Genomic DNA, 115,083 nt, shown 5'->3' on the forward strand with positions numbered 1-115,083 from the left:
GTTCGTGAACTGAGTTCGCTCTCTTGGCACACAGTTCGCTGACTCGGCACCGGTTCGCTGAACACGGCACATCGACAACCGCGGAGGAAAACGCGCGGTCCGTTAGAAAGAATCCGCAGGATTCAGGGTTAGTAAAGTTACGAGCGCGAAAAGAATTTGAGCGCCAGAACGTTACGTTCGGTTCCGGTCCCCGATAGGACGAGGATCGGGTCCCTGATGGCACGCGAGTTCTCGTCCCCGATAGCACGAAATGATTCACAGCTTGTGCACCGATGCAGTTGCGAGTCCGCGACGGCGCCGAGCGGCCGTGAGCGGATCGACAGGAATGGGTGTGAAGTTGAGGCGTTCAGCGCCGCGAAGGCTGCGGTCGATAACGAGTTGATAGCCAGGCAAGGTCTGGCGGCGGACGATCTCCCGGAGATCGTAGGCAAAATGCTTCAGCGGCGAGAGGCTGCCAGACTTGGCGTGCAGATGAACGAAATCAAAACTCCAGCCGCCGGTCTGGCGTCCGCCGTGCTTGCGCACGAGGCGATAGAGCCAGCGCTCCAGGCCGCCGGTCAGGTCGAAATACGCGCGATCAATTGTGAGGACGAGCGCTTCATCCAGCACACCGGCGTAAAACCAGTCGGCCAGGATCAGCTCCAATCCGCGTGGCCGGCCGTGCACATCGGCCGTCTCTTTCCATTCATTGATCCAGGAAAAGCGGTGTCGCCGACGCTCCGTCGGTTGGCGGATCGTCGTCATGACGGTCGTCGATTGCAGCCGGTCGAGTGCGGCTTTGAGCCGGTCGTAGTCGCGGGCGCTGGTGCCGCGACCTACGAAGGTCAGGATTTCGTATGGCGTCGCGGCCATCAACCGCGATGTCTTCAAACCGGCGTCGCGGGCCTCGACAATCTGCGAGGCCGCCCAAATAAGAACGTCGGCATCCCAGATGGTGGCCATGCCGTGTTCCGGAACGGCCTCGACACGAATGGCGATCTTGCCTGCGCGAAAATCGATCGGAACGATGCGCCTGGATTTGGCCAGCGAGAAGAACGGATAGGCCATGAGATCCTGGGCATCGCGGGCTGCGAGATCGCCGGGAAGCGCACGGAACAGGTCGAGCTGCTCGCGTTCTGAACGGGGTCTGCGTCGCATCGTTACTGCGCTCCCGTAACGATCAGCGGCGCGTCTGGCCGGCGTAGGGGCGCAAAGCCGCCGGATGCCGTTTAGCGGGCAACACGGTCCCAGCACCGGAATCTGAGGTTGATTCGCGGATCCCGCGTTTGGCCCAGGCTTCCAAATCGGCGATCGCATAGACAACGCGACCGCCAAGCTTTCGATAAGTGGGACCGGTACCGTAGGTCCGGTGCTTTTCCAGTGTCCGGCCGGAGAGACTGAGGAATCGCGCGGCTTCGGGCGTGCGCAGGTATCGGGGCGGCAAGCCGGCGTTCGGATCGGACATATCAGAAGCTCCATCGTCTCATGGAGCGCCACAGCGGTTCGCGGCGCGTCTGTTGTGACGATGGCGAAGAAGGCAAGCGCAGGGGGATGCCGATGATGGGGTGTCGAATTTCGGCACCCCTCCTCACCGACATCATCAGCTATTTCTTGCGGCGGCTCGGACGGAGCAGTTCGCGATAGCCGCCGCGCATCAGCGCAAGCCCGGTTTGCACCAAGCGGATGGTGCGGTTGCGCAGGTCGTGGGTTTTCCAGGCCCGTTCGGGGATATGCCTTGCGCCGAACAGTTCTTCCGCGATAGCGCGATAGGTATGGCCATCGGAACTGGCATCGAGCGCACGCAGCGCGAGGGCCAGCCGCTGTCGCCGCTGTAGGGACAGTTCTTGAAATGCGGGGCCAGCGGGGTACCCACCAAGAGCGCGCCAGAGACGGCCCGCCGCATGGGCGCGCGACTCAAAATCCCCATCAAGCGGCAATTCGGCGGCGTAGGGCATGCCAGCCACCAGAGGCTCCCTAAGCCACAGCCGATGTTCGACGCCGTTCAGACGCAGCAGGAGATGCCAGCCATCCGCGGCCTGCCGGCACTCGGCGGTCGACAGCTCGGCCAGGCCGAGGCCATGGGCACTGAAGGCAGCTGTGCTTCGAACAACCGGAACGATGTCCGGCAAAACTTCCGGAGCCCAGAAAATAGCTTGATCCTGCGACGACCCCGCCGGGTCAGTCACAAAAGCAAAGGCCCCATCTCCTTCTGAACGCTGTGGTCACGGGAGAATCAGGTTTCGAATGCGCGAGTTCACGACAATCGCGGTGATAGTCCGGATTGCGGCGAACGTATTCCCAGGCAAAGCCGGGGCGATCATAGGCTGCAGTTGATCGCCAATCAGAATGAGACATCGCATCTTTTCTCCTGTCACGTGCGCCGGTCAGGATGAGCGCGATATCATTTTAGCAATCGAAGGTTGTTGATAGTCCCCGTATCCGCATCACGCGATGCGCAAACGCGGTCACGAGAATTCGAAAGAACATTCGCTCTACGAAGGCGGCGGATCGAAGTGATTTATTTCATCAAGGGTTGCCTGCACGCAGCAGATGCCGGTAGCCTTGCTCTGTCATCCATTTGGCGCGGGCCAGATGACTATCCAACGCATGCCGCGCACGATCCGGCTCACGCTCGGCATCGAGATGCAACACGATCCGCGCGACCTCGCGCCAGTCGGCACCTTCGGCGTCGGCATCGAGCAACCGCAAATAGGTCACCAGATGTTCCATGTCGTAGTCCGTAAGCGTGGGGGCGGATGGCGCCACGTCTGCCACGTCGGGGTCAAGCGGTGGCATCTGTATCGGCATGCTGGTGCTCGACAGGTGACATCAAAAAAACGAACTCATGCGCCTGCGAAAGGCTAAGCCATCGTTTGGCCGTAATCCAGACCGTGCAGGCTCCATTCCCCACATAAGATGAGCACGACCAATGGTTCTGACCAACGTTCGAAGCTCTGACCGGACGGCAGCGAGAATGGGCCTTGAGGCCAATCGAAGTCTCCCGTCCAACAACGTTTGTCGAGAATACTCCGTGGTGGAATACTCTTCAAGGCCGTGCTCTCTCGTCCATGGAGATACGAGAGGTACTAGCAGTCAATTTGCGGAAACTCCGGCGGGCTAACGGCTTGTCGCAGGAGGAGCTGGCGCACCGCGCTAAGATCGACCGTACTTACATCAGCTCGCTGGAGCGAAGCGTCTATGCTGCCGGCATTGACGTTGTGGACAGGTTGGCGCGGGTTCTCGGTGTTGAGGCGGCAGATCTTCTCAGGCGACCGTCTCCTACTGGGGATAAAAAGAGAGGCCGGAGTCAATCCGGCGCTTGAACCATGCGAGCTTGTGCGAAGTCGGAAAGAGCCTCCCGCGAGCCGGGCCGCAGGCCCGGCGAGCCCCGGGGCGCGGCAACGCGCCCGTCGCCGATCCGGAAGGATGACGAAGCACGCGATGAACGGACGAAAGCGCCGAAGCGGAAAGGCTGAAGCCTGCGTTTCGGTCGCTGCGGATCAGCGAAAATGTGAAGCCGTCATGGCGAAGCGCGAGGATCGCAGGCGGCTCGCTGGCGTAGCCATCGTCAGACAGCGAAACGCCCCGCTCGGATGAGCGGGGCGCTGGTGCGCTGGTCTTGCTCAGTCGCCGTTCTTGCGCGACCGCGACCAGATCAGGGTGTAGGTCTCGGCGTCCTCGTCGTCGAAGAGGTTGGCGTAGATCGGAGCGTTGAAGCTCGGATCGTCCAGCTTGACTGAGAGATAATCGCGACCCTCGCTGGAGCGCTTCGGCCACGCGGCCCCTATCTCAGCTCGGCCCACGTAGACCCGGTGGCTCGGCGCGTTGTCATTGCTCCGGTCTGTCTCGGGGACGATGCGGACGCCCTTGGTCTGGAGGCTCAGGGTGACGATCTCGCCCTGGAATTCCTGGCCGGATTTCTTGAAAGAGCCGATGTTAGCCATGTCACTTCTCCTTGCTGTTTTCGAGCTCCGCGACCACCGCGGCCTCGATGGCGATCTGAAAGCCGAAGGCGATCGACGCCGCACCCGTTTGGGCCGCAGCGGAGCGGAGGATGGCGGCGGTGAGACTTTCTTGCCTCGCGAGGAATGGGCAAAGCCCAGGGGAAGAAAGTCTCGCCGCCGCCGTTGCGGTTCAGGCGATCGAGGCGCAGCCGGCCTTCGGCCAGATCAAGCCAATGAGAGGCGAGGTGCTCGCGTGCGCTGAACAGCATTTGGGAGACGTGCCAGCTATCGATCGGCCCATGCAAGAAGCGCCGCATTCCCGGCGAAGGAAAAGAAAACCTGGCGTGCAGAACGGTGGTCACTTGTCGCCGCGCAGACAGAAGACAACGCAGACGCAGCGACACACCGGATCGTAGTCGGCCAAGGAGATCGACCGGCTCAATCGAAGTGCGAGAGGGACCGCGATATCGCTGTCATGTCTGGCGACCGGATATCCGCGCTGACCCCAACCGAACGACGATAGACCCGTAGAGTCACCCGCCCGCGGTCATCGCTCTATTCGGCGGCTGAATGGGGCCGAGTGTAACACCCGGTCTAAGAGCGGGGTCGGCCAGCGTCGATACGCGCGCCCAGGCGGTGCTCCCGATGGCGATGGCGCCAAGCACAGCGAACGACTCCCGCCACCATTCCGAGGGAATGCCGATGTGCGAAAGGGCAAGGGTCATATCATATCCAGCGCGTGCAGCCGGAACCGCGAATAGTAACCCAATGAGAAGGCGGACAACGGGACCGCGCGCGACGGAGAAGGCGTACCGCCCGAGAACGAGTGTAAAACCAGCCACGATGAAACCAACGACGATGGCTCCGAACGGACCCATCCCAATCTGAAATGAATAGATCCCTGCGGTCATGCCGACGAAAAACGGCAGCGCATGGATAGCGAGTGCAAAAAGTGCCCAACAGAGGACACCGAGTCCGACGATGTTGAGAAGAATGCCGACAATAAGCATGGTGATGGCTCCCGTGACAGGGGTTGCAGGGGTCGCGCCTTCCACCACCACCACGGCGCTATCCCCTAAGGTTAGCCGATCCCGCGAGGGTTTGGAATCCCCCGCGGTCCTGACGGCGAGCAAGATTCCAGCCTGGAAGCGATGTGATGAGCGCCCCGCTCGGATCGCCGTTACGGCGTAAAGCGGATAGATCGATGCCGCTCTACCGGTGATAATTTGCAGTCCGGCTGAAGAAATGGTGGCGGCGCTCACGCGCCGCCGTTACCGAATTTCCAGACGGGGATACCGAGCTTCCGTGCCTTGTCGGCCAGGTTCTCCTGGATACCGGTTCCGGGAAAGACCATGACGCCGATCGGCAGCACGTCGAGCATCCGATCGTTGCGCTTGAACGGTGCTGCCTTGGCGTGTTTGGTCCAGTCGGGTTTGAAGGCGATTTGCGGAACTTTTCGATGATCGGCCCAGCGGGCGGCGATACGCTCAGCACCCTTCGGCGAACCGCCATGGAGCAGCACCATGTCCGGATGTTTTGCGTGGACCTGATCGAGCTTGTCCCAGATCAGGCTGACATCGTTGAAGTCGAGGCCGCCGGTGAAGGCGATCTTCGGACCGGAAGGCAGCATGACCTCGGTGTCGGCCCGGCGCCTGGCGGCGAGGAAGTCGCGGCTGTCGATGACGGCGGAAGTCAGGGCGCGATGGTTGACTTTCGAACCGCTGCGCGGGTGCCAGTGCGATCCGGTCTGGCGGGCGAAGTGTTCGGCGGCCTGGTCGCGGAAAAGTTCCATGACATCGCGGCGTTCGATCAAACTCATGCCCTCGGCGGTGAGACGCTCCAGTTCGACCGAGCGGATCTCGGAGCCATCCTGGTCGCGTTGGCTGCGCTTCTGCGCCTGCTCGTTGTCGTCGAGTTCACGTTCGATCCGATCGTTGGCGCGGTGGAAGAGATTGACGGTCGACCACAGGAGGTCCTCGAGGTCGGGTTCGAGGCGGGTTTCGCTCAAGGTCGCGGTGAGTGCGTCGAAGATGTCGGCGACGGTAGCAGCGACGGTACGGGCTTCGGGAAGCGGTCTCGGGTCGGGCTCGTCCTGGAAGGGTCGATAGCCGTGGAGCTGGAGCTCGGTAAGGATGTGATCGGTCGGGGATGTCGCATGCGGCGGCTCGTAGTCCAGTTGGTCGCGGTCGATCGTCATGGTGGCGTCCTTTTGCCGGATCGGCCGCGCTCATCGCGGCCTTCATGGCGACGAAAGGCGGCGGGCGGACCGGACCTGCACCGCCGAGCGCAGCGACAGCGGCCGTAGCGAAGCGGAGGATGGCGGGAGCCGGCTATTTTGCCTCGCGATGTAAAGCGTCCACCCCGGGGTCCCCGTCGCGCTCGCGCGATGGGGTGGGCCTGGGACGCGACGGAAAATAGCCGGCTCCCGCCATTGCGTGGCCGGACCGCTTGCCGCAGGGTCGCCCTCTCAAGAAGGCCGTGGGCGCGGTCCTCTCCGTCAACAAGGAAGCTCCGAGGTCGATGGTACCTCGTCAGAGCGGAGTACCGGCCTCATCCGCTATTCCCGTCTAAACCCGTGCTCAAGAACCGGCCAACGTCCTCCGGGCTGAGCTGGATGCGCAACGCTGCACGTAGCGCGTTGATGTCAAAATTTCGCAGATCCTCATTGAAATCTCCACACTGCGGCGACAGCACGATCGCCTCGATCCCGGCCGATTGCGCCCTGTCGAACAGTCCGGCCACCGCACCATCGCCCGCCGGATCGTTGTCACGGACGACATAGAGCCGACGCAGCGTTGCCGGGAACAGGATGGCTCCGAGATGCGCGGCCGAGAGTGCTGCGACCATCGCCATGGTGGGGATGATGCAGCGGGGCGATAGCATGGTCTCAATGCCCTCGCCGGCCGCCATCACGTCGCTTGCCGGACCGAAACGAACCGCGTGTCCGAGAAGGTGACCCATTGCCCGGCGTGGGGTATCGACCGGCGCCTTGTCGCGGCCGGACGGATCGAGCCAGGTGCGGTGCGCGCCGGTGACGTGGCCCTGGAGGTCGGTCACAGCGGCTATCATTGCAGGCCAAATTTCGGTGGGGGCGTCTGCCTCGGGACGATAGTAGCAGCGTGGATGGAATCGCAGGCTGGCGATGCCATGCAGGTCAGTGATGCCGCGTCTCCGCAGGTAAGTCTCCACAACCGTGCCGGCAATCGGCTGCGACATGCCGAACAGACGCCGTGCCGATTCGGGTGAGCCGGTCAGTACTGGTGACAGGCGCGATGGACTGTCCGGCTCCCGTTTAGATCTTGGCAGGCTTAGGAAGCGTCGCGCCTCCTCAGTGACATCGTGGAAATCGACCAGGCCGCAACTCTCTCGGATCACGTCGAGCAGATCCCCATGCTCGCCGGTCGCCGCGTCGGTCCATTTGCCGGCCGGGCGCCCGCCGGGGCCTTTCGGTTTCAGGCGGACGAACATCGATCGGCCGGATGCGTTCCTGACGTCGCCGACCTGCCAGTAATTGCCGACGCGACGTCCGTTGGAGAGGTAGTGACGGCACACCGCCTCGGCCTCGCGCGCGAGGCGATGTGCCAGCTCTGCCGCATTGCGCGGCATGTCACGCCGCCGCCCGATCAGCGATGCGCGCGATCGGATAGCACTCCAGAACCTTGGCGAGGATCGCAGGACCGGTCGCATCGACTGGGACAAAGAAACGCAGCTTCCACGAAATGATCTCGCCGAACAGGCCATAGGCGCGTAAGCGATCCCGCATCGGCTCGGAGAAGCCAGTCAACTCGATCCGGTTCGCACCCATCACGCGAACGCGCCTGACCTGGAGACCCTCGGCGAGATCGAGGATGGTCTTGCCATCGATCAGCGCGGCGAAGGCATCGTCCGGCGAAAGCTTCGACGTCCCGGCTTCCAGCGCACCCGCGACCCACGCGGGCGACACCTTACGGCCGATAATCCGCTCGCCGGTGTCGGTCTGCAGACGATACACCCGTGTGGATTCATTTGGGAGCCGCTTCCAGATCGGCAACAATAAGCCCGCAACGATGTGGATCTCGCTGTCGGTGAACTCCGGAATCTCGGCGACTTCGGCCGCCCAGGCGCGGGCGAAGGTGTCGCGGTCGACTTCCCGCCAATGGGTCTGCGGCATCATTGCCAGCGGTATGGTTGGGTGCTCCATCGGGCGGATGAGGCGAACCCGGCGTTCGACTTCGCCGTCGTCGAGCATCAGACTTCGGGCCGGGACCTGCACGGCGGCGCGGCCGGACTGGCTGTTGACCAACGGAACCGCGCGGGCATCGGAGAGACGCCCCAGCGCCTCATCTGATGTGACCGGCCGGTTACGTTCGCGCTGGGTAATGGTCAGCAGCCGCGTCTCGGCGGACGTACCGGGATGGGTATAGATCGTCTGCCGGCCAGCGACGACGAAACTCTCGGCCGTCAGCGTCTCCAACCCGACATCATAGGTGCCGGACGCGATGGCGCCCTCGATCCGCGCCGTCAGCAGTTGCTCGAACGCGGTGAACAGGATGTTCTGGAGATCGATAGTGAGCGCCAGCAGGCGATTGAGGAACGTCGTGATCGGCGGCAGCTCATCCCTGATGCCGTTCGAGTCAGTGAGCTTCAACCCAGTCGCGTCCTCGAACGTTTGAAGCGAACAGTCACTGACCTTGCCGGTGACCAGCAGGACGTAGAGCTGGCGCAACGCATCGCGCGCGTAATGACTTTCGAGATTGTCTTCAGGCCGGAACAGGCCCTGCCCTCCGGTCTGGCGCTGGCCCTTGGTGATAGCGCCCAACGTGTCGAGACGACGCGCGATGGTCGAGAGGAAGCGCTTCTCGGCTTTCACATTAGTGGCGATGGGTCTGAACAGCGGCGGCTGTGCCTGATTGGTGCGGTTGGTCCGACCCAATCCCTGGATCGCCGCATCGGCTTTCCATCCGGCTTCCAGAAGATAGTGGACCCGCAGCCTTCGGTTCCTTGCCGCAAGGTCAGCGTGATAGGAACGCCCGGTGCCGCCGGCGTCGGAGAAGACGAGAATGCGTTTCGCGTCATCCATGAATGCCTGGGTTTCGCCGAGGTTGGCCGAGCCGGCGCGGTTCTCGACAACCAATCGATCGATTCCGTCCGATCCGGTCTTGCGGACGATCCTGCGCGAACGTCCCGTGACTTCCGCCACCATGTCGGTGCCAAACCGCTGCACGATCTGGTCGAGCGCGCCATGAACCGGCGTCAACGACGCCAGCTTCTCGATCAACCGGTCGCGCCGCGTGACGGCCTCCCGGCTCTGCACGGGTTGGCCGTCACGATAGACCGGACGCGACAACAGGTTCCCTTCGCCATCGGTAAACGGCTCGTAAAGCTGGGTCGGGAAGCCATGTGCCAAATAATCCAGCACATATTCGCGCGGCGTGATGTCGACCTGGACGTCGCCCCATTCCTCCGTTGGGATTTCGGCAAGGCGGCGTTCCGTCAACGCTTCGCCGGTCGAGACGATCTGGATCACGGCGGCATGGCCGTCTGTTAGGTCCCGCTCGACGGACGCGATCAGCGACGGCGTCTTGATCGCCGTGATCAGATGGTTGAAGAAACGCTGTTTTGCCGATTCGAACGCGGACCTGGCCGCGGATTTCGCCTGCGCGTTGAGCGTGCCCGTTGCGCCCGTGATGTTTGCCGCCCGCATCGCGGCTTCTAGATTGTTATGAATGATCGAGAAGCCCCCCGCATAGGCATCGTAGATGCGGATCTGTTCGTCGGTCAGACGGTGCTCGACCAATTCGTACGCAACGCCCTCATAGGAAAGGGAGCGGGCCGAATAGAGGCCAAGCGCTTTCATATCGCGGGCGAGCACTTCCATTGCCGCGACGCCGCCAGCCTCGATCGCCTCGACGAACTCGCTGCGCGTCGCGAACGGGAATTCCTCACCGCCCCAGAGCCCAAGGCGCTGGGCATAGGCGAGGTTATGAACCGTGGTGGCGGCGGTCGCCGAGACATAGACGATGCGGGCATTCGGCAGGGCATGTTGCAGCCGCAAGCCAGCGCGGCCCTGTTGTGACGCAGCCTGGTCGCCGCGTTCCCCTTTCCCGCCCGCGGCGTTCTGCATCGCGTGAGACTCGTCGAAGATGATGACCCCGTCGAAGTCGGCGCCCAACCATTCCACGATCTGTTTGACCCGAGAAACCTTCTCGTCGCGCGCGTCGGATCGCAGCGTGGCGTATGTGGTAAAAAGGACCCCCTGCTCCAGACGGATCGGCGTGCCCTGCCGGAACCGCGACAACGGCGTCACCAGCAGCCGCTCCATGCCGAGCGCCGACCAGTCGCGCTGAGCGTCCTCGATCAGCTTGTCGGACTTGCTGACCCACACCGCGCGGCAGCGGCCCTTCAACCAATTGTCGAGCAGGATACCGGCGACCTGACGGCCTTTCCCCGCACCGGTTCCGTCTCCCAAAAACCAGCCGCGCCGGAATTGCGCGGCATTGTCCGCATCGTCGCGCGCCGCGCAGACCAGGTCATAGGTCTCGTCGATGGTCCATGATCCCGCAAGGAACTGGGAGTGGGCCTCGCCCGCATATATGACGGACTCAAGCTGCGCATCAGACAGCAGGCCATCCGTGATGATGTTCGTCGGAAGGTACGGCCGATAGGACGGGATCGGAGGCGCCACCGACGCCATGGCGGCTGATTGTACCAGCTTGGTGGGATGTGGCTGAGAGCCGGGAATGCGGACCGATTGAAGCGCGTATTCTTCGTAAAGCGCTTCGGTGATCTGGCTGCCCTCAATCGGTGTCCATGCGACGGTCTCATAGGCGAGCTCAACTGCTGCGGGATCCGATGTCGGAGCGGCAATCGCGGACGGACGCGTGGCAGAGGCGCGGACTGTTCGCGGAATGGCCGGATGCGGGATCGACGGAGCGGCAACGGCCCTCGCGATCGGCAACCGCGCTGGAACGTACTCCGTGACCCAACCAAGCAGCGTGGCAACGTCCGGCGCCATGCCAGAAGGCGACGGAAATGCCCTCGCATCCTCCGCTGGCAACCGATCGATCACGGTCAGGCGTGTCTCGATGGTGGTACCGTGCCTGGCAAACACGGCGCCAGCAATAGCGGCGGTGAAGACGACGCGCCCACGTTCCTGCAACCGGAAGAAGGCATCGCGCCAGACCGGATTGTCCGGGGAACAACTCGCCCCAGTGATTGCGACCAAGCGACCGCCCTCGGGGAGCCGCGCCAGGACCGACTCGATGTGCCGCAAGGCGGCATCGGCCATCCGGCGATCGACGTTGGCGACGGCCGAGAATGGCGGATTCATCAGCACGACGCTTGGCGTGACGCCAGCGTCGAGATGATCGTCGATATGCGCGGCATCGAAGCGGGTGACGGTGATGCCCGGAAACAGATGCGAGAGAAGCTCCGCGCGGGTTTCGGCCAGCTCATTGAGAACCAGAGACGCACCCGACAGCTCGGCCAGGATGGCGAGAAGGCCAGTGCCGGCCGAAGGCTCCAGCACGATGTCAGCAGGCGTGATCGCCGCCGCGGCGCTCGCCGCAAGCCCGAGCACAATTGGCGTACTGAACTGCTGAAGCGCTTCGCTCTCTTCGGAACGGCGGGTGTGGGTGGGAAGAAGGCCGGCAATCTTGGCCAGCATCGGCAGCATCGCGGCCGGGGAAGCAGCACGCGTGCGCATGGCCTGACCGAACTTGCGAACGAACAGAACGGTGGCCGCCTCGCAAGCGTCGTACGCCGTCTTCCAATCCCATCCGCCATCGGCGTCGGAGGCGCCAAAGGCGCTCTCCATCGCCGTGCGCAGGACAGGCGCATCGATGCGCTGACCGCGCTCGAGATGCACAAGAAGAAGTTGCGCGGCGCTAGCAATCGCGTCGGCCTTGTTCAGAGAACCGGACGCAACGGAAAGCGGCGCGGCCGCGACAGCGGCCACGGAGGTGAAAGGCGATGTCATGGGGAGAACCTCGAAAGAGCTGGGGACGGATCGAGCGGCGGGGCGCTCTCTCGACCGCGCCGGCTCAAACCCGTCCCGGCCAAGCTCTTCCTCTCAAAGCCCGGGGTTACGGACGGTGTCACACCGGCACTGAGTTCGGCGCGCGGCCTAGCCGCACCGCCATGGCCGATGGTCGATACGACCTCGCCACCACGCGATCCTGTCTTCGCGGGATGCGTTGGCAAGCCACAGCAAGAGCTCGCCATGGCATGCGAGCGGCGCGCAGAAGCAGACGAGGTCATGGCCGCGCAATTCGTCGAGCGCACGCAACAGATGATGCTGATCGCGCAGCCAGCGCGCGTATTTCGCGATGACGCTCGCGCGGTCGCCGTCAGAGCCGATTCTGAACGGATTACCCCATTTGCTGCCGCGGCCGATGTAGACGGCGCCGGCCGGAACGCCCGTCTTGCGCTTGTTGAGAACCCTGCACATCGCTATCGCCTCCTGATCTTCCCGTTGCGGTGAACAGGTCGAAGGACGCGGTTCAGGTTTCGCATGTCACGCAGCGCCGAAGGCGAAGCGGAAACGGCTTGCCCGTTGACATGCGAACCGCTGCGTCCAGACGCGGTTCACCGCAGCGGGATCAGGTCGGCGATTGTCCCGGCAGGGTTTCGGCTGGCGGGAGATAGGTATCGTAGGGATTGCCGTCGGTGAGGTGGCCAAACGGCATGAAGACGTAGTCCGTGCCCTCATGACCGACGGCGCAGATGACATATCGGGGTTCACCAGTGACGGCGTCAGTGCATTCCATCAGCGCAAGACTGCCATCGGATGCAGCGCGGAGCAGCGTGTCGAAATTCGTGCTGATATGATCAGGGATGCTCATGGCGGAACTCCAAATAAAAAGCGCCCGGCGGGGGAGCCGGACCATGGGGCCAATGGTGAGGAAGAAACGATCAGGCCGGGGTCGCCGACCGCCGTTCTGCTTCGCGGATCGCAGCAAGGGCGGCGCTGTAGATCGCCGAACCGAGCTCTTCTCTGAGATCGGTCTGCTCCACCACGAAGAGGCATCCGGCGCGAATGTCGGCGTCCGTGACGGCACCGGCGGCGATCGTCGTCAGTGTCTCATCGGTTTCGACTAGGCGGCCGATCTCCGCGCGGACGTGCTCTTCACTGAGGCACAATAGGACATGGCTGCTGAAGCACGGAGCGGCCGCTGCCGCTCCGTGCTCCGCCTGCTCCAGAAATTCGCCGAGAATATCCTCGGTGCTTTTGCCCCTGATGGCGTCGGCGGTAATAAGAATAGCCATGCCACCAAACCCGTCAGGCCGCATCCTGGTGCAGGTGAAAGCCGAGACCACCGTGACATGGTCGAGCGTTGCCGATCTCTTGACGATGTCCTGGAAGATGAACTCCCATGACGTCATGCTGAGGTCGAACTCCACATCGGAGTCATCTTCCCCGATGTTCTTTATGTGATCGAGGACGAAGGTGGCGGTCTCGCTTGTAACGCCATCCGATGCCGCGAGCGCGTTGCGGAGGGCCTCGATCGGCAACTCGATCAGTTCGGCCGGCATTATCTCCGCGAAGAAATAGAGCCCGCCGTCGCCGTCAGGTTCACTCTCGAAGATCTGCATCAACAGCAACCTCTCGAGTGATGTCATGTCTGCGTTCGGAATGGTGGGTTGAACGACTGTGGGCGAGAAATAGTCGGCCATATCGGATCTCCAGAAATGCGAAAGCCCGACACGAAGCCGGGCTGATCGGATGAAGGGTGGGAAGGTGGTCAGGTGGGGAACGCAAACGGATCGACCTGCCGGTGGATCGGCTGAGCCCGGCCCATCCAGGGTTCGGGCCGGATGCAGCGCACCCAGTCGGCGAAACTCGGTATGAAGCCGAGATCCTCGATGACGTGCTGCTCGCCGATCAACCGGACTGGCACGACGCGGCCGGTCGATATCGTGATCGTCGCGCCGAAGAAGCGCTCCAGCATGAAGATTCCTTCGGCATGATGACGTAACGCGCGATGACGGAAGTCGGCCGTGATCGCCTTCGACTCGTCGAACCATTGATGCAGCGGCAAATAGTTGTCGGCCGCCCCGCCCCACTTCCGGACCGAGGACAGCGCATGGTGAAAGGGATGTCCCATTGTCGCCTCCTCAGAATTCGTGCGAGAAAGTTTCGGATGACGTATATCGCTCGTTGTAGTCGAGCTTGATCGTCCGTTCGGCGACGTCGAAGGTGAATGCGCCATAGGCGCCGTCGTTGATCTCCCAACCGGAATGGACCTGACTGAGGAAATCATAGACCAGCGTTTCGACGGCCTCGTGAACGGTCAGGGTCTGGCGTTCGATCTCGGGGCTTTCCCAGATCGTACGCGCAATCTCGATCCGGTCGGAGGGCAGCATAATGGTTCCCTCCCTGGGCTCGACGTCAATGCGTTCGATCTGGCCGCTGTCGCCGTAGCCGTCGAACAAGACGGTGACGGTCTCAATTCCGGCGGCGGCGAGCGCATCGAACAAAACGGTCTTGTTGGCCGCCCGAATCTCCTCGGCTCGGCGCGCGTATTCGCGTTGCTTCCGGTCAAAAGCAGCGCCGCCAGCGGCGGGCTCGGGTGTCGTTTGCGAGTCGGTCATGATGATCCTCCTAAAATGGAAAGAACCCGGCGCGGTGGCCGGGCTTTTCGGTGAAACGGAAGTTGCGGGGCGGCCGAAGCCACCCCGCAAGCGTGGATTATTCTGCAGCGACGACGTGCGGCTGTTCATCGTCGACGTCGGCAGTAGCCTCGTCGTCATCCGCGAGGAATTCAGGCAAGGCCCCGACTTCACCGTCGGCGTCTTGCTCCGCGGCAGCGACCTCGACGAGACGGAGCGGCTCGGGCAGCCAACCCGTGCCCTCCAACAGCCGTTCGGCCTCCCGGGCCATGTCACCCTTCTTTAGGTGGTCGATGAGTTGCACCGATTGCTCGCCTTTGGCCTCGCGCACAGATTCGAGAATGCGAGGCTTGGTGACCCGACCGAGGTAGTTGTCGACGGTCGGCTTCCAGCCCACCGTCACCATGTCGAGTCCGACGGCACGAGCCAGGACATCGGCCTGGTCGAGTCGGCCACGAACGCTATGCGCGGAGACATGACCTCCGTTATAGCGGTTGGCCGGTTCGTAGAGCGCGTTCACCGCGGACGATGCGCAATGCGCGAACAGCGCCGCCTGCTCCTTGCCGTCAAACGCCGTGAGGACGTTCCAGAGATCGTCTTCGCCTTTGGGAAGACGGGCCTTCCATCCATCGTGCCTGATGTCGATGGCTTCCGCCGATGCGCTCTCCTTCAGACCCGGCGCCTGTGCCGGGAATGTGGGTGTGCGGATCGAGATCTCGAGGCAGCCGCTCGACGACGCGAAGCGATAGAACGTCGCCAGCACGAAATTGTGCAGTACCGCCTGGAAGGCGATGGCCGGATCGTTTGCCAGTGCATTGCGCAATGCCAAAGTCCGATGGGCGGTCAGCTCGGTGACGAGCCGATCCGGCAGGGGTTTGACGGTGTCGTCGTCGTCCTCCTCGACGGGTTCGGCCGGCGTAGCGCCGACGGTGATGACCGCAGGCTGGACCACGCCGTTTGTCTTTGGTTCCTCGCTGGTCTCTCCGTCATCCGGTGCGTCGCCCTTGGGATCGACGACGACGCGTGCCTCATCCCCCGGCCGGACGTAGCCGCGGTCGACCGACAGCAGGCCTTCGGCATCGATGCTGATGAATACACCGGCGCGGGCGATCTCGGCCGGATCGTAAATGAGCGACCGGGCTTCGAAGGCGGACCGCGACCTTTCGATCTCGGCGAGGCGCTGATCGATTGCATCAGGGAATTCGTCGGCATCCTGATAGTCCGCCTCGATCTTGGTATACTCGGCGTTGAGGGCGTCAAGCGTCACCTGCTCTTCCTCGGTCAGGTCGGCCGGCTCGCCGTCAAGCTCGCGCAGGCCGTTGGTGTGGCCGTAGGGGAAATTGATCGCCACCGCGATCCACTTCCAGCCTTCGATCGCGATCGTCTCGGCCTCGGCAGTCAGCTTCTCGGTCACGAGACGATCGAGCAGTGGGATATCTTGAAGCCAGCCACCATCGTCATGCTCGAACAGATCCCGCATCACGGCGCCGCCGGCATGCTCATAGGCATCGAGCCCGATGAATTGGGCGCGGCGGTCCGAGGCGCGGACGGTGTTCTCCGTCAGCATCCGCCGGATCTGGTACGGCTCATCAAGTTGAGAGCGGCCCACGTTGTCCCAGACCTGCTCCTGTCGTGCCTGGTCGGCAGTCACGGAGAAGGCCATAAGCTGTTCGAGCGTCATGCCGTCATCGGCATAAACCTCATGCAGCTTCGGAGACACCGACGCGAGGCGCAGGCGCTGCTTGACGATCGCCGGCGTCACAAAGTGTCGGGCAGCAATCTCTTCCTCACTCATGCCACCGTCACGCAGCAGCTTAAACGCGCGGAACTGATCCAGCGGATGGAGCGCTTAGGTTATGCGTCAACTGTCCTGTTAGCTGTATGGCGTTGATTCTTTTACCTTTCTGGTTGCGCCTTGCATTTTGGGTGTATCTTTGGCGCTGAAGCGTTGCCGTTTGGTGTCAATCACGATGGCTTTCTCGACGGAAGCGATAGTCGCCCTTTGATAAGCGTAGTGCTTTGGCGATAGCCTTGTTGATGTCGTCGAGATTGCAGGACTCCGGGTGGAACTTGCCGCCAGCCCATCGATGCATGGCTTTGTGTTCTTCATGGTCGGGGTCGAGCCAGGCCTCGAGGAAGTTGGCATAGCCTGAAGGCCCACCAGCGTCTTCGGGAGGTCCTGAGCGTGCGGCGGCGATACAGCGAGGATATTTGGCGCTCTCCTCGCGTGCGACGCGCTCCAAGCGCAGCAGATGACGCCAATTATCGCCAAAGTCGTATTCGTAGAGGATCGTGAGAGGGTTTTCCTCGGGGTCGTAGGGAAAGTGAAGGTCGATCATCCTGACCTCGGTCGCCTCGAAGGTCCGGCTGTCGGACAGACCGTCCTCATCGAACTCCGGGGCTCCATAGATAAGACCGCCAATATTGAAGTGATGCAAATGGCTGTCGGTCCAGCCAAAGGCGGCCTGCAGCACCTCGTGGAGTTGGGCGAGGTTGAGAGTGATTGGCAGTTCGAGAGTGCGGCTGATCTTGGGCTCGATGCCAAGGATATGAACCTCGGCGCGCACAATGAAGCTATCTGGATCGAAGGGGTCAAGCATGCCGCAGATCATGCCGCGCATGATTGTCGCAGGCAATGGATGGGGCGACAATTGTCCTTCGACGAGCGCAGCGACACGAACCGGCAATCGTAAACGACGTCAGGATTTTGGCCCACGCGGGAGGGCCACCGGCTTCATGGCGCGATCGCGCTCAGTGATCAGGCGGGCATTATGACGCTTCTGCCGCTCAACCTCCGTTTCGGCTTCGAGGATGCGCTTCAGCAGGACGGCATTTTCCGTCACCATACGCCGCTCCTCGATCTGCAAGACCTGGATCAGAGCGCGCTGCTGGGCGAGTTTGTCTTCCCAGGCCGCCAGCTTCTCGGGGACGATCCTGCGATCGCTGGCGCGACGCAACTCGTCGATCATCGAACGATGATTGGTGTAGATCGCGTTGCGGCCGACACGCGCCTCACGTGCGAGCGTGGCAACGGTCAGACGGTAGGATCGCTTTTGTAGGTCCGGGTGTGTGGGCAGTCCCTTAACCAGGCGCTCCAGAGCCTCCCGCAGCTTGCGGTCCGTGTTGCGCAGCCGTTTTTCGTGCGGCGTCAGCGCTGGCATTTTGCCGGTTTTACGCGTCATCGCGTGCATCCTTTCCATGATCGAGATCGCCGAGGATGCGGTCGCATTCGGCAATCCGTGTCTCGGCAAGCTCGCGACTGACCGGGTCGAGGCCAGGATGAGCGAGAAGATCGGCATTGCGATCGCGGCGCGCCTGCCAGACCGGTCGATGCTTGGCCGTAACGGCAAAGTTGGCGCAGGTGAGACACGTGCTTTCAGTCCTCAGCACGGGGTTCGGCCCTTTTTCATCGCCGAAGCAGGCCGCCGTTTCGACGCGATAGACGCAATAGCCCCAGTCGCAGACCCCGAGGCGGAGATCAGTCTCTTCCATCAGGAAGCGGACGTAGGCCTGGGCATCGCCGTCACGCGTGCGTCCCCGGAACTGCGAGCGAGCGGCAATCATCCGCCCGCCCTTGCCGCCAAGCGCTGTCGCCGTCAGCACCTCTTCGAGGGCGGCGCGCGTTTCCTCCTGAGCATGGCGATCGATAAGGTCGTCGAGAGCGAAGTCGGTCCCAACATAACCGCGATCGGTCATCGCACGGGTGACATGACCGAAGTGCGCCTGAAGCGCATGCAGGCCGGTCCGGTCGCGCTTGCCGACGAAGCGGGCGAAGGTCTTTCGGCCCTGATGCGTGTTCAGATGCCAGGGCTCACCCTGATGATGCGGCAGAGCGATGAACGGCGCGAACTGGTTGTTCAACCGCGATATGATCGTGGAGACGACGGGCAAATTAATCCGGGCCGCGGGACCAATAAGGCCGTTGCTGGCCATCGCCAGAAAGAGATCGGGCCGCCCGCTTTGGGCGCGCAAGCGGGCCGACAGTCGTTCCATGACCAGGATGGCGCGTTCGACCGGCGGCGGCGCGACCCAGCGATGGGCCTCGCCATCAGCGCCGCGTGCTGTCTTGTAGATCCGGCCAACGAGATAGGCGAAGCTTTCGCTGCCATCACCTGAGGGATGCTGCTCGATGCAGCCGACTTGAAGCCCGATAATCTCCGAGACCCGGGCGCCGATCAGATAGGCAATGACGACGAAGCAGGCGTCGTAGATACGATCGACAAGATACCGCACCTGCTTGGTGCTGCTGACAGGTACGGCATGCCATGGCGCGTCCTCGCCGGGTAACGTCGAGAATGTGAACGCGGCGATCGCGTCGGTCACGATGAAGCCAGCCTTCGTCTGGCTGATCCCCTGCGCAAGCGCATCGTCATAAACGGTCTGCGCCAGCGTCTGCAACGCGATGACATCATCAGCCGGGGCTCCGATCAGTCGCAACGCCGCCGAGACCAGCGGGACGGCGATCTCATCGGGCGTATAGGGCAGCCAACCGCGATCATGACGGAGCATAGGCTTCCCAATGCCCGGGAACGGATCAGCGATCGCCACTTCCGGGAACTTCGCCCCCTGCAGGTAAAGACGTGTCAGCAGGTTGGCGTATTTTTGCAACGTCCCCGACTTCAAGGGCTTATCCGTCTCTTTGCCCGGGCGCGTCGCCATCGATGCTAAGAACCGCTCGCAAGCGTCGCGATCGAGATCGACGAAGCGCCGATATCCTTGCGCTGCCATCCAGCGGATCAGTATCCGCAAATCCTTGAAGACGGAGACGATGGTTGCTTCATGGACATTGCGACGGCCGGGCGGCGGGTCCAGCTTCAGGCTCCACAGGAACAGCTTTGCCGCCTCTCGCCAATCTGTCCAGTGCGGATCGCTGAACCGGCTGTCGTCAGCAAGGATAAAGCCCCAGTCGAGCGAGAAGTCACTCCGGTTGCCGCCCGGGCGGTATCCGTCGAGATGCCAGACCTGATCCGACCACACCGAGCGTGCCGAGATCCGAATTGGCGAGCGTGTCGCGGCGGGAAGAGCGAATGCCGTGGAAGTCGCCATCGTTCACTCCAGCGCCGGAGGTGTTGGCAGCGTCATCATTCGAGTTTCGGCCTTCGCGCGCAGGGATTGCGGGAAGTCCGGCAGTATGTCGTCGACCAGAATGCGCAAGCTCGATGCGTACAGAAGCTCGAAGCGGCGCGGATCGAGGCGTTCACGCGCCCGCTCCAGTTCGCTCTTCGCCTGAAGAATGCGCGCCATGTGTTCCGCGTCGATCGGGATGACCAGTCCAGGGCAGCGCAGACATCCGCCGAAGTGCCGGCAGACCCTGCCAGCCGTCGAACCGGATGCCGTCCCCGCAATCGGATTGAGACAATCATGGCTGAACGGGGCTATCGCGTTGGCGCCCAGGGCAATCCGCTCTCGCGCCGTATGATCCCCAGCGTCGATCTCCGTACCGATAATCCAGCCGAGCATCAGGTCCTGCAATCTGGCGATGGCCTCGCGCTGGACACGGCGCGTCTGCGGCCCCTTGATGTAAAGTTCGGTCGTGTCGACGCGAGCGTGATTGAGCACGTCCTGTGTCACGACGATATCGCCGCCGGACGCCTTGTAATATTCGGTGGCGACGCTACCGCGCAGCAGCACGGCAGCAAAATCCGGCAGCAAAGGCCGTGCCCGTTCGGGTGCTGCCTTATTCCAGATGGCGATCCGAGCGTTCGAACGGCTGACGAACGGTTTCAAAGCATGCGACAATGTCGCCTCGGGAATGAGCGTGACTGTATCCTTCTTCTCGCTCTTCACCAGGAACAAACGGCTCCGATCCTGTCGGCTGGCCCGAGATGCAAGTGGCGCCGTCATCGCCAATAGCCTGTCGAGCAGGTTCGGCGCGGCATACCGGCGACGGCGATCGAAGGATCGTCTTTGCGCGCGCTTGATCGTCCGTCCGGCCCGAGGCTTTGCCCACTCGATGATGACGCGATGCTCATCGAGCGGATGCGCCACCTGGCAATCGCGTGTGATCAACCGCAGCGCGTCCGGATTGCCTGCGGTCTGGATCGCAATGGCAATGAAGAAGGCAACGACCGTTTCTCCGGTCAGGTGAAGATAGCCTCCGAGATGACGCAGCCCCCCATGACGTGCGACTGCCGATATGTTGACCTGGCTCCGGATCGCGAGAGTGCGCGAAGGCAGGACCCCGTCATTCACCCCGGCGAGCGCCCGGATCAGGTCGCAAAGTTCGGGATCGACACCATCAACCGGTCCGCTCGTGGCGAGAATCCTTCGCCCCGTTTCGAAGCGCTCCCAAGCCTCGTCGATCTCCTCGTAACAGGCACGAAGGATGGCTTTGAGGTCGTCTCCGCCAAGGCGTGTGCGGGGATCGGCATGGCGGTTCGGCCAGGACCGCCAGGGGAAGTCGATACGCGCGGGCAACCGGGATGGATGCCGACGCTTGGTCCAGTCGATCATCTGACGCAGCTGCATCAGCACATTCGCCCGCGACCCCTTCGACCAGGGCTTGTTCGTCTGTCCCGCGATCTGTTGATCCAGCCAGGCGACATAGCGCCCGACCATTGCGGTGGTCAGATCCCCTGCAGAAAGAACATGCCCGTCCTCCACCGCAAAGCGCGCGAAGACGCGCAGCGCCATCCAGCAATGACGCAGCGTGTCGGAGCTCGATGCGGCATGATGATTGCGGAAGGCGTCTGCCAGAAGCATCGCAATGTCTGTCGGCAAACCAAGCTTGCCGAGATCGTAGCGCTTTGCGACCTCGCCCCAACCGTCACGAAAGACGGCGACGGTATCGACCGGCTGGTCCAGCACAATCGGTGACGCAGCCGATAGACGCCGGTCGATACGCTCACGCTTACCGGCCATCGGGGATCAACTCACCGTAGAGATAGTCGATGCTGTCGGCGAGTTCCCGGGCATTGAGCTCGACGCAGCGCAGGTAGATCGCCGTGCTCTGGATCGAACTGTGCCCGAGCAGGACCTGGACGATCTTCAGCGGATTGAGGTCAGGCGTGGTTGATGCCTGTCGCTGTAATCGCACCAGCATGGTCATCGCAAAGGTATGGCGCAACCAATGCAGCGAACCCGCCACGCCGGCGGCTCGGAAAGCTTCCGCAAACACCGCCGTCAATCGTGTCTTGCTGACCGCATTCCCCTGCAGATTGAGGAAGAGCGCCGATGGTGGCCGATAATCCGACCGTTGGCGACGCAATGCCCGGACCTGCGGCGTGCGCACTTCGTCGATATAGCGTTGCGTGCGATCAACCAGGCGGATCGGCGGGTAGATCGTGCGAGGCTTGTCGCCCTTGGTGATCGTCAAGGGCACGCCGACCAGCGGATGATCCTCGTCATCAAGATGTGCTGTCTCCGGGACCTGGAAGACAGCTAAGCCGCAAAGCTCCTTGCGCCGTAATCCCGTCGCGAGCGCCCATTCCGCCATCAGGCGGTAGGGCATCTCCAACTGGGCGAAGACCCGGCGCAACTGATCGACCCGCAACGGTCGCGGCAAGCGCTCATGCTCGGCAACAGTCAAGATGTTCGCCGCCACGACACCGGGGCGCGCGTTGACATGCGCAAGGAACGATTGTCGGCGGCCAGGGCCCACCCGCACGTCGACAAAGTGGAACGGCAAGGCCTCGATCCAGCCGCGCCCCTGCGCCCAGACATAAAACCGGCAGACCGTGCGAACCCGATCATTCACCGTCGACCGCGCGTATGGCCGCTTCGTATGTGGGCTCGGTTGCGACAGCATGCGATTGCGCCAGGCCGCAATCTCCGCCTCGCTCACCGCGCGCCAGTCGAGACCAGATTGCTCCAGACTGTCGAACCAATCATGCAGGTGCTCGCAGTAGGTCCGTATCGTTTCCGCCGCATGCGAGCGGCCCGGAATCGTCGCCAATTCCATCAGCCAGGCGAACGCCGGCTCGATAATCGCCATCCGTTCAGACAGCAGTATAGGAAACCCAGCCTGGATTGCGGCATAGCCCATCGCCGCCTTGATGATCCGCACCACACTGTCCTCTTTGGTCCTAGCCGTCCGAAACGGCAAAAGACACCGCGCTGGACGCAACTCCCTGTACAGCAACAAAGAAGACAGCTTCCCGAACCAGTTGTTATTAAGCGGAGCGCCTACGGCGCACTCTTTTGTTTAGGATGCGAGGGGTTCCCCTCGCGCTCTCCCGCTCGCCGCGTGGCAGGGTTGCAGGACTTCGCCTGCAACCATTTGACTAGCTTGTGGTGTCGCCGCCGCGTCAAGCGTTGTCCTCGCTACGCTGCGGGAACGCTTGACTCGGACGTCTGTGTGCCTTCCTCGAAATGCCCCACGCATATGAACCATCACGATGACAGCCAAACGACTCTAACAGGACAGTTCGAACACAGAACCTAACAGGCCGATCCGTTCATCATTCTCGGCGAGGGAATCATCCTCGGCGATGCCACTGTCCCGGACCACGCACGGCACGGGCTGGGTCTTTGCCATACGCTTCTGCTTCACCAGCAGTTCGAGCGCGCGGTAGCGGCGTCCACCAGCGGGCACCTCGAACATGCCGGTCTCCTGGCCGTCGGCATCGACGACCGCACGAACGCTCAGGCTTTGCAGCAGCGTGCGCTGGGCGATGCTCTCTGCCAGTTGATCGATCGAGACGCCGGCCTTCACACGCCGAATGTTGGACTGGCTGAGCACCAGCTTGTTGAAGGGAATGTCTCGCGATGGACTGAGCTTGATTTTCTGAACGGCGCTTGCCATGTCGGTTTCTCCACGACGGGCGGCCGAAAGACTCTCTTTCGACCTCCAACCCGTCACCGACTAACCGGCACGCCTCTCACTCTCTGACTCGCGGTAACGACTGAAAGCGGAAGCAGGAGGCTTACTCTTCACGCTGCCTCCTCGTTGCCCTCAGCAATGGCGTCGGTCGCGGGCGCCAGAAAGGCGAGCAGGAAATCGGCCGCCTTCGAGGCCGCGCTTGCCGCGCGCACCACAGCGCGGTTATCCTCGCGAAGCACCTCCAGCCAGGAACCGATATAGTCGGCGTGGCGCACGGTAGGCACGATGCCGAGCGAGGCGCAGACGAAGGCACCCGCCATTTCGGCGACAAGCTCTTCGCGCGCGTAAGATTTCGAGCCAAACGATCCCGAGTGATCGCGGTTAAGGCGAGACGTATGACCAACCCAATGACCAAGCTCATGGAAAGCGGTCCGGTGCCAATTGATCGGCTCGAAATAAGCCGCCGGCGGCGGCACCTGCACGAAATCGCTGGTCGTGTTGTAGTAGGCACGGGCACCGCCGATTCGGAAATCCGCGCCGGTCGCCGCGATCAACGCCTCGGCTTGGGGCTCAATCTGGCCTGGTGGCGGCGGGACCACTAAAGCAGCTACCTCCTCGCGCAAGCCATCGCACTGATCCGTGTTGAAGACGGTAAATCGCTTGAGAAACGGGATGGCACCCGGCTCCTCGCCGGTTTCCGCGGCGCGGCGGCGTTCGTCGTCCGGAGTAAAGCGATCTGCATAAACGACGGTCGTTCCCCGCTCGCCCTTCCTGACATGGCCGCCGAGCCCAAGCGCCTGGCGAAAGGTGAGCCAGCTCTGTCCGGAAAAGCCGTGCTCGATAACGGCACCCCACAGGATCAACACGTTGATCCCGGAATATCCGCGCTGCGTCGACGCGTTGCGCGGCATCGCGAGTGGCGCCTTGATCGCCGCCGTCCCCCATGGCTGCACCCACGGGATACGGCCAGCCTCCAGCTCGGCGATGATCTTGTCGGTGATTTCGGTGTAAAGGCTCGCGCGGTCGTTGCCGGCGCGAACTCGGGCGGTATGTCCAGACATGGCGGTTCTCCGCGACGGGCCGCCGGAAGCCTCTCCTCCGACCTCAACCCGTCCCGACAAACCGATCCGCACTCTCACTCTCAGCAGCGGTGACGCCGCACGCACTTCAGGGGAAACGGACCGCGCATCCGCACGGCCGTCTTTGCGTCAGGGATGGAAGCCCGAAGGGCGCGGAGCGAAGCGAAGGTAAAGGCACCCGGCGCGGGGCAGTGATAGCGACGCCGGCATGAAATGACGGCGGGACCCGCGACCGAGTGCGGTCGCGAGACCGGTTAACAAGGCACCCGCGTTCGGGGCAGTGATAGCGGCGCCGGCATGAAATGACGGCGGCCCCTAACGCGAGAGCCTCCGGCGAGCGACACATGATCTGCGCAAGGGATCGAAGCCGAAAGGCCGAGACGCGTCAGCGGCTCGGTTCACGAGAGCCCGGTCCCGCAGGGAGGCGCCGACAGGCCACCCAGGTTTGCGCGGGAGATTTCATACCTATTCCGGCTAAGAGCGATCATGGCAGGACGTAACCTACTTGGTGGCGCGGCCCTTCCTCTCTGGCGGCTGTGGTATTGCGGTAAGCGACGAGGGCCCGGTCACAAAGCCAACGTCTCCAGTATCATATTGTAAAACAGACGATTTTTGTCGATTCTTGCTTATGGCGCTTTACGCCCCTAAAGTCTCATATTGAAAAATAGACGATTTCAGCCTATTTTATAATATGATGCTAGAGACAGGTTCCACCCTTCAAGACTATATTTTGGAGCTCCAGTCGGGCGGGCGGATTTCGTTCACCGCGGAGGAAGCCTCCACCGCGCTTGGCATCAAACATTCCGCCTTCCAGGCATCCGCCGCGCGTCTTCAAAGAAAGCGGCTGCTCTTCAATCCACGCCACGGGTTCTATGTCATCGTCCCTCCACAGTATTTGACGTGGGAAGCGCCGCCGCCAAGTTGGTACATAGATGATCTCATGCGCCACGAAGGCCGGACGTACTACGTTGGCCTTTTGAAGGCAGCGGAGTTGCACGGCGCGACCCATCACGCGGTCATGGAATTTCAAGTCGTCACCGACAAGCAACTGTCCAAAATCAAGGCGGGACGATCTTTCATCGTATTTTACTTCCGCAAAACCATGTCGGCCGTTGTGGATAGTCTTGAAAGCCACAAGACCGACACGGGAAGCATGAAGATTTCGTCGGCAGAGCTGACGGCGCTTGATCTGTTGCGCTACCTCCACGTGGTCGGAGGCGTCGATTCCGTCGCAACCATTCTGAAGGACTTGGGGTCGCGCCTGGACGCAAACAAGCTGGCGAAACTCGCTGTTCACTTTGAACGAACAACCATTCAGAGACTCGGCTATCTGCTGGACCGTTTGGGGCATTCCACCGTGAGCGAGCCGCTTCGCAACGCGTTGCTCTCAAAATCGCCGGTGCCCTGGGTTCAGCTTGAGCCCATGGATCGAAAACGACCGGCCCTGGCCGAACCGCCGCTGGAGAAAAACGAACGCTGGCGCGTCGCCGTTCATCGCCATCCGGAGATCGATGAATGATTCCCGCCATGAACATCGTCGCCTGGTCGAAGAACGCGCCATGGGCCGAACAGCGGCAAATCGAACAGGATTTGATTATCTCCCGGGCGCTCGTCGAGCTGTTCAACGATCCGTTCCTGGTGAAGCAGCTGCGCTTTCGCGGCGGCACCGCGCTCAACAAACTCCACTTTCCAAAACCGCTTCGTTATTCCGAGGATATCGATCTGGTGAAGACGGCGGAGGGGCCGCTCAAGCCTCTGCTGGACCGGGTGCACGACATTCTCGATCCGTGGCTTGGGGACCCAGTTTTCGGCCGCAGTCAGGTGGCGCCCAAATTCAAATATTCCATCGAAGCCGAAGACAGAACGTCCAAGGCTCCGATCCGTCTGAAACTTGAAATCAATACCCACGAGTGCGATGCGTTTGATGGCGCGCGCTTGCTCCCGTTCAAGGTCAGTAATCCGTGGTTCTCTGGCGAGACCAAGATCGCGACGTTTTCAAATGAGGAATTGCTTTCGACAAAAATCCGCGCACTTCTTCAGCGCAACAAGGGCCGCGACCTCATCGATCTGTCGCATGCCCTGGACGTTTTTCCGGATCTCGATACGCAAAAGACCATCGATCTGATGGGGCGCTATTTGGAGCTTTCCGAAACGCCCATTACCCGTCCGCAAGCGGAGCAGCGCATGTTCGCCAAGCTCGGTCGCGGCAGCTTCCTCGCGGATGTCATTCCGCTTCTCACCGCCGACGAGGCGGCCAAATTTGATGACGACGCCGGCAGGCGCGCGTTCGCGAACGTCTTCAACAAGCTTATTCAGCTCATGCCAGGCAAGGTTTGGGCCAGCACGCCAAGGATGATCGAAGAGTTTGGGCTACAAGACTTGATCACCGCATAGCAGCGCGCTGGGCCACGACGAGGCCTACAGGCCCTTATTCTTCCTTGTCTTCGATAAGCGGTGTCTCCAAAGCTGGAATTTCCTGCATGGCGCGCCCCGCTATCCCTTGAAGATCGCCATACATTCCAACCGTCGAGTCAATAACTCCTTGAATCTGCGCCTCTCGTTTTGCCCAAAGACGCATCGTGGCTTTCCGTTCGCGGTTAAGATCGTCTTGCATCTCCGAAAAGCGTTCAACGATTGCCTCGACACGATGGCGAAAGCGGGGGCCGGTCAAATACTGATAAACCAGCTCAGTCTTTGTCAGTTGCCCATCCTGTGACAAGCGCGCTGCTGCGAGTTCGATGAGGGATTGACGGAGCACTGAGGCGACCGGAATTGTGTAGCGGGGATGAGTGATCCAGACTCCATCAACCAATTCAAAACTTTCAACGTTTTTCGGCAGCACTTCCGACACCAGAAGCGCCAGTTCCGCCTTTGCCGCCCGCTGATCTCCACGTAGTTTTGGGAGCCATCCATCACTCCAGTTTTTGGTGCGCTTCGTCTCCCATAGTATGGCTCCGCAGGCCTGTCCCGTAGGGCCTATGACACGCTGCAACACATCACCGCCAAATTCGCCTTTGGCGACCGGCTCCAGTATGTCAAGCGGGAAGCGGTTGGCCAGCACGGTTTCGAGTTGCAGCTCCAGAACTTCTCCCTGCAATTGCTGGGAGCCTTGTTCCGCCCGGCGTCTTAGTTCTTCGATCTGGCGCTGCATTGAAAGGATCTGCTCTTCCTTTTCCGAAACTTTCAATCGCAGACCGTCTTCCGCTTCTTTCTTGGCTTGTTCGCGGATAGAGCTGAGCGCTTCCTGGACCCGTTTTTCAACGGACAGCTCCAACTCGCGCTTGGCATCATCAAGTTCTCGCTGTTTACGCAAGAGTTCAGCCTGCGCCGCTTGCGCCTCCGCCAATTTCGTGTCTCGTTGCAGCAACACATCTTTTAGTTCAGAAATCTCCTTCGCTTTGACCTCCAGATCGGCTCCAAGCTGGAGTTTAGCCTTGCGCGCCTCGTCGGCAGCAATGACGCCCCGTTCGGATTTCAGTTTTTCTGCGACCAGCGTTTCCACGTTCGCCTGCGCGTCCTTGACGGCATCCTGCTGACGCCGGAGTTCGGCCTCGCGCTTGTCGAGCGCTGCATCCTTGTCGGCGATCTTCTTCTCATACTCCCGCTTCGTCGCTGCGATCAGAGGAGCCGCAAGCGATTCCGTGAGCTTGATTTCCGTTTGGCAGTTCGGACAGGTTATTGTGGCATCGATAGTCATGCGCGCTCGAATGGATATTTGTCTTTGATGTTGGCGTTGAAGTAGATGCCGTGTGAATTTGCTGACATCAGTTGCTCGTGCACGAAGCTGGGTACATTGAAGTACCGATATATCGTGCCTCCTTTAAACTCGATCTCAAGAGTTTCGCTGTTGGGATCGTATCCAACAGAAGCAAGATTTGACGAACTTACCGACTGCCGTTCCATCGTCTATTTCTCCTTTCTTGTCGGTTTCCATTTTGGATTCTGCGCTCGCCAAGGGCCGCTCAAATTCACGTAGTCTTCTGCTCCGGCTCTCTTCTTGCTCCATGCCAACGAGATTTCAGGGTCTTCACTGCTTGGTCTGGCATTCTCGGGAGGAAGCGTAATCCTACACCGGATTGGAAGTTTGGCGGCTTCCCCCGTTATTATCGCCTCGCCAGTTCGCAGCACCGGAAGGCTGTCCATCAATCCGCTAAGGCTGTCAGGTAATGCGGCTTGGACCTTGCTGCGGTCCCCCGAATTTGACAGCCGCAGCGCAACGAAGGTACCACATTGTGAGAGAATCGTATCGTCAATCTCTGAGGGGCGCTGGCTGACGATCATCGCCCCGACGCCGAATTTTCGTCCCTCCTTCACGATCCGCTGGACCATGGCCTTGGCGGGACCGTTGGCATCCTTTCCGAGATAGCGGTGGGCCTCCTCCATCACGACTAGCAATGGCCGCTGACGCCCACCTTCCTGGGTTTCTCTCCCCCAAAAGAGCGCCTCGTAAAGGACATTGAGAATCCCGCCAACCAGATGATGAAGAACGGTGCTCGGAACGCCAGAAAGATCGAGGATTGTGATGGGCTTGTCCGATCCAAGCCATCCTTTTAGTAGCTCTGGTAGGTCTTTCTTTGCGTCTCCCTTAAGCGATGATTCCCAATCGCCGGGATGAAGCATGAAGTCATACTGACGATCGAGAAGTCGGGATCTCATTTGATCAAGCTGCCGACGTATCGACAGAACGCCAGAGTTGTTTGCGAAAGGCGGTGTGCTTGATGTTCCTGGATGCGGATACCTCGGCGCGACAAGGGTGTCCGCGTTTCCGGGGGTTGTGATGGCGGATTGGGTTCGTGCTTGATCTTTCCACGTTTTCAATTCGGGATCGATCAGATCGAGCCACAATTGTTTCAGGCTGAAGGGAATCGGCGTTTCCGGTGTCAATGAGTTGACATCGATGCCCTCGTATTTTCCGCCCTTGGCCAGCGCAAGCTTCGCGGCGACAATCCGGTCTGTGATGCTGGTGAAGGCACGATCTTCGATGCGACCCATTAAGAAAGACAGCAGTTCAGTCGTGTCGATGGCCCAATAGGGAATCAGCAGAGGTTCTTCATCCGCCGCTGGTGAGACACGGAAGACCTTGGCAATGCTCTTGAGAGCGGTTGCGTACTCGCCATGAATGTCCAAGAGGAGAATACGGGTGTTTGGGAAGGCAGGTTTGCCGTCTGGTGAGTGAGCTATCGCGCGGAGAAGGCTGGCGATGGTCGTAGATTTTCCTGCACCGGTCGAGCCGAGGACGGCGCTGTGCCTCGTGACAAGGCGATCAAGGTCGATGCGAACAGGGATGCTTTCAGCGCCCGCCAGCCGCCCGATGACGACCTGGCCTCGTTCTGCCGTTCCGTAGATTTTGGCCAGATCCTCATCGGTGACGAGATGAACCTCGTCGTTAATCGCGGGGTACTGACTGATGCCTCGCTCGAAAGCGGTTTCGACAATTTCGCCAACGAGCTGAACAGTCATCCAGCGTTCGCCGCGCGAACTGAGATTCTGCAAAGCCTCTGGAGTCGCTGTTGCCCCGACGTCTGCAATAATGCCGTAGAGGTCGTGATACCCTTGCGGTATTCGGACAAAGCTGCCCACTTGGCCGACCCTGTAGCTGCGGCCCCCAATGATCGAGATACCGGAGGCAACGCCTTCAAACTGGCGAATGCTGATGGCTGCGCCCGAGACGGCGCCCACGTGTCCAAGGAGCGTCGGAGCGATCATGGGGCCGTCCCTGCTGCGGCCACAGTAGCCGTAGGAGGAGCGGCGGCAGTGGGCACGGCTGGAGCAGGCGTGAGCGCCTGCATCGACCGCGATGCCGCAAAAAAGTGTCCAAAGGCCTCGATGGCTCCCAGCGAAAACTGCGAAGGCACGCTTGCCTTTGGCGGTGACCAATAAGTTGCTCTGATCGGACCCCAGTCCTTGCTGGGCAACTCGGAGGAAACCTGCCACGGCCCTTCGATGCCGTTCACTACGGCCTTGTCGGGCGAATAAACGCTTAGGTTGGGGCGTCGCCTCGCCAGATCGCAAGCTGCGCCTTCCTCAGCGAGAGGCTTGAATTGAAATGCAAACACGCTGGCTGACGGATTGGCCGCCAGCCCCTCGTCGATGCGCGCTGAAATGTGCGCGTCTGCATAGGAGAAGCCGACGGAAATCAGAAGAGTATCCGGCGTCGTCAAGAAGGTACGAAGACGGTCAAAGAGCGCCGCATAAGGCGCTTTTTGTGTCTGGTCGTACTTAAGATGTTCGGGAAAGACCAGATGCGTTGCGGTATCGTGCCCTGTGCGAATTACTTCATCCTTGTCGCTGGCCTTCCATCCGAGTGATCCATGCAGCTTCCACAGTCGCGTCCAGCGTGGCGGCAGATCGTTTCCGGCGACCGATACCGGATCGAAGAACGGCTCTCGTCCACCCGTAAATCCGTCGAAGTAGGGAGCCCGGACAGCCTCGAAGGCCTCCTCAAACAGAAGGTCGTAGTTGGTCGTGAATATCTCGACCGGATGATCGCGCGCGATACCCGTTATCCAGTTGACAATGTCATTGTACGCACAACCATTCTTCGGCAGCCGTACATTCACAATCTTGCCGATCTCCGTGCAGATTTCCTCGCCGAAGATCTTAAACCCGTCGCCGTTAAGACCATGAATGGTTGATTTGCCGATGACTTTGCTAAGCGAGCGGATACGCGAGAGGACCGTTTCGATGTCGTGCTTGTCCAGCTCACCCTTCAGGGCGGCAATCTGGGCGCAGTATTTCGGTTCGAGCGCGGTCAAGACCTGGATCGTTAGGCCCTCGACTGCGGGGATAAGCGGATATGTACCGTCGTCTTTGGCAGTTCCCGCGCCCGCGCCTGCTCCAACCAGGAGGCCGATGCGTTTTCTCCCTTGAGCGATGATGGTACGCAATGAAGCCATGTATTGATCTGGATTATGTACGCTAATGCTCAAATCAGGCACCTCCGGCAATTTCAAAGAACATTAGTCGAGGACTCGGACCGCCGTCTATCGAATACGCAGGCGAAGATTGCGAATTATCCTACGCGCCGACTCAAAGTAGAATAGCTTCAAGAGCGCCTAAACGGCAGTGTGCGATCGCAGCCGCCGCTGGTCACGCGCCCGCAGAACGGTGGCAAGAAGAAAAGATCCGCCTGGAAATCCACCATGCATCACCGCTGCCACATCGACACCGTGATCAGGGGGCCGACTGTTGCTTCGCCTGCACACGAGCATCGACAATGCGGAGCAGATGATTGGCCAGCATGATGATTTCAGCGGCCTCGCCGGGATCGTCCAACGCAACGTAGCGATGCGAGTGAGGGTTCTTGTAGGAGCCGATCGCACCGCTGAACAGATGGGCGCGAGCTTCGCGCTCAGCCATATCGGTATTCATGTCGGCGAGCGGGCCGTTTGCAGGGTCAAAGGCTTTGCGCATGAGCGACGTGCCGACATCTTTTGTCGGTAGCCCGGCGGCATCCCGCACGGCGACTTCTACGGCCTTCATCGCTTCAAACACGGCAGTGTCAAGCTTTCCCCGGTGATACTGCTGCCAGACATCCTCCCGGATATTCGGATGCAGGGATTCCTTTGGAAGTCGAAGCGCACCGAATGAGCGCGCGGATTCTGGCTCTTCGGCAAGTTTGACAGCACGGCGGCTCAGCACCCGGAGCGTATGCGGTTCATGGTAACCCGGGTGCGGGATCAACAGAGCAGCCCCTTCCAACCAATACCAGGCTTCCCGAATGGCCCGCTCCAGCTCACCCCTTCTGTTGGTTGGATAGGAAGTGCCGGCACCATTTCTCGGACCGAGAGCGGAGTTGATAAATGTGCCGAGTTCCAGTTGCTGCATATGCTCCGGCCAACGCGAAACAACCTGGAGAATACGCAGGGCCAGTTCATCCGGCTCAAGCGCCAGCACGACGTCGGCCTCAGGTACGAGTTCAGCGAGGTTCATGAAGCGATTCGGGACCGAGTCGATGGCTCGATGATACCGGATGCCGTGCCCGGAGTCCGACCCGCTTAGCCCGCTCGTCTTTGGGCCGCCGATGGTGGCGCCCGCAGTGGCACTTCTGATCACAATTGAGTCATTGCGTCGCGCCCGACCCCGCCGATTTTACGCTGCGACTTTCCTCCTGCCGCTTCCACGACGCTTCCACGAACGAAAATTTGCATCAAAATCCGAGCAGCAAAAAGCCCTCGAAAACGAAGTGTTCTCAAGGGCTTGATACTTGGTTGCGGGGATAGGATTTGAACCTATGACCTTCAGGTTATGAGCCTGACGAGCTACCGGGCTGCTCCACCCCGCGTTAAACCGTTGCGCGCCCTCGTGAAAATGCCGGGGACGGTCGATTGAGGGCCGACGCTGTTCGCGTGGCTTGCTTCTCCCGTCCCGAAGGCTTCCTTGGAAGGCAACCCCGGGCAAAGCCCGTTGGGTGCGGGGGGTATGTACCAACCCGCACCGCCTTTGGAAAGGGCCGAAGGGACGTTTTTTTCGACTTTGTGACAGGCCTGTGGACCCGGATTCCGGCCGATTTGCCACACACTTGCCAGAAGTTCCACAAACCGCCAGCGTACGGCAACAAAACAGCGGCAAAACGCCTGGTCGGGAGAATTGCCTTGGACAACGCTTTACACCGCCCCGAGGCGGCCGCCCCGCTGGCCGCGCTCACGGACAACTTCCAGGCCATGGTTGCGCGCTCGCGGGCCGAGCCCGCGCCCGATTGCGCCGGTCGGCTCGACCGGTTGACGCGGCTGCGCGCCGTGGTCGCGAACAACGAAGAGCGTTTCCGGCAGGCGATCTCGGCCGATTTCGGCCACCGCTCGGCGGTGGAGACCACCATCGCCGAGATGATGCTGGTGTTCTCCGAGATCCGGCATGCGTCCAAGCATTTGAAGACCTGGATGGCGCCGCAGCGCGTGGCGACGGCGCTGCAATTCCTGCCCGCGCGCAACCGGCTGATCCCGCAGCCGCTCGGCGTGGTCGGCATCATCGCGCCCTGGAATTATCCGCTGCAGCTGACGCTCGCGCCGGCGGTCGGCGCCATTGCGGCCGGCAACCGAATCATCATCAAGCCGAGCGAGCTGGTGCCGCACTTTGCCGCGCTCCTGAAAGAGACCGTCGCGCAAAAATTCGACGCCAGTGAGCTGCTCGTCACCGGGGTCGAGGACGAGATCGCAAAGGGCTTCGCACACCTGCCGTTCGATCATCTCGTCTTCACCGGCTCGACCCGGGTCGGGCGGCTGGTCGCCGAAGCGGCGGGGCGGAATCTCACGCCTGTCACGCTCGAGCTCGGCGGCAAGTCGCCGGCGATCGTCGACGTGACGGCGGATCTCGACGAGGCGGCCGAGCGCATCGCCTACGGCAAACTGCTCAATGCCGGGCAGACCTGCATCGCGCCCGACTATGTGCTGGTGCCCGAGCCTTCGATGCAGTCCTTCGCCGAGAAGGTCCGCGCGCAGATGCGACGCATGTTCGGCAACGACCCCGCCAACAAGGACTACACCTCGGTCATTTCCGACCGCCATTATGCGCGGCTGGAAGCGCTGGTCGCGGATGCCGTGCAGCACGGCGCAAAGATCCTGCAGCCGGCGATGGCCGACGATCCCAACTGGAAGGCGCACCGCAAATTCCCGCCGACGCTGATCGTCGGCGCGACCGAGGCGATGACGGTGATGCAGGAGGAGATTTTTGGCCCCGTGCTGCCGGTGCTGGGCTATCGCGAACCGGCTGAGGCCATCGCTTTCATCAACCGCCGCGACCGGCCGCTCGCGCTCTACTGGTTCGGCAAGAACGACGTCGCACGCGACGAGGTGCTGGCGCGAACCGTCTCCGGCGGCGTCACCATCAATGACTGCCTGTTTCACTTCGCTCAAGTGAACCAGCCCATGGGCGGCGTCGGCGCCTCCGGCACCGGCGCCTATCACGGCGAATGGGGCTTCAGGACGTTCAGCAAGCTGAAGCCGGTGTTCTATCGCTCAAAATTCAATCGCCTCGCCGATCTCTATCCGCCCTATGGCGGCAACATCGCGCGACTGGAGAAGATGATGCGGTTCATGTCGTAGCTCGCGGTCATTCCGGGGCGATGCGCAGCATCGAGCCCGGAATCCATCTTGCCACCAACTCTGCGGATCAATGGATTCCGGGTTCGCGCTACGCGCGCCCCGGAATGACGAGAAGAAAAAGGGGGAAACATCAGTGACTGATACATTCGATTTCATCGTCGTAGGCGCGGGCTCTGGCGGCTGCGCGGTGGCCGGACGGCTGTCGGAAGACGCGGCGACCTCGGTGGCGCTGCTCGACGCCGGCGGCAAGAACGACAGCTGGCGCATCACCACGCCGTTCGGGCTCGCTCTGCCATATCAGGCCGCCAACTGGGCCTTCGACACGGTGCCGCAGAAGGGATTGAACGGCCGGATCGGCTATCAACCGCGCGGCAAGGGCCTCGGCGGCTCCTCGGCGATCAACGCCATGGTCTATATCCGCGGCCACAAATCGGATTACGACCACTGGGCCTCGCTCGGCAATGCCGGCTGGTCGTATGCGGACGTGCTGCCCTATTTCAAGCGGTCCGAGAACAACAGCGATTTCGACGGCGAATATCACGGCAAGGGCGGCCCGCTGCACGTCAACAAGCTGCGCTCGGACAATCCGATCCATGACATCTTCCACCAGGCCGCGCGCGAGGCGCAATTCCGCATCCGCGACGACTTCAATGAAGCGGACCACGAAGGCCTCGGCAGCTACCAGGTGACGCAGCACAAGGGCGAGCGCTGGAGTGCGGCGCGCGCCTATGTGAATCCCTACCTGGACAAGCGCACCAATCTGCGCGTCGAGACCGGGGCGCACGCCACGAAAATCCTGTTCAAAGGCGGGCGCGCGGTCGGTATCGAATATGTGCAGGGCAAGCAGACAAAGCAGCTGCGCGTGCGCCGCGAGGTGATCCTTGCCGGCGGCGCGTTCCAGTCGCCGCAGCTCTTGATGCTGTCGGGCGTCGGCGATGGCGATGCGCTTGGCAAGCACGGTATCGGCGTCACTCATCATCTGCCTGGCGTCGGGCGCAATCTGCAGGACCATCCCGATTTCGTGTTCGTCTACGCCTCCGATTATCCGCACTTCGTGCACGCTTCGCTTGGCCGACTGCCATCCCTGCTCCGCGCCATTCAGCGCTACCGCAAGGAGCGGCGCGGCCTGATGACCACGAATTTCGCCGAGTGCGGCGGCTTCCTGAAGACCCGCCCGGATCTCGACGTGCCCGACATTCAGCTCCACTTCGTCATCGCGATGCTCGACGACCACGGCCGCAAGAAGCACAAGGAGGCCGGCTTTTCATGCCATGTCTGCCTGCTGAGGCCGAAGAGCCGCGGCAGCGTCTGGCTGAAGAGCGCGGACCCGCTCGCCGCTCCCATGATCGACCCGAACTTCCTTGGGGAGGACGAGGATCTGGAGTCGATGGTCGCGGGCTTCAAGACCACGCGACGGCTGATGGAGACGCCAGCGCTGCGCGCCTTGCAGAAGAAGGACATGTTCACGTCCGATGTGAGAACGGACGACGACATCCGCAACATCCTGCGCAACCGCGTCGACACCGTCTATCACCCCATCGGCACCTGCAAGATGGGCACCGATGCGATGGCCGTGGTCGATCCCAAGCTGAAGGTGCATGGCGTGGAAGGCTTGCGCGTCGTCGACGCCTCGATCATGCCGACGCTGATCGGCGGCAACACCAACGCGCCCACGATCATGATCGGGGAGAAGGCGGCGGATATGATCAGGGCAGAGATGCGGTAGTGTAAAGCTGTCGCCTCATTCTCCGCCGTCATCCCGGACAAGCGCAGCTTTGGCAACGCGTAGCGTTGTCCAGGGCGGAGCGCGATTCGGGATCCATAGCCACGGGAAGAAGTGTGGCCCGAGACGGTCACTCCGAGTCTTCGCCAAACCACACGATGTGATTATGGATCCCGGATCTGCGCGCGCTTCGGGCGCGCTTGTCCGGGATGACGGAGGCGTTCCACTGGACGCCATAACTAACCCCCGCGAAGACGTTTCTTTACTGACGTCGAATAGTCATGGATGAGTGAAATTCTGGGCTGTGGACCCAGATACAGACGATTTTAGCGATCTGAAACCGAACGACCGGTTCGCCGTTCATTCGTTGGATTGGCAGGGCCTCACACATGAACAGTTTCGATCTCGCCGTCTATGCCGCGCTCGCCATCGCGATCGGCTTCGGTTTCAGGACCGGCCTGCTCGGCAGCGCCATGACCATTCTGGCCTATCTCCTCGCCGCTCCCATCGCTGTGGCGCTGATGCCGCTGATCGTGCCGCAGGTGGCCGGCAATCCGAACGCACCGCAGTTTCAAAACTGGATATGGTTCTTCGGCATCTTCATCGTCGTCGGCATGCTGTTCGGATATCTCGGCCGCATGGCGCTGAGCGACACGATCCGCGAGGCCGGGATCGGCGACCGCCTCGGCGGTGCCGCGCTCGGCGCCATCAGGGTCGGGCTCGTCGCGACCACGCTGGTGCTGGTGTTCGACCAGATCGTGCCGGCCAACCGCCAGCCGCCCTTCCTCGCCGGCTCGCATCTGCGGCCGCTGTTCTCGATGGTCGGGCAGATGGGCTTCAAATCGCTGCCGCCTGAGGCCGCCGAGGCGATCGACCGCCTCAAGCAGGAGCGGCACATCTGAAGCGCGATGGGATCGCGCTGTTTTCTATTGTTTGGGCATGATCTTTTCGGAGAACCGCAGCACACTTTTCCGGATCATGCCCCCACATTTGCATCGCCGCGCGGGCGCGCCATGCATTTTGACGCGGGTCCCTCCCTTATCAGGACCGCCGGGTTTGGCTAGAGTGCGCCCCGTTCAAAAACCTGCCTGCCATTTTCGGGAGTGAAACTGTGGATCTTGGGATCAAAGGTCGCCGCGCCATCGTCTGCGCATCCAGCAAGGGCCTGGGGCGCGCTTGCGCCTTCTCGCTGGCCGAAGCCGGCGTCGACGTCACGCTGACCGCGCGCGGCGCCGAGGCGCTGAAGAAGACGGCCGACGACATCCGCAAGGCCTATCCTTCCGTGAAGGTCACCGAGATCGTCGGCGACATCACCACGCCCGCCGGGCGCGAGGCCGTGCTGAAGGCCTGCCCCGAGCCTGATATCCTGATCAACAATGCCGGCGGTCCGCCCCCCGGTGATTTCCGCAACTGGACGCGCGACGACTGGATCAAGGCGATCGACGCCAACATGCTCACCCCGATCGAGCTGATCAAGTCGACCGTCGACGGCATGATGGCGCGCAAGTTCGGCCGCATCGTCAACATCACCTCGGCCGCGGTGAAGGCGCCGATCGACATTCTCGGCCTCTCAAACGGCGCGCGTGCCGGCCTCACCGGCTTCATCGCCGGCCTGTCGCGCAAGACCGTGATCAACAACGTCACCATCAACGGCCTGCTGCCCGGCCCGTTCGAGACCGACCGCCTGACCGGCACCGCGAAGGCGGAAGCCGACAAGCGCGGCACGACGCCGGAAGCGATCCTGGCCGAGCGCGCCAAGCTCAATCCCGCCGGCCGCTTCGGCCAGCCCGACGAGTTCGGCTATGCCTGCGCCTTCCTGTGCGGTGCCAAGGCCGGCTTCATCACCGGCCAGAACATCCTGCTCGACGGCGGTGCGTTCCCGGGAACGCTGTGAAAGCTGATCATTCTTCGACCTCTCCCCAGCGGGGAGAGGTCGATTTGCGCCAGCAAATCGGGTGAGGGGGTGCTGCCCCAATTGATACCGTAACCCCTCACCCGGCGCCACGCGCCGACCTCTCCCAAGGGAGAGGTGATCACCGATGCCGCACCTACCTGCCAACAACCTCAACTCGGAGAGTAGGCCAGATGAAAGCGGTCTGGTACGAACAAACGGGACCGGCTGTCGAGGTTCTCACCTTTGGCGAGATGGCGACGCCGGTCGCGGGCCCGGGCGAAGTTCGCATCCGGCTGGAGGCCTCCGGCGTCAACCCGGCCGATGTCGGCCGGCGCGGCGGCAGCTATCGCGCGATGGACTATCCGCGCGTCATTCCGAACAGCGACGGCGCAGGAATTGTCGACCAAGTCGGCGACGGCGTGGCGCGGTTCAAGGCCGGCGACCGCGTCTGGCTGTTCAACGGCCAGCGCAACGGCCGCGCCTTCGGCACGGCTGCCGAATATATCGCGCTCGCCGAACGGCTGGTGACGCCGCTGCCGGCCAACCTCTCTTTCGCGGAAGGCGCAACGCTCGGCATCCCCGCAATGACGGCGTGGTGCTCGCTGTTTGCGGACGGGCCTGTCGTGGGCAAGACCGTGCTCGTCACCGGCGGCGCCGGTGCAGTCGGTCATTACGCCGTGCAGCTCGCCAAATGGGGCGGCGCGCAGGTGATCGCCACGGTCAGTTCGGCGATGAAGGGCGAACAGGCACGGCGCGCGGGCGCCGATCTCGTGGTCAATTACAGGGATGAAGACGTCGTCGCCAAGGCGATGGCTTTCACCGGCGGGCGCGGTGTCGACCGCGTGGTCGATGTCGATTTCGGCGGCAATATCGCGACCACGCTGAAGCTGATGGCGATGAATTCGACCATCGCGGTTTACGCCACCAACGGCAACCGCACGCCGACGCTACCAATGCGTGAGCTGATGGAGAAGTGCATCGCGGTTCGTGCGCTGGTGCTGTTCGCGCTGCCGCCTGCGCTGCTTGCGGCGGCGCAGGCCGATATTTCGAAATGGCTCGCGGCGGGAGAACGCCTTCACAACGTCGCGGCACAGTTCGCGTTGTCCGAGACAGCGCAGGCGCATCTCGCCGTCGAGAAAGGCGACAAGCTCGGCACCGTGATCGTCGACTGCGCGCGGTAAAAATTAGGGGACGGGCGTCGTCCGCTCGTCGTTCCAGTCGATGCCGAGCTCGTCCATGCCGTCGGCCAGGAGATCGCCCAGCATCGGCTCGCCCAGCAGATATTGCACGGTCTCGCGCCTGGGCGCCTTGTATTCGGCACGCGCCTCGACGGCGCGCTCGCGCAGATCGTCCCACTCGTCCGCATCGCCATCCCCGCGTCCGAGCCACATCAGCGTGACCAGATCGAGCTGCTCGTCCTCGTTCAGCGCGCCAATGAAGCCCGCGAGCTCGGCTGCGACCGGATCGGACGTCGTGTCCTCGAGCACGTCGATCTCGTCGTCATCGGACGGATTGGAGCCGGAATCCGGATCGGAGGCAGCCTCCTTGACGTCGAATTCGCGCGCCTTTTCGATGATGAAGGCGACCTTGTCGGCGGAAATCGCAAGCTCTGGCATGGCTCCCCCTGCTCGTCGTGGCTGGTTCCAAATCTTTCCAATAACGCAACATCACGACAGATGATCCATTGCGCTTCGCGGCGGAAAATGCGCATCTTTCGCCGCCAAGCAAAGAAAATGGGGGCACGCCCGATGCATTGGAAGGTCGGCAAGGTCAAGATCACCAAGGTCGTGGAAATGGAGACGGTCGGCTCGACCCGCTTCATCCTACCGTTGGCAAGCAACGACGAAATCCAGAAGCTGCCCTGGCTGATCCCGCATTTCGCCACCGAGGAAGGCCGGCTGAAAATGTCGATCCATTCGCTGGTGCTGGAGACGCCGTCGCGCCGGATCGTGGTCGACACCGGGCTCGGCAACGACAAGCAGGGCCGCAACGTCCCGACCTGGAATAACCGCAACACGCCATTCCTGGAGATGATGGCCGCCGCCGGCTTTCCCCCTGAGAGCATCGACACCGTGCTGTGCACGCATCTTCACGTCGACCATGTCGGCTGGAATACGAAGCTTGTCGGCGGCAAATGGGTGCCGGCCTTCCCTAGGGCACGTTACGTGTTCGGCCGCGCCGAATACGAGCATTGGCGCGACCATTCGTCGGAGCCGGACATGCAGGCCGTGTTTAACGATTCCGTGAAACCGATCGTCGATGCCGACCGCGCCGATCTGATCCCGAGCGACCACCGGCTCTCGGACGAGATCAGCATGATCCCGACGCCAGGCCACAGCCCCGGGCATGTGAGCATTTTGATCCAGTCCGATGGCGAGCAGGGGCTTTTGACCGGCGACGTCGCCCACCATCCCTGCCAGATGGCGCATCTTGCCTGGTCCTCCACCGCGGATTCCGACCAGGCGCAGTCCGCCGTCACGCGGGCAGCGCTGTTCGGCCGGTTTGCCGATACGCCGACACTGGTGATCGGCGGGCATTTCTCGGCCGGGCATATCCGCCGCGAGGGCGATGCGTTCCGGTTTGTGGCGCTGCCATCGTAGCTCCGTAGGGGGTTAGCTCTGCGGATTGCGCGAAGCGCAAACCGCGGGGCGTAACCCACCTCTTCCGGCTCCGCGGAGACAAACAGGGGTGGGTTACGCCTTCGGCTAACCCACCCTACAAAAGAAGGGCTGCAATGCGCTTCATTCTGAGCGGTTGAATTTCCCACCGCCCTGTTCCATGAAGCTGTTTAACCGATCAGTCCATCCCAAGGGAGAAGCGAGAATGAAGCTAGTTCGTTACGGCGAAAAGGGTGCGGAAAAGCCCGGCCTGATCGACAAATCCGGCCAGTTGCGCGACCTGTCAGCGCATGTGAAGGACCTCACCGGCGAGGCCTATTCGCCTGAAAGCCTGAACAAGCTGGCGGCGCTTGATCCCGCCTCGCTGCCCGCCGTGTCCGGCAAGCCGCGCTTCGGCGCGCCCGTCACCGGCATCTCGAAATTCGTCGCAATCGGCCTCAACTACAGCGACCACGCCAAGGAGACCGGCGCCGCCATTCCGACCGAGCCGATCATCTTCATGAAGGCCAACACCTCGCTGTGCGGCCCGAACGACAATGTCGAGAAGCCACGCGGCTCGACCAAGCTCGACTGGGAGGTCGAGATCGCCGCGATCATCGGCACCCGCGCAAAATACATCTCGGAGGCCGATGCGCTGAACCATGTCGCCGGCTACTGCGTCTGCAACGACGTCTCCGAGCGCAACTTCCAGACCGAGCGCCTGGGTCAGTGGACCAAGGGCAAGTCGCACGACACGTTCGGCCCGGTCGGCCCCTGGCTCGCCACCAAGGACGAGATCAAGGACGTGCAGAACCTGTCGATGTGGCTCGACGTCAACGGTCAACGCCGCCAGACCGGCTCGACCAAGACCATGATCTTCTCGATGGCCAAGTGCATCTCCTATGTCTCGCAGTTCATGACGCTGCTGCCGGGCGACATCATCACGACAGGCACCCCGCCCGGCGTCGGCCTCGGCATGAAGCCGCCGACCTTCCTCAATGTCGGCGACGTCGTGACGCTCGGCATCGAAGGGCTCGGCGAGCAGCGGCAGGAGATCGTCGCGGCGTAAGCTGCGACGCTCTCACCCACCCGTCATGCCCGGGCTTGTCCCGGGCATCCACGTCTCACAGTCTAACCACGCGGAAGCGCGTGGATGGCCGGGACAAGCCCGGCCATGACGGAGGAGACACTGTCCGCATTAGACTGACCGCAGGAAATCGTTGCCATGAAACTTTCCTTCTCCCAGGCCTCGCCCTTCGCCCGCAAGGTGCGCATCGCCGCGATCGAACTCGGGCTGATCGACAAGATCGAATTCACACCGGCGACCGTCGCGCCGGGCACGGTCAACGAGGATTACTCGAAGATCACGCCGCTGAAGAAGCTGCCGGTGCTGATCACCGATGACGGCGACGTCATCCTGGATTCCTACGTCATCGTCGAATATCTCAACGAGATGGCGGCCGGCAGCCTGATCCCGGACTATGGTCCGCGGCGCTGGAAGGCCAAGACCAATCACTCGCTCATCAACGGCATGCTCGATTCCATGCTGCTGTGCCGCTACGAGAAGATGGTGCGGCCGCAGGGCCTGCAGTGGCAGGCGTGGTCGGACGATCACTGGAACCGGGCCTGGACCGGCATGGCGCGCTTCGAGAACATGCCTGAGGTGCTGAACGGCCCTTTCGACATCTCTCAGATCGGCCTTGTTTGCGTGCTCGGCTATGCCGACTTCCGCTTCGCCGATTGCGGCTGGCGCAAGGCCTATCCGAAACTCGACGCGTTCTACCAGAAGATGCTGGAGCGGCCGTCCGTGAAGATCTCGGTGCCGCCGGCGGCGTAAGGCGGGACGGCGGGGAGAGGGACGATGAACGACCGTTTCTCCCGGCTCACGGTTCTCGGCGCGGGCCTCGTGCTCGCGCTTTCCCTTTCAGCCACTCATGTACGGGCCGAGGGCGTGCCGCCTGGACAGACCAATCAGGCCTGCGGATCGCCATCATCCATCGACGATGGCTGGGAGATCGCCTCGCCCGACAGCGTCGGCATGGATGGTGCGAAGCTTTGCGCCATCGCCGCGCGGCTCGCGCAGCGGGCAACGTCGATTCATTCGGTCGTCGTCATCAGGCATGGCAAGCTCGTCTTCGAGCGATATTTTCCCGGCTACGACGACCCCTGGGGACAACCCGACGGCCAATACGACTTCACCGCGACGACCAGGCACGACATGCGCTCGGTGTCCAAGAGCGTGACCTCGCTGCTGACAGGAATTGCCGTCGACCGCAAGCTCATCGCGGGCGTCGATGAGCCCGTTCTGAAGTTTTTCTCGGGCTACGCCGCCGAGAAGCAACCGGGATGGGAAGCCATCACGCTGCGCCATCTGCTGACGATGTCGTCAGGCATGAAATGGGACGAGGCGCGGGCCTGGACCGATCCTGAGAACGACGAGCCGCATCTCGTCACCGAGCCCGACCCGCTCGGCTATGTGTTGTCGCGACCGATCGCGGCACCGCCGGATACGCTGTGGACCTACAATGGCGGCGGCACGGAGTTGCTCGGCAACATCATCGAGCAAGTCTCGAAGAAATCGCTGGAGACGTTCGCGCGCGAGGCGCTGTTCCAGCCGCTCGGCATCACCGATGTCGAATGGAAGAACTACAAAAACGGCAAGATCGCAGCCGCCTCGGGCCTGCGTTTGCGGCCACGCGACGCGGCCAAGATCGGCCAGCTCGTGCTCAATCGCGGCCAGTGGAACGGCCGGCAAATCGTCTCGGCCGATTGGATCGCACAATCGATCACGCCGCGCTTCCAGGCCATCGGCTTGTTCGGCAGCTCGCAGTTCTATGGCTATCAATGGTGGATGGGCCGCTCGCTGGCCGGTGACGAGGAGATCAAATGGGTTGCCGCCTTCGGCTGGGGCGGCCAGCGCATCTTCATCGTGCCCGAGCGCGATCTCGTCATGATGACCACCGCCGCGCAGTACGGCCAGCCCAAGGAAGGCGTCGCCGCAATCGACATCCTCTCCAATATCGTCATTCCATCCGTGCGCGACGCGCACTGATCGCAAAGGAAGCGAGCATGAGCCTGAAATACTCGGTCGGCGATCTCACCATCCATCGCGTCATCGAGCAGGAAACCTCGTTCGTCCCGGCGCTCGACATGCTGCCGGGGTTGACAGCCGAAGTGCTGGCGGAAAACCGCGACTGGATGCGGCAGGCCAGGGCGCTGGACGATCAGGACGTGTTGATGCTGGCCTTCCAGTCCTATGTGGTGAAGACGCCGCACCATACCATCCTGATCGACAGCTGCATCGGCAACGACAAGCCGCGTCCCAATCGGCCGAAATGGAACATGAAGACCGACGACACCTATCTGCGCGCGCTCAATCAGGCCGGCGTCTCGGTTGACGACATCGACTTCGTGATGTGCACGCATCTGCATGTCGATCACGTCGGCTGGAACACGCGGCTGGAGAATGGCCGCTGGGTCCCGACCTTCCCCAGGGCACGCTATGTCTTCGCCAAACAGGAGTACGACCACTGGGTCGCGGAAAATGCCAAGACGGAAATTCCGCCTTTCGTCGACAGCGTGCTGCCGGTGGTCGAGGCGAAACGCCATGAACTCGTCAGCAACGATCACCAGATCGGCGATCACGTCCGCATCGTCCCGACGCCGGGCCATACCCCGGGCCATATCGCCATCGCAATGGGGCGCGGCAAGGATGACGCCGTGTTCTCCGGCGACCTCATGCACTCGCCGCTGCAGACGCTCTATCCGGAGCTCTCGATCAAGTTCGATGTCGATCCGGCGAAGGCGGCCACCACGCGCAGGAATTTCCTGGAGCGCTATTGCGACACCGACACGCTGTGCTGCACCGCGCATTTCCCCTCGCCGTCGGTGGGGAAGATCAAGCGCAAGGGCAACGCGTTCGTGTGCGTCGCGGAGTAGGACATCCGTCATGCCCGGGCTTGTCCCGGGCATCCACGTTCTTACAATCAATGGCAACAAAAAGACGTGGATGGCCGGGACAAGCCCGGCCATGACGAGGAAGCATCCATGACTGCACTCCCCGACATCCCGCTCCCCGCCGGTATCCGCTCGCGCTATGTCGACGGCATCAATGGCCTCCGCATGCACGTGCTCGAAGCCGGCTTCGAGACCAGGGGGCGTCCGTGCATCCTGCTGCTGCACGGCTTTCCCGAGCTCGCCTTCTCCTGGCGCAAGGTGATGCCGGCGCTCGCGGCTGCCGGCTATCACGTGCTCGCGCCCGACCAGCGCGGCTATGGCCGCACCACCGGGTGGACTGCGGATTATGACGGCGATCTCACGCCGTTTTCACTGCTCAACCTGGTGCGCGATGCGCTCGGCCTGGTGTCGGCGTTCGGCTACAAGCAGGTCGATCTCGCCGGACATGATTTCGGCAGCCCGGTCGCGGCCTGGTGCGCGCTGATCCGTCCCGATGTGTTTCGCTCGGTGGCATTGATGAGCGCGCCGTTCGGCGGGGCGCCGCCGCTGCCCTTTGGCACAGCCGATGCGCCTGTAAAGCCTGTGGCCGACGACCCTGTCCATCGTGAGCTCGCCGCGCTGCCGCGTCCGCGGATCCACTATCAATGGTACTATGCGACACGCCCAGCCAATGCGGACATGCTGCACGCACCGCAAGGCGTGCACGATTTCCTGCGCGCTTATTATCACCACAAGAGTGCAGACTGGATCGACAACAAGCCGTATCCGCTCAAATCGTGGTCGGCGAACGAGCTCGCAAAGCTGCCGACCTATTACGTGATGGACCTCGGCGAGACGATGGCCGAGACGGTTGCGAAGGAGATGCCCTCGGCCGCTGCGATCGCGGCGAACCACTGGCTGCCGGACAGCGAGCTCGCCTTTTACAGCGCCGAATACAGCCGCACCGGTTTCCAGGGCGGCTTGCAATGGTACCGCTACGGAACGACGGGCATGCTGAACCGCGAGATGCAGCTGTTTGCAGGGCGCAGCATCGACGTGCCCTCCTGCTTCATCTCGGGCAAGCAGGATTGGGGCACTTATCAGCGCCCTGGCACGTTCGAGGCGATGCAAGGGCAAGGCTGCACGAAGATGCTCGGCTGCTATCTCGTCGACGGCGCCGGACACTGGGTCCAGCAGGAGCAACCCGCCGAGGTCAGCCGGCTGCTGCTCGACTTCCTCCGTCGCAGCAGCACGTCGGGAAGCTGAAACAGTCACCTTCCCGTCAAAGAGCATTAATCCGCGGTTCAGGGAACTTTCGGCAAAGTCCGATGTTGCGGAATACCGGAGTCGCGTCCGGCGACCAAGGAGAACGACGATGGAAAAGAAGATCGCTGGATTGCTGGGAGCGGTTGCCGCGCTCGGTACATTCGGTTCCGCCCAAGCAACGCCGGCGCCTGACGACGTGCTCAAAGCGAGTTCATATGCCGAGCTGCTCGAGCCGATCCCGAACGCCGGCGCCCTGCTGCAGGCTATCGATGAATCGGCGCCGCCGAAGGCCGATTCCGACGTTCAGCTCGCCCAGTTCTACCACCATCATCACCACCATCATCATCATCATCACCACGCCTTCTATCCCCGCTATCGCTATTACGATGCACCGGTCGTGGTCGTTCCGCGGTACCGGCGGTATCACCACCATCACCACCACCACCATCATCACCACAGCTTCTATCGTCGCGACTACTAAGTCGCGCAGTCACGACGAGACGGAACAGGACCTTCGGGTCCTGTTTGCGTTTGGTCGGCGGCACAGGCCAGGAAAAACAGGACATCATTCAGCCGTCCCGCCAGCCGCACGGCTGGCGCGAAAAGCTTTGGGCCGCGGGCCAGAAAGAGCGATCCGCCTATTCGTTTCGCGCCTTGTCTTTCGCTGCGCGGTGCAGATGCCGGTAGGTGCCGTCGAACACGGTGTCGGTCGAGGATGTCCACTCGGTGCCGGCAGCGAGCTTCTGCCGGCTATTGTAAATTCGCCGGGCCTGCAGCTCCCGCTCGGCCGCTTCCTCTTCGCCCATCGGCTCGAGTTCGAAAACGGCTTCCTCGGGAATCACGATGATTTGCGCGAACGGCTCGTTCGGCCGGAAGATGTGAGTACGCCCCTCGGCCGGCGCCTTGAAGACGCAAAAGAACATCATCGGCCACCAATTGCGGATCAGCGCAGGCACGGCAACCGGCACCGTATCCGTTCGATCCGTGTAGAAGCGCGGATGCGGCTCGGTGCGGACAGCCATGCCTTTCGCGACCTTGAGGTCGAGCAGGATCTGATAGGTGTAGAAGTTGTCGCCGAACCGCCGAAATGGCGGCCATTCCGCACCGCCTGGCGGCGGCTCACCCCAATCGGCCTCGAGGACCAGACGGCCGTCCCTGGTCGTGACATGAAGCTCGAAATCATAGGGGTAAAACAGCTCGATGCCGTACTGGGCGCCTTCCGAAAACGGCACGCAATGCCAGACCTGCTCTTGCGAACCGTCCGCTCGCGGCTCGCGCTTGCCGGCCCAGCCGGGAATTTCAAGCTTGGTGCGCCGAGGCGCCAGCCGCGGATCGTTCAGCCGGTATTTGACCTTGTCCATTGCTCACCCATCACTCACTGATGCGAACCCGAAGCAACACGGCACACGCGGGCTCGGATCCGTCTTCGCACAACGATCCGGAAAAGGGATCGACCTTTCCCGTGAATTGACCCTGAACGATTTACTGCCTATATCGTTTTAGAACCATTCTAAATTGATAAGCAGGGCCATCCGTGAAGAACTTTGCCGATTTGACCGAGCGCGAGGTGCTTGCGGTCGCGATTTCCTCGGAAGAGGAGGACAGCCGCATCTACATGACCTTCGCCGAGGACCTCAAGGAGCGCTATCCGGATTCGGCCAAGATCTTCGAGCAGATGGCCGAGGAGGAGCGCAGCCATCGCCACATGCTGCTGGAGATGTACGAGCAGCGCTTCGGCCAGCACTTGCCGCCGATCCGCCGCGAGGACGTCAAGGGGTTCCTGAAGCGCCGCCCGGTCTGGCTCACCAAGAACCTGCCGCTCGACACCATCCGCAGGGAGGTCGAGACCATGGAAATGCAGGCCGAGCGCTTTTACGTGAAGGCCGCCGAACACGCCCAGGACGTCGGTGTGCGCCGCCTGCTCGGCGACCTCGCCGAGGCCGAGAAGAACCATGAAGAGACCGCAGCAAAGCTGACCGACCGCATCCTGAGCTCCGACGTGCGCGCGGAAGAAGACCGAACCAACCGCCGCATGTTCGTACTGCAATATGTCCAGCCGGGGCTTGCCGGGTTGATGGACGGCTCGGTCTCGACGCTGGCGCCGCTGTTCGCAGCGGCCTTCGCCACGCACCAGAACTGGCAGACATTCCTGGTCGGCCTTGCCGCCTCGATCGGCGCCGGCATCAGCATGGGCTTTGCGGAAGCGCTGTCGGACGACGGCTCGCTCACAGGGCGCGGCTCGCCATGGCTCCGCGGCCTCACCTGCGGCGCGATGACGACGCTCGGCGGGCTCGGCCACACCATGCCCTATCTCGTGCCCGACAGCTGGGCCAACGCATTCTGGATCGCGACCGCCATCGCCGGCATCGTCGTGTTCTTCGAGCTCTGGGCGATCGCCTTCATCCGTGCGCGCTACATGGATACGCCGTTCCTGCAGGCCGTGTTCCAGATCGTGCTCGGCGGCGCGATCGTGCTGGCGGTCGGCATTCTGATCGGGGCGGCATAGGCGGCCATGATGAAGGGGAATCGTTCATTCACCGTGGTCACGAGCCTCGCCGGCGCACTGGTGCTGCTTGCGTCGAACGCCTACGCCACCGACGAAATCCAGGTCTACAACGCCGGCATCGCCGAGATCGGCCAGTTTACCATCCAGCAACACCTCAACTATGTCGCGCTCGGGCAGAAGGATCCGCCGTTCCCCGGCGGATTTCCGTCCAACCACAGCCTCAACGGCACGCCCGAATTCGCCTACGGCATGACCGACTGGTGGGAGCTGGGGCTCTATCTTCCGTTCGCCGTGCAGGACCGGCAATTTCTGTCCGACGCCTTCAAGTTGCGCACTCTGTTCGTGTCGCCGCATGCCGAGCAGCGCAATTTCTTCTATGGCGTGAATTTCGAGCTGAGCTACGAGATGCCGAAATTCGCGCAGACACGATGGGGATTGGAGATCCGCCCGATCATCGGCGTGCGCAACGCGCAATATGAATTCATCGTCAACCCCATCGTCGATATCGGCTTCGGCAGCAAGGGCGAAGCCGATTTCGCGCCCGCCGCACGCCTGGCCCGCAACTTCGGCAACGACGTGTTCGCCGGCTTCGAATATTACGCCGATTTCGGCGAGATCGGGAACTTCAGCAAGCTCGCCGACCAGCAGCACACGCTGTTTGCCGTCACCGATTTCAAGGCCGGCGTGTTCGACGTGAACTTCGGCGTCGGCTACGGATTGACGCCGGCCTCCGACCGCTTCGTGGTCAAGACCATCATCGGCTACGCCTTTCCCGTTCCGGGTCAGAAAGCGGACGGCAACACGCGCACGAGCAGCGGCCCTGTCAACCCGTTCATCCATGCAGCAGCGCGCGGCTTTCAACCCTGATCGACGCGGGCGCTCAACGCCGGGATTCTCATGACCATTCGCCTTCAATACGGCACACCCGCCAAGGTCTTCCACTGGCTCATCGTCGCACTGCTTGCCGTGCAATACCCGATCGGCTGGCTGATGCCGGACCTTCACCGCAACATGGCGCCGGGCGCCGCGATGACGTTTCACATCTCGTTCGGGATCACCATCCTCGTGCTCACCGCGCTGCGTCTGGTCTGGCGGCTGACCCATCCCACCGCTCCGGAGAGCTCACTCCCGGCCTGGCAGCGCCTGAGCTCCGAAGCGGTCCACTGGCTGCTGTATGTGCTGGTGCTCGGGACCACCATCTCGGGCTGGCTGTTCGCATCCTACCGCGGATGGTCGGTTTCGTACTTCTACCTCTTGCACCTGCCGATGCTCGGGTCCGACAACGAGGCCGCCGGCCGGGCCATCGACGGCCTTCACCAGGCGATGGAATGGGCGCTGCTCGTCACCATCCTCATTCACATCGCGGCTGCGCTTGCGCATATCTTCGTCTATCGCGACCGCGTGATGCAACGAATGTTACCGGGGTAACCTTCCCCCGGATCAACCGCGATCAAACGGCGGTTGCGGCATCGACTAAAACTGCGCATCATCGCTCGAGAGAAGCGCAGGAGCATGTCGTGGCTAAATCGGAATGGAGTTACAAGAGCGCCGTCGAGCTGTCGGCCGCATTGACGGCGAAAAAGGTTTCCGCCGTCGAGCTGACGCAGGATGCGATCGACCGCATCGAACGTCACGACGGCAAGGTCAACGCGATCTGCGTCCGGGATTTCGATCGCGCGCTGAGCGCGGCGCGCGAAGCCGATGCGGCACTGGCCCGCGGCGAACGCAAGCCGCTGCTCGGCCTGCCGATGACAGTGAAGGAGTCCTACAACATCGCCGGTCTGCCCACGACCTGGGGCAATCCTGCGCATAAGGACTTCATCGCCAAGGAAGATGCGCTGCCGGTCACGCGGGTGAAGGACGCCGGCACCGTCATTGTCGGCAAGACCAATGTGCCGCTCGCGCTCGCCGACTGGCAGAGCTACAACGACATCTACGGCACCACCAACAATCCCTACGACCTCGGCCGCACGCCTGGTGGCTCCTCCGGCGGATCGTCGGCGGCGCTCGCCGCGGGATATGGCCCGCTCTCGATCGGCTCGGACATCGGCGGCTCACTGCGCGTGCCGGCATTCCATTGCGGCGTCTATGCGCACAAGCCGACCTTCAACCTCGTCGCCACGCGCGGGCATGTCGCGCCGCCGGCGCCTCCCTTGCCGTTCGAGCGCGATCTCTCGGTGATCGGTCCGATGGCGCGCAGCGCGGCCGACCTTTCGCTTTTGCTCGACGTCATGGCCGGACCCGATCCGATCGAGGCGGGTATCGCCTACAAGCTCGAGCTCCCTGCCGCACGCCACACCGCGTTCAGAGATTTTCGCGTGCTGGTAATCGACACCGATCCGGTGCTGCCGACCGACACGGCCGTGCGCGGCAGCATCAACACGCTCGCCGACAACCTCGCCAAATCAGGCGTCAAGATCGAACGAAGCAGCCCGCTGCTGCCTGACTTCGCGGCCTCGTCGCGGCTCTATATGCGCATGCTGATCTCGTTCCTGGCCGCGAGCTTTGCGCCTGACGTTTACAACGGCGCCAAGGCGGCCGCGGCGGCGCTTCCCGAGAGCGACAACAGCCTTGCCGCCGAGCGGCTGCGTGGCGTCGCGCTCAGTCATCGTGACTGGGTGGTCGCCAACGCAGGACGCACGCGGCTGCGAGCGCAATGGCGCGAACTGTTCAAGACGTTCGACGCGGTGATCTGCCCGATCATGCCGACCCCGGCCTTTCCGCACGACCATCTTGAAGACCAGGAGCAGCGCCGCATCACAATCGACGGCAAGGAGCACGTCTATACCGACCAGCTCGCCTGGCCCGGCATTGCCACGCTCCCCGGCCTGCCAGCGACCGCGATTCCAACCGGCTTCGCGCCGGACGGCCTGCCCGTCGGCGTCCAGATCGTCGGCCCTTGGCTCGAGGACCGCACGCCGCTCAAGCTTGCCGAGCTGATCGAGCGCGAGTTCGGCGGCTTCGTGCCGCCGAAGATGTTTGACGATTAGTCTAGTGTCGGCGAAGGCGAAAACGGTGCGCCCCATATTCCGCTGTCATGCCCCGGCTTGACCGGGGCATCCAGTACTCCGCAGCGATTGTTGGCTATACCATTTCCGCCTCGGCGTACTGGATCGCCCGGTCAAGCCGGGCGATGACGGCTGTGTTGCTCAGCTATCGAACACGATCACGCTGCGCAGCGTCTTGCCGGCCTTCATATTGGCAAAGCCCTCGTTGATCTCGCTGAGCTTCAGCTTGGCCGAGATCCAGTCTTCCAGGTGCAGCCGGCCGCGCAGATAGAAATCGACCAGCCGCGGCATGTCGACGCGGAAATGGTTGGAGCCCATCGAGGAGCCCTGGATGCGGCGCTCGCGCAAAAAGTCAAACCCGTGCAGCTCGATCTTCTGGCCGAACGGGATCATGCCGACGATGGTGGCGGTGCCGCCCGAGGCAAGCATGGCGAACGCCTGCTCCGCGGTCTCCTTGCGGCCGAGCACCTCGAAGGAATGATGCACGCCCCCATTGGTGAGGTCGCGCACCTGCTTCACGACGTCGCCATCGGCAGGATTGATGATGTCGGTGGCGCCGAGCTTGGTCGCGAGCTGGAGCTTTGCGGGATTGGTGTCGATGGCGATGATGCGGCCGGCGCCGGCGATCTGCGCGCCGTTGATCGCGGCCATGCCGACGCCGCCGCAGCCGATCACGGCCACGGTCTCGCCCGCCGTCACCTTTGCGGTGTTCACGACCGCACCGTAGCCAGTGATGACGCCGCAACCGATCAGCGCGGCGAGATCGAGCGGCATCTCCTCGCGGATTTTGACGATCGCGTTCTCGTGCACCAGCATCTGCTCGGCAAAGGACGAGAGATTGAGGAACTGGTGCAGTTTCTCGGGCTTCGACCACTGCATGCGGTTGGAGACGCCCGGCAGCAGCTTCACCGTGGTGTCGGTGCAGAGCACGGTGCGGCCGGTGGTGCAATTGTCGCAGGTGCCGCAGAATACGGAGAGGCACGTCACGACGTGGTCGCCCGGCTTCACATAGGTGACGTCGGAGCCGACCTGCTCGACAATGCCGGCGGACTCGTGGCCGAGCACCGCGGGCAGCGGATGCGGGTAAAGACCTTCCATGAAGTGCAGGTCTGAGTGACAGAGACCGGCGACGGCGGTGCGGATCAGCACCTCGCGCGGACCGGGCTTCGGCAGGCTGACATCCTCGATGACCAGCGGCTTGTTGACTTCATAAAGGACGGCGGCCTTCATGGGATGTTTCCTCGTTTGTTGTTTGTTTCGTCGGCTGTCGGCTCTGCACCTCTCCCCATGGGAGAGGTCGGAAGCGCATCGAAGATGCGATGCCGGGTGAGGGGTTCAAGTCTCGCGACGGAGCGTAACCCCTCACCCGGATCGCTGTCGCGATCCGACCTCTCCCTATGGGAGAGGTGAAAAGAGCCTACGCCGCCAGGACCAGTTCGCCAACCTCGCTCATGGGGGCCACGCGATCACCTAGCAGCAGCGCCGCGATCTTCGCTTGCGTGGCATTTTCCGTCAGCCGGAACGGGTCGCTTGGTACCACCCGATGGTCGATCACGAGGCGCGACATCAGGAGCCGACGCGCATCGCCGCGCATCGCGTGGATGCGATGGGCTTCCCAGGCGAGCGCGACGGCGCTCGCGACATGATAGAGCAGGCTGGTGGCGCGGCGCGCATCGGCCTCGTTCTCGGACCTGCCCGCGACCTCGCGCGCAAAACCGACCGCACGGTCGACGAAGCCGCGCAGATTGTCGCGCCAGGCTTGCGGCACCGAGGCGCTGTCGTCCAGCCGGGCGTGCAGATCGGCTGCGAGCGCGGATTCAGCGCCGTGGCGCCCGACCGCGCGCCTGAGCGCATCGATGGCGACGATGTTGCCGGTGCCTTCCCAGACCGAGCCGAGATGGGCATCGCGCAGCAGCCGCGGGGTGGCGAATTCCTCGATATAGCCGATGCCGCCGCGCATCTCGAGCGCGTCGCCGCAGACTTTTCGTGCATCGCGGGTGGCGCGGAATTTCAGCGTCGGCGCCAGGATGCGCAGCAGCGCGGCCGCATCCTGGCTGCCGGCCTCGGCGCGGTCGAGCGCATCGGCGGTGAGCAAGCTCACCGACAGCGCCTGCTCGACCGGCAGCATGATCTTCAGCATCTGGCGACGACCCAGCGGCAGGTCGATGATGCGGTTGCCGAATACGACGCGGTTCTTCGCCACCGTCATCGCGTCATGATAGGCGCGGCGCATCAGCGCGGTGGATTTCACGCCGTTGGAGAGCCGCGACGAGTTCACCATCTCGGCCATCTGCACAAAGCCGCGATCGAGCTTGCCGACGGCGTAGGCGATCGCGCCTTCGAGCTTGATCTCGCCCGAGGCCATCGAGCGGGTGCCGAGCTTGTCCTTCAGGCGCACGATCCGGTAGTGGTTCTGCGAGCCGTCGTCGAGGAAGCGTGGCATCAGGAACAGGCCGACGCCGCGCGTGCCGGGACCGGCGCCTTCGGGTCGCGCCAGCAGCATCACGACCTTGGCGTCCGCATTCGAACAGAACCACTTTTCGCCGGTGAGGCGCCAATGGTCGCCCTCCTGCACCGCGCGCGTGGTCAGCGCGCCGACGTCGGAGCCGCCTTCCTTCTCGGTCATGAACTGGCCGCCCTGAGTGAGCTTGCTCATGTCGGTCGAGGTCAGGCCGTCGAGATACCTAGCCTTCAGCGCATCGCTGCCGAAATTCGCCAGCAGCTTTGCGCAGCCGTCGGTCACGTTGATCGGGCAGCCCATGCCGAATTCGGCCTGGTTGAACAGAAACGTGAACGCGTGCTTGGCCACCACGGGGTATTTGTCCGGCCAGCCCATGATGCCCTTGCGGATCGAGAGCGCGTGGATACCGAATTCGCCGAAGGCGGCGTTCTCGAGCTCGCGATAGGCCGGGTGATATTCGATCCACTGAATGTCGCGGCCGAACTTGTCGCGCTGGTGCAGCACCGGCGTGTGCCGGTCGGCGAGACGCGCGCATTCGTCGAGACGGCCGCCGGCGAGTTCACCGAGGCGGTCGAGATGCGGCTCGATGTGGCGGAACAGCGTATCGGGCAGATGGATGCGCAGGAGGTCCGTCAGCGCCTGATCGGCGCGGTAGAAGTTCATGCCCGTGGTATCGGGCGCCAGCAGGCCGGAGGCTGCGGCCGCGACATCTTTTGGCTGCGCTGTGACCGGCTTGTGCATGATCGTCCTCTTCCTTCCCGCCCGGCGGCAATTCTTATCGCTTGCTGCTCGAGATGATGTCGATCATGCTCCCATCGCGAGAAGCGATAAAGCCGCAAATTGTCAGGGAGGCATGATCGCCGTGAAGGATCAATTCGCTCTGCGGAATTGTGATCGGCTCGGCTGGCCGTCCGCATTGCGGATACATAGATCAGTGGCGTCCTGCCCCCGCAAGATCACGCCAGAGACCACATCATGGAAAATCCGAACTACAAGATCGCCCTCATCGTCGGCGCCGGCGAAGGCCTGAGCGCCTCACTGGCACGGCTGCTGTCCGCGCAGGGCATCCGCGTCGCGCTGGCCGCGCGCAAGATCGAGAAATTGGGCGCGCTTTGCTCCGAGACCGGCGCCAAGGCCTATGCTTGCAACGCCACCGAGCCCGAGGAGGTCGAACGCCTGTTTGGCCTCGTCGAGCGCGAGATCGGCACGCCCGACCTCGTGGTCTACAACGCCAGCGGCCGCGCGCGCGGACCGTTTGTGGACCTGGTGCCCGCCGATGTCGCGAACGCGATCGCGGTCAGCGCCTATGGCGGCTTCCTGGTGGCGCAGCAGGCCGCAAAACGCATGGTACCGAACCAGCATGGTGCGATCCTGTTCACCGGCGCTTCGGCCAGCGTCAAAGGCTATGCGCAATCCGCCCCGTTCGCGATGGGCAAGTTCGCACTGCGCGGCCTCGCACAGAGCATGGCGCGCGAATTGTCGCCGCAGGGTATTCATGTGGCGCATTTCGTCATCGACGGCGGCATCCGCAGCGCCGCGCGGAGCGAGCCCGCCGACAAGCCGGATTCGATGCTCGATCCCGATGCGATCGCACAGAGCTATTGGAATGTGCTGCAGCAGCCGCGCAACGCCTGGAGCTGGGAGCTGGAGCTGCGGCCCTGGGTCGAGAAGTTTTGAGGCGACAAGTTCACAACATTCGTCGTTGCGAGGAGCGAAGCGACGAAGCAATCCAGACTGTCTCCGCGACAAGATTCTGGATTGCTTCGCTCGCAATGACGGAAGAGAGGGAGCCAAATGACCACCGAAGCCAGCATCGACACCGGCACCAATGAACTCCTCTGCGTCGTCCGCGACCGCGTCGCGGTGATCACGCTGAACCGGCCTGAGGCGCGCAATTCGCTGTCGGACAATCTGACGCCGGCGCTGCGGACGATGATCCGGACATGCGGCGAGAGCCCAGATGTCGGCGCACTCCTGATCACCGGTGCGGGCGAAGCGTTCTGCGCCGGCGGCAACGTCAAGGGCATGGGCGCACATCGCGATCCCAAGAAGCTGGACATGTCGCTGGACGACCGCATCGCCGATCTCCAGGAGCGCCAGCGGCTGCTCACCGGCGCGCTGGTGTCGGTGCGCAAGCCGACCATCGCAGCCCTGCCCGGCCCCGCCGTCGGCGCTGGACTAGCGATCGCCATGGCCTGCGACATCCGCATCGCCGCGCAATCGGCTTTCGTCGCCACCGGCTACGCCCGCATTGCACTCTCCGGCGACTACGGCATCGCCTGGCTGCTGACGCGCCTTGTCGGCACCGCGCGAGCCCGTGAGCTGCTGTTCACCGGCGACCGCGTCGATGCCACGCGTGCCGAGACAATCGGCCTCGTCAACCGCGTCGTCCCCGACGACAAGTTACAGACCGAGGCCTTCGCACTGGCAAAGTCGCTCGCCGAAGGCCCGCGCCTGGCGCTGCGCTACATGAAGGACAATCTCGATGAGGCCCTGCTGTTCGATTTCGAGACCGCGCGCGACCACGAAGCCGAACGGCTGATCCGCCTGACCACGACCGCCGATCACAAGGAAGCGGTGCAGGCCTTTATCGAGAAGCGGAAGGCGGTATTCACCGGGAAGTAGCGGATTGGAAAATCGTCGACCGTCACCCTGAGGCGGCCGCTTCTTCAGCGGCCCTCGAAGGGCGACGGCCCGGCTATGGCTGCGGAAAGCAAGACACGGCCAGCGCGGCCGTTCATCCTTCGAGGCTCCGCCCACGATGCTTCGCATCGCTGGCCTCGCACCTCAGGATGACGGGATATGAAAGAAAAAATGCCCGGCTCTGAATCATCAGGGCCGGGCTTGGAGTGGTGTCAGGCCGAGGCTGAGGGGCTATCGGCCTGACGGGAAAGCGCGGCGAGGCGCCAGCTGGCACAGGGAATGTCCTTGGGCGCGACGTGGATTTCCTTGTCGAAGCGGACCAGCTTCCAGTCGTCGGGATGATTGACGAAGGCGAAGCCCGATTTTCGCGCGAGGGAGATCATGGCCTGGTTGGAACGCAGCGTGTCGCCGAAGATATGTTCGGCACCGAGCGAAGCTGCGCGGCACTCGAGATTCTCGATCAGCGCGGTCGCAATACCGTGACCTTGCCAGCGATCGTCGACCGACAGGCCGAACTCGAACGTCGAAGTCTCGGCATGGAAGGCATAGCGTGCCTCGGCCACGATGGTCTCGAAACCATCGACGATCATGGTGGCGACCACGCTGAAACGCTCGCGTTCGCCGACCTGAAGGAATTCGTTCAGGAGCCCCTTCGGCAGTTCGCTGAGCGCGCCGAAGAAACGGTTGTAGCGGGAGCGGGTCGAGAGCGAGCGGAAATAGTGCTGAAGCTCCTCGGTGTCGCGCGGCTCGACGAAGCGCACGCTGAGCGCCTCGCCCTGGCGGGTACGCAGCGTATCCGAATATTGCTTCAGGTCTTCCAGGCGATAGGTGCCCATGACACGTGACCTCGAAAGAGGGACCGCCGGCGCCCCTGTGATCAGGCGGCGCCGGCCTGGCGGCCTATCAGGCCCGCCAGAAGGGTTTCTCGGCTTCAGCTGCGATATCGCTCCAGGACAGGCCGACGTCATGGAGATCACGGGCGGTCCAGTGGGTGAGCTCATTCCGGGTCCGGTAGCGCTCGTGCCAGATGTGGAGGGTCTCGCCGATCTGGGCGATCAGGCCGGTTGCATGATGATTTGTCATCGAATGATCGGTGCAAGTGGACATTTTCAGCTCCTTGAGCTAACTTGAGCGCTAATATCTGCCTGCGCGCGCGATCCGACAAACGAGAATTTGTACCTCTTCGCATGAAATAAGATCATGCATCCTGCTGCCAAATGACTGCCAGATTGCCTTCCCTGAACGGATTGCGGGCTTTTGAGGCCGCCGCGCGCCATCTCAGCTTCACGCTGGCGGCTTCCGAGCTGAACGTGACGCAGACCGCGATCAGCCATCAGATCCGCCGGCTCGAGGAGGAGCTCGGCATCCGCCTGTTCATCCGGCAGAACCGCGCGCTGGCGCTGACGCCGGAGGCGCGCGATTACCTCCCCGGTGTTCGCGCCGCCTTCAACGACCTCCGTCTTGCGACCGACCGGCTGCTCCGCACGGATGACGACAAGGTGCTGACGGTCTCGACGATCGCTTCGCTTGCGGCGAAATGGCTGCTGCCGCGTCTGACCGACTTCCAGGAAACCCATCCCGGTATCGACGTCCGCATCACCACGTCGACCAGCCTCGTCGACTTCCAGCGCGACAAGGTCGATGCCGCGATTCGCTACGGCAGGGGCCAGTGGCCGGGCGTGCGCGCCGACTGGCTGATGGCCGACGAGTTGTTTCCCGTGTGCAGTCCATCTCTTCTTCGCGGCGACAAGCCCCTCCGCACGCCGGAGGACCTGAAGGATCATGTTCTACTGCATACCAACAATAGCGACGACTGGCGCCTCTGGCTGACGGCGGCGGCCCTGCCCGCCGGCCTCTCACGGCAGCCCGGCATGACCTTCGACATGAGCTTCATGACGGTGCAGGCCGCGATCGACGGCATGGGTGTGGCGATGGGACGGACCTCCTACGTGCAGGACGACATCGCCAAGGGCCGGCTCGTGGTTCCCTTCAAGATCGCGCTGCCGGCCGATGCCGGCTTCTACCTGGTTTCGCCGGAGGGCCGTCGCGAGGCGCCGAAGCTCACAGCCTTCCGCCAGTGGATGATCGCGGCAGCGCAGAATAAAGCCTGAAAAACCATCGGCTTCCGCAGTGAAATGGGTTGACTCAAAAGGCTTCGCGCGGGAGGGGTTGGTCAGATTGTCGCAGCAACAATCTGTCGCCTCACCGTGAAAATGAGTTCCGGTCCGGCCACGTCTTGAAGGGGAGTAACGTCAATGGCTGGGTCAGCAACATCAACAAATCCGCCCGAGATCGAGTCGCGCATCGGCGCGATCCTGCGTGCAACCAGCGGCAATTTCCTCGAGCAGTTCGACTTCTTCCTGTTCGGGTTTTATGCCGCCGCGATCGGCAAGGCGTTCTTCCCCTCGACCAACGAAACCGCATCGCTGCTCAACACCTTCGGTGTGTTCTGGCTTGGCGCCTTGATGCGTCCCGTCGGCGCCATCGTGCTCGGCTCCTACATCGATCGCATCGGCCGCCGCCAGGGCCTGATCGTGACGCTCGGCATCATGGCGATCGGCACCGTCGTGATCGCGTTCTGTCCGAGCTACGCCACGATCGGCATCGCAGCCCCCATCATCGTCCTGATCGGACGCCTCCTGCAGGGCTTCTCCGCCGGCGTCGAGCTTGGCGGCGTGTCGGTCTATCTCGCGGAGATCTCGACGCCCGGCAATCGCGGCTTCTACACCTCGTTCCAGTCGTCGAGCCAACAGGTCGCGATTTTCGTCGCCTCGATCCTTGGCTACATCCTGTCCGAACTGATGCCAGCCGACACGGTCGCCTCCTGGGGCTGGCGCATTCCCTTCTTCGTCGGCTGCCTGATCATCCCGCTGATCTTCTTCTTGCGGCGCACGCTCGAAGAGACACCGGCCTTCCTTGCGATGAAGAAGCATCCGACCGCCAGCGAAGTGTTCGCCTCCGCGCTCGCCAACTGGCGCATCGTCATCCTCGGCATGATGATCGCGATCCTGACCACGACCACGTTCTACTTCGTCACCGTCTACACGCCGACCTTCGGCAAGACCGTGCTGAAACTGTCGACGCAGGAAGCGCTGCTGGTGACGCTGCTCGTCGCCGTCACCAACTTCATCTGGAACCCGGTCGGCGGCGCGCTGTCCGACCGCGTCGGCCGCAAGCCGGTGCTGATCGCGATCGCCACGCTGGCGCTGCTCACAGCCTATCCGGCGCTGTCCTGGCTGGTGGCGGCGCCGACCTTCGGCAAGCTGCTGGCAGTCGAGATGATGTTCTCGTTCTATTTCGGCATGTACAGCGGAACCATGCTCGGCGCCCTCGTCGAGATCGTCCCGGCGCATGTGCGCACCACCTGCTTCTCGCTGGCGTTTGCGCTCGCAGCCGCGCTGTTCGGCACCTTCACGCCGTTCGCCTCGACCCTGCTGATCGACTACACCGGCAACAAGGCCGCGCCTGGTCTTTGGCTGATGTTCGCGGCCGTTCTGGGCATCATCGCTGCGCTCGTCGTCTATCGCGGCGGCGGCAGGACTGTGACGACGTATGATACGGCGGCGGAGCCGGCGACGGGGCATGAGGACGGTGTCATTCCGGGGCGCGCGTAGCGCGAGCCCGGAATCCATTTCTCCCAGCATTCCCGTGGCACGATGGATTCCGGGCCCGATGCTTCGCATCGCCCCGGAATGACAGCGGGAGCCTACAGCTCCACCACCACGTAGTCGCTCTCGACCTTCACCGGGAAGGTCTCCGCGACATACGGTCCCTTCACCACGGCTGCGCCTGGCTCGACATGGGCCGGATACGCCTTCACGCGAAAGCGGCGGGGGTCGCAATAGGACTGGCCGGTGCGGATGTCGAACTCCCAGCCGTGCCAGGGACAGCGGATGATTTCGCCGAGTTTCGTGTACTCGATCTCGCCGGGATCGCTCGACTGCGCGAGCCCGATCAGCGGTCCCTCGCACAGCGCCGCGCCCTGATGCGGGCAGCGGTTCATCAGGCCGAAATACTCGCCCTTGATGTTGAAGACCGCGATCGGCCGGCCGTCGATCTCCAGAAACTTTCGTGTGCCGGGCGGAAGCTCATCGACCGGCGCAATGACGTGTCTTGCCATCAGGACACGCCGTACAGCTTCTTGGCATTGCCGAGATAGAACGCCTCGCGATTGGCTTCGCTGACACCTGCGGGCAGCACACGCGACGGCTCGTCGTAGTCCCAATGCGGATAGTCGGTCGCGAACAAAAGCCGATCCCAACCGATCCATTTGATGACGTCGAACAGGTCTTCGCGACGCTCCGGATCTTCCATCGGCTGCGTCGTCCACCACACCTGCTCGCGGATATATTCCGACGGCGGCCGCTTCACATGCGGCACCTCGCTGCGCAGCCGCTGCCAGACCTTGTCGAGCCGCCACGCCAGCGACGGCGCCCAGCCGAAGCCGGCCTCGATCATCACCATCTTCAACTTCGGGAAGCGCTCGAACACGCCTTCCAGCACGAGACTGGCGAGCGCCGATTGCTGGCACTGCGAGTGGCCCACCATCTCCTCGATGTAATAGGACGGCCAGCCCGAGGGCGTGATCGGATTACCGCCGAAGCCGAATGCGTGGACGCCAACCGGCAGCCCTGCCTCTTCCGCGGCCTGGTAAATCGGCCAATAGCGCCGCTGGCCAAGCGGCTCGACATTGCGGCTGAGCAACAGCACCTGGACAAAATTCTTGTCGCCGGCGCGCTCGCGAATTTCGGCCGCGGCTGACAGACCATCCTCATTGCCGACGACGATCGAGGCCTTCAGCCGGTGGTCCTTGCTGGTCCATTTGTCGATCTGCCAGTCGTTGATCGCCGAGCAGAGTGCTGCCGAGAGTTCATGGTTACGAATGCCCTGCCCGGTATTGAGCGGATTGAGGATGCCAAGCTGCACGTTATTGGGATCGAGCAGTTGCTTCTGCATGAAGGAGAGCGAGGATCCCTGCGGCCCGCCTTCCGGCGGATAGGCATCGCGGCGCGAGGCGTTGGGCTGGGCCTTCGGATAGGGCGGCCCTTCCATCATGCCCTGATAGGCATGAACACCATAGATCTCGAGATGATGCTGCCAGCGTTTGGCCAGATACGGATAAAGCTCCGTGCGCGTGGCGCGTGCCGGATGGATATCGCAGTCCGCGATCGCGGTCTTGGTCGTCAGGGGAGAAGCGGCCTCTAGGCCTTCACGGAACTGGACATTCATCGCCTTGCCTCCTTTGGCAGCGGGCTAGATCAGGCGGGAATAGGTTGCATGCGGATTGTCGATCATGATCTTGCGCACGAGATCGGGGGTGAGACCCTCGGGCAGCGCGTCCTGGCCGTCGAACTGCCAGTGCGGATAGTCCGTGGAGAATAGGACCAATTCGTCGGATTGCATATGATCAAACAGGCGAATTAATGTCGCCTCGTCCGGCGGCGCATCAAACGGCTGTAACGAGAAGCGAATGTTGCTGCGCACAATTTCAAGCGGCGCGCGATCGACCCAGGGCGTCTCCATCCGCACCCCGCGCCAGAATTTGTGCAGGCGCCAGAGAAACGGCGATATCCAGGAGACGCCGGATTCGAGCATCACCATCTTCAGCCGCGGATATTTGGCGAATACGCCCTCAACAATGAGGCTGGTGAGCTGGGTCTGGAACGCCTGGGCCTGACCGACATAGTCCTCGATGTGGTAGGAACCCCATCCCACCGCGGTCGGCGGATTGTGATAGGCGGAACCGGCGTGGATGCCGATCGGAAGGCCGTGCCGTTCCGCGGCCTCGTAGATCGGCCAGAGCGCGCGCTTGCCGAGCGGCGTGTCGCCCATGACCAGCATCAGCACCTGCACGAAGCGCTTGTCGGCGGCACAGCGCTCGATCTCGGCGACTGATTTCTCGACGCTCTGTGTCGGGATCACGATCGAGCCGCGCAGCCGCTCGTCGCGATCGAGCCATTCCTTCGCAAGCCACTGGTTCAGCGCGCGGCAGAAAGCGGCCTGCATGTCCTCGGAAAATACCATCTGCACGCCATAGAGCGGATTGCAGATGGCGAGCTCGATCTGGAGGGGATCGAGCACATGGCGTTGCATGTCCGCGAGGCTCTCACCCGGCTTGCCGGTCTCGGGGCGCCAATCGGGCCGCGCAACGATCGGCGAGTTCTTCGGGTAGGATTGCGAGACGAGATCGACCATGCCGCGCGTCGTCACCTGGTCCCGCCAATAGTCGTTCAGGTACGGCAGCAGGCTGGTCAGATCAGGCACGGCCGGATGCACGTCGCAATCGACACCGCCGGCGATCAGGGATGCCATGACGTCTCCCTCTTCACGTTTCCTCCCAAGGTCTTTTCTTCCACCATTCAAGCAGGCCTGCCCTCCGGCCGCAACTCGGACAAGGCTTCTGTCAGAAGCCTTCCGTCATATGCTAGGAAGAATGAGCTCGGTTGCGAAGGAATGAGGGGTGACAGAGATGAGACAACTTGTCGGCATCGCGGAACAGGTCGCAGCAAAGTTGATCGCGCGCAAACAGACCATTGCGGTCGCGGAATCCTCGACCGGCGGGCTGATCGCGGCGAGCCTGCTCGCGGTCCCCGGCGCCTCCGCTTATTTCCTCGGCGGCGCGGTGGTCTATACCCGCGATGCCAGGCGCGTGCTGATGGATATTTCGGACGAAGGAATGAAGGGCTTTCGCTCCTCATCGGAGCCCTACGCCAAACTCCTCGCCGAACGGATGCGCGGCCGCTTCAATTCCGACTGGGGTCTGTCCGAAACCGGCGCGGCCGGTCCCACCGGAAACCGCTACGGCGATGCGGCCGGCCATAGCTGCATGGCGGTCGCGGGGCCAACAGCGGAGGTAATCACGCTGGAGACTGGCAGCAGCGACCGTTTCGCCAACATGCAGGCGTTCGCGGAGACGGCGCTGAAATTGTTGCTGCGGAATTTGGAGAGGTGACGTGTCAAAAAACGCAACAGCCACGCGATCCAATCCGTCATCCTGAGGTGCGAGACACGCGGCGCAACGCGCCACGTGGAGAGCCTCGAAGGATGGACGGCCGGGATGCAGCTGGGCCGTCGCCCTTCGAGGGCAGCTAAAGAAGCGGCCACCTCCAGCGACAATGGCTTCGCCATTGCGCGGGGGTGACGGTGAGAGATTTGTGTTCGCGGTGATGATCGACGCTACCGCCCCAAATGGCGAACAAAAATCCGCACCACATAGCCCTTGAACCGCGGCGCCTCGTCGTAGAGATCCGACGCGATCCGCTCGATGGTCTCGCGCAGCGACGTGAATTGCGCCTGCCGCGCGCTGCTCTCGGTGCCTTGCATGCCCGCAAGCTCGTCCATCGCGGCATCGCTGATCTGGCACTGCACGACATCTCCATCGCTCAGCATGGTAAAGCGGAAGGCCAGACGCTCGCGGTCGTGGCCGACGATCCTGTCGCGAGTCAGCGGCATCCAATTGTCCCGTTCGCACCCCCGAACGGGACAATGCTGAAATTCGCGCGACTTGTCACCCGGCAGGCGGCGAGCGTTTCACAGGCTGCCTTCCCGGCGGACGTCAGTACGCGAGAGCTGTTCCGGTGGGCTTGTCCAAGGCCGCGGCCAGTGATTTGTACTCATCGCAATCCGTCCCGCAAATGGCCGCGATCCGGCTGAGATGAAACATAGCTTGCTCGCGATTGCCCTGCTCGAGCTGCCACAAACCATAATACTGCCAGGTCAGCACATGGTTCGGGTCGATCTTCAGCGCGTGCTCGTACCAGAGCTGTGACTGCTTGTAGTCACCGAGCTTGCGGTAGGAGTAGCCGATCAGGTTCGCGACATTCGCACTGTCGTCATGGCCGAGCGCCTTCAACTGCGCGATCGCGGCGGCGTAGTCGTTGCGCTCGTAGATGGTGTCGTAGGCCACGCGGTAGCCCGCGGCGAAAGCCGGATCATCGATGCTCGACTGGTTATTGGCCTTCTTGCCCTTCTGGGTAGCCTTGGTGCCGCTGCGCGACGGATAGGTCGGGGCCGGCGTGCTCTGGCTGGAGGTGGGATGCGCGAAGGGATCCTCGCCGCCTCCGCCACCGCCGCCGCCGCCACCACCACCTCCGCCGCCCGCCGCCAAGACAGGCGCAGTTCCGGCTACGGCAACGAGCGCCGCAAGATACACGCCGCGAACGGCGAGCCTGATGATCGGATTGACCATTGTGGTCTCCTGATGTCTGCTGGAATACGCCCCGGACGACATGATAACCCTGCGCCAGCAGGGATATTCCCGGACCACGTGCGCGCGCAGATCAGGAGTTCGGCACGACAGGCGTGCTGCCATTGTCCGGGCAGTTGCGGCCGGCTTACTGGAATGCGACTTCCGCAAAGCTGCGAAGCTTGCGCGAATGCAGCCGCTCCGATTCCTGCTGCTTGAGCCGTTCCAGTGCCTTCAGGCCAATCTCGAGATGTTGGCCGACGCGCCGTCGGTAGAATTCGCTGGCCATGCCGGCGAGCTTGATTTCGCCGTGCAGCGGCTTGTCGGAGACGCAGAGCAGCGTGCCGTAAGGCACACGGAAGCGGTAACCGTTGGCAGCGATCGCGGCCGATTCCATGTCGAGCGCGACCGCGCGAGACTGCGACAGGCGACGGATGACCTCGGGCCCACTGATCTCCCAATTGCGGTTGTCGACGCTGGCGACCGTGCCGGTGCGCATCAATCGCTTGAGCTCGAAGCCTTCCAGACCTGTGACATCCTCAACCGCCTGCTCCAGGGCGACCTGCATTTCGGCCAGAGCGGGGATCGGCACCCAGGGCGGCAGCTCGCGATCGAGCACGTGATCCTCACGCACGTAGCCATGGGCGAGCACATAGTCACCGAGCCGCTGCGTGTTGCGCAGGCCGGCGCAATGTCCGAGCATCAGCCAGGCATGCGGCCGCAGCACCGCGACGTGGTCCGTGACGTTGCGGGCATTGGACGGACCAGTGCCGATGTTGATCAGCGTGATGCCGCGATATCCCGGCGCGGCCAGATGAAACGCCGGCATGTTCGGTGTGCGCGCAGGCGCCGTTCCCGTCGTGCTTCCGTCGCTGCGCATCACGACGTTTCCGGGTGCAACGAACGCATCGAGCCCGGCTTCGCCGGACTGCAGCCGTTGCTGGCAGAGCTCCGCGAACGCATCGACGTAGAACTGGTAGTTCGTGAAAATCACAAAATTCTGGAAATGCTCGGGATCGGTGCCGGTGTAGTGATAGAGCCGGCGCAGGGAGTAGTCGACGCGGGCGGCACGGAATAGCGACAGCGGCTCGGGCGCGCCGGGCTGGAGTTCGAAAGTGCCGTCGGCGATCGCATCATCCATGGTGGCGAGATCAGGCACATCGAACGCATCGCGCAGCGATCGCGCAATGGCCGAATTCTCGCTGGTGGTGATGGCGGCCTCGATGTTGATGTCGCGGCGATAGGCGAAGTGGATCGGGATCGGCTCGTTGGACTCGCCGATCTCGACGGGAACGCCGTGGTTCTGGATCAACAAGCCGATCTGCTCGGTGAGATAGGCGCGAAACAGATCCGGCCGCGTCACGCTGGTCTCGTGCACGCCGGGTCCTGCGACAAAGCCGTAAGAGAGGCGCGAGTCCAGCCGCGCATGTGTCGCGGTGGTGAGGCGGACGAAAGGATAATAGGCCCGGACCCGCGTCGTGATGGCCTCGCCGGCGACGTAAGCCTCGAACCGCTCGCGCAGGAACTTGGTGTTGCGCTCGTAAATCTCTTCGAGGCGGGCGACGGCGAGGCTGGCGTCTTTGAAGGATTTCGTGGCGATGGAGGGCGGGGATTGCATGATTCGGCGCCGGGTTGTTAGCTCGAGTCGAACTATAGCAAAGAAGAAGGTCCCGTAGGGTGGGTTAGCCCTGCAGATGCGCAAGGCGCATCCGCTCGGCGTAACCCACCACTTCTGTTTCCGCGGACAGAGAAGCGATGGGTTACGGCTTCGCCTAACCCACCCTACGAGATCGCGCCTGGCGCGCGTTACTTCTCCCTGAACGCCCGCATGAACTGGTCGTGCAGCGGCTTCAACAGGTACGACAGCATGGTGCGGTCGCCGGTCTGGACGAAGGCTTCCACCGGCATGCCGGGGATCAGCTTGGAATCACCAAGCTTGGCGACCTCTTCAGCCGACATCGAGACGCGGATCGTATAATAGCTCTGGCCCGTGCGCTGGTCGGTGGTGACGTCGGGCGAGACGCGGCTGACGACGCCGGTGAGCTCGGGCGTGGTGCGCTGGTTGAAGGCGGAAAGGCGAAGCAGCGTCTTCTGGCCGATCTGGAGCTTGTCGATGTCGACCGGATTGACCTTGGCCTCGACCTGGAGGTCGTCGCCCTGCGGCACGATCAGCATCAGCGCATCGCCGGCGGTGACGACGCCGCCGACGGTGTGCACCGTCGATTGCAGCACCATGCCGTCCTGCGGTGCACGGATGTCGACGCGGCGGAGCTGGTCTTCGGCCGCGACCTTGCGCTCGATCAGCTCGCCGATCTTGTCGTTGGTCTCGCGCAGATCCTTGGAAACCTCGCTCACCATGTCCTTGTCGACCTGGATGATCTGCAGCTCGGTCTCGGTGATCTTGCCCTTCCCCTGCGCCCGCTGAGCGATGTACTGCGCACGTTCGCCGTTGAGACGAGCCGAGTCACGCTCCAGCGTGGTCAGGCGCGAGATCTGCACCAGATGCTTGTCGTAGAGATCGCGCACGCCGGTGAGCTCCTGCTGCACCAGCGCGATCTCCTTGTCCTTGGCTTTCTCCTGGGCCTGGAGGCCCTCGATCTCCTCATTGAGCTGCTGGATGCGCTCACGCAGCTGGGCCTTCTGGCCGGCGCGGCCGTTGACGCGGACGTCGAACAGCTTGGTTTCGGCATCGAGCAGCGCCTTGACATCAGGGTCGCCGCTGCGCTCGAGCAGCGCTTGCGGAAACGCGATCTTGTCGAGGCCGCGTTGCTCGGCCTGAAGCCGCGCCGCGCGCGCCTGCGCGGCATCGAGATTCTTCACGACAATGGCAAGGTTGGCCTTGGTGACGGTGTCGTCGAGCCGCACGACGATGTCGCCGGCCTTGACCACGTCGCCGTCGCGGGCGCGCACCTCGCCGACCACGCCGCCGGTCGGGTGCTGCACTTTCTTGACGTTGGATTCGACCACGACTTGGCCGGGCGCGATCAGCGCGCCCGAGATCAATACCGTCGAGCCCCAGCCGCCGAGACCGGCGGCCAACAACGCCACGATTCCAAGGCCGAGAAACAGGTGAAACCGGATCGACTGCCGCACCGTCCTGGTCGCGGCGGGCTTCGTTCCGCCAACCGTCATCGTGCTCATGGTTTGGCCACTCCGCCTTCGCTGACGATCTTGATCGGCGCCGGCGGCGTCGCGCGCGGCTGGAGCACCTGGGCGAGCACCTGCTCCTTCGGACCGAAGGCTTGCATGCGGCCATCGCGCAGCACCAGGATCTGGTCGACCGCCTCGACGCCGATCGGGCGATGCGCCACCACGACAACGATGGCGCCGCGCTCGCGCGCGCTGCGGATCGCGCGGGTCAGCGCCTCGTCGCCTTCGGTGTCGAGGTTGGAATTGGGCTCGTCCAGCACGATCAGGAACGGATTGCCGTAGAGCGCGCGCGCGAGCGCCACGCGCTGGGCCTGGCCGGCGGAGAGCGAGCCGCCCTGCTCGCCGACCTGCGTGTTGTAACCCTCGCGCATCTTGATGATCATCTCGTGCACGCCGGCTTCCTTGGCCGCCGCGATGATTCCGTCGGATGTCGCCGCGGGATCGAAGCGGCTGATGTTCTGCGCGATGGTCCCGCCGAACAATTCGACGTCCTGGGGCAGGTAGCCGATGTAGCGGCCGAGCACGTCGGATGACCATTGGTCGAGCGCCGCGCCGTCGAGCCGGACCTTGCCGCGGATCGGCTGCCAGACACCGACCAGCGCGCGGATCAGCGAGGATTTTCCGGAGCCGCTCGGCCCGATCACGCCAAGGCCGTTGCCGGCTTCGAGCACAAAGTTGACGTCCTGGACGATGAGACGCTGGTCGCCCGGCGCCACCATGGCGATGCCCTCGACCGACAGACGGCTGGTGGGCGCCTGCAGCTGCGTCGGGATCGTCTGCGCCGGCATCTGTTCAAGGAGGCGGCTTAAGCGCTGCCAGCTCTGGCGGGCCGCGACGAAGGATTTCCAGTGCGCGATCGCCAGATCGACCGGCGCCAGCGCGCGGGCCGACAGGATCGAGCCGGCGATAATGATGCCGGCGGTGGCCTCCTGGTGGATGACGAGCGTGGCGCCGACGGCGAGCACGGCGGATTGCAGCATCATGCGCAGGACCTTGGCGATCGCCCCGAGACCGCCCGCGACGTCGCTCGCACGCTGGTTGCCGGCGAGGTATTTTTCGTTGGTCTCGCTCCAGCGCTGGTTGAGCCGGCCGGCCATGCCCATCGACACCAGCACTTCGGCGTTGCGGCGGCTGGACTGGGCAAGATCATTGCGCTGGGCGGCAAGGCCCATCGCCTCCTTCGCCGGCTGGCGGGACATGAACTCGGTGACCAGCGTCAGCCCAACCAGGATGACGGCACCGACCAGCGCAGTCACGCCGATCCAGACGTGGAAGGCGAAACAGATGCCGAGATAGAGCGGCAGCCAGGGCAGGTCGAAAAACGCGCTCGGGCCCATGCCGCCGAGGAAGGAGCGGACATTGTCGAGATCGCGCAGCGGCTGCAGCCCCTCGTTGCGGTTGCCGACCAGCAGCGGCAGCCGCACGATGGTGTCGAAAACGCGCTTGTTCAGGGCTTCGTCGAGCGCGGTGCCGACCCGCCCGAGGATGCGGCTGCGGATCATGTCGAGCACGCCCTGCGCCATATAGAGGCCGCTGGCGAGAACGATCAGGCCGACCAGGGTCGGAATGCTGCGGCTCGGCAGCACCCGGTCGTAGACCTCCAGCATGAAGATCGACCCGGTCAGATAGAGCAGGTTGATCATGCAGCTCATCAAGCCGACGCCGATGAACGCCGTGCGGCAGGCACGCAGCGCATCACCGAGCTCTGACTTAAACCAATCTTTCCCTAGTTAGGACGCAAACTTCACCCCTTCAGGTTGGTGAAGATAGTCCTCTCAAAATTCACTGAATTTTAGGTTTACGTTAATCAGCCCGCGCAACTAGACGGATCCAACTTAGCAAACTGGAAGCTAAATCGGACGATTAGAACGCTACGACAAATCGCTACTTGATCAAGAATTCCTCGATCGCTTTGCCGTTATTCAACTGTGCAACCAACCATTTAGGTTGCTTGCCGCGCCCCGCCCACGTCTCCGATAGATTATCCGGATTCTGGTATTTTGGTTGCACCGCGGGGTAATTGCGGCGGCCAGAATTTCCCGCAGTATAATCGCGATCGCGCGACTTCGTGGTGCCGGCCGCCTTGGAGGGCTGCCGAGGCACAGGGGTCAAGCCCGCGTTTAAAACGATAAGCTTTTGTTCAAGCTTGTGTTTTTCACTCTTAATTTTCTCGGCGAGAGTCTGCCGAACCTGATCATACAGATCTGACAACTGATCGACGGAGAGGCCTTCCAGCTCAAAAGGGCTGCAATCCATTTTCGTGTCCCGGGCGATTCATTAATGAACATTAATAATACATCAACTGGAACCTTTCAAGGCGGAACGAACCATCTCCTCCGGATATCATAAGGCGGAAAATACTCTATCGCAGCCGAGACAATGCTCATCGGCCTCATCGGCCGCCCTTGCTCCTGTCATAGGTCGACGCAACACTCGCTTTTCAGACAGCCCCGAATAGGGTTTTGAATGCTCAACTCAAGCCTTCCCAAGGATGGATCTCAATTGCCAACTCCCTCTTGCAGAGTTTCTTGAGCACGACCTTGCATGAAGAAACTCTGATGAATTAGTTGACGCTTCCCGCACTCAGCGTCTCATCTCTCCGCATAACGAAAACCAAAAAAACCAAAAACGCTGATGCGCCCGTTGATCAATTGAGGATCCCTGGATTTTTCCCAACAAAGGTCCCTCACAATTCACACGTCGCGTGTTCATGGCACGCAAGAAGTCAATGCAAGCGTTCGCGCCGCGAGCTGATCTACTTCGTCATCGATCGCTCATACCATGAACGGTTGCTTGTTATCCGATCCCCGCAAGATCGAATGCGAACTCGGATGCAGCTCGAGTGAGACCTTCGACAGGACTTTTCGAGAGCGTTCGCCGATTTTGCGACAAACAAATCTGGTGGCAGGACCCCCTCGATCATGGCTGTCAGAAGAGACGTACCAACCCCGGCTGAACAGGCCCGTGGTTGTACGGAATGCCGAGCACCAACTTCATCGCGGTAAGGTTGAGCAGTTAGCTTAATCGGCGTTGTTTGTTGCGCGTTTTCACCGATCGCATATCCATGATCGCACCGGGCTCCCCCAAGGCCCGGCCCCACCCAAGCAAAGCCGCTGAGCGAATATGGCTTGGCGGCTTTGTCGTTGTGTTGACGCGTAGAGGATCATGTCGGTTATGGCGCGCAAGCCCTGGTCGTTCAAGGAAGACCGCAGGCTGATGGAATTGGCCAAGTCTTCGGTTTCGCTGGAAGAGGCAGCCAAGCAGCTCGGGCGCACGCCCGATGCCATCAAGCGCATGGCCCTGCGCCTCGGCTTGTCGCTCAAGTCGAAGAACGGACGAAAGAGCTAAATCCGGTCGATAACACGCCCGTGCCCGTCCGTTGTCGACGAAGATGAAGGGTACGCGGTCTAAAACTCAATCAGACCTCTAGCGGCTGCCAGAGCCACTACGCCAACGTGCGCCTGCTCGGCGAAGGCACCTGCAAGCATGAGCGAGCGAAGTTCGTCCAATGTCGTCAGAGTAGCGGAAACGCCTGGTTCCTCGGAAAAATCATGGACTCGCTCTCCAGTCCTGATGAAAAACGAATGAGTTGTGTTGCTGATGCGGCTTGAGCAGGTTGCACCTTTCCCGATCAACTCAATGGTCGCTGTCGGGTAGCCGGTTTCCTCGAGGAGCTCGCGCGCCGCTGCGGTACGCGGATCTTCATCTGGGTCCAACATTCCTGCAGGCAACTCAAGCGAAAACCGCTCAATCGCCGGGCGATACTGCCTCACCAGCAACACGCGGGAATCGGGCGTGATTGCGAGCGCAACCACATAGTCTGGTTGCGCAACGGCGTAATAGGTCTCGGCCGGAGAGCCGCTATCGAACTGCACGTCTCGTGCGATGACCTCGAGCCACGGCGACACCGGGATTCGAGAGACAGTAAGGATTTTTGGAAAAACGTCGGCCATTCGAGCCTCTCCGGCGGTTGAAATCTCGCTGAGTGAACAGATTATAGGCCGTTTCCGAAACAACTATTTTCCGATTTTGGCGCTGCGCCTTTGGGCAGCCCGCCCCGCCCGCCATGGGGCTCTCCGCGCACTCTTCAACCCAGGCAAATCCGGGTCCCACGGCTTCAGCGCCGTTAACCACATTTGCGTCGCCTTCAGCGATCAGCCCGCCGGCTCCCACTCGGTGGGCAATGCCGCGGACCCGCATAAACCTTATCTTAGCGCCCCAAAGCCTAGTATCAGGGCCATCCTTCTTTGACCCGCACGGGCCGAATGAAAGCAGCACGGCCGAAACTCTCATTGATGGCGCTCGTGCTTGCGGGCGCGGCTGCGTTCGGTATTGCAGGTCACTTCGCCGCGGCGCGCTTCATTCACGATCAGCAGGTGCGCCAGCTCGACGCGCTCACCGAGGTGGTGCTGCGCCGCTCCGAATTCGCTGTCGACTTTGCCGCCGCGAGCCTCGACGATCTGGCGGGACGCGGGCTCGCCACCTGCGATCCAGCCTCGCTCCAGGCGATCCGCCTCCACGTCTATCAGCGCTCCGCCGTGAAGGACGTGCGCCTCGTCAACGCGGACGGCTCGGTGATCTGCTCGGCCTATTCCGAAACGCTCGAATTCGACAAGGGCTGGGTCGACCGCGCCGACATGCTTGCCTCGCGCGATTCGAAGCTGATGCTGTTCCGCGTCGAACAGTTCGGCGGTGACGCGCTCGGCGTGCTCAGGGACATCGGCGACAACAAGGCGTTGGTTGCCATCCTCGGTATCAATTCCAGCCTGTTCGACGTCATGCCGGCCGAGTTGCGCGTACATGGAGGGGTATTTCTGGCACTCCAGAACGGCGCACAGCTCGGCGCGTTCATGCCAGACATGGACAGGGCATTCGCCCATCCGGTCGATTTCGAGCGGGACTCAGCGCGCTATCCGCTGCGTACCAATATCCGCATCGACAAGACGGTTCTGTCGACATGGAACAGCGAAGCCTACTTTCCCGCGATGGCCGTCGCGCTCGCTCTCGGCGCGCTGTTCGGCTTCCTCCTGTCGAAGACCCGGCGCATGGAGGGCCCCGTCGCCGATCTTGACCGTGCGCTCGCGCGTGGTGAGTTCAGGCCGTATTTCCAACCGATCTTCGATTTGCGGACCCGCCAGATCACGGGCTGCGAGATCCTGGTGCGCTGGCTGCGCGAGGACGGATCCGTCGTCCCGCCGATGAACTTCATTCCCCTGGCGGAGTCCAGCGGACGGATCGAAGCCATGACCTGGCAGCTGCTCAGCCGCGCGTTGACCGATCTCCAGCCGCATCTCAAGGCCGACAAGAACTTCAAGCTGTCGTTCAATGTCGTGCCAAAGCACCTTTTGGGCCCAGGCTTCGTCGATACGTTGCGTGCCACCGTCAGCACGGCCAGGGTTTCCGCCCGGCAGATCGTGGTCGAGGTTACGGAGCGCGGCGAGCTCGATGACCTCGCGCGCGCGGCGAAAGTAGTGAGCGAGCTGCGCGAATACGGGTTCCGCGTCGCCATCGACGACGTCGGCGTTGGACACAGCGGGCTGTCGCGGTTGAAAGGATTGGGCGCAAACACGATCAAGATCGACAAGTTCTTCGTCGACACGATCACGGTGGACGCCTCGACCACGACGATCGTGGAAATGCTGGTGGCTCTCGCCAGAGATTTCCATATGACCGTCGTGGCCGAGGGAATCGAGACCGAGGAACAGGTCCACGCGCTGATCTCGTGCGGCGTGGAGGAGGGGCAGGGCTATCTCGTGGCAGCCCCCCTGCCCTTCAGAAAGTTCGCCGAGTTGCTCGAGCGAGAAAGTACCGATCCTTCGCCGGCTGTGACAGAGAACGTCGAACTCGTCGCCTAGAAGACTTGAGCGAAGATGGCACGGCAAATGCTTCGCATGCGCCATGCTCGCACTGCTGATCTTGTTGGCTATTTTTGCGGCGGGATTTGCCGCAGGCTACGGCGTTCGCGAACTTCGCTCGCGAATGCGTCGACGTCGTTTGAAGCGAATTGCCTTTTGAGCAGCGCGCGACGAGTTGTCACAAATCAAGGCGTGGCGAGAACAAGAAAGTTCCGGGAGCTGCAGGCAATTTCATGTGATCAGCAGTCACCGGAAGTCCGCAAAGCTGCCTTATGAATGTTGCGCAACTGCGATATCAGACGAGAGAATACTCTCTCTGGTTGATTCCTTATGCTCGGTATCCTGATTGTCACGCTCGTCATCGCGGTGTCGTTCGCCGCTGGATACGGAACGCGCGCCGCAGTTTCACGTCGACGTCGCACGAAATATCTCAAATGGGAGCCTTATGTTCGTCCGCCCAAGCCATCGCAAAATTCATCACAACCTCCAGAGTTCCTGACGCGTCCACGTGGCGGGAATGTCGCTCAAATGCCGAGGGTCGCGGCAGGTGCCCGCCGCGGCGGCTGACATATCAGCGTGACTTAGTGTCCCTGTCGGCCGGGGCGCATGGCTTTTAACGATAGCGAAGGGTTCTGGGCCCGCCCCGCCGAAATTGGGTTATGCTGCCGGCATGTTCCGAAACCCACTTTTCGCTGCGACGGGCCTCTGCCTCGCCCTGATCATCTACGCCACGCTGGCAAAGCTGGCGGGCAGGCCGGTACTCATCGGCCACTCCGAGGCTTACTGGGTCGTGGTTGTCGAGCGGTTCAGCGCATATTGTTTGCTGGGTGTTCTTTTTTCATTTCTGCTGCCTGGACGGTTTGGCCTGGCATGCTGCCTCGTGGTGTCGGTTGCAATTGGGCTCGAGATGCTGCAGGCGTTGACGCCCGATCGCGATCCGGCCGTGCTGGATGTGCTGCAAAAGGCAGCAGGCGGAACCGTGGGCGTGCTTCTCGCTCAGACAATCCTCGCGTTCCTGCCCCGGCCGCCATCCTAGACTAGGCCATCTCATCGCCGAAGCTTCCGCCTCGACCTCTTGCAAGACGCAGGTTGGCAAACAGCCACGCCTGGTCCACAATTGAAGTCCGCATCAAAGGATTTCAAAAATCATGGCCGGCAATCGTCATCTGCTTCTGGCTTTCACACTGTTCGTAGGCACGACCTTGGGCACAGCCTTCACAGCAGCTGCGCAAGGCACTTACTCAAGCGGTGTACGCAGCGGCTATGCCGGGACCAACTCGTCCAGCCCGGCCACTACGTCGACAGGCCCATCCGCTGGAACCGCCTCCTCCACCCCATCATCTCGGAACGTGGGTACCGGCCAGGGACGCACCGAAGGGGCAATGGGTCTCTCACCCCAGTTGCAGAAAGAAATGGGAATCGGCCGTCAACAATAGGCAGCTGTTGGCGACACAAAAGCAGCTGCGCACCCTGACGTCAGTGGCGGGGGTGGCAGCCGATCAGCGCACGGCCGGGAACTGCGACGAAATAGCGGCGTCTCAATTGGCCTCCGCCCGCTACTTCACCATCTGCCCACGCAACTCACCACCGGGATTGAGGGCGGTGTGGATGTTCGCGTACCATTTTCCAGCCAGCAGATCCGCTGCCTGATTTTCGGTGAGCGTGGCTGTGCCCTGGATCGGGCTTTGCACCGTCTTGAACGGCAGCACGATGCCGGCGTTCTTGCCGGCTTCGCTGGGACCATGGAAATGGGCCCCCATTGCAGGTCCAGTCAGGCCAGCGAAGGTGATCATATAGGTCAGGGTTTTCGTATCGGTGTCAAAGGTCGCTTCTGCCTTGCCCGACCCCGATGAGTTGTTTGGCGGCACTTCATTGTCGCCTTTGAGATCGGCCTGCAGTTTCACCATCTCTGCATTTGCCGTCACGGCCGTCACGATCGGCAGCCCGGACAGCGTCGCCATTCCCAAGAGTGTCGCGCAGACCCGATATTTGGCTTTCGTCATGGCAGCCCTCCCTGCGGGCTCCAAGGCCCGACCCGGATGGAACACCGGCCGCAGCCGGAAATTCCGGATGCGAAAGTTATGCCTGATTCGGAACAACTTTCGCGGGAAGCTCGGCCTCCCCCGCAGGAGCCGGTCTCACGCGAACGGCAAATGGACTGCCAAGCGGGCACAATCGCGGCCTAAGCCACTCCGCGCCTGTGATAGACCTCGTTCGGCGTCAGGAGTTCGGCCATCTGCCGGTGGGTGGCTTGAAGCGCCTCGATGGCGCTATCGAGATCATAATCCGACTGCCGGACCGACGCGAAGAATTTGGCCGTCAGCGCCAGGTCCAGCTTCACCCGCGTTGCGCCATCCCTGCTTTTTTTACGGTCGAGCGACAGGTGAATGGCTCGCAGCCTTGCCTCGCTGCTGCTGCAGTCGCAAAGCGCGCCGAGTTCGTCATAAGTCATCCAGATCTGAGGCATCTTAATTCCACCGCTCTTGTCTGGCCGCAGACTAGGTCCTGATGTCTAAAGCTTTGTTGCGTCGGGCCCGCGCGTCGCCCTTTCACCGCAATAGCGTCAACGCAAGGCTAAGATGCAGGGGGTCTGGCAGGTCCGGACGGAGGCCGCGGCCGCGAGCGGTGATCGAGCCCCTTGGGCAATTTGTCGGCATTGAGTTGCACGACCGCACATTTGGCCTCGGCCACCGGCGTATCTTCCTGGCTGTAGATCAGCGTGCACTCGAACTTGATCTCGGGGACCTCTCTCGCCGACCCCGAACATGTTGCCACCGCACCGTTGCATACGCCGACCAGATCGACCACGACCTGGTCCGGGCCGAACAGGCCCGGGCCACCATCGGCGTGGCGTTTCACGGTCAGGACGGCAGTGAAGCGCTGCTGTTCGAGTTCGTAGGTGCCGCCATAGGTGAAGAAGTTGTCACGGCCGGCGATCTGTCCATCAACCAGATCGACAAGGCCCGTGCCCTGCCCACGCGGGGTCCTGAACCAGGCAGCGTATTTGCCGTCTCTCAGCATGAAATGCATCCGTCGCAAAATTCAAAGCTATTTGCGACCAACTCTGGGGCGCGACAATGACCGTCGCGACGCGTATTTCACCACGGTTAACGCCATGCAAAGTCGATTCTTAAAATTTTGCCGGGGGCCTCGCCACGCCGGCAGCAACTCAGAACAGTTCTATGCCGTCGTCCGCAGGCTCGCTCGGCTCAGACCGCCGGGAGGCGGCGCTCGACGAGAGCCCGAGGGCTTGCAACATTTCACGGTGAACGTCGCGCTCGCGCTCCATCGTGTAGCGCGCGAAGAGATCGTCGAGCAGCGCCTCGTCCTGCCGCAGCACGCGATGCGTGCCCGAGCTTGCCGTCTCGAGCCGCGTAGCGACGGTGGGCAGCGTTGCGGACGACTCGCCGAGCGATCTCATCAAGCCTTGCGCCGAATTCATCAGGCTCTCGAACTCGGCGCCCTCGTCAACGAGCCGGCTCATCAGCTTGCCGAGACGTTCGTTGCCAGTTTCGACCTCACGCAGCGCCTGGAGGATCTGCGGCTCGAGCTTGGCCAGCTGGGTGGGATCACCCTGGACGCGGAGCTCCTTCAACGCGTTGGCGGATGTCTCGATACCGTCGAGCACCGGCCGCAAGCGCGCGGCGCCCGCCGAGACCTGGTCAGAGGTCGCCTTGAGCTCATTGGCAATGACGACGAAGGCGCTGCCGCGGCTCCCGAGATGGCTCGCCTTGAGGCCCGCATTCATGCCGATCAGCGTGATGTCGACCGTGGCTTCAGCAAGGCCCGCAATAGCCTGACGGAATTTCGCCAGCGTATCCTCGACGACCGCCAGAGCCTCGTCGACCGAGCGCCCGGCGCCCTCGCAGGTCGCAATCAGGGTCGAGGCCTGGGCCAGCGTCTGCTTGATGCGGGTGAGGAACGAGGAGGAGGATCCGTTCTCGCCGCCGAACAGCGACCGGCCGTGACCGACAACGCCACCTGCGTCGTTCAGGATCTCCGTCAGCGCGCGTATGATCTGACTGATGTCGCCGCTGAACTCGCGCTGGGCGTCCCTCAGCTGGGCCGCCTGCAGCCGGCGGATCGCATGGGCGCCATCGTCACTCACGACATGCGGCACGAGGCTCGGCTCCAGACCGGACGAAACGCGCAAACCGTGACAGACATGTTCGAGACGCTGCCGCGTGCTGTCGCCGGCCTGCAAAGATATGATCGCGCCACCCACCGCTTCGGCGATCTTCCGCGTGCTGCCGCTTGCGAGATCGGCGAGATGGCTGCTCTTGCTGCGCTGCTCGCGCAGGCCGGAATAGGCCGCACCGAGTTCGGTGCTTTCAGCGACCAATTGGCCGCCGTAAGTCCTCTCGAATTCCTTCTGCCGGCCGGACGCAGTCGCGACCGCCTCCGACAGGCGCTGCTGGTCCCGCGCGCAGCCTTCGATCAAGCCCTGCACCGCTTTGCCGAGGTCGTAAGCCTCCTGCGTGAAAGCGAGAAAGCCCTCGCGATCGCCGTCGAGCGATGCCGCCTCGATCCGGGCACTGCGCGCGATGATGGTGATCATCCCGATATGCTTGAACAACGGCTTGATCAACGCGGACGCCTCGGTCGTGCTCTTGCCAATCATCGCAAGCAGCGCGCTCTCGGCAGGGAGCGCGCGCGCCAGCTCGCTCAGTCGAGCCGCAATCTCCTGTAGTGCCGTCGCCGCGCCCTCGATCTCGGCACCAGAGAGTTCTCCGGACAGGGATGCGAGCCCGCAATTCAGGTCCTTGAAGACGATGTGACCGCGGCCGAGTTCGTGACCGACGCGCGCAAATACGTCCTCGATGCGCGACGAGACGTCCTCGACCGCTGCAACCGCATCCGTCAAATTGCTGGCCGGGCTTGCAGACATCGCGATCAGCCCGCCACCGCGGGGTGTCCGGCCTGATACCATTGCATGATCTCGCGCGGGATCTGGGTCAACGAGACCACCTTCTCCACCCCGCCATGGGCAATGGCTTCCTTGGGCATGCCGAACACCACGCAGCTTTCTTCGTCCTGCGCCCGGGTCGAGGCGCCGAGCTTGCGCATCTCCAGCATACCGCGCGCGCCGTCATCGCCCATGCCGGTCATGATGACACCGAGTGCGTTGGCGCCGGCATGCTGGGCGGCCGAGCGAAACAGCACGTCGACCGAGGGACGATGCCGCGACACCGGCGGTCCGTCCTTGATCGCGACCTGATAGCGCAGGCCGATGCGCTGAAGCAGCATATGGCGCGCGCCCGGCGCGATATAAGCCCAACCCGGCAGCACCGGCTCGCCGTCCTCAGCCTCCTTGACCCGGATAGGGCAAACGCCATCCAGCCGCTTGGCGAAGGCCGCGGTGAAACCCGCCGGCATATGCTGGACGATCAGGATGGGCGGGCAGTTCGCCGGCAGCATTTCGAGCACGTCGTTGAGCGCTTCGGTCCCGCCCGTCGATGCACCAATGCAGACGATGCGCTCCGTCGTCGGCCGAACCTTGCCCTGCACCGGCGGAGGGATGATGGCATCAGCCGTGAGCTTCTTCTCGATCACCCGCCGTTCCGAGCGTGGCCGCACGCGCGCACGCGCCGCCGACTTGACGGATTCCCGCAGGCGCGTCGAGCACTCGAGCAACGCCTGCCGCGTGTCGATCTTCGGCTTGGGCACGATATCGACGGCGCCGGCCTCGAACGCCTCGAACATCACGTGCGAACCCTCCTCGGTCAGCGAGGAGCAGATGATCACCGGGATCGGACGCTGCGCCATGATCTTGCGAAGGAATGTCATGCCGTCCATGCGCGGCATCTCGAGGTCGAGGATCATGACATCTGGGATTTCGTCCTGGAGGCGCCGTGCCGCAACGAACGGATCGGATGCCGTCGCCATCACCTCGATGTCGGGGTCGTCATTGAGGATGGTCTGGAGGATTTGGCGCACCGACGCCGAATCGTCCACGATCAAGACGCGAACTTTCTCCCTCGGCATGTTGAATGTGCTCCCGCTCAGACTTGAAAAATGGTCGGCTGAACCTGCTTCAGCCCCGGAACGGTACTGTGAACCATCGACTCGGAATGCCCGACCAGCAAATATCCTCCAGGCCGCAGATGACTGCACAGCTGCTCGACGACCTTTCGCTGCGTCGGCTTGTCGAAATAGATCAGCACATTGCGGCAGAAGATCATGTCGACGTCGCGATCGACGGGATAGGACGGATCCATCAGGTTCATCCGCATGAAGTATGTCATGCGCCGCAGTTCCGGCACCACCCGCACCTCGCCGCGCGATTTGTCGCGCGAGGACAGGAAATACCGTTTTACGAACGGCTCCGGCACCGGCGCGAGCACGTCGCGGGTATAGATCGCGGTCCTGGCGAGGCGCAGCACCGCCGTCGAAATGTCGGTTCCGAGAACGCGATACTGAAACCGCGAACCGTTCCGCGTCATGTCGTCCAGCACCATGGCCACGGTATAGGCCTCCATGCCGGTCGAGCTCGCCGAGCTCCAGACTTTCAGATTCGCGCCTCTGCGGCCGTGCGACTTGAGCAGCGCCGGGACGGCGATCTCTCGCATGAAGGTGAAATGCTGTGGCTCGCGGAAAAAGTCGGTCTTGTTGGTCGTCACCACATCGATCAGATGGGTGAGCTCCGTGTCGAAATGCTCGGCCTCGAACAGGTTGTCGACATATTCGTTCAGGCCGGAGAAATTAAGTGCGCGCACACGCTTGTGCAGGCGCCCCTCCAGCATCAGCCGCTTGCCCTGCGGCAGCTTGATGCCGACCTGACCTTCGATCAGCTCGGCAATTGTCCGGAAATGTCGGTCGGACAGATGCACGGCCGTATCCTGGATGGCGGGCATCATGGCCGCCAGCCCCGGCCCCGAAGGCCCGCATGCAATGAATATCGGGCGATCGGAGCCATCTGGAATCCTACTCAGCTACGCAACAACAGAAGAAGGCCGGCCGAGCTCAGGGCCGACCTGCCCCCCGGAAACCCCTCAGCGCTGAAAATCGGCGTCCCGATCATCCTCACCGTCGTTCATGTCGAAAGCGAAACCGCCGCCGCCAGCGGCCTTCATCGCCCGCGCCGGCTTGACCGACGCTTTCTTGGCGGGACGCTCGACCGCTGCCATGTGAGCGGCCTTGGCGCGGAGCTGCGTGACCGCCCGATCGATCGGCGCCGGCGCTTGGCTCTTAGCGCCGTGGTCGATGCGGAAATAGGCGATCGTCGACTGGAGCTGCTCGGCCTGTGAGGCCAGCTCTTCCGAAGTGGACGACACCTGCTCGGAAGCGCTGGCATTCTGCTGGCCAACCTTGTCGAGCTGCTGGATCGCCTGGTTGATCTGGGCCGAACCGACGTCCTGCTCACGGCAGGCCGCGGTGATTTCCTCGACCAGTTCTGCGGTCTTCTTGATGTCAGGCACGAGCTTGGCGAGCATCGAGCCGGCTTCCTGCGCGACCTTGACGGTCTCGACCGACAGCGTGCCGATCTCGGCCGCCGCCGCCTGGCTACGCTCGGCAAGCTTTCGCACTTCGGAGGCGACGACGGCAAAACCCTTGCCGTGCTCACCGGCGCGCGCGGCTTCGACCGCGGCGTTGAGCGCGAGCAGATCGGTCTGGCGCGCGATCTCCTGCACGATGGTGATCTTCTCGGCAATGGTCTGCATCGCGTCGACGGCGCGGCCGACGGCGGCGCCGCTGGCCTCGGCGTCCTTGGCGGACTGCGCCGCGATCTTTTCGGTCTGGTTGGCGTTGTCGGCGTTCTGCTTCACATTCGAGGCCATCTCTTCCATGGAGGAAGACGCTTCCTCGGCGGACGAGGCCTGCTCCGTTGCACCCTGCGAGAGCTGCTCGGCACTGGCCGAGAGCTCCTGGCTGCCGGCGGAGACGTTCTGCGCTGCGGTCAAGGCTTCCGACACGATCTGACGGAGCTTTTCGACCATACGTTCGAGCGCAAGACCGAGCGTATCCTTGTCCGATAATGGCTTGGCCTCGACGGTGAGGTCGCCCTGCGCAATCTGGTTGGCGACAGCCGCGGTCGCATTCAGGTTCACCGTCATCGCGCTCAGCGACTTGATGAGATCGCCGATCTCGTCGTTGCTGGAGGACTCGATCTTCTTGCTGAGATCGCCGATCGCAACGGCATCGGCAAGACCGACTGCCTGCGCCAGCGCGCGGCTGATGTTCAGCGCGATCCAGGTCGCGGCGACGACCGCGATCAACAGTGAAGCAATCACCAGGCTCATCAGCATCATCTCGGCGCGAGAGCCGTCCTGCTGAGCCTGCTCGGCTTGTTCGGCCATGTTCTTCTTGACGTTCTTGATGTAGCCGTCAGCCGCCTCGAGCGCATCCGCAACCACCTTGCGGCCGTCATGCATGGAGCGGTCCAACGCCTTCGGCTTGTCGGTCTTTGCAAGCCTCACCGTCTCGTCCTGATAGGCGTTCAGCTTGGTGAACGCGACGGAGAAATTCTCCATCAACTTCTTGCCACTTTCGCTGGCGGCCGCGGCGATCTCGTCCTTGGACTTGGTCAGCGCTTCGCGGTTCTTGACGATATCCGCGACGAACTGGTCATATTCGGCATCGGTCGCCGCCAGGATCGAGTTCTTCTCGGCTCGCACCAAGAAGAGCACGCCTTCCTTGAGTTCGGCGGCCTTCTCCATGCGACCCGCACGACCAACCAGCACCTCGGTGGTGGTGACCATGTCCGACAGCTTCAGATATCCGACCGCACCGGCGATCATGGACAGTAGGATGACGACGCCGAAGGCGCTGGCAAGCTTGGCTTTGACGGTGAATCGCATGGTTGTTCTCGTCGTTCTGGATTGGAGTTGCGTACGCTTGCTGCACAAAATTCAAGATTCAGGCGGCGCGAGGCGCCTCGCCCGGTAGCTCATCATTCGCCATAAGCTTGGCGAGATCGAAGATCACGACGAATTTCTCGCCCTTGCGGCCGATACCTGCGGCATAGTCGGATTGCCATTTGCCCCCCACCTCGGGGATCGGCTCGATCGCCTGCTCGTCGATGTCGGTAACCTCGAACACGCAGTCGGCGACGAAGCCGACGCCGACCAGGCGGTCCTTCATCGGCACGTCGAGGATGATGATCCGGGTTGCCTCGGTGGCGGCCACGGCCGGCAGGCCGAGCTTGGTGCGGAGATCCACGATCGGATAGCCGGCGCCGCGCACGTCGATCATGCCGAGCAGGAAATTCGGCGCGTGCGGAAGCCGCGAGATCGGCCGCATGTCCAGGATTTCCCGCACGTTGCGGATCGAGATGCCGAACGTCTCGCCGGCGAGCCCGAGCGTCAGATATTGCGAGGTTGCGGCCATTGCTAAATTCCAGGATCAGATGGTTCTAGATGTCAGCGCTGAAACTCGGCATCGCGGTCGTCTTCGCCGTCATGCATGTCGAAAGCAAAGCCACCGCCATTGGCAACCTTTGCCGCGCGCGCGGGCTTGCGAACGGGCACGGGCTTCTTCGGTCCGCGGTCCGCGGCCTGCATCTGCCCGGCCTTGCTGCGAAGCTGGCTCACCGCGCGGTCGATCGGCGCGGACGCGGCGCTCGCGCCACGCGCGCCCTCATCGATCCGGAAGAAGGAGATGGTCGCCTGCAGCTGCTCGGCCTGGGACGCAAGCTCCTCCGAGGTCGATGATACCTGCTCGGAGGCGCTGGCATTCTGCTGGCCGACCTTGTCGAGCTGCTGGATCGCCTGGTTGATCTGCGAGGAGCCGACATCCTGCTCGCGGCAGGCGGCGGTGATCTCCTGGACCAGTTCGGCGGTCTTCTTGATGTCGGGCACGAGCTTCGACAGCATGTCGCCGGCTTGCTGCGCCACCTTGACGGTCTCGCTCGACAACGTGCCGATGTCGGCAGCGGCCGCCTGACTGCGTTCGGCCAACTTGCGAACTTCGGAGGCGACCACCGCAAACCCCTTGCCATGTTCACCGGCACGGGCCGCTTCGACGGCTGCGTTCAGGGCAAGCAGATCGGTCTGGCGGGCGATCTCCTGCACGATGGTGATCTTCTCGGCAATGGTCTGCATTGCTTCGACGGCACGGCCGACGGCGATGCCGCTGGCTTCTGCATCCTTGGCCGATTGCGCCGCGATCTTCTCGGTCTGGTTGGCGTTGTCGGCGTTCTGCTTCACGTTCGAGGCCATCTCTTCCATCGAAGAGGAGGCCTCCTCGGCGGACGAGGCCTGCTCGGTCGCGCCCTGCGAGAGCTGCTCGGCGCTCGCGGAGAGCTCCTGGCTGCCGGCAGAAACGTTCTGGGCGGCGGTGAGCGCCTCCTGGACGATCTGCCGCAGCTTCTCGACCATCACGTTGAGCGATTTGGTGAGATCGCCGATCTCGTCGTTGCTCGCCGAAGGAATGATCTGGCTGAGATCGCCATCGGCGACCGCGCCGGCCAGACCGACCGCGCGACCGAGCGAACGGCTGATCGAGATCGAAATCCACAGGGCGGCGGCAATCGCCACCATCAGCGAGATGCCGAGAAGGGTCAGTAGCAGGAACTGCGCCTGATGCCCTTCCTCCTTCGATCCGACCGCCTGCTCGGCCATCTGCTTCTTCGTGTTCTCGACATAGGCGCCCATCGAATCGAGCGCTTCGTTGACTATCTTGCGGCCCTCATTCATCGAGCGCTCGGTCGCTTTCGCCTTGTCCGTCTTTGCGAGCCGGATCGTCTCTTCCTGGTATGCGTTCATCTTGGCAAAGGCCACCGCGAAGCCGTCGAGCAGCTTCTTGCCGGCTTCGCTTGCCAATGCGTAGACCTCGTCCTTGGTCTTGAGGGCGGATTCGCGTCGCTTGGCGGCATCGGCCGCGGCCTGCTCGATTTCGCTCTCGTTGCCGATGATGGCGTTCTTTTCCGCGCGAAGCTGGATGAGAATGTCCTTCTCGACCTCCATCGCCTTTTCCATGCGCTTGGCGCGCAGGACCATGCTGTCGGCCGTCGCCATCATGTCGCCGAGCTTCATGTAGGCGACGCCGCCCGCGACCATCGACAGGACGATGACCAGACCGAATGCACTGGCAAGCTTTGCCTTGACCGTAAATCTCATCTTCAGCCCCTACCCGATCTCGCCCCGAGACCTCGTTTCAATTCAGAATGCGTTCCATGTTGGGAACAATGACGAACTCTTCACGCCATTTCGCGATGAAGCGAATGAACTCCGGCTTCCAATGCATGCCGACGCGCGGCGTCTGCTGCACGTCGGTCTGCGAGATTTCCGTGACTTCGTAGACCTTGTCGGCGGTGACGCCGACGAGCACCGGCTCGTTGTCGAGCTCGATCTCGATCACCACGATCCGGGTATCCGCGGAATTTTCGAGCTGCGGCATGCCGAAGCGGATGCGCAGATCCGCAAGCGGAATGACGTTGCCGCGCACATTGATCACGCTGGGAACGAAAGCCCTCGCCCCCGCCACCCTGGTCACCGGCACGGGATCGATGATCTCGCGCACGAGGCCGGCGTCGAGCGCGAATTTCTCCTCGCCGAGGCCGATCATGATGACCTGCATCGCGCGGGCCTGATGTTCAGCTGCCTGGATCATCACGCCGCCTCGCTGATATGCTGTTTCTCGACCTTCGACTGCGCCAGCGCGACGAGCTGCGCAACGTCGAGGATCAGCGCCGCCGTGCCGTCGCCCAGGATGGTCGCACCAGAGAAGATGGTGACGTCCGAATGCAGCTTGGAGAGCGACTTGATGACGGTCTGGTGGTTGCCGATGATCTGGTCGACGACGAGGCCAACGTGAGTCTCGCCAGTCGAGATGATGATCGTCTTCTGGTGCCGGTCGGGCGTGCCCGATGCGGTCATGATCTCGCGCAGCTTGAGGAACGGCACGAGCTTGCCGCGCACGTTGAGGAAGTTGCGCCCACGGGAACGTTCATCCTCGGCGGTCAGCTCGATGCATTCCTCCACCGCCGACAGCGGAATGATGTAGCGACCCTCGCCGACGCGGATGAGCAGTCCTTCGATGATCGCGAGCGTCAGCGGTAGGCGCAGGGTTACAGTGGTGCCCTCGCCCGACCGGGTCGACAGGTCGATCGAACCGCGCATATTCTCGATGGTGCGCTTGACCACGTCCATGCCGACACCGCGGCCAGACAGCGCCGAAATGGTCTGCGCGGTCGAGAAGCCCGGATGGAACAGGAACTGGTGGATCTCGTGATCGGTCAGCACGGCGCCGGCGGCGATCAAGCCCTGCTCTTCGGCTTTCGCGCGGATGCGGGCGGTGTTGAGGCCGCCGCCATTGTCCTTCACGGTGACGAGCACCTGAGCGCCGGAATGCACGGCCGCGAGCTCGATCCGGCCCTGCTCGGTCTTGCCGTTGGCCATGCGGGTCGCGGTGTCTTCGATGCCGTGGTCAATGGCGTTGCGGATCAAATGCACCAGCGGATCGGCCAGGCACTCGATCATGGTCTTGTCGAGCTCGGTATCCTCGCCCGTCGTGACGAACTCGACCGGCTTCGACAGGTCGCGCGACAGATCGTGGATCAGGCGGCGGAAGCGGCCGAACAGCGAGCCGATCGGCACCATGCGCGCGCCCATCGTGGTGTCGCGTAAGGATGAGGCGAGACGCTCGATCTCCTCGGCGATCATCTTGATCGAGAGGTCGGAACCGGAGGCCGCAAGCTGGGTCAGCCGCGCCTGGGCGATGACGAGCTCGCCGACGCGGTCCATCAGCTCGTCGAGGCGCTCGGCCTGCACGCGAACCGTGGCGATGCCGCGATCGTCGCGCTTGGCTTCGGCCTTCGCTTCGGGCTTGGATTCGAGTTTCGCTTCGGGCTTTACGGCCGGTTTCGGCTCCGCTTTTGCGGCAGGCTCTACGGCGACCGGCGCGGCAACAACCTCAACCACCGGCGTGGGCATCTCGACGACGGGGGCCGGCTCCTCGTCGAGGAGCTGGAACAGCGGCGCAGGCGCGGGCGCTTCGACCTGCTCCAGCGGCGAGAGCGTCAGCTTCATCTCGTCCGAGACGAACATGAAGACGTCGTCGATCGCAGCCTTGTCGCAGGCGGCGTGCAGCTTGACGTCCCATTTCAGGTAGCAGTCTTCCGGATCCATCTCGTCGAGGAACGGGATGCCGTCGGTCACGGGAACGACGAAGCAGGGACCGAGCTTGCAGAGATCGTCGAGCAGATCGAGCGGGTTCGATCCGTTACGGAGGATGTGGGATTCGAATTCCAGATAGAGGTGCCAGCCGGCCTGCTTGCTGTGGACCGGCGCGAGCGGCGGCGCTTCGACGATCTCGGCGACGCCAGCGGCGGGCCGATCCGACGACACGAAGCGCTTGAGGTCGTCGAGGATGGCTTCGCCGATGATATCGTCGGTCGACTGCGGATCCTCGATCAGCGCACGAATGTAATCCTTGGCGGCGAGCGCGACCGAAATCAGCTCCTGGGTCGGCTTGATCTCGCCCTTGCGGACGCGGTCGAACGCGGTCTCGAATTCGTGGGTGAAGGACGCGACCTTGTCGAAGCCGAACATCGCACCCGATCCCTTGATCGTGTGCAGCGCGCGGAAGGCGGAATCGACCAGTTCGCGGTCGTCCGGACGCTGGCCGAGGTCGAGCAGCGCCCCTTCCAGGACCTCGAACAGCTCGCTGGCTTCCTGGCGGAAAACCTCGGTCGGGTCCATCGCACTCATGCGCGCACCAGCTTTGCGACGACGGCGAGCAGTTGCTCGGGCTTGAACGGCTTGGTGATCCACCCCGTGGCGCCGGCGCTCTTGGCTTCCTGCTTCACCGCGTCGTTGGACTCGGTGGTCAGGAACACGATGGGCATGCCGACCGCGCTCGGCAATTTGCGCAGCGCCTTGATCAGCTCCAGCCCGTTCATGACCGGCATATTGAGATCGGTGATGACGAGGTCGAGCTTGCCGGCCTGCGCCTTGGCGAGCCCTTGCGCGCCGTCACCGGCCTCGATCACGCTGTGACCGGCCGGCTCGAGCACGACCTTGATCATCTGCCGGATGCTGGGAGAGTCGTCGACCGTGAGAATCGTGGCCATTAGACGCCATCTTTCCTTTGCGGGAAGTGCTGATCGATCATCGCCTCGCTGGCGAAGCCGGCGCGGCGAAGGGTGTTGCGCAGAGACTGGGAAAAAGAGGTCAGGACCACGGGGCGGCCCTGGGCATCGCCGGTCTTGGCAGCCGACAGCAGCAGCTGGATCGAGGTCACGTCGGCTTTGTCGACGCTGGAGCAATCGATCTCGAGCCGGTCCTGCCGGCCGAACGCTTCGCGGATCAGGTCGTACACACTGCGGATCGCAGCAATGCTGCAATCAGCGGGCAGCCGCAGGGACCACTTCGGCTCGGTCATATCAGACGACATTCGTCCCCCAAATTCTTCGGGATGCATTGCACGCATCGCGCGAATCCCGCGCGATGACTATCCGCGTCCGAGAGTATGCAAACTCCTAACGGGGTGCCCCGTACAACTACGGGTCACATTCCCCAAGAGTTCGCGTATGCACACAAGCGTGCATGAGCCGCTCAAATCTCATGCGATGCGCGCAACGTTGAGGCAGTCTGCCGCGGCATGAATGTTTGCTCGGCGTTAAATCACCCGGGCTATTCGTTGGGGTCATGCCTCGCCATCAGTCCGGCCGCCGATGCTGACCCAAGCGCTTCTGGTTGACGACAGCCGCTCTGTCCTCAACTTCCTGAAACGTCATATCGAAGCGGAGGGCCTCGTCGAGGCCACAACCTTCCTCGATCCGGTCGAGGCGCTGGCCTGCGCGCGCGAGCGCGTGTTCGATTTGGTGCTGGTCGACTACGAAATGCCGCACATGGACGGCATCAGCTTCATCCGCACGCTTCGTACGCTGCCGGGCTGCGTCGACATCCCGATCGCGATGATCACATCGCGGCAGACCGACGACATCAAGATGGAAGCGCTGCAGGCAGGTGCAACCGATTTCCTGCCGAAGGCACCGCAAAGTCTCGAGATGACGGTGCGTCTGCGGAATTTGGTTCAGCTTGGTGCAGCCGTACGCAAGCTCAACGATCGGGCCGCGCATCTGGCGAGCGAAGTCGCGGCCACAACGCGCAAGCTCGGCGAACGCGAGGAGGAGATCATCCTGCGGCTCGCCCTCGCGGTCGAATATCGCGACAACGACACCGGCGAGCACGCGCTAAGGGTCGCCCGCTACAGCCGCATCATCGCCGAGCAGCTCGGCCTGCCTCCCCGGCTTTGCCGCGACATCTACCTCGCCGCGCCGCTGCACGACGTCGGCAAGGTCGCCATTCCCGACAATATCCTGCTCAAGCCCGGCAGACTGACCGACCAGGAGATGGCCGTCATCCGCACCCATGCCGCGATCGGCGAGAAGATCCTGGCCGACTCCAGCTGTGAGCTGATCCAGCTCGGTGCGCAGATTGCCGCAGGCCATCACGAGCGCTGGGACGGCGGGGGCTATCCGAACGGCCTTAACGCCGACGAGATCCCGGTCGCTGCGCGGGTGGTCGCGGTCGCCGACGTCTTCGACGCCCTGACGACGCGGCGCCCATATAAAGAGCCGATGCCGTTGGACATGGCGCGCGACTATCTGCGGCAGAACCAGGGGCGGCAATTCGACCCGGCCTGTGTCGAGGCCTTCCTCTCGCGCTGGGAAGAAGTGGTGGCGATCGCCGCCGGGCAAGCTGCGCCGCCGTTGCAGAAATCGGACCCCATCCTTGCACCCTTTATCATATTGGGAGCGACTGGGAGCCGCCTTGACCAGGATCGCACGCCCGACACCGCGGCAGCGGTCTGACCTCGCGCGGACCGTCAAGGTTTGGCCGAGGCGCCCTATTCTGTCATCACGGGTTTGAACCTGTTCCTGCTAGGGTGCACCAATACCAAGAGTGATTCTGATCACACTTGGGTGGTTCATCCCCTGCTAGGCTTAGGCCCGGACGTGGATCAGCCGGATATCGTTTCGAACTGGAAGAGAGAGTCATGAGAAGCCTGATCGGCGCCCTCGTCGGCGTGTTTTGCCTCACGGCCCCCGCCATCGCGGAAACCCCGGCCGCAATCGTCGAGGATGTGCGGGGCAAGGTCGACGGCATCGAATTCATGGACTATGTGGCGCCCGGCAAGATCATCAAGCTCGGCCCCAAGGCTGGCATCACGCTCAGTTATCTGAAGTCCTGCGTGCGCGAGACCATCACCGAGGGCGTCGTGCTGGTCGGCGCCGAGCAGAGCACCGTGCAGCTCGGCAACGTCCAGCGCGTCAAGGTGCCGTGCGATGCCAACGCGGCGCAGCTCTCCGAACGCGAAGCGAACCAGAGCGCGGCGACGACGTTCCGCACCATGCGATCCGATGCTGGCAGCGCCCCGGCGAAACTTCCGACGATCTACGGCACCGCGCCGTTGATCCAGGCCAAGAGCGGCAGCACGCTGGTGATCGAACGCACCGACGGCAAGGAGCCCGCGATCAGCCTGCCGCTCAAGAGCGACATCATGGTCGCCGGAAAGTTCTTCGATCTCTCGAAAGCCGGCAAGTCGCTGACCCCGGGCGGCAGCTATCTCGCGAAACTCGGCACCAAGCGCTACACCTTCCAGGTCGACGCCAGCGCGACAGCGTCGCCGACGCCGATTGTCGGCCGTCTGCTACGGTTCGAATAGACTGATAGCAACAGCAACGATGCGGCGGATCGGCAGGCGGGACATCGTTGCAGCGACCGTGATTGCGCTCATTGCGGGCGCCGCCTTCACGTCGCCACCGCTCGAACGCCTGCAAGGACTCTCGCTCGACATTCTCACGGCCTTGCGCTGGACGCTGATTGGCGACCACCGCGATCCCGCGACATCGCCGGTCGTCGTGGTCGCCATCGATGGGGAGACCTACGACACCCCGCCGTTCAAGGGATCGCCGACGCAGACCTGGACGCGCGAGATCGCTCGGGTGCTCGGCAGCATTGCCGAGGGCGGCGCCAAGGTCATCGGATTCGACGTCATCTTTCCGAGCTCGATCGAGCAGTCGGAAATTCCCTTTGGCGATGCGTCATTCGGCAATCACGTCAAGGGATTTGACCGAGACTATCTGATCGCGCTCAGGCGTCTCTCCGACAGCGGCAAGCTCGTGCTGGGCGAGATTCTCAGCAACGACCATCCGGACAGGCCCGATCGTGCGCAGCAGCTGATGGTGAAAGGCAACATCCGCGCCCTCAATGTCTACACCGACCCCGACGACGTGATACGGCGGATGCCGCTGAGTTTTCCCATCGAAGGCCAGCCGGTGCCCGCAATGGCCGTCGAGCTCGCAGCCCGCGCGCTCGGCGCCAGGCCTGAGACCGGACCGACCGGCGTGACGAGCCTGTCCGGCTATGCGGTCCCGAGCGCGGTTCCCAACACGCTCACGCTCAACTTCCGCGGCATGGGCCGCGACATCCCGGCGTATTCCTTCGCCGACCTGCGCGCCTGCGTCGAGAAGGGAGACACCGCCTTCTTCCGCCGCGCCTTCGACGGCAAGATCGTGCTGCTCGGTAGCATCCTCAATTTCGAGGACCGCAAGCTCAGCTCGATGCATCTGGCCCGCGGATATGACGGAACACCGGGCGCACGATGCGCCCTGCCCGCGCCTGCGAACGCCGAGCAGAAGGCGCTCAGCCAGATCGCCGGCGTCTTCGTCCATGCGACCGTGGTCCGAAACCTGCTCGAGCATGATGCCGTCACCGAGATCAGCTCTCCGCTGCGGCTGATGCTGACGCTTCTGTTCGCAGCGATCATCGCCGCTGCCGCTTGCCTGCTGGCGCCCACTGGCGCTGCGATCGCCTGGCTTGGGCTCACCGTCGCCTACGCCGCTGTCGCCGTCGGCACATTTGCCCATGCCGTCGCCCTGCCATTGACCGAGCCCGTGCTCGCGGGTCTTGCGGCGCTCGCCATGATGATCGGCTACCGCTTCGTGATCGCCGACCGCGAGGAACGCTTCCTGCGCAAGAGTTTTGCATTCTATCTCGCGCCCGAGGTGATCGAGAGCATGGTCGCCTCCGGCAAGATGCCGGCGCTCGGCGGCGAGATGCGCAACATCACCATGTTCTTCTCGGACCTGGCCGGCTTCTCCTCGATCGCCGAGAAGATGACGCCGACCGAGCTGGTCGCCTTGATGAACGACTATCTCTCCGCCATGACCGACATCATCGAAAGCCATGGCGGCTATGTCGATAAATATATCGGCGATTCCGTCGTCGCGATGTTCGGTGCGCCGGCCGATGATCCGCATCACGCGCAGCACGCGGTCGCCGCCGCGCTGCAATGCCGCGACCGGCTCGCGGAGCTCAACGACAGCCATCCCGCGTTCCGAGGGCGCGGCCTCGCCCACCGCATCGGGCTGAACAGCGGCGAGGCCGTCGTCGGCAATATCGGCTCGCACCGGCGCTTCAACTATACGGTCATGAGCGACACCGTGAACCTGGCCTCACGGCTCGAAGGCGCCAATAAATATTTTGGCACGACGATCATGGCCTCGGAAATGACGGTGAGCCAGAGCCGCGGCGCCTACACCTGGCGCGAGCTGGACACGGTCAGGGTCCAGGGGCGCGACGAGCCGATCAGGGTCTACGAGCCGCTGGCCGAGAAAAACAAGGAGACGCAGGAGCAAGGCATTCGCGCGGCGACCTACGCCCGTGGCCTGGCATGCTGGCGCGCACGCGACTTCGCGCAAGCCGCCGAGCTGTTCGAAAGCGCCGCCGGCGACGATCCGCCGTGCCGGTATTTTGCCAGGCGCGCGCGAGCCTTGGCGGCAAATTCGCCGCCGGCGGACTGGACGCCCGTCAATACGCTGGAAGGGAAGTAGCTGATACCAGGTTGCAGACTGATAACGCGCGGCCAGGCATAGCCGCATGAATCATTACGAGCCGGAAACGTGGTTCGCTAGCGTGGGATGACGTTTGGTTGAATCGCTGCGAGCCCCGGACTCGGATTACCTCTCCCGTAGGGAGAGGTGAACTGCCGACCGGACTTGATCTCATAACGCTCTAAATGATCAAGGTGATGCCGGTCGCGGCACAGCGTCCGGCCACGGAGAGAGGCCCGCCGCGGTCTCAGTCTCCGCCGTTTCTATTCTGAGCGGGCGCGGCACCGGCTTGAGGCCCGCCGAAATGCTCTTCGCCAGCTCCGCTGCGCTGGTCTTGATGTCAGGCTGGAGGAAGTCTTCGAGTCTCTGGAGGTTGTTGCCTGAATCTTGCCACCGGAGCTCCTTCGCGACCGTGTAGTGTGCGTAGGCCCTGGTATAGTCTCGCGGTGTTCCGGCCCCATCGTGGTAGGCACGCGCGATCCAATAATGGCAGTAGGCATTTCTGTAGGGCGTACAAGCCTGGAACAACTCAAACGAGCGCTTGGTATCGAACCACGGCGCGTCCCGCGCGAATCTTTGCACATTGGCGAGTTCGGCGAGAGCGAAGACGGAGTGCCCCTGGCGATAGGACCGCTCGAACCACTTGATCGATTCCGACAGATCCGTGCTTTCCCGATCGAAATATCGGTCTCTGAGCCACCGCGCGAGCGTGAATTGTGCTGCTTCAAAGCCCGCATCCGCCGCGCGTCGCAAATAGTCGAGCGTCTTCGCATTATCGCGGGCAAGCCCGCCCCGCCCGGTGTCGATGCAGAATGCAAGTTGCGCCATGGCGACGAGTTCGCCGGCATCCGCCGCCTTGCGCAACAGATCGACTGCCTTGACCGTATCGTACGTGCCGCCAAATTCGCCGCTGACATATCCGGCGGCGGCCAGCCGTATCGCGTACGGCTCGCCGGCCGCTACCGCGTCATCGATCAACTTCCGTCCCGCCGTCTCATCCTTCGGCAAGCCGGCAGCACCTGCGAAGAGGATGCGGCCGAGCACGCTGCCAGCCTGACGATGTCTCGCTGCAGTTGCCTCACGCAGCAATGCTTCCGCGCTACGCGCCTGGTCGGTCGAATTCGGTATGAGCCAGGCGAGTGCCGTGAGGAACTGAACGTTCGGATCGCTTGCGGTCGCCGATTTCAGGATGTCGATCGCCTTCGCCCAATCGTAGCGATAATAGGCGCCGAGCGCCGCTGCGAGCTTCGGCTGGTCGTCCGCGGCAGAATTTCGAAAGGCCGACCGGTCGACGACGACGGTGATTTGATTGGCGACCGTGGGTCTGCCGACCTCATCGTCCCAGGTGAACACGGCGCGCCTTGTGGCCGCGCAGCCCGGGGTCAATGCGTTGCTGCAATCGGCGGGCTTGGCCCAGGTGCCCAGCGGCACTGCAGCCGGAGGAAGACCGACAAGAAGCCAGCCCGCGAAAAGGATTGCCGTCGCCTGCGGCCAGACATACCACGCGCGACGATACCAGGGATCGTACTGCCAGAAGGCGCCATGCAAGGCCGCCATTCGGCCGATCCCTGTCATCCGGTTTGCTCGCTCTAGTTCCATCTCTGGGCCGATTGCTTCGTTGACGGTTATGCCGCGTCCTGCTTGACCAGCTCGACCGCGAGAAACTTGAGCGCGTCTGCGATGGGAATGAAGAAATTGATGCTGGAGCCCATCTTGTCAGCGGTAACGGTGATTCCGGAAACACTGACGGCGACGACATTGCCGAACCGGTCCACCATTGCGCCTCCGCTGCTGCCACCATGGATGGCGGCGTCGCTTTGAATGTGCTGGAAACCGTCGATCGTGCGATAGGCGCTGACGATGCCTTTGGTGATGGTCGTCGCATGTGCCTCGCCTTTCGGCGAACCTATGGCGTAGACCTCTGCGGCGACATCAGGCGGGTCGAGTTGCAGCGCCAGCGCACTCATGGACGATTCATTCACCTTGACCAGGGCGATGTCCCGTCCCTTATGCGAACGCAGCACCTCGCCGGGCATCTCACGGCCCGTTGTTAGTTTGATCGTTACAAATTTGTTGTCTTCGACCACATGATGGTTGGTTAGAAGATATCCATCCTTTGAGATGAAGAAGCCGCTGCCAGTGCCGTTCTCTAGTTTTATGGTCACAACGGCCGCCTGCAGGGCGGAGGTCCCCTCCGACAGCGGCGTGACCGAGCGCGTGAGCTCCGGAATCCTGACGATGGTATCGCTGATCTTCTCCGGTTCGACCTCGCGATATCCGGAAACCTGGATGGCTGCGTCGATGTCCGCCATGGCAATTTGATTGACATCCCCTGAAGGGTCGCGCGCGATGCGCGTGGCCTGGGCCTCGCGCGAACGCTCGAGCAGCGTTCGCATCTCGCGCGCCTGCCCCCAAGACCGGCTTTTCATACCCACCTTCATCCACGGCAGGAGGCTGGACTCGAGATTGTCGGGCAGTGTGAAATTCTGTTGTTTTGCCATCACCCGCAGGATGGCGACGAGCTCGTTTGCGGCATAGGCCGGAAACGCGATCGTCTTGGTGAAGCGGCTGGCCAGGCCAGGATTGCTATTGATGAAGCCCTGCATCTCGTTCGGATAGCCTGCGACGATCACGACGATGCGGTCTCTGTTGTCCTCCATGAATTTGAGCAGCGTATCGATCGCCTCCCGGCCGTAATCCTGACCCGGCCGGGCAAGCGAATAGGCCTCGTCGATGAACAGGATGCCATCGAGCGCTTCCTTGCATTTGTCGAGCGTCTTGGCCGCCGTCTGGCCGATATAGCCCGCGACCAGGCCCGAACGGTCGGTCTCGACCAGATGACCCTTTCGCAGCACGTTGAGCGAGCGATAGATCTCACCGAGGGCGCGCGCGACCTCGGTCTTTCCGACGCCCGGCGGGCCGGTGAACACCATGTGCCGGCTGATGGGCGCACTGCCGAGTCCCTGCTCGCGGCGCACGCGCTCGACTTCGAGCGACGACATCAGCTTGTTCACCTCCTCCTTGACCGACGCCAGCCCGACCATCTCTTCGAGCCGGTCCAGCGCCTGATCGAGCGTGCGTTCAGGAGGGACGGTCGCCTCGACCTTCAGCCTGCGCGCGGGGCGCGGCGCCAGATCATCAGGCGGAGCGGAAGACCGTGGCGAACCTTGAACGACGGTCGGAGGCGGCGCCGGGATGGTCGGCACCGGCGGAGGCGCCGGCGGTGGCACATGCGTTCGCACCACAGGCACGCCTGCGCTTTCGAAGTCGACCAGCTCGATCATCGATATGTCGGCGGTAAGATCGGTGGCCACGCGGACCGACTGGGCTTCGCTCGCCCTGTCGAGAAGGTTGCGCATCTCGCGCGCGTTGCCCCAGCCCTCGTTTTTCCAGCGGGATTCGATCCAGGGGATCAGGCTGTACTCCAGCGTGTCGGGCAACTGCGCGCGCTGCCGCGCGGCCATCAATCGCATGATCGCGACGAGCTCTCGCGGCTCATAGGCCGGGAATTCGATGGTCCTGCTGAAGCGGCTCGCCAGGCCCGGATTCGCGGCAATGAAGCGCCGCATCTCGTTAGGATATCCGGCGACGATCACGATGATGCGGTCGCGGTTGTCTTCCATGAATTTGAGCAGCGTCGCGATGGCCTCGTGGCCGAAGTCCCGGCCTTCGGACACCGAGAGCGTGTAGGCTTCGTCGACGAACAGGATGCCATCCAATGCCTCCTTGCACTTTTCCATCGTCTTGATGGCCGTCTGCCCGATATAGCCTGCGACCAGATCGGCGCGCTGCACCTCGACCACATGTCCTTTGCGCAGCACCTTGAGCGAGCGATAGATCTCCCCGAGCGAACGTGCGATCTCGGTCTTGCCGACGCCCGGCGGCCCGGTGAACACCATGTGCCGGCCGACCTTCGTCACCGGCAAACCCTGCTCGCGGCGCTTGCGCTCGACTTCGATGCCGGCGAGCAGCTTATTGACCTCCCCCTTGACGGAGCCGAGACCGATCATCTGGTCGAGTTCGTCGAGCACCTCGTCGGCGTTGCGCACAGTCCCGGCCGGAGCATCCGCGTTCAACCGGCGCCCGGCCGTATAGCCCTCCCCGATCGGGACCAGTCCGAATCCCGTGGGGTCGGTGCCGAGCCGCATCGCCACATAGGTCGCGGCGATCCCGGCCATCATGATCAGAAGCACGGCGCCGATCGTCAGCGAATTCGCCCATGTCAATGCGCTGAGCGGTCCGGATTTTGGATTGAGGATCCATTGGGTGGCGATTGCCGCGATAATCATGGCGACGCAGATGCCGACCATCGGATGGTTGCGGAAGAAGTTTTTCATTGCCGGCAATTCCCGATCACGACGTCGCTTGCATCCAATTGCGCATTATGGGCACGGATTGCGAACCTGCCAGTGCACATTGACGGAATATGCGCCATTGACGTCGTGAACGCCCCCGGGCGTCAGATAGAAGCCCACTTTGTCCGCCTCGCCGATCAAGGTAAGAACACCACGGCCGGTCGGATAAGGCGCGGGATAAGGCACGGCAACGCGCTGGGGCACGGGGGTGAGCTTGATCGGCGGCGACGTATATTGTCCCGAACGGATCCGCACCATGCCGCCATTCCCGCCCACCCGTTGCGTCAGCGTCACCCAGGCCAGCGGCACCTTGCAGTTCTTGGCGTCATCCACCGCGGCTTTCGACGTGGCCGGATCGAGCGTTGGAAGGGCGGCATTGATTTCGCCTGGAGCAAGTACTTCCAGAGTGGATTCCTCACCAACTGCAGCCGCCGGCTTGTCGCCGGCGATCCTGGGCACGACCACGCCCGCCGCTATTCCGGCGATCACGATTCCGCCGATAATCCCAATCGCGATGCCCCGAGACGAGCCGGGCTTCTTGCCACGCGGCGGCTCCTGGCGCGGCGGCTGGTCTTGCCCGCCGGGCGCGCCGCCGGAAATCTCAGCCTGTGCCTCTGGCTCACTCATGTTTCGAGCTGCGGTCATTGTTGGAACCGGAATATTATGGTCGACGGCCGATGTGGCGACAACCCTGAGTTTATGAAATCAGTATTCAAACCATTATCGAACGACGTCGCGTGCGCCTCCCCATCCCGTTTCACGTAAGCTTTCGGTCCTGAAAGGGGGCACGGATAGTTTTGGCACGATACCATGGCGCGAAACGTGCGTCAGGTCACTCATGCCGTTTTGTGAGATCGGTTCGCCTTAACGGCGCGCAAAGGAGCTATCGAGGGCTGGTCACCGGGCAGTCCCAGCCGGACAGGTTGATATAGAGGTTCGGCCTGCAGGCGCGACCGACAGGCCAATTCCTGCCGGGAAACGAGGCGCCGCCTTGGCTTCTGCAATCGCCGCCGGGTTTATGGGCAACCGGCCTAAAGCATGATCCGGAAAAGTGCGAAGCGGTTTTCCGGAAAGATCATGCGCAAACAACAATCTAAGCGCGATGACGATTCATCCAAATCTCATCGCGCTTTAGAACGGCAGCCCCACATAATTCTCCGCGAGCAGCCGCTGCGCCGTCTCGGACGACAGCAGATAGTCCAGCTCCGTCTGCTGAAGCCGGTCTTCATACTCCGAACGATCGGGGAAACGATGCAGCATCATCGTCATCCACCATGAGAAGCGCTGCGCCTTCCAGATCCGCGCCAGAGCCTTGGCCGAATATCCTTTCAGCCCGGAATCATCACCATCCTGATAGTGCGCGAGCATCGCGTGGTAGAGATAATAGATGTCGGAAGCCGCACTGTTCAGCCCGCGCGCGCCGGTCGGCGGCACGATGTGGGCGGCATCGCCGGCGAGGAACAGGCGACCATAGCTCATCGGCTCGGCAACGAAGCTGCGCAAGGGCGCAATGCTCTTCTCGATCGAAGGCCCCGTGATCAGGCGCGCCGCGACATCGTCGGGCAAACGTCGCTTCAACTCGGCCCAAAACGCGTCGTCCGACCAGTCCTCGACCTTGTCGGTGAGCGGCACCTGGACATAGTAGCGGCTCAGCACCTGTGAGCGCAGCGAGCACAGTGCGAAGCCGCGTTCGTGCTTCACATAGATCAGCTCCGGCGACACCGGCTTGGTACGCGACAGCACCCCCAACCAGCCGAACGGATAGACCTTCTCGTATTCGCGCAGCACGTCTTTCGGGATCGACTTGCGACTGACACCGTGAAAGCCGTCGGCGCCGACGATGTAATCGCAATCGACACGCACGACCTCGCCGTCCGCGCGATACGTCACGTAGGGCCGATCCGAGGTCAGGTCATGCGGCGTCACGTCGTCGGCATTGTGAATCACCTTGCCGCCAAGACGGTCGCGCGCCTCGTAGAGATCGCGCGTCACCTCGGTCTGGCCATAGACCAGCACCGAATTGCCGCCGGAATGCTTGTGCAGGTCGATATGGGAGAGCACGCCGTCATGGGCGATCTCGAAGCCGTTGTGGATCTCGCCCTCGCGGTCCATCCGCTCGCCGCATTGCGCCTCGCGCATCAGCCGCGCGAAGCCATGTTCCAGCACGCCGGCGCGGATGCGGGCCAGCACGTGCTCGCGGCTGTATTTCTCCAGCACGACGGTGTCGATGCCCTTGAGGTGCAGGAGCTGGGACAGCAGCAGCCCGGACGGTCCACCGCCGATGATGCAGACCTGAACTTTCATTTTTCCGTCCTCCCGTCGGCACTTTTTTGCAGATTTCGTAGCCCGGACCGATGGAGGGTTTCGCCATTGTCTTGTACTATTCGAACATGAGAACCGCAGCTGCCGCCCCGACGATCCGGGTCTACAATCTGTTCGGCGAAGCCGGCGACCTGCCCGACGTGGTGCATTGCGAGACGATTGCATCGCGCTCGGTGCTGCACGACTGGACCCTCGCCGTGCACCGCCACGCCCGGCTGCACCAGGTGCTGCTGATCGAGCGCGGCGGCGGCGAAGCGACGCTCGACGGGCGCGTGGTGCCGCTCAAGCCGATGCAGATCGTCAACGTGCCGGTTGGCGATGTCCACGGCTTCAGCTTCGTGCCCGGAACCGAAGGTTGGGTGCTGACGATCGCCGCGGAAATTCTCGACGAGGCGCTGCTCGCCGCCGAGGGCCTGCGCGGCGTGCTGTCGCGCTCGGCCGTGGTGCGTGGCACGCCGCAAATCCGCGCCGTCATGAAGCAGATCTTTGCCGAGCACGCCGCTCGCGATTTCGGCCGTGCGCACGTGCTGCGTTCGTTGTCGGCAGCCATCATCGGCCTCGTCGCACGCGCGCTCGCGAGCCAGAGCGGCGCTGGCGGCAGTTCCGAGTCAAATCTGTTCCGCCGCTTCGAAGCTCTGCTCGAGCAGCATCATCTGGCACGCTGGAGCGTCGCCGACTACGCCGACGCGCTGGCGATCACGCCGACCCACCTCAACCGCGTCACACGCGCGGCCACCGGCGACACCGCCTCGCATCTGATCCTCAACCGGCTGATCCGCGAGGCGCGGCGCAACCTCGTCTATACCAACCTGCCGGTCTCGACCATCGCCTATGCGCTCGGCTTCGAGGACCCCGCCTATTTCAGCCGTGTCTACGCCGCGGCCACGGGCCTGTCGCCGCGCGCGTTCCGGGCGCAGCTCCATGGTGACGGGTAGGGCTAACCGTCAGGCGAGCTCATCCGACAGCTTTCGCATGACACGATCGAGGACAGTGATCTCTTCGGGCGTCAAGAGAGCGAGAAGCTTCGCTTCCCGCTCCAGGGCGAGCGGCGCGATCTTTCGGTAGAGCGCGCGCCCGGCCTCCGTCAGTGCGACGATCAGCTCCCGGCGATCATCGGACGCATGAGTCCGCCGGACGATGCCGCGCTCTTCCAGTCCCTTCATGGCACGGCTGACCTGCATCTTGTCCAGCGTCGTCAGGGGCCCGACTTCCTTGGTGGCGATCGCGGACCTCGCGCCGAGGATGGCGAGCACGCGCCATTCCTGCCGCGACAGGGCAAAGCGCTCCAGATACACCTCGGCGACCGCAACCGACACCTGCTCGGCCAGCCGCGCCAGGCGATAAGGAAAATACTGCTGGAGATCGAGCGTCACCCCGTCCGGCGTTGCGGCCTTCGCTCTCGTCTGCGCGTCCTTGAAACGTCCTGTCATGCTGCCCGTCCCATGTCCGCAAGATTCGTCCTTGCCATTTGATCCAGATCAATTACTGCTAATCGTAACAGATGATACTAATTCAACAAGTCCAATCTCAGGGAGCGAACCGCCATGAAGATCGAGAAGATCCATCACGTCGCCTATCGCTGTGTCGATGCCAAGGCGACCGTCGAGTTCTACAAGAAGGTCATGAACATGGACCTTCTCGGCGCCATCGCCGAAGACAAGGTGCCTTCCACGAAGGCGCCCGACCCCTACATGCACATCTTCCTCGATGCGGGGAACGGCAACATCCTGGCCTTCTTCGAATTGCCGAACTCGCCCCCGATGGGGCGTGATCCCAACACGCCGGACTGGACGCAGCACATCGCCTTCCAGGTCAAGGATCTCGGCGAGCTCGAGGAAGCCAAGGCGCGCGCCGAGGCCGCGGGCCTCGACGTCGTCGGCGTCACCGACCACACCATCTTCAAGTCGATCTATTTCCGCGACCCGAGCGGCCATCGCCTGGAGATCGCCGCCTGGACGGCGACGCCGGAGCAGCTGAGCCGCATGAAATCGGTCGCCCATGAAATGGTCGACGAATGGGCGCGCACCAAGCGGCCGCCGCGCCACACCGCCTGGCTTCACGAGAAAGAATTCGCGGGCGCAGAATAGCCACGCTGCCCCGCAGCCAGGAAAGCCAATCATGACGAATTACGTCTATCCCCGGTTCGACTATGTGCGGTCCGCCGAGCAGGCCGCGGGTATCGTGCGTCGGCACCCGATCGTGGTCATTGGCGCAGGCCCGATCGGCCTGACGGCAGCGCTCGACCTTGCGGCGCGCGGCCAGCCCGTGATCGTCCTCGACGACAACGACACTGTCAGCATCGGCTCGCGGGCCGTCTGCTACGCCAAGCGTCCGCTCGAGATTTGGGACCGACTGCACTGCGCGGCTCCCATGGTCGCACGCGGCGTGAGCTGGAACGTGGGCAAGGTTTTCTTCCGCGATCAGCTCTCCTATCAGTTCGACCTCCTGCCCGAAACAGGCCACCAATGGCCCGCCATGATCAACCTTCAGCAATATCATCTGGAGGAAATCCTGGTCGCGAAGTGCCGGGACAATCCGCTGATCGACCTTCGCTGGAAGCATCGGCTGATCAGCCTGAAACAGACACCGGACCATGCCGAGCTCGCCGTCGAGACACCCGACGGAATCTTCACCATGGAAGCCGAGTGGGTGATCGCTTGCGATGGTGCCAACTCCGACACGCGGCGAATGGTCGGGGCCGAGTTCAAGGGGCAGTATTTCCAGGATCGCTTCCTGATTGCCGACGTGGTCATGAATGCGGATTTTCCAACCGAGCGCTGGTTCTGGTTCGACCCGCCCTTTCATCCTGGCCAGTCGGTGCTCTTGCACCGGCAATCCGACAACATCTGGCGTATCGACTTTCAGCTCGGCTGGAACGCCGATCCTGATGAAGAGAAAAAGCCGGAACGGGTGATCCCCCGCATCAAGGCGATGCTGGGCGACAAGGCTGATTTCAGTCTCGAATGGGTCTCGATCTATCAATTCGCATGCCGGCGCATCGACAATTTCCGATATGGTCGCGTGCTGTTCGCCGGCGACGCGGCGCATCAGGTCTCGCCATTCGGTGCGCGCGGCGCCAACACGGGCGTGCAGGATATCGACAATCTGGCCTGGAAGCTCGCGCTGGTGCTGCGCGGCGAGGCGGGCGAGGCGCTGCTCGACACTTATCACACCGAGCGCGCCTATGCCGCCGACGACAATCTCCTGAATTCGACGCGCGCCACGGATTTCATCACGCCGAAGACGAAAGTCAGCCGCTATTTCCGTGACGCCGCACTGGAGCTGGCGCAGCACCACGATTTCGCGCGCCCGCTGGTCAACAGCGGCCGGCTGTCTGTCCCGACGCCTTACGTCGGCTCGCCGCTGAACACGCCGGACGACGGCGCGCTTGTCGGCGACATGCGGCCGGGCACCAACGCCGCGGATGCTCCCGTCACGATCGGCGGCAAGCCTGGCTGGTTCCTCAACTGTCTCGGTGACGGCTTTACCGTTGTGACCTTCGGCAATCCGACCAGCAAGACGAAGCTGACGGCCGGACAGCTCGAAGCGCGGATCATCTGTGTCGGGCGCGACATCGAGGACGCGCGGGGCCTTCTTGCCGCCCGCTACGGCGCCTCGCCGGGCACCACCTACCTGTTCCGGCCCGACCAGTATGTCGCTGCGCGCTGGAGGGAATTCGACGAAGCCGAGATCGCCGACGCAGTCTCGAGAGCCACCGGCCGCCCCGCGGCCCACCAGAGGGAACTCGCGGCATGACGCTCAATCTTGCACCTGGAATCGTCGATCCCGACGGCTTCTACGCCGAGCTGATCGACAGCCAGCGGGATCTCGACGAGGAGCAGGCCCTGCGCATGAATGCGCGCCTCATCTTGCTGCTCGCCAATCACATCGGCGACCGGGCCGTGCTCACCGAGGCGATCCGATACGCGCGCAATCCGGCCGGGTGAATGCTCTTGCCCGGCACCGCCAAGACGTGTTCGGCCTCATTCATCGATGAGGCCGAACTTCCGTCAAGCAGTTGCATCACACATCGAAGAACACGGTCTCTTCAGGCCCCTGCAAATTGATGGTGAAGGAATACACCACCTTGCCGGCCCGCTCGCTGCGGGTGGCGATCAGCGTCTTGCGGCGCACTTGCTGCTCGATCAGATTGAGCACGGGATCGGCGGCGTTGGCGGCCTCCTCGTCCGAGAAATAAAGCCGCGTGTTGAGGCCGATGTTGATGCCGCGTGCGACGATCCAGACATTGACGTGAGGCGCGCATTTGCGCCCTGCCTTGTCGACGATCGCGCCGGGCTTGATGGTCTCGAACGTCACCAGCCCACTCTCGAAATCGGAGCCGGCGCGGCCCCAGCCGCGAAACTCTTCGTCCAGCACGCCGGCCGAGCGATCGGCCGGATGGTTGTAGCGGCCGGCCGCGTTGGCCTGCCAGATCTCGAGCAGCACGTCACGCAGCGGCGTGCCGCTGCCATCGAGCACCTTGCCTTCCAGCGTGATGCGCTCGCCTGCCGTGTTCGACGTCACCAGCACGTTGGAAAAATTCTTCTCGAAGATGTCGAAGCCGGCCATGGCCGGGATCAGGCCGATATGGACGTAGGGACCGGCCGTTTGCGACGCGGTTTCCTTGAGATAGTCGAGCGGCTGCGGCATGGCTCAGTTCCCCTCCGGGCGGTTCTCGAAATGGGTGGAGCGCTGGCCGCGCAGCACGATGTCGAAGCGGTAGGCGAGCGAGTCGAACGGCGTCGAGGCGTTGAGATCGAGCGGCGCGACAAGACGGTCGAGCGCGTCCTTGTCCGGGATCGTCGTCAGGATCGGGCAGATCGGGATCAGCGGATCGCCCTCGAAGTACATCTGCGTGATCAGCCGCTGCGCGAAGCCCGAGCCGAACACCGAGAAGTGGATGTGGGCGGGACGCCAGCTGTTGACGAAGTTGCGCCAGGGATAGGGGCCCGGCTTCACGGTGCGGAAATAGTAATAGCCGGTGTCGTCTGTGAGCGCCCGGCCGCAGCCGCCGAAATTGGGATCGATCGGCGCCAGATAGGTATCCTTCTTGTGCCGGTAACGGCCGCCGGCATTGGCCTGCCAGAACTCGACCAGCGTCTTCGGCACGCCGCGGCCGGTCTCGTCCAGCACGCGGCCATGGACGATGATGCGCTCGCCGACGGGATCGCCGTCCTTGGCGTAGTTGCGGATCAGATCATTGTCGAGCGGGCCGAGATCATTGTGGCCGAACACCGGCCCCGTGATCTCCGAGATCGAGTTCTCCAGCGACAACAGCGCCTGGCGCGGCGAACGCAGCACCGAGGACTTGTAGCCGGGTGCGTAGGCCGGCGGATGGATGGCGCGGTCGCGCTGGAATAAGCCGCCGTCGCGCGGGCTGAACGGTTCAGGGCGGTTGAGGCGGGGATCGCTGAAGGCTGGCGCCTGGGCATTCATCGGCGTTGTCTCTCCCTGTGGCCGCGACCGGTCCGGGCGCGGCGTGTTGGCGAGATCATGCGCGCAGCTATTCCACAAATAAACAGATCGATTATAATGCATTACATGAAGAAAATCGATCATTTGGCCCTCGACGGCCACGCCCTCGAACTGTTCCTCGCGGTGCTGGAGGAAGGCTCGGTGACATCGGCCGCGACACGTCTCGGCCTGACGCAATCGGCCGTCAGCCATGCCCTCAACAAGCTGCGACGGATTGTCGGCGATCCGCTGTTTGCAAAGTCCGGCCGCGGCATTGTCGCGACCGCCCACGCCCAGGCGCTGGCCGCAAAGGCACGCGCACTGATCGACGAGATGCGCAGCTTTGCCGGCGGCGTCTCTTTCGAGCCGGCGAGCGCAAAGCTCTCGCTGACGATCGCGGCCAACGACTTCCAGCGCGACCTGCTGCTGCCCCGCTTCTTCGGACATGTCGCGGCGCAGGTGAAGAACCTGGACCTGCGCGTGATCCCGTCACAATCGCCCTCGCCCGCCATGCTGCGCGAAAATCGCTGCGACCTCCTGATCACGCCGCTGCCGCCATCCGGCATCGACATCGTGCAGAAGCGTCTGCTGAGCGATCATTACGTCTGTTACTACGATCCCGGGACGCGGGCGGCTCCCTCCGGTCGCGGCGCTTATCTCGCCGCGCGCCACGTCACGGTGGTCTACACTGATAACGAGCGGCTCGACTTCGACCGCCGGCTCGCCGCGAACGGCTTCCACCGCGACATCGCCATCTCCGTGCCGAGCTTCTCCGGCGTACCATCATTCCTGCGCGGAACGCAGATGCTGGCGAGCATGCCGAGCCTGCTGGCCTCCAGCGTGATGGTTGGCTTCGCGCATGCGCGGATTCCGCTCGCGTCGCGCACCCGCACGCTGGCCGAGCTGCCGATGTTCATGGTCTGGCATCAGCGTTACCAGAAGGACCCGGCGCATCGCTGGATCCGGACACAGCTGGAATGCGTGGCGGCGACGGCTGGCGCCTGAACGGATCGGCTGCCGCAGGGGATGGCCAGCCCATCGCCAAACCCACTGGTTGCGCGCGGTCGGCCACGCTAGAATTCGTTCCATGACAGTGACCGACATTGCGAGCCGAACCTACAATCACAGCTGGCGGCTGGATCCCATCATCCGCAGCCTGCTTGATACGGACTTCTATAAGCTATTGATGCTGCAAATGATTCGGGAAGCGTACCCGGATCAACAGGTGACGTTCTCCGTCATCAATCGCTCGCGCCATGTGCGCCTTGCCGAGATCATCGACGAGGGCGAGCTGCGCGCCCAGCTCGACCACGCCCGCACCATCCGCTTCAGCAAGAAGGAGCTGATCTGGCTCGCCGGCAACACCTTCTACGGCAAGACCCACATGTTCTCGGCGGACTTCATCCGCTGGCTCGCCGAATTCCGCCTTCCCGAATACGAGCTGCGCAAGGTCGACGGCCAGTACGAGCTGCATTTCCACGGCCCATGGACCCACACCTCAATGTGGGAAATTCCGGCACTCGCCATTCTCAACGAATTGCGCTCCCGCGCCGCGATGAAGGGACGCGGCCGGTTCGAGCTCGACGTGCTCTATGCCCGCGCCAAGGCCAAGCTGTGGACCAAGGTCGAGCGGCTGCGAGGGCTGGAGAACCTGCGGCTGTCTGACTTCGGGACCCGTCGCCGTCACGGCTTCCTGTGGCAGCGCTGGTGCGTGGAAGCGGTGAAGGAAGGGCTGGGTTCGTCCTTCATCGGCACCTCCAACGTGCTGCTGGCGATGGACAACGATCTCGAAGCGATCGGCACCAATGCGCACGAGCTGCCGATGGTCGCGGCCGCGCTCGCCAGGGATGACGAGGAATTGCGCTGGGCGCCCTATCGCATCCTCGACCAGTGGCGCCAGACCTATGGCGGCAATCTCTTGATCGCGCTGCCGGACGCCTTCGGCACCAAAGCCTTCCTGCGCGATGCCCCGGAATGGGTGGCCGACTGGACCGGCTTCCGCCCCGACAGCGCGCCGCCGATCCAGGCCGGCGAAGAGATCATCGCGTGGTGGCAGAAGAAGGGACGCAACCCCAGGGAGAAGCTGCTGGTCTTCTCGGACGCCATGGACGTCGGCTCGATCGAGGAGACCTATCACCACTTTGCCGGCCGCGTGCGACTCTCCTTCGGCTGGGGCACCAACCTCACCAACGACTTCGTCGGCTGCGCGCCGGACGGCAGCTTCAATCTCGATCCGATCTCGCTGGTCTGCAAGGTGTCGTCGGTCGACGGACATCCCGCCGTCAAGCTCTCCGACAATCCGGAAAAGGCGACCGGCATGCCCTCCGAGATCGAGCGCTATTTGCGCGTGTTCGGCGATGCCGGGCGCGTGCGTCAGCCGGTGCTGGTCTAAAGCGGCAACCGCGCCCGCGGCGTCACCGCGCCGGCAAGACCCCGAGACCGACGAGATGCGCGTCCAGGAACTGCGTGACCTGCTGACGCAGCATCTGCGGCGGCACCGCGACCATCCGCTCTTCGAGGCCCAGCGAGATGATGCCGTGGACCGCGGAAAACAGCGTCCGCGACAACAGCGCGATCTGCACGTCATCCGCATCAGGCAGCGCGCGCACCAGGGGCGGATGCATCAGCGCGAAGGCATCCATCACCATCTGGAGGATGTCATCGGGATAAGGGCGATCGTCCTCCATCCGATGCTCGAACAGCGAGCGCAGCAGATTGGCGTGCTCGGCGAAGAAATCGAGATAGGTCTCGGCGAGCCCATAGAGCTGGCGAACGGGATCCTCAGCCGGAACCCCGCTTAAGCGCGCCGTTAGCGCCTGAACCGTCTCACGGTTGACGGTCAGGATCACCCCGTCGAAGTCTCCGAACTCGTTATAGACGCTGCCGACCGAGCAGCCGGCGGCCTCGGCGACGTCCCGAACTTTCAACGATCTCAATCCCTTAGTCGCGATGATGCCACGGGCGATCTCCAGGATCTGGAGCCGCCTCCGAAATTTTTTCTGGTCCCGCAGTGATTCTTCTTGAACATTGTTCATTTTCGCGCTACTCATTTGAACATTGTTCAAACTAACCCGGAGACTCGGAAAATGCAAACCCTCGCTGTTGATATCGCTTCCACCTTCGTCGATGACGCTTGGGCCATCCTGGGCGGCTTTGGCCGCACGGTCCTGCGGCTGGCGATGGCGCCGATCGACCGGATCGCGAACGCCTGCGACATCGCCGGTGTGCTCACTGAGCGCCGCGCGACCTTCCGGATGTGGCGGGCAAGCCGCGCACGTGCCCGCTTGGAGAGCCGCCGCATCAGCCTGCTCGGTCGCCTCAATCCTTTCCGCCATCTGGCTCACCTCACCTGAGGACAAACTGATGTTGCGCGTGGATCCCTTCGAATGCGAACGCCGGCCGCAACAAAGGACTTACTATGTCCGGACATCGCCGGCCGATTGCGCAACTGTCAGCGTTTCGATTCAGCTTTTTCTTATCGACCGGGGCGATATGCCCGTAAGCCCGGCATTTCCGCCCGAAACCGCTTGCTGCGACCGGATATTTGCGAACCTAACGAGACAGACTGGAGACCAACAGGATCGGAGGGACCGAGGGGACACGGCAGGCCGGCGACCACACGCGCCTGCAATCGCTCCTCTCACACTCTTCCGGTCGTGACGTTCGATCTGCAACGCAACAACCTCAGGCTGCCTTTTCAAAACAGGACTCGTCATGATCAGGGAATTGATGTCGTCACGCCGCTTTGCGCCGCTGTTCGGGGCGCAATTCTTCTCGGCGCTCAATGACAACGTGCTCAAGAACGCACTCGTCATCATCCTGCTTTACAGCGCCGCGACCGGCCACGGCGACGCGCTGGTCACGGTGGCAGGCGCCGTCTTCATCTTCCCCTATTTCATCCTGTCCGGGCTCGGCGGCCAGCTCGCCGACAAATACGTCAAATCGGTCGTCGCCAGACGCTTGAAGTTCGCCGAGATTTTCGCGGCCGGCTTTGCCGCCGCCGGCTTCTTCATGCACTCGGTGCCGCTGCTGTTCACCGCGCTCGGGCTGTTCGGCGTCATTGCCGCCCTGTTCGGCCCGGTGAAATACGCCATGCTGCCGGACCAGCTCGAGATCGGCGAACTCGCAACCGGCAACGCGCTGGTCGAAGGCGCGACCTTCATGGCCATCCTGCTCGGCACCGTCGCCGGCGGCCAGTTCGTGGCCGGCTCCGCTCACATGGGCTGGGTCGCATCGGCCGTGGTCGTGCTGGCGCTGCTGTCCTGGGCCTTTGCCTCCCGCATTCCGCAAACAACGCCCTCCGCGCCTGATCTGCCGATCGATGCCAATCCCTGGACCTCGACGGTCGGCCTGCTGAAGACGCTCTATGCCGACCACCGGCTGTGGGACGGCACCGTGATCGTCTCCTGGTTCTGGCTGGTCGGGGCCATCGTGCTGTCGCTGCTGCCGGCGCTGGTCAAGGACGTCGTCGGTGGCAGCGAAGGCGTGGTGACGCTGTGCCTTGCGATCTTCGCGATCGGAATTGCCATCGGCTCGCTGTTTGCCGCCAGTCTCAGCCACGTTCGCCCGAACCTGGCGCTGGTGCCGATCGGCGCCATCATGATGGGCTTTGCCGGCATCGACCTTGCCTGGGCCATCGGCGTTACGGTGAAGGGCAACGACATTGGCGCGCTTGATTTCGCCACCTCCTTCGCTGGCGTGCGCATGCTCCTCGATTTCGTCGCCTTCGCGTTCGGCGGCGGCCTGTTTGTCGTGCCTTCCTTCGCGGCCGTGCAGGCCTGGTCGGCGCCGAACGAGCGTGCCCGCATCATCGCGGCCGGCAACGTGCTACAGGCCGCCTTCATGGTGGTGGGTTCGCTGTTCGTCGCGCTGCTGCAGGCGGCAGGGCTTCATGTCGGCTGGATCTTCCTCGGCCTCGGCCTCGCCAGCTTCGGCGCAGTGTGGTTCGTGCTGACGAAATGGGGCAAGGAAGGCGTGCGCGACTTCGGCGCGCTGCTGTTCCGCGCCCTGTTCCGCACCGAGGTGCGCGGGCTCGAGAACCTGCCGCCTCCTGGTACGCGCATGCTGATTGCGCCCAATCATGTCAGCCTGATCGATGGCCCGCTGCTGCACGCCGTGCTGCCGATCGACGCGAGCTTCGCGGTGGACACCGGCATCTCCAAGGCGTGGTGGGCCAAGCCGTTCCTGCGCGTGGTCAAGCACTACACCATGGACCCGACCAAGCCGCTGGCCGCGCGCGACCTGATCAAGCTCGTCGCCGCCGGTGAACCTGTCGTGATCTTCCCGGAAGGACGCATCACCGTCTCCGGCTCGCTGATGAAGGTCTATGACGGCACGGCCATGATCGCTGACAAGGCCGACGCCATAGTTGTGCCCGTCCGCATCGAAGGCGCGCAGCGCTCGCATCTCAGCTATCTCAAAAGCGGTCAGATCAAGCGCTCGTGGTTCCCGCGCGTGACGGTCACGATCCTGCCGCCGGTCAAGCTGCCGATCGATGAGCAGCTGAAAGGCAAGGCACGCCGCAATGCCGCAGGCGCCGCACTCCAGGACGTCATGATCGACGCGATGGTCAAGAACACCATGCTCGACCACACGCTGTTCGAAGCGCTCGGCCACGCCTATCGCGACCGCGACACCGGCAAGGTCATCATCGAAGACGCGCTCGGCACCAGGCTGACCTACCGCAAGCTGATCCTCGGCGCGCAGGTCTTGAGCCGCAAGCTCGAGAGCGGCACATCGGCCGGCGAGAATGTCGGCGTGCTGCTGCCGAACTCGGCGGGCGTCGCCGTTGTCTTCATGGCGCTGCAGAGCATCGGCCGCGTTCCCGCAATGCTCAACTTCTCGGCCGGCCCCGTGAACGTGCTTGCCGCCATGAAGGCTGCGCAGGTCAGGACCGTGTTGACGTCGAAATCCTTCATCGAGAAAGGCAAGCTCGACAAGCTGATGGCCGCGATCTCGGCTGAATGCCGCGTCGTGTATCTCGAGGACATCAGGGCCTCGATCGGCACGGCCGACAAACTCAAGGGCTTGCTCGACGGCACCGCACCGCGCGTGTCGCGTCAGGCGAACGATCCGGCCGTCGTGCTGTTCACGTCAGGCTCGGAAGGCACGCCCAAGGGCGTGGTGCTGTCCCACCGCAACATCCTCGCCAACGCGGCGCAGGCACTGGCGCGGGTCGATGCCAACGCCAACGACAAGGTGTTCAACGTACTGCCGGTGTTCCACTCGTTCGGGCTCACGGGCGGAATGATGATGCCTGTTCTGGCGGGCATTCCGATCTACATGTATCCCTCGCCGCTGCACTACCGCATCGTGCCCGAGCTGATCTATCAGACCGGCGCCACGATCCTGTTCGGCACCGACACGTTCCTGTCCGGCTACGCCCGTTCGGCGCATGCCTACGACTTCCGCACCCTGCGCCTCGTGATCGCCGGCGCCGAAGCGGTCAAGGATCGCACGCGGCAGGTGTTCATGGAGCGCTACGGCATCCGCATCCTCGAAGGCTACGGCGTCACCGAGACGGCTCCGGTGCTGGCGATGAACACGCCGATGGCCAACCGCCCCGGCACCGTCGGCCGCCTCTCGCCGCTGATGGAGAGCCGCCTCGATCCGGTCCCCGGCATCGAGGAAGGTGGCCGCCTCTCGGTGCGCGGGCCGAACGTGATGCTCGGTTACCTCAGGGCGGAAAATCCCGGCGTGCTTGAAAGACTTCCCGAGGGTTGGCACGACACCGGCGACATCGTGGCGATCGACGCCGCCGGCTTCATCACCATCAAGGGCCGCGCCAAGCGCTTTGCCAAGATTGCCGGCGAAATGGTCTCGCTGTCGGCGGTCGAGAGCATCGCGGCGACGCTGTGGCCGCAGGCCACATCGGTCGCCGTGTCGATCCCGGACCAGCGCAAGGGCGAGCGCATCGTGCTGCTGACGACGCAGAAAAACGCGGAGCGCAGCGCGATGCAGGCCCAGGCCAAGACGATCGGTGCGTCCGAGCTCACCGTGCCCGCGACGATCATGGTGGTCGACAAGGTGCCGCTGCTCGGCACCGGCAAGACCGACTATGTCACCGCAACCACGATGGCCCGCGAGCAGGCAACTTCGCCGGAGCGCGAGGTTGCGTAAGGTCGAAAGCGGAATGTAGTTAGGTTGAATCGAGCGGCCGCAGGCTCGGTCACCTCTCCCGCTTGCGGGAGAGGTCGGCGCGAAGCGCCGGGTGAGGGTTTTCTCCTCTTGGGGGTTCTCGCGAGTGGAGATACCCTCTCCCCCCGCCCTCCCCCGCAAGCGGGGGAGGGAGCACACCTCCCCTCGTTGCGGCATTCAAAGCTTGTCTAACCAGCGACTGCCGCACCGTCGGATGCACGGTGCGACAGCGTTGTGCTGCTCAGAACTAAGAGCCGGCTTCGTTGCGCCGTTCCTGCGCGTAACGCACCAGCGCCACGAAACGATAGATGCCGTGCACGAACTTGCCATAGGGCATGGTGATGAACAGGGCAAACACCGCGCCGAGATGCAACGCGAGCAGCGGCCCCATGGCGGCGGTTTCGCGCAGGACCAGGAGCAGCATGCCGGTTGCTCCGGTCAGAAACAGCATGGCGATGAAGCCGGTATCCATGCCGGTGCTGTTCTCGTCGAGCAGCTCGGGCGCACGGCGTGATTTGGCGACGAACAGCCCGATGGGACCGACGACGAGGCCGATGCCGCCGAGCGTGCCGAGCACCACGGGCAGGTCCCACCACGGATACGGCGCCTCGCGGCCGAGCAGATAGTGATAGAGCGTCGCAACCGAGGTCGCGGCAAAGCACAGCAGGAAGCCGTAGAACGTCAGGTGATGAAACAGCTTGCGCCGGTCGGTCGGCTTGTCATCCTCGTTGTAGCAGCCGACGCCGCCGCCATGGAGATAGCGCAGCTCATCGGCATCGCGGATCGCCTGGACAATCGAGCCGCCATCGGCCCGGCCGCCGATCGGCGTGCCGATGTCGCGCCAGAAGGCACGCACGCTCATGACCAGCGCGAGGATCGCATAAAGAAACGCAGCACTGAACAGCGCGGCCATCGCATTGTGCGGCATCAGTCTGTAGAAGGCGCCGGGGCCGGTGTGCACGCCGAACAGCACGCTGCGGTCGTTCAGCGCCACGAAGCCGACGATGAAGGCTGCCATGCTCAGCGCGGCAATGATGCTGATAACCAGGCCGTTGCGCGCGAAGGCGCCGGACAGCGCCTGCGGCCAGGCATAGGCGGCATAGGATTCCGCGCGCGCGACCGCGAGCGTCCTGGGGACGTTGACGTTGAACTCGTGGGGCGGCGAGAACTGGCAATCGACATAGCAGGCGCCGCAGGAATGGCAGAGATTGGCGAGATAGTTGAGATCGCCGTCCGAGAACGCGCGGCGCATCTCCATCGCCGGAAATACCGCGCAAAGACCCTCGCAATATCTGCAGGAATTGCAGACCGTCATCAGGCGGTCGGCTTCGTCCAGAATCCTAGTTCCGTGCATGTTTCGCCGCTTCCCGTCCTGCGATCCGCCCGAATACGCTGCCGATGGTCATGCCCATGCCGGCGGCGTAACCCTTGCCGAGCACGTTGCCGGCCATGATCTCGCCGGCTGCGAACATGTTGGCCGACGGCTTGCCGTCAGCCATCAGCATCCGCGCCTCCTTGGTCACGCGCGTGCCGAGATAGGTGAAGGTGATGCCGGGCCGCACCGGATAGGCGAGATAAGGCGGCGTCTCGATCCGGCGTGCCCAATGCGTCTTGGGCGGCGTGATGCCTTCGGTGCGACAGTCGTCCAGGATGGTGTGGTCGAACGTGCCCGGCCGCACCGCGGCGTTGAATTCGGTGATGGTCTTGTCCAGCGCGGCTGGATCGAGATTCAGCTTGCCGGCAAGCTCGGCGACCGTCTGCCCGGCGATCGGCGGAAACAGCGTCGGCATGAAGCTGGTGACGACCGTGGAGTCAAAGATGATGTAGGCGATCTGGTCGGGCTGCGCCGCGACCAGCCGGCCCCAGATCGCATAACGTTTCGGCCAGATGTCCTCGCCCTCATCATAGAAGCGCTGGGCGTGCTTGTTGACGACGATGCCGAACACCACGGAGTCGTGCCGCGTGATGATGCCGCCGTCGAATTTCGGCGCGCGGGCATCGATGGCGACCGCGTGGCACTGGGTGGGGTCGCCGACCTCCTGCACGCCCTTGTCGAGCAGCATCTTCAGGATCGAGCCGCGATTATAGGGCGTGCCGCGGATCAGGAAATTGTCAGCGGCCTCGCCCCAATATTGCTTCAGCCATTCGATGTTCGCCTCGAAGCCGCCGGCTGCGGCAACCAGCGCGCCTGCGCGGATCTCGGTCTCGCCCTTGATCGGCCGCTTCAGGCGCGCGGCGAGGAACATTCCATCCTCGATCACCAGATCGGTGACTTCGGCGTCGTATTCGACCTCGACGCCGAGTTGCTCAGCGGTGAGATAGAGCGCGTTGAGCATCGCGCGTCCGCCGCCGAGGAAGAAGGAGTTGGTGCGGCCAAGACTCAGCGTGCCGCCGAGCGAGGGCTGCCAGCGCACGCCCTGCTCCACGATCCAGTTCAGGATGTCCTTGGACTCACGGATCATGTGGCGGGCGAGCACCTCGTCGGTCTTCCCGCCGGTGACGCGCAGCAGATCCTCCCAGAACTCCTCCTCGGTATAGGGACCGGTGAGGATTTCGGTCGCAGCATCGTGAGCGCAGCGCATGTTCCGCGTGTGGCGGGTATTGCCGCCCCGATAGAATTTTGGCGCACCCTCGAGCACGAGCACCGATGCACCGCCCCTGCGGGCGCTGATCGCAGCACACAGTGCCGCGTTGCCGCCGCCGATCACCAGCACATCGTATTTGCTGCCCATGCCGTCCGTCCGATGCGACGAGGTTGGAAACTTTCCGCCCGCAAGAGGCCCCCGGTCAAGCCGGACCGCCATTGCGTACTTTTGTATACAAAGATATACAGATGCCGCGCAAGCGGCATCTTTGCAGGGGCAGGATCCGTCTGCGCTGCGAGGAACCATGGCCAGACGCCCGGCAAAGGCAGGCGGATCGATTTCGCGCGGGGGCGGCGTGGCGCTGGGCGAAGCGGTATTCCGCTCGCTCTGCGCGGCACTCCAGGCCGGCAGCTACCGGGCCGGCGATCGGCTACGCGAGGAGGAAGTCGCGCAGCGACTGAAAGTCAGCCGCACGCCGGTGCGGGAGGCGCTTGGCCGGCTCGCGGCGCGCGGCTTCGTCGAGCCCGCCGGCGGCCGCGGCCTGATCGTGCGCAATCTCGACATCGCCGAAGTGCTCGAGCTCTACGCCATGCGCGAGATCATGGAAGGCGCCGCGGCGCGCCTTGCCTCCGAGCACGCCTCCGCGACCGAGGTCGACGCGCTCAGGGATATCGAACAGGCGTTCGTCGAAGCGTCCGAGACCGAAATCGCCGACATGGCAAGGCTCAACCGCGCCTTCCACGAGGCGATCTGCCGCGCCGCCCGCAACCGCTATCTCGACAATGCCTCGCGCGAGTTGCAGGACTGGATCGCCCTGCTCGGTCCGACGACC

Annotated in this window: 104 protein-coding genes, 1 tRNA gene and 1 pseudogene (1 of these 106 only partly in view); 38 read left to right on the forward strand and 68 right to left on the reverse strand. The window is 62.9% G+C overall.

The annotated features are described in order from the left end of the window. Positions 1-255 precede the first annotated feature (255 nt). The 5 genes from JQ621_RS22475 to JQ621_RS22490 form a co-directional block, all read right to left on the reverse strand. Positions 256-1,137: a replication initiator protein A gene (locus JQ621_RS22475; RefSeq protein WP_212236870.1), complete on the reverse strand. Its 882-nt coding sequence runs from the start codon at positions 1,135-1,137 to the stop codon at positions 256-258. 22 nt (positions 1,138-1,159) lie between these two features. Continuing rightward, a complete protein-coding gene (locus tag JQ621_RS22480) occupies positions 1,160-1,444 on the reverse strand; it encodes a helix-turn-helix transcriptional regulator (protein ID WP_212236871.1) in 285 nt (94 codons plus the stop codon). A 139-nt stretch (positions 1,445-1,583) separates the two neighbouring features. Then, complete coding sequence (locus JQ621_RS22485) at positions 1,584-2,108, reverse strand: DUF2285 domain-containing protein (protein WP_212236872.1); 525 nt, start codon at positions 2,106-2,108, stop codon at positions 1,584-1,586. 49 nt (positions 2,109-2,157) lie between these two features. Beyond that, entirely contained in the window at positions 2,158-2,334 is a 177-nt protein-coding gene (locus tag JQ621_RS35510) for a transcriptional regulator domain-containing protein (RefSeq protein WP_249125479.1), read from the reverse strand. A 171-nt stretch (positions 2,335-2,505) separates the two neighbouring features. Continuing rightward, positions 2,506-2,781, reverse strand: coding sequence for a DNA -binding domain-containing protein (locus JQ621_RS22490; RefSeq protein WP_212237167.1), 276 nt, complete (start codon positions 2,779-2,781; stop codon positions 2,506-2,508). Positions 2,782-3,047: 266 nt separating this feature from the next. On the opposite strand from JQ621_RS22490, the gene JQ621_RS22495 reads away from it, so the two are divergent. Beyond that, positions 3,048-3,302 (forward strand): helix-turn-helix domain-containing protein, encoded by a 255-nt coding sequence (locus JQ621_RS22495; protein WP_212237169.1) that lies wholly within the window; start codon positions 3,048-3,050, stop codon positions 3,300-3,302. Between the two features lie 300 nt (positions 3,303-3,602). Here the strand turns inward: JQ621_RS22495 and JQ621_RS22500 are convergent, their stop codons facing one another. The 18 genes and pseudogenes from JQ621_RS22500 to JQ621_RS22585 form a co-directional block, all read right to left on the reverse strand. Then, positions 3,603-3,923 (reverse strand): DUF736 domain-containing protein, encoded by a 321-nt coding sequence (locus JQ621_RS22500; RefSeq protein ID WP_212236873.1) that lies wholly within the window; start codon positions 3,921-3,923, stop codon positions 3,603-3,605. 533 nt (positions 3,924-4,456) lie between these two features. Then, positions 4,457-4,987, reverse strand: a complete 531-nt coding sequence (locus JQ621_RS22505) for a hypothetical protein (protein WP_312015435.1) — start codon at positions 4,985-4,987, stop codon at positions 4,457-4,459. A 194-nt stretch (positions 4,988-5,181) separates the two neighbouring features. Beyond that, positions 5,182-6,120, reverse strand: coding sequence for a DUF2493 domain-containing protein (locus JQ621_RS22510; protein ID WP_212236874.1), 939 nt, complete (start codon positions 6,118-6,120; stop codon positions 5,182-5,184). A gap of 353 nt (positions 6,121-6,473) precedes the next feature. Further along, positions 6,474-7,529, reverse strand: a complete 1,056-nt coding sequence (locus JQ621_RS22515; RefSeq protein WP_212236875.1) for a DUF7146 domain-containing protein — start codon at positions 7,527-7,529, stop codon at positions 6,474-6,476. A 1-nt stretch (position 7,530) separates the two neighbouring features. Then, positions 7,531-11,880 (reverse strand): strawberry notch-like NTP hydrolase domain-containing protein, encoded by a 4,350-nt coding sequence (locus tag JQ621_RS22520; protein ID WP_212236876.1) that lies wholly within the window; start codon positions 11,878-11,880, stop codon positions 7,531-7,533. A 147-nt stretch (positions 11,881-12,027) separates the two neighbouring features. After that, on the reverse strand, positions 12,028-12,351 hold the full coding sequence (locus JQ621_RS22525; protein WP_212236877.1) for a DUF4326 domain-containing protein: 324 nt from the start codon (positions 12,349-12,351) through the stop codon (positions 12,028-12,030). A 151-nt stretch (positions 12,352-12,502) separates the two neighbouring features. Then, entirely contained in the window at positions 12,503-12,745 is a 243-nt protein-coding gene (locus tag JQ621_RS22530; RefSeq protein ID WP_212236878.1) for a DUF6117 family protein, read from the reverse strand. A 70-nt stretch (positions 12,746-12,815) separates the two neighbouring features. After that, positions 12,816-13,577, reverse strand: a complete 762-nt coding sequence (locus JQ621_RS22535; RefSeq protein ID WP_212236879.1) for a hypothetical protein — start codon at positions 13,575-13,577, stop codon at positions 12,816-12,818. A 68-nt stretch (positions 13,578-13,645) separates the two neighbouring features. Then, positions 13,646-14,008, reverse strand: coding sequence for a DUF6915 family protein (locus JQ621_RS22540; RefSeq protein WP_212236880.1), 363 nt, complete (start codon positions 14,006-14,008; stop codon positions 13,646-13,648). A 10-nt stretch (positions 14,009-14,018) separates the two neighbouring features. After that, positions 14,019-14,624, reverse strand: a complete 606-nt coding sequence (locus JQ621_RS22545) for a DUF6878 family protein (protein WP_249125481.1) — start codon at positions 14,622-14,624, stop codon at positions 14,019-14,021. Then, positions 14,593-16,308, reverse strand: a complete 1,716-nt coding sequence (locus tag JQ621_RS22550; protein ID WP_249125482.1) for a DNA-binding protein — start codon at positions 16,306-16,308, stop codon at positions 14,593-14,595. Before JQ621_RS22550 ends, JQ621_RS22545 begins: the two co-directional genes overlap by 32 nt. A 166-nt stretch (positions 16,309-16,474) precedes the next feature. Continuing rightward, positions 16,475-17,125, reverse strand: a complete 651-nt coding sequence (locus tag JQ621_RS22555) for a plasmid pRiA4b ORF-3 family protein (protein WP_212237177.1) — start codon at positions 17,123-17,125, stop codon at positions 16,475-16,477. Positions 17,126-17,212: 87 nt separating this feature from the next. Further along, complete coding sequence (locus tag JQ621_RS22560; RefSeq protein ID WP_212236881.1) at positions 17,213-17,695, reverse strand: hypothetical protein; 483 nt, start codon at positions 17,693-17,695, stop codon at positions 17,213-17,215. Beyond that, positions 17,685-19,559 carry a site-specific integrase gene (locus tag JQ621_RS22565; protein WP_212236882.1) on the reverse strand — a complete coding sequence of 625 codons (1,875 nt, stop codon included), beginning with the start codon at positions 19,557-19,559 and terminating at the stop codon, positions 17,685-17,687. The genes JQ621_RS22560 and JQ621_RS22565 overlap by 11 nt, the downstream gene beginning before the upstream one ends. A 3-nt stretch (positions 19,560-19,562) precedes the next feature. Continuing rightward, on the reverse strand, positions 19,563-21,374 hold the full coding sequence (locus tag JQ621_RS22570) for a hypothetical protein (protein WP_212236883.1): 1,812 nt from the start codon (positions 21,372-21,374) through the stop codon (positions 19,563-19,565). Next, a complete protein-coding gene (locus JQ621_RS22575) occupies positions 21,364-22,518 on the reverse strand; it encodes a tyrosine-type recombinase/integrase (protein ID WP_312015436.1) in 1,155 nt (384 codons plus the stop codon). Before JQ621_RS22575 ends, JQ621_RS22570 begins: the two co-directional genes overlap by 11 nt. A gap of 378 nt (positions 22,519-22,896) precedes the next feature. Then, positions 22,897-23,256 (reverse strand): annotated as a pseudogene (locus JQ621_RS22580) (ParB/Srx family N-terminal domain-containing protein); the annotation flags it as partial. Positions 23,257-23,384: 128 nt separating this feature from the next. Then, on the reverse strand, positions 23,385-24,335 hold the full coding sequence (locus JQ621_RS22585; RefSeq protein ID WP_212236886.1) for an ArdC family protein: 951 nt from the start codon (positions 24,333-24,335) through the stop codon (positions 23,385-23,387). Between the two features lie 748 nt (positions 24,336-25,083). On the opposite strand from JQ621_RS22585, the gene JQ621_RS22590 reads away from it, so the two are divergent. Beyond that, the gene (locus JQ621_RS22590; RefSeq protein ID WP_312015437.1) at positions 25,084-25,872 is read left to right on the forward strand and encodes a type IV toxin-antitoxin system AbiEi family antitoxin domain-containing protein; all 789 of its coding nucleotides are present in this window, start codon (positions 25,084-25,086) and stop codon (positions 25,870-25,872) included. An 8-nt stretch (positions 25,873-25,880) separates the two neighbouring features. Beyond that, complete coding sequence (locus JQ621_RS22595) at positions 25,881-26,747, forward strand: nucleotidyl transferase AbiEii/AbiGii toxin family protein (RefSeq protein ID WP_249125484.1); 867 nt, start codon at positions 25,881-25,883, stop codon at positions 26,745-26,747. 34 nt (positions 26,748-26,781) lie between these two features. Here the strand turns inward: JQ621_RS22595 and JQ621_RS22600 are convergent, their stop codons facing one another. The 6 genes from JQ621_RS22600 to JQ621_RS22625 form a co-directional block, all read right to left on the reverse strand. Beyond that, entirely contained in the window at positions 26,782-28,050 is a 1,269-nt protein-coding gene (locus JQ621_RS22600) for a DUF2130 domain-containing protein (protein ID WP_212236889.1), read from the reverse strand. Beyond that, positions 28,047-28,256 carry a KTSC domain-containing protein gene (locus tag JQ621_RS22605; protein ID WP_212236890.1) on the reverse strand — a complete coding sequence of 70 codons (210 nt, stop codon included), beginning with the start codon at positions 28,254-28,256 and terminating at the stop codon, positions 28,047-28,049. The genes JQ621_RS22600 and JQ621_RS22605 overlap by 4 nt, the downstream gene beginning before the upstream one ends. A 3-nt stretch (positions 28,257-28,259) precedes the next feature. Continuing rightward, a complete protein-coding gene (locus JQ621_RS22610; protein ID WP_212236891.1) occupies positions 28,260-30,059 on the reverse strand; it encodes an ATP-binding protein in 1,800 nt (599 codons plus the stop codon). Continuing rightward, on the reverse strand, positions 30,056-31,282 hold the full coding sequence (locus tag JQ621_RS22615; RefSeq protein WP_212236892.1) for an SIR2 family NAD-dependent protein deacylase: 1,227 nt from the start codon (positions 31,280-31,282) through the stop codon (positions 30,056-30,058). Before JQ621_RS22615 ends, JQ621_RS22610 begins: the two co-directional genes overlap by 4 nt. 244 nt (positions 31,283-31,526) lie before the next feature. Beyond that, entirely contained in the window at positions 31,527-32,285 is a 759-nt protein-coding gene (locus tag JQ621_RS22620; RefSeq protein ID WP_212236893.1) for a TIGR02391 family protein, read from the reverse strand. 275 nt (positions 32,286-32,560) lie between these two features. After that, positions 32,561-32,637, reverse strand: a tRNA-Met gene (locus JQ621_RS22625). A 310-nt stretch (positions 32,638-32,947) separates the two neighbouring features. On the opposite strand from JQ621_RS22625, the gene JQ621_RS22630 reads away from it, so the two are divergent. From JQ621_RS22630 to JQ621_RS22650, 5 genes are all read left to right on the forward strand, one after another. Next, positions 32,948-34,393 (forward strand): coniferyl aldehyde dehydrogenase, encoded by a 1,446-nt coding sequence (locus JQ621_RS22630; RefSeq protein WP_409334241.1) that lies wholly within the window; start codon positions 32,948-32,950, stop codon positions 34,391-34,393. A gap of 133 nt (positions 34,394-34,526) precedes the next feature. Then, complete coding sequence (locus JQ621_RS22635; protein WP_212236894.1) at positions 34,527-36,119, forward strand: GMC family oxidoreductase; 1,593 nt, start codon at positions 34,527-34,529, stop codon at positions 36,117-36,119. 386 nt (positions 36,120-36,505) lie between these two features. After that, on the forward strand, positions 36,506-37,018 hold the full coding sequence (locus tag JQ621_RS22640; protein ID WP_212236895.1) for a CvpA family protein: 513 nt from the start codon (positions 36,506-36,508) through the stop codon (positions 37,016-37,018). Between the two features lie 209 nt (positions 37,019-37,227). Next, the gene (locus JQ621_RS22645; RefSeq protein WP_212236896.1) at positions 37,228-38,010 is read left to right on the forward strand and encodes an SDR family oxidoreductase; all 783 of its coding nucleotides are present in this window, start codon (positions 37,228-37,230) and stop codon (positions 38,008-38,010) included. Positions 38,011-38,201: 191 nt separating this feature from the next. After that, positions 38,202-39,191, forward strand: a complete 990-nt coding sequence (locus JQ621_RS22650) for an NADPH:quinone reductase (RefSeq protein WP_212236897.1) — start codon at positions 38,202-38,204, stop codon at positions 39,189-39,191. A gap of 3 nt (positions 39,192-39,194) precedes the next feature. On the opposite strand, the gene JQ621_RS22655 is transcribed toward JQ621_RS22650, so the two are convergent. Further along, positions 39,195-39,626 (reverse strand): DUF3775 domain-containing protein, encoded by a 432-nt coding sequence (locus JQ621_RS22655; RefSeq protein WP_212236898.1) that lies wholly within the window; start codon positions 39,624-39,626, stop codon positions 39,195-39,197. Positions 39,627-39,758: 132 nt separating this feature from the next. Here JQ621_RS22655 and JQ621_RS22660 point away from each other — a divergent pair, with 132 nt between their 5' ends. The 7 genes from JQ621_RS22660 to JQ621_RS22690 all read left to right on the forward strand — a co-directional run bounded on the left by JQ621_RS22660 (position 39,759) and on the right by JQ621_RS22690 (position 46,290). Further along, positions 39,759-40,610, forward strand: coding sequence for an MBL fold metallo-hydrolase (locus JQ621_RS22660; protein WP_212236899.1), 852 nt, complete (start codon positions 39,759-39,761; stop codon positions 40,608-40,610). 223 nt (positions 40,611-40,833) lie between these two features. Then, complete coding sequence (locus JQ621_RS22665) at positions 40,834-41,676, forward strand: fumarylacetoacetate hydrolase family protein (protein ID WP_212236900.1); 843 nt, start codon at positions 40,834-40,836, stop codon at positions 41,674-41,676. Positions 41,677-41,832: 156 nt separating this feature from the next. Continuing rightward, the gene (locus tag JQ621_RS22670; RefSeq protein WP_212236901.1) at positions 41,833-42,444 is read left to right on the forward strand and encodes a glutathione S-transferase family protein; all 612 of its coding nucleotides are present in this window, start codon (positions 41,833-41,835) and stop codon (positions 42,442-42,444) included. A gap of 24 nt (positions 42,445-42,468) precedes the next feature. Then, complete coding sequence (locus JQ621_RS22675) at positions 42,469-43,659, forward strand: serine hydrolase domain-containing protein (RefSeq protein ID WP_212236902.1); 1,191 nt, start codon at positions 42,469-42,471, stop codon at positions 43,657-43,659. A 17-nt stretch (positions 43,660-43,676) separates the two neighbouring features. Next, complete coding sequence (locus JQ621_RS22680) at positions 43,677-44,546, forward strand: MBL fold metallo-hydrolase (protein ID WP_212236903.1); 870 nt, start codon at positions 43,677-43,679, stop codon at positions 44,544-44,546. Between the two features lie 108 nt (positions 44,547-44,654). Next, entirely contained in the window at positions 44,655-45,809 is a 1,155-nt protein-coding gene (locus JQ621_RS22685) for an alpha/beta hydrolase (protein WP_212236904.1), read from the forward strand. 109 nt (positions 45,810-45,918) lie between these two features. Continuing rightward, on the forward strand, positions 45,919-46,290 hold the full coding sequence (locus JQ621_RS22690) for a hypothetical protein (protein WP_212236905.1): 372 nt from the start codon (positions 45,919-45,921) through the stop codon (positions 46,288-46,290). 157 nt (positions 46,291-46,447) lie between these two features. Here JQ621_RS22690 and JQ621_RS22695 read toward each other — a convergent pair whose 3' ends face one another. Further along, the gene (locus JQ621_RS22695; protein ID WP_212236906.1) at positions 46,448-47,170 is read right to left on the reverse strand and encodes a hypothetical protein; all 723 of its coding nucleotides are present in this window, start codon (positions 47,168-47,170) and stop codon (positions 46,448-46,450) included. A 173-nt stretch (positions 47,171-47,343) separates the two neighbouring features. On the opposite strand from JQ621_RS22695, the gene mbfA reads away from it, so the two are divergent. The 4 genes from mbfA (at position 47,344) to JQ621_RS22715 (ending at position 51,305) form a co-directional block, all read left to right on the forward strand. Next, positions 47,344-48,315, forward strand: coding sequence for an iron exporter MbfA (gene mbfA, locus JQ621_RS22700; RefSeq protein WP_212236907.1), 972 nt, complete (start codon positions 47,344-47,346; stop codon positions 48,313-48,315). A gap of 9 nt (positions 48,316-48,324) precedes the next feature. Beyond that, on the forward strand, positions 48,325-49,182 hold the full coding sequence (locus tag JQ621_RS22705; protein ID WP_249125486.1) for a hypothetical protein: 858 nt from the start codon (positions 48,325-48,327) through the stop codon (positions 49,180-49,182). Positions 49,183-49,212: 30 nt separating this feature from the next. Further along, positions 49,213-49,743 (forward strand): cytochrome b, encoded by a 531-nt coding sequence (locus JQ621_RS22710; protein ID WP_212236908.1) that lies wholly within the window; start codon positions 49,213-49,215, stop codon positions 49,741-49,743. An 89-nt stretch (positions 49,744-49,832) separates the two neighbouring features. After that, positions 49,833-51,305: an amidase gene (locus JQ621_RS22715; protein WP_212236909.1), complete on the forward strand. Its 1,473-nt coding sequence runs from the start codon at positions 49,833-49,835 to the stop codon at positions 51,303-51,305. A 159-nt stretch (positions 51,306-51,464) separates the two neighbouring features. Here JQ621_RS22715 and JQ621_RS22720 read toward each other — a convergent pair whose 3' ends face one another. Next, on the reverse strand, positions 51,465-52,553 hold the full coding sequence (locus JQ621_RS22720) for a Zn-dependent alcohol dehydrogenase (protein ID WP_212236910.1): 1,089 nt from the start codon (positions 52,551-52,553) through the stop codon (positions 51,465-51,467). Between the two features lie 187 nt (positions 52,554-52,740). Further along, positions 52,741-54,525: an acyl-CoA dehydrogenase family protein gene (locus tag JQ621_RS22725; RefSeq protein WP_212236911.1), complete on the reverse strand. Its 1,785-nt coding sequence runs from the start codon at positions 54,523-54,525 to the stop codon at positions 52,741-52,743. Between the two features lie 234 nt (positions 54,526-54,759). Here JQ621_RS22725 and JQ621_RS22730 point away from each other — a divergent pair, with 234 nt between their 5' ends. Then, the gene (locus tag JQ621_RS22730; protein ID WP_212236912.1) at positions 54,760-55,461 is read left to right on the forward strand and encodes an SDR family NAD(P)-dependent oxidoreductase; all 702 of its coding nucleotides are present in this window, start codon (positions 54,760-54,762) and stop codon (positions 55,459-55,461) included. A 117-nt stretch (positions 55,462-55,578) separates the two neighbouring features. Further along, positions 55,579-56,409 carry an enoyl-CoA hydratase gene (locus JQ621_RS22735; RefSeq protein ID WP_212236913.1) on the forward strand — a complete coding sequence of 277 codons (831 nt, stop codon included), beginning with the start codon at positions 55,579-55,581 and terminating at the stop codon, positions 56,407-56,409. Positions 56,410-56,639: 230 nt separating this feature from the next. Here JQ621_RS22735 and JQ621_RS22740 read toward each other — a convergent pair whose 3' ends face one another. Both JQ621_RS22740 and JQ621_RS22745 read right to left on the reverse strand, forming a co-directional pair. Further along, entirely contained in the window at positions 56,640-57,263 is a 624-nt protein-coding gene (locus tag JQ621_RS22740) for a GNAT family N-acetyltransferase (protein ID WP_212236914.1), read from the reverse strand. Positions 57,264-57,330: 67 nt separating this feature from the next. Beyond that, on the reverse strand, positions 57,331-57,534 hold the full coding sequence (locus tag JQ621_RS22745) for a DUF1127 domain-containing protein (RefSeq protein ID WP_212236915.1): 204 nt from the start codon (positions 57,532-57,534) through the stop codon (positions 57,331-57,333). A gap of 110 nt (positions 57,535-57,644) precedes the next feature. On the opposite strand from JQ621_RS22745, the gene JQ621_RS22750 reads away from it, so the two are divergent. Both JQ621_RS22750 and tcuC read left to right on the forward strand, forming a co-directional pair. Then, positions 57,645-58,538 carry a transcriptional regulator GcvA gene (locus JQ621_RS22750; protein ID WP_212236916.1) on the forward strand — a complete coding sequence of 298 codons (894 nt, stop codon included), beginning with the start codon at positions 57,645-57,647 and terminating at the stop codon, positions 58,536-58,538. A 144-nt stretch (positions 58,539-58,682) separates the two neighbouring features. Then, on the forward strand, positions 58,683-60,041 hold the full coding sequence (gene tcuC / locus JQ621_RS22755) for an MFS transporter (RefSeq protein WP_212236917.1): 1,359 nt from the start codon (positions 58,683-58,685) through the stop codon (positions 60,039-60,041). Between the two features lie 92 nt (positions 60,042-60,133). On the opposite strand, the gene JQ621_RS22760 is transcribed toward tcuC, so the two are convergent. Genes JQ621_RS22760 through JQ621_RS22770 form a run of 3 tightly spaced genes read right to left on the reverse strand, consistent with a single transcriptional unit; the run spans position 60,134 to position 62,739 of the window. Continuing rightward, positions 60,134-60,547: a Rieske (2Fe-2S) protein gene (locus tag JQ621_RS22760; protein ID WP_212236918.1), complete on the reverse strand. Its 414-nt coding sequence runs from the start codon at positions 60,545-60,547 to the stop codon at positions 60,134-60,136. Continuing rightward, on the reverse strand, positions 60,547-61,656 hold the full coding sequence (locus JQ621_RS22765) for an amidohydrolase family protein (RefSeq protein WP_212236919.1): 1,110 nt from the start codon (positions 61,654-61,656) through the stop codon (positions 60,547-60,549). Before JQ621_RS22765 ends, JQ621_RS22760 begins: the two co-directional genes overlap by 1 nt. Before the next feature lie 24 nt (positions 61,657-61,680). Then, complete coding sequence (locus JQ621_RS22770) at positions 61,681-62,739, reverse strand: amidohydrolase family protein (protein WP_212236920.1); 1,059 nt, start codon at positions 62,737-62,739, stop codon at positions 61,681-61,683. Positions 62,740-62,896: 157 nt separating this feature from the next. Here JQ621_RS22770 and JQ621_RS22775 point away from each other — a divergent pair, with 157 nt between their 5' ends. Continuing rightward, positions 62,897-63,379 carry a CinA family protein gene (locus JQ621_RS22775; RefSeq protein WP_212236921.1) on the forward strand — a complete coding sequence of 161 codons (483 nt, stop codon included), beginning with the start codon at positions 62,897-62,899 and terminating at the stop codon, positions 63,377-63,379. 224 nt (positions 63,380-63,603) lie between these two features. Here the strand turns inward: JQ621_RS22775 and JQ621_RS22780 are convergent, their stop codons facing one another. The 6 genes from JQ621_RS22780 to JQ621_RS22805 form a co-directional block, all read right to left on the reverse strand. Further along, positions 63,604-63,879, reverse strand: a complete 276-nt coding sequence (locus JQ621_RS22780) for a DUF1488 family protein (RefSeq protein WP_212236922.1) — start codon at positions 63,877-63,879, stop codon at positions 63,604-63,606. A 103-nt stretch (positions 63,880-63,982) separates the two neighbouring features. Then, the gene (locus tag JQ621_RS22785; RefSeq protein ID WP_212236923.1) at positions 63,983-64,615 is read right to left on the reverse strand and encodes a tetratricopeptide repeat protein; all 633 of its coding nucleotides are present in this window, start codon (positions 64,613-64,615) and stop codon (positions 63,983-63,985) included. Positions 64,616-64,760: 145 nt separating this feature from the next. Next, positions 64,761-66,230, reverse strand: a complete 1,470-nt coding sequence (locus tag JQ621_RS22790) for an AMP nucleosidase (RefSeq protein WP_212236924.1) — start codon at positions 66,228-66,230, stop codon at positions 64,761-64,763. Between the two features lie 188 nt (positions 66,231-66,418). Beyond that, a complete protein-coding gene (locus JQ621_RS22795; RefSeq protein ID WP_212236925.1) occupies positions 66,419-67,753 on the reverse strand; it encodes an HlyD family type I secretion periplasmic adaptor subunit in 1,335 nt (444 codons plus the stop codon). Then, positions 67,750-69,453 (reverse strand): type I secretion system permease/ATPase, encoded by a 1,704-nt coding sequence (locus JQ621_RS22800; protein ID WP_212237181.1) that lies wholly within the window; start codon positions 69,451-69,453, stop codon positions 67,750-67,752. Before JQ621_RS22800 ends, JQ621_RS22795 begins: the two co-directional genes overlap by 4 nt. A gap of 193 nt (positions 69,454-69,646) precedes the next feature. After that, a complete protein-coding gene (locus tag JQ621_RS22805; protein WP_212236926.1) occupies positions 69,647-70,018 on the reverse strand; it encodes an H-NS histone family protein in 372 nt (123 codons plus the stop codon). Between the two features lie 909 nt (positions 70,019-70,927). Here JQ621_RS22805 and JQ621_RS22810 point away from each other — a divergent pair. After that, positions 70,928-71,110: a hypothetical protein gene (locus tag JQ621_RS22810; RefSeq protein ID WP_212237210.1), complete on the forward strand. Its 183-nt coding sequence runs from the start codon at positions 70,928-70,930 to the stop codon at positions 71,108-71,110. A 59-nt stretch (positions 71,111-71,169) separates the two neighbouring features. Here the strand turns inward: JQ621_RS22810 and JQ621_RS22815 are convergent, their stop codons facing one another. Beyond that, positions 71,170-71,715, reverse strand: coding sequence for an NUDIX hydrolase (locus tag JQ621_RS22815; RefSeq protein WP_212236927.1), 546 nt, complete (start codon positions 71,713-71,715; stop codon positions 71,170-71,172). Between the two features lie 312 nt (positions 71,716-72,027). Between JQ621_RS22815 and JQ621_RS22820 the strand changes: the two genes are divergently transcribed. Continuing rightward, positions 72,028-73,617, forward strand: coding sequence for an EAL domain-containing protein (locus tag JQ621_RS22820; protein WP_212236928.1), 1,590 nt, complete (start codon positions 72,028-72,030; stop codon positions 73,615-73,617). Positions 73,618-74,287: 670 nt separating this feature from the next. Next, positions 74,288-74,653, forward strand: a complete 366-nt coding sequence (locus JQ621_RS22825) for a VanZ family protein (RefSeq protein WP_212236929.1) — start codon at positions 74,288-74,290, stop codon at positions 74,651-74,653. 520 nt (positions 74,654-75,173) lie between these two features. Here JQ621_RS22825 and JQ621_RS22830 read toward each other — a convergent pair. The 13 genes from JQ621_RS22830 to JQ621_RS22890 form a co-directional block, all read right to left on the reverse strand. Continuing rightward, a complete protein-coding gene (locus JQ621_RS22830) occupies positions 75,174-75,620 on the reverse strand; it encodes a CHRD domain-containing protein (protein ID WP_212236930.1) in 447 nt (148 codons plus the stop codon). A gap of 179 nt (positions 75,621-75,799) precedes the next feature. Continuing rightward, on the reverse strand, positions 75,800-76,084 hold the full coding sequence (locus tag JQ621_RS22835) for a hypothetical protein (protein WP_212236931.1): 285 nt from the start codon (positions 76,082-76,084) through the stop codon (positions 75,800-75,802). A 107-nt stretch (positions 76,085-76,191) separates the two neighbouring features. After that, positions 76,192-76,638, reverse strand: coding sequence for a hypothetical protein (locus tag JQ621_RS22840; RefSeq protein WP_212236932.1), 447 nt, complete (start codon positions 76,636-76,638; stop codon positions 76,192-76,194). 148 nt (positions 76,639-76,786) lie between these two features. After that, positions 76,787-78,505, reverse strand: a complete 1,719-nt coding sequence (locus JQ621_RS22845; RefSeq protein ID WP_212237183.1) for a chemotaxis protein — start codon at positions 78,503-78,505, stop codon at positions 76,787-76,789. Between the two features lie 5 nt (positions 78,506-78,510). Continuing rightward, positions 78,511-79,602 (reverse strand): protein-glutamate methylesterase/protein-glutamine glutaminase, encoded by a 1,092-nt coding sequence (locus JQ621_RS22850; protein WP_212236933.1) that lies wholly within the window; start codon positions 79,600-79,602, stop codon positions 78,511-78,513. Positions 79,603-79,619: 17 nt separating this feature from the next. Further along, the gene (locus JQ621_RS22855) at positions 79,620-80,474 is read right to left on the reverse strand and encodes a CheR family methyltransferase (protein ID WP_212236934.1); all 855 of its coding nucleotides are present in this window, start codon (positions 80,472-80,474) and stop codon (positions 79,620-79,622) included. A gap of 135 nt (positions 80,475-80,609) precedes the next feature. Beyond that, complete coding sequence (locus JQ621_RS22860) at positions 80,610-82,415, reverse strand: methyl-accepting chemotaxis protein (RefSeq protein WP_212236935.1); 1,806 nt, start codon at positions 82,413-82,415, stop codon at positions 80,610-80,612. Positions 82,416-82,473: 58 nt separating this feature from the next. Beyond that, positions 82,474-82,944, reverse strand: a complete 471-nt coding sequence (locus JQ621_RS22865; RefSeq protein WP_212236936.1) for a chemotaxis protein CheW — start codon at positions 82,942-82,944, stop codon at positions 82,474-82,476. A gap of 32 nt (positions 82,945-82,976) precedes the next feature. Then, the gene (locus JQ621_RS22870; protein ID WP_212236937.1) at positions 82,977-84,674 is read right to left on the reverse strand and encodes a methyl-accepting chemotaxis protein; all 1,698 of its coding nucleotides are present in this window, start codon (positions 84,672-84,674) and stop codon (positions 82,977-82,979) included. A 37-nt stretch (positions 84,675-84,711) separates the two neighbouring features. After that, positions 84,712-85,167, reverse strand: coding sequence for a chemotaxis protein CheW (locus tag JQ621_RS22875; protein ID WP_212236938.1), 456 nt, complete (start codon positions 85,165-85,167; stop codon positions 84,712-84,714). After that, the gene (locus JQ621_RS22880; RefSeq protein ID WP_212236939.1) at positions 85,167-87,266 is read right to left on the reverse strand and encodes a chemotaxis protein CheA; all 2,100 of its coding nucleotides are present in this window, start codon (positions 87,264-87,266) and stop codon (positions 85,167-85,169) included. The genes JQ621_RS22875 and JQ621_RS22880 overlap by 1 nt, the downstream gene beginning before the upstream one ends. Beyond that, the gene (locus JQ621_RS22885) at positions 87,263-87,628 is read right to left on the reverse strand and encodes a response regulator (RefSeq protein WP_194477495.1); all 366 of its coding nucleotides are present in this window, start codon (positions 87,626-87,628) and stop codon (positions 87,263-87,265) included. Before JQ621_RS22885 ends, JQ621_RS22880 begins: the two co-directional genes overlap by 4 nt. Then, entirely contained in the window at positions 87,628-87,951 is a 324-nt protein-coding gene (locus JQ621_RS22890) for an STAS domain-containing protein (RefSeq protein ID WP_212237185.1), read from the reverse strand. The genes JQ621_RS22885 and JQ621_RS22890 overlap by 1 nt, the downstream gene beginning before the upstream one ends. Positions 87,952-88,231: 280 nt before the next feature. Between JQ621_RS22890 and JQ621_RS22895 the strand changes: the two genes are divergently transcribed. The 3 genes from JQ621_RS22895 to JQ621_RS22905 all read left to right on the forward strand — a co-directional run bounded on the left by JQ621_RS22895 (position 88,232) and on the right by JQ621_RS22905 (position 92,398). Continuing rightward, entirely contained in the window at positions 88,232-89,374 is a 1,143-nt protein-coding gene (locus JQ621_RS22895; RefSeq protein WP_212236940.1) for an HD domain-containing phosphohydrolase, read from the forward strand. A gap of 185 nt (positions 89,375-89,559) precedes the next feature. Beyond that, complete coding sequence (locus tag JQ621_RS22900; protein ID WP_212236941.1) at positions 89,560-90,228, forward strand: hypothetical protein; 669 nt, start codon at positions 89,560-89,562, stop codon at positions 90,226-90,228. A gap of 19 nt (positions 90,229-90,247) precedes the next feature. Beyond that, entirely contained in the window at positions 90,248-92,398 is a 2,151-nt protein-coding gene (locus JQ621_RS22905) for an adenylate/guanylate cyclase domain-containing protein (RefSeq protein ID WP_212236942.1), read from the forward strand. Between the two features lie 189 nt (positions 92,399-92,587). Here the strand turns inward: JQ621_RS22905 and JQ621_RS22910 are convergent, their stop codons facing one another. The 4 genes from JQ621_RS22910 to pobA form a co-directional block, all read right to left on the reverse strand. Next, complete coding sequence (locus tag JQ621_RS22910) at positions 92,588-93,955, reverse strand: tetratricopeptide repeat protein (RefSeq protein ID WP_212236943.1); 1,368 nt, start codon at positions 93,953-93,955, stop codon at positions 92,588-92,590. Between the two features lie 68 nt (positions 93,956-94,023). Further along, positions 94,024-96,735: an AAA family ATPase gene (locus tag JQ621_RS22915; RefSeq protein WP_212236944.1), complete on the reverse strand. Its 2,712-nt coding sequence runs from the start codon at positions 96,733-96,735 to the stop codon at positions 94,024-94,026. Positions 96,736-96,780: 45 nt separating this feature from the next. After that, positions 96,781-97,380 carry a hypothetical protein gene (locus JQ621_RS22920; RefSeq protein ID WP_212236945.1) on the reverse strand — a complete coding sequence of 200 codons (600 nt, stop codon included), beginning with the start codon at positions 97,378-97,380 and terminating at the stop codon, positions 96,781-96,783. Between the two features lie 504 nt (positions 97,381-97,884). Continuing rightward, complete coding sequence (pobA, locus tag JQ621_RS22925; protein ID WP_212236946.1) at positions 97,885-99,057, reverse strand: 4-hydroxybenzoate 3-monooxygenase; 1,173 nt, start codon at positions 99,055-99,057, stop codon at positions 97,885-97,887. A 50-nt stretch (positions 99,058-99,107) separates the two neighbouring features. Between pobA and JQ621_RS22930 the strand changes: the two genes are divergently transcribed. Next, positions 99,108-100,010, forward strand: coding sequence for a helix-turn-helix domain-containing protein (locus JQ621_RS22930; protein ID WP_212236947.1), 903 nt, complete (start codon positions 99,108-99,110; stop codon positions 100,008-100,010). Between the two features lie 9 nt (positions 100,011-100,019). Here the strand turns inward: JQ621_RS22930 and JQ621_RS22935 are convergent, their stop codons facing one another. Then, a complete protein-coding gene (locus JQ621_RS22935) occupies positions 100,020-100,505 on the reverse strand; it encodes a MarR family winged helix-turn-helix transcriptional regulator (RefSeq protein ID WP_212236948.1) in 486 nt (161 codons plus the stop codon). A 114-nt stretch (positions 100,506-100,619) separates the two neighbouring features. Here JQ621_RS22935 and JQ621_RS22940 point away from each other — a divergent pair, with 114 nt between their 5' ends. From JQ621_RS22940 to JQ621_RS22950, 3 genes are read left to right on the forward strand one after another with little or no spacing between them, the layout of a single operon-like run. Further along, positions 100,620-101,162 (forward strand): VOC family protein, encoded by a 543-nt coding sequence (locus tag JQ621_RS22940; RefSeq protein ID WP_212236949.1) that lies wholly within the window; start codon positions 100,620-100,622, stop codon positions 101,160-101,162. Positions 101,163-101,193: 31 nt separating this feature from the next. Beyond that, positions 101,194-102,831, forward strand: coding sequence for an FAD-dependent oxidoreductase (locus JQ621_RS22945; protein ID WP_212236950.1), 1,638 nt, complete (start codon positions 101,194-101,196; stop codon positions 102,829-102,831). Next, on the forward strand, positions 102,828-103,022 hold the full coding sequence (locus JQ621_RS22950; RefSeq protein WP_212236951.1) for a DUF2783 domain-containing protein: 195 nt from the start codon (positions 102,828-102,830) through the stop codon (positions 103,020-103,022). Before JQ621_RS22945 ends, JQ621_RS22950 begins: the two co-directional genes overlap by 4 nt. A gap of 76 nt (positions 103,023-103,098) precedes the next feature. Here JQ621_RS22950 and pcaG read toward each other — a convergent pair whose 3' ends face one another. Next, positions 103,099-103,725, reverse strand: coding sequence for a protocatechuate 3,4-dioxygenase subunit alpha (gene pcaG / locus JQ621_RS22955; protein WP_212236952.1), 627 nt, complete (start codon positions 103,723-103,725; stop codon positions 103,099-103,101). Between the two features lie 3 nt (positions 103,726-103,728). Continuing rightward, positions 103,729-104,511: a protocatechuate 3,4-dioxygenase subunit beta gene (pcaH, locus tag JQ621_RS22960; protein ID WP_212236953.1), complete on the reverse strand. Its 783-nt coding sequence runs from the start codon at positions 104,509-104,511 to the stop codon at positions 103,729-103,731. Between the two features lie 96 nt (positions 104,512-104,607). Here pcaH and JQ621_RS22965 point away from each other — a divergent pair, with 96 nt between their 5' ends. Continuing rightward, positions 104,608-105,534, forward strand: coding sequence for a LysR family transcriptional regulator (locus tag JQ621_RS22965; protein WP_212236954.1), 927 nt, complete (start codon positions 104,608-104,610; stop codon positions 105,532-105,534). An 82-nt stretch (positions 105,535-105,616) separates the two neighbouring features. Continuing rightward, on the forward strand, positions 105,617-106,921 hold the full coding sequence (gene pncB, locus JQ621_RS22970) for a nicotinate phosphoribosyltransferase (RefSeq protein WP_212236955.1): 1,305 nt from the start codon (positions 105,617-105,619) through the stop codon (positions 106,919-106,921). A gap of 22 nt (positions 106,922-106,943) precedes the next feature. On the opposite strand, the gene JQ621_RS22975 is transcribed toward pncB, so the two are convergent. After that, a complete protein-coding gene (locus JQ621_RS22975) occupies positions 106,944-107,564 on the reverse strand; it encodes a TetR/AcrR family transcriptional regulator (RefSeq protein WP_212237194.1) in 621 nt (206 codons plus the stop codon). A gap of 679 nt (positions 107,565-108,243) precedes the next feature. Here JQ621_RS22975 and JQ621_RS22980 point away from each other — a divergent pair. Further along, on the forward strand, positions 108,244-111,648 hold the full coding sequence (locus tag JQ621_RS22980) for an acyl-[ACP]--phospholipid O-acyltransferase (RefSeq protein ID WP_212236956.1): 3,405 nt from the start codon (positions 108,244-108,246) through the stop codon (positions 111,646-111,648). 265 nt (positions 111,649-111,913) lie between these two features. Here JQ621_RS22980 and tcuB read toward each other — a convergent pair whose 3' ends face one another. Both tcuB and tcuA read right to left on the reverse strand, forming a co-directional pair. After that, positions 111,914-113,020: a tricarballylate utilization 4Fe-4S protein TcuB gene (gene tcuB, locus JQ621_RS22985; RefSeq protein ID WP_212236957.1), complete on the reverse strand. Its 1,107-nt coding sequence runs from the start codon at positions 113,018-113,020 to the stop codon at positions 111,914-111,916. After that, a complete protein-coding gene (gene tcuA / locus JQ621_RS22990; RefSeq protein WP_212236958.1) occupies positions 113,007-114,398 on the reverse strand; it encodes an FAD-dependent tricarballylate dehydrogenase TcuA in 1,392 nt (463 codons plus the stop codon). Before tcuA ends, tcuB begins: the two co-directional genes overlap by 14 nt. Positions 114,399-114,555: 157 nt before the next feature. Here tcuA and JQ621_RS22995 point away from each other — a divergent pair, with 157 nt between their 5' ends. Then, a protein-coding gene (locus JQ621_RS22995; RefSeq protein ID WP_212236959.1) for a GntR family transcriptional regulator crosses the window boundary here: on the forward strand, positions 114,556-115,083 show its 5' portion. It continues 156 nt past the right edge of the window; only the first 528 of its 684 coding nucleotides appear in the window; it begins with the start codon at positions 114,556-114,558; its stop codon lies off the right edge, out of view.

It is taken from the genome of Bradyrhizobium manausense, assembly GCF_018129685.1.
GTDB classification, from domain to species: domain Bacteria; phylum Pseudomonadota; class Alphaproteobacteria; order Rhizobiales; family Xanthobacteraceae; genus Bradyrhizobium; species Bradyrhizobium manausense_D.

Bases quoted from the DNA above. Each gene is read 5' to 3' on its own strand.
- JQ621_RS22555 (WP_212237177.1), bottom strand. From the start codon at position 17,125: ATGATCTGCGGCATGCTTGACCCCTTCGATCCAGATAGCTTCATTGTG.
- JQ621_RS22600 (WP_212236889.1), bottom strand. From the start codon at position 28,050: ATGACTATCGATGCCACAATAACCTGTCCGAACTGCCAAACGGAAATC.
- JQ621_RS22720 (WP_212236910.1), bottom strand. From the start codon at position 52,553: ATGAAGGCCGCCGTCCTTTATGAAGTCAACAAGCCGCTGGTCATCGAG.
- JQ621_RS22795 (WP_212236925.1), bottom strand. From the start codon at position 67,753: ATGAGCACGATGACGGTTGGCGGAACGAAGCCCGCCGCGACCAGGACG.
- JQ621_RS22775 (WP_212236921.1), top strand. From the start codon at position 62,897: ATGAGACAACTTGTCGGCATCGCGGAACAGGTCGCAGCAAAGTTGATC.
- pcaG (WP_212236952.1), bottom strand. From the start codon at position 103,725: ATGCCGCAGCCGCTCGACTATCTCAAGGAAACCGCGTCGCAAACGGCC.
- JQ621_RS22650 (WP_212236897.1), top strand. From the start codon at position 38,202: ATGAAAGCGGTCTGGTACGAACAAACGGGACCGGCTGTCGAGGTTCTC.
- JQ621_RS22880 (WP_212236939.1), bottom strand. From the start codon at position 87,266: ATGAGTGCGATGGACCCGACCGAGGTTTTCCGCCAGGAAGCCAGCGAG.
- JQ621_RS22735 (WP_212236913.1), top strand. From the start codon at position 55,579: ATGACCACCGAAGCCAGCATCGACACCGGCACCAATGAACTCCTCTGC.
- JQ621_RS22935 (WP_212236948.1), bottom strand. From the start codon at position 100,505: ATGACAGGACGTTTCAAGGACGCGCAGACGAGAGCGAAGGCCGCAACG.
- JQ621_RS22905 (WP_212236942.1), top strand. From the start codon at position 90,248: ATGCGGCGGATCGGCAGGCGGGACATCGTTGCAGCGACCGTGATTGCG.
- JQ621_RS22500 (WP_212236873.1), bottom strand. From the start codon at position 3,923: ATGGCTAACATCGGCTCTTTCAAGAAATCCGGCCAGGAATTCCAGGGC.
- JQ621_RS22965 (WP_212236954.1), top strand. From the start codon at position 104,608: ATGCATTACATGAAGAAAATCGATCATTTGGCCCTCGACGGCCACGCC.
- JQ621_RS22980 (WP_212236956.1), top strand. From the start codon at position 108,244: ATGATCAGGGAATTGATGTCGTCACGCCGCTTTGCGCCGCTGTTCGGG.
- JQ621_RS22930 (WP_212236947.1), top strand. From the start codon at position 99,108: ATGGAGGGTTTCGCCATTGTCTTGTACTATTCGAACATGAGAACCGCA.
- JQ621_RS22765 (WP_212236919.1), bottom strand. From the start codon at position 61,656: ATGAATGTCCAGTTCCGTGAAGGCCTAGAGGCCGCTTCTCCCCTGACG.
- JQ621_RS22690 (WP_212236905.1), top strand. From the start codon at position 45,919: ATGGAAAAGAAGATCGCTGGATTGCTGGGAGCGGTTGCCGCGCTCGGT.
- JQ621_RS22550 (WP_249125482.1), bottom strand. From the start codon at position 16,308: ATGAGTGAGGAAGAGATTGCTGCCCGACACTTTGTGACGCCGGCGATC.
- JQ621_RS22830 (WP_212236930.1), bottom strand. From the start codon at position 75,620: ATGACGAAAGCCAAATATCGGGTCTGCGCGACACTCTTGGGAATGGCG.
- JQ621_RS22685 (WP_212236904.1), top strand. From the start codon at position 44,655: ATGACTGCACTCCCCGACATCCCGCTCCCCGCCGGTATCCGCTCGCGC.
- JQ621_RS22850 (WP_212236933.1), bottom strand. From the start codon at position 79,602: ATGCCGAGGGAGAAAGTTCGCGTCTTGATCGTGGACGATTCGGCGTCG.
- JQ621_RS22655 (WP_212236898.1), bottom strand. From the start codon at position 39,626: ATGCCAGAGCTTGCGATTTCCGCCGACAAGGTCGCCTTCATCATCGAA.
- JQ621_RS22525 (WP_212236877.1), bottom strand. From the start codon at position 12,351: ATGTGCAGGGTTCTCAACAAGCGCAAGACGGGCGTTCCGGCCGGCGCC.
- JQ621_RS22560 (WP_212236881.1), bottom strand. From the start codon at position 17,695: ATGACGCGTAAAACCGGCAAAATGCCAGCGCTGACGCCGCACGAAAAA.
- JQ621_RS22480 (WP_212236871.1), bottom strand. From the start codon at position 1,444: ATGTCCGATCCGAACGCCGGCTTGCCGCCCCGATACCTGCGCACGCCC.
- JQ621_RS22725 (WP_212236911.1), bottom strand. From the start codon at position 54,525: ATGCACAAGCCGGTCACAGCGCAGCCAAAAGATGTCGCGGCCGCAGCC.
- JQ621_RS22540 (WP_212236880.1), bottom strand. From the start codon at position 14,008: ATGGGACATCCCTTTCACCATGCGCTGTCCTCGGTCCGGAAGTGGGGC.
- JQ621_RS22760 (WP_212236918.1), bottom strand. From the start codon at position 60,547: ATGGCAAGACACGTCATTGCGCCGGTCGATGAGCTTCCGCCCGGCACA.
- JQ621_RS22680 (WP_212236903.1), top strand. From the start codon at position 43,677: ATGAGCCTGAAATACTCGGTCGGCGATCTCACCATCCATCGCGTCATC.
- JQ621_RS22595 (WP_249125484.1), top strand. From the start codon at position 25,881: ATGAACATCGTCGCCTGGTCGAAGAACGCGCCATGGGCCGAACAGCGG.
- JQ621_RS22940 (WP_212236949.1), top strand. From the start codon at position 100,620: ATGAAGATCGAGAAGATCCATCACGTCGCCTATCGCTGTGTCGATGCC.
- JQ621_RS22835 (WP_212236931.1), bottom strand. From the start codon at position 76,084: ATGCCTCAGATCTGGATGACTTATGACGAACTCGGCGCGCTTTGCGAC.
- JQ621_RS22825 (WP_212236929.1), top strand. From the start codon at position 74,288: ATGTTCCGAAACCCACTTTTCGCTGCGACGGGCCTCTGCCTCGCCCTG.
- JQ621_RS35510 (WP_249125479.1), bottom strand. From the start codon at position 2,334: ATGTCTCATTCTGATTGGCGATCAACTGCAGCCTATGATCGCCCCGGC.
- JQ621_RS22710 (WP_212236908.1), top strand. From the start codon at position 49,213: ATGACCATTCGCCTTCAATACGGCACACCCGCCAAGGTCTTCCACTGG.
- JQ621_RS22885 (WP_194477495.1), bottom strand. From the start codon at position 87,628: ATGGCCACGATTCTCACGGTCGACGACTCTCCCAGCATCCGGCAGATG.
- JQ621_RS22660 (WP_212236899.1), top strand. From the start codon at position 39,759: ATGCATTGGAAGGTCGGCAAGGTCAAGATCACCAAGGTCGTGGAAATG.
- JQ621_RS22845 (WP_212237183.1), bottom strand. From the start codon at position 78,505: ATGTCTGCAAGCCCGGCCAGCAATTTGACGGATGCGGTTGCAGCGGTC.
- JQ621_RS22495 (WP_212237169.1), top strand. From the start codon at position 3,048: ATGGAGATACGAGAGGTACTAGCAGTCAATTTGCGGAAACTCCGGCGG.
- JQ621_RS22840 (WP_212236932.1), bottom strand. From the start codon at position 76,638: ATGCTGAGAGACGGCAAATACGCTGCCTGGTTCAGGACCCCGCGTGGG.
- JQ621_RS22545 (WP_249125481.1), bottom strand. From the start codon at position 14,624: ATGAACAGCCGCACGTCGTCGCTGCAGAATAATCCACGCTTGCGGGGT.
- JQ621_RS22945 (WP_212236950.1), top strand. From the start codon at position 101,194: ATGACGAATTACGTCTATCCCCGGTTCGACTATGTGCGGTCCGCCGAG.
- JQ621_RS22640 (WP_212236895.1), top strand. From the start codon at position 36,506: ATGAACAGTTTCGATCTCGCCGTCTATGCCGCGCTCGCCATCGCGATC.
- JQ621_RS22910 (WP_212236943.1), bottom strand. From the start codon at position 93,955: ATGGCGGCCTTGCATGGCGCCTTCTGGCAGTACGATCCCTGGTATCGT.
- JQ621_RS22730 (WP_212236912.1), top strand. From the start codon at position 54,760: ATGGAAAATCCGAACTACAAGATCGCCCTCATCGTCGGCGCCGGCGAA.
- JQ621_RS22670 (WP_212236901.1), top strand. From the start codon at position 41,833: ATGAAACTTTCCTTCTCCCAGGCCTCGCCCTTCGCCCGCAAGGTGCGC.
- tcuA (WP_212236958.1), bottom strand. From the start codon at position 114,398: ATGGGCAGCAAATACGATGTGCTGGTGATCGGCGGCGGCAACGCGGCA.
- JQ621_RS22785 (WP_212236923.1), bottom strand. From the start codon at position 64,615: ATGGTCAATCCGATCATCAGGCTCGCCGTTCGCGGCGTGTATCTTGCG.
- JQ621_RS22915 (WP_212236944.1), bottom strand. From the start codon at position 96,735: ATGAAAAACTTCTTCCGCAACCATCCGATGGTCGGCATCTGCGTCGCC.
- pobA (WP_212236946.1), bottom strand. From the start codon at position 99,057: ATGAAAGTTCAGGTCTGCATCATCGGCGGTGGACCGTCCGGGCTGCTG.
- JQ621_RS22705 (WP_249125486.1), top strand. From the start codon at position 48,325: ATGAAGGGGAATCGTTCATTCACCGTGGTCACGAGCCTCGCCGGCGCA.
- JQ621_RS22870 (WP_212236937.1), bottom strand. From the start codon at position 84,674: ATGAGATTTACGGTCAAGGCAAAGCTTGCCAGTGCATTCGGTCTGGTC.
- JQ621_RS22780 (WP_212236922.1), bottom strand. From the start codon at position 63,879: ATGCCGCTGACTCGCGACAGGATCGTCGGCCACGACCGCGAGCGTCTG.
- JQ621_RS22565 (WP_212236882.1), bottom strand. From the start codon at position 19,559: ATGGCGACTTCCACGGCATTCGCTCTTCCCGCCGCGACACGCTCGCCA.
- JQ621_RS22695 (WP_212236906.1), bottom strand. From the start codon at position 47,170: ATGGACAAGGTCAAATACCGGCTGAACGATCCGCGGCTGGCGCCTCGG.
- JQ621_RS22610 (WP_212236891.1), bottom strand. From the start codon at position 30,059: ATGATCGCTCCGACGCTCCTTGGACACGTGGGCGCCGTCTCGGGCGCA.
- tcuC (WP_212236917.1), top strand. From the start codon at position 58,683: ATGGCTGGGTCAGCAACATCAACAAATCCGCCCGAGATCGAGTCGCGC.
- JQ621_RS22475 (WP_212236870.1), bottom strand. From the start codon at position 1,137: ATGCGACGCAGACCCCGTTCAGAACGCGAGCAGCTCGACCTGTTCCGT.
- JQ621_RS22890 (WP_212237185.1), bottom strand. From the start codon at position 87,951: ATGTCGTCTGATATGACCGAGCCGAAGTGGTCCCTGCGGCTGCCCGCT.
- JQ621_RS22510 (WP_212236874.1), bottom strand. From the start codon at position 6,120: ATGACGATCGACCGCGACCAACTGGACTACGAGCCGCCGCATGCGACA.
- JQ621_RS22620 (WP_212236893.1), bottom strand. From the start codon at position 32,285: ATGAACCTCGCTGAACTCGTACCTGAGGCCGACGTCGTGCTGGCGCTT.
- pncB (WP_212236955.1), top strand. From the start codon at position 105,617: ATGACAGTGACCGACATTGCGAGCCGAACCTACAATCACAGCTGGCGG.
- JQ621_RS22920 (WP_212236945.1), bottom strand. From the start codon at position 97,380: ATGAGTGAGCCAGAGGCACAGGCTGAGATTTCCGGCGGCGCGCCCGGC.
- pcaH (WP_212236953.1), bottom strand. From the start codon at position 104,511: ATGAATGCCCAGGCGCCAGCCTTCAGCGATCCCCGCCTCAACCGCCCT.
- JQ621_RS22570 (WP_212236883.1), bottom strand. From the start codon at position 21,374: ATGGCCGGTAAGCGTGAGCGTATCGACCGGCGTCTATCGGCTGCGTCA.
- JQ621_RS22535 (WP_212236879.1), bottom strand. From the start codon at position 13,577: ATGGCCGACTATTTCTCGCCCACAGTCGTTCAACCCACCATTCCGAAC.
- JQ621_RS22665 (WP_212236900.1), top strand. From the start codon at position 40,834: ATGAAGCTAGTTCGTTACGGCGAAAAGGGTGCGGAAAAGCCCGGCCTG.
- tcuB (WP_212236957.1), bottom strand. From the start codon at position 113,020: ATGCACGGAACTAGGATTCTGGACGAAGCCGACCGCCTGATGACGGTC.
- JQ621_RS22675 (WP_212236902.1), top strand. From the start codon at position 42,469: ATGAACGACCGTTTCTCCCGGCTCACGGTTCTCGGCGCGGGCCTCGTG.
- JQ621_RS22530 (WP_212236878.1), bottom strand. From the start codon at position 12,745: ATGAGCATCCCTGATCATATCAGCACGAATTTCGACACGCTGCTCCGC.
- JQ621_RS22865 (WP_212236936.1), bottom strand. From the start codon at position 82,944: ATGGCCGCAACCTCGCAATATCTGACGCTCGGGCTCGCCGGCGAGACG.
- JQ621_RS22520 (WP_212236876.1), bottom strand. From the start codon at position 11,880: ATGACATCGCCTTTCACCTCCGTGGCCGCTGTCGCGGCCGCGCCGCTT.
- JQ621_RS22515 (WP_212236875.1), bottom strand. From the start codon at position 7,529: ATGCCGCGCAATGCGGCAGAGCTGGCACATCGCCTCGCGCGCGAGGCC.
- JQ621_RS22975 (WP_212237194.1), bottom strand. From the start codon at position 107,564: ATGAACAATGTTCAAGAAGAATCACTGCGGGACCAGAAAAAATTTCGG.
- JQ621_RS22605 (WP_212236890.1), bottom strand. From the start codon at position 28,256: ATGGAACGGCAGTCGGTAAGTTCGTCAAATCTTGCTTCTGTTGGATAC.
- JQ621_RS22750 (WP_212236916.1), top strand. From the start codon at position 57,645: ATGACTGCCAGATTGCCTTCCCTGAACGGATTGCGGGCTTTTGAGGCC.
- JQ621_RS22860 (WP_212236935.1), bottom strand. From the start codon at position 82,415: ATGCGATTCACCGTCAAAGCCAAGCTTGCCAGCGCCTTCGGCGTCGTC.
- JQ621_RS22815 (WP_212236927.1), bottom strand. From the start codon at position 71,715: ATGGCCGACGTTTTTCCAAAAATCCTTACTGTCTCTCGAATCCCGGTG.
- JQ621_RS22745 (WP_212236915.1), bottom strand. From the start codon at position 57,534: ATGTCCACTTGCACCGATCATTCGATGACAAATCATCATGCAACCGGC.
- JQ621_RS22820 (WP_212236928.1), top strand. From the start codon at position 72,028: ATGAAAGCAGCACGGCCGAAACTCTCATTGATGGCGCTCGTGCTTGCG.
- JQ621_RS22895 (WP_212236940.1), top strand. From the start codon at position 88,232: ATGCTGACCCAAGCGCTTCTGGTTGACGACAGCCGCTCTGTCCTCAAC.
- JQ621_RS22875 (WP_212236938.1), bottom strand. From the start codon at position 85,167: ATGATCCAGGCAGCTGAACATCAGGCCCGCGCGATGCAGGTCATCATG.
- JQ621_RS22805 (WP_212236926.1), bottom strand. From the start codon at position 70,018: ATGGATTGCAGCCCTTTTGAGCTGGAAGGCCTCTCCGTCGATCAGTTG.
- JQ621_RS22900 (WP_212236941.1), top strand. From the start codon at position 89,560: ATGAGAAGCCTGATCGGCGCCCTCGTCGGCGTGTTTTGCCTCACGGCC.
- JQ621_RS22770 (WP_212236920.1), bottom strand. From the start codon at position 62,739: ATGGCATCCCTGATCGCCGGCGGTGTCGATTGCGACGTGCATCCGGCC.
- JQ621_RS22585 (WP_212236886.1), bottom strand. From the start codon at position 24,335: ATGTCTGGACATACCGCCCGAGTTCGCGCCGGCAACGACCGCGCGAGC.
- JQ621_RS22950 (WP_212236951.1), top strand. From the start codon at position 102,828: ATGACGCTCAATCTTGCACCTGGAATCGTCGATCCCGACGGCTTCTAC.
- JQ621_RS22790 (WP_212236924.1), bottom strand. From the start codon at position 66,230: ATGCAATCCCCGCCCTCCATCGCCACGAAATCCTTCAAAGACGCCAGC.
- JQ621_RS22810 (WP_212237210.1), top strand. From the start codon at position 70,928: ATGTCGGTTATGGCGCGCAAGCCCTGGTCGTTCAAGGAAGACCGCAGG.
- JQ621_RS22740 (WP_212236914.1), bottom strand. From the start codon at position 57,263: ATGGGCACCTATCGCCTGGAAGACCTGAAGCAATATTCGGATACGCTG.
- JQ621_RS22855 (WP_212236934.1), bottom strand. From the start codon at position 80,474: ATGATGCCCGCCATCCAGGATACGGCCGTGCATCTGTCCGACCGACAT.